The organism is Hydrobacter penzbergensis, assembly GCF_900106985.1.
In the GTDB taxonomy this organism is placed as follows: domain Bacteria; phylum Bacteroidota; class Bacteroidia; order Chitinophagales; family Chitinophagaceae; genus Sediminibacterium; species Sediminibacterium magnilacihabitans.
This window is the reverse complement of the sequence record NZ_FNNO01000007.1, coordinates 57672-173014: the sequence shown is the minus strand read 5'-3', so window position 1 is coordinate 173014 and position 115343 is coordinate 57672. Positions and strand designations below refer to the sequence as shown.

The 115343-nt window shown below is 44.7% G+C and carries 104 protein-coding genes (2 of these 104 cut by a window edge); 65 read left to right on the top strand and 39 right to left on the bottom strand.

The features are described from left to right. Together porM and porN are read left to right on the top strand one after the other, a co-directional pair. A protein-coding gene (gene porM, locus BLU98_RS09540; RefSeq protein WP_092723793.1) for a type IX secretion system motor protein PorM/GldM crosses the window boundary here: on the top strand, positions 1–1034 show its 3' portion. It extends 517 nt beyond the left edge of the window; the window shows 1034 of its 1551 coding nt (coding positions 518–1551); its start codon lies off the left edge, out of view; its stop codon occupies positions 1032–1034. 9 nt (positions 1035–1043) lie between these two features. Next, positions 1044–2087 carry a type IX secretion system ring subunit PorN/GldN gene (gene porN / locus BLU98_RS09535; RefSeq protein WP_092723792.1) on the top strand — a complete coding sequence of 348 codons (1044 nt, stop codon included), beginning with the start codon at positions 1044–1046 and terminating at the stop codon, positions 2085–2087. 203 nt (positions 2088–2290) lie between these two features. Here porN and uvrC read toward each other — a convergent pair whose 3' ends face one another. The 4 genes from uvrC to BLU98_RS09515 all read right to left on the bottom strand — a co-directional run bounded on the left by uvrC (position 2291) and on the right by BLU98_RS09515 (position 6854). Further along, positions 2291–4099 carry an excinuclease ABC subunit UvrC gene (uvrC, locus tag BLU98_RS09530; protein WP_092723791.1) on the bottom strand — a complete coding sequence of 603 codons (1809 nt, stop codon included), beginning with the start codon at positions 4097–4099 and terminating at the stop codon, positions 2291–2293. A gap of 10 nt (positions 4100–4109) precedes the next feature. Then, positions 4110–4697, bottom strand: coding sequence for an SAM domain-containing protein (locus BLU98_RS09525; protein WP_105469725.1), 588 nt, complete (start codon positions 4695–4697; stop codon positions 4110–4112). A gap of 78 nt (positions 4698–4775) precedes the next feature. Next, positions 4776–6236 (bottom strand): outer membrane beta-barrel protein, encoded by a 1461-nt coding sequence (locus BLU98_RS09520; protein WP_139173876.1) that lies wholly within the window; start codon positions 6234–6236, stop codon positions 4776–4778. 39 nt (positions 6237–6275) lie between these two features. Then, the gene (locus tag BLU98_RS09515; RefSeq protein WP_092723788.1) at positions 6276–6854 is read right to left on the bottom strand and encodes an RNA polymerase sigma factor; all 579 of its coding nucleotides are present in this window, start codon (positions 6852–6854) and stop codon (positions 6276–6278) included. 136 nt (positions 6855–6990) lie between these two features. Here BLU98_RS09515 and BLU98_RS09510 point away from each other — a divergent pair, with 136 nt between their 5' ends. The 7 genes from BLU98_RS09510 to BLU98_RS09480 all read left to right on the top strand — a co-directional run bounded on the left by BLU98_RS09510 (position 6991) and on the right by BLU98_RS09480 (position 16960). Further along, positions 6991–8619, top strand: coding sequence for a DUF1800 domain-containing protein (locus BLU98_RS09510; RefSeq protein WP_092723787.1), 1629 nt, complete (start codon positions 6991–6993; stop codon positions 8617–8619). A gap of 10 nt (positions 8620–8629) precedes the next feature. Continuing rightward, complete coding sequence (locus BLU98_RS09505) at positions 8630–10195, top strand: DUF1501 domain-containing protein (RefSeq protein ID WP_092723786.1); 1566 nt, start codon at positions 8630–8632, stop codon at positions 10193–10195. Positions 10196–10438: 243 nt separating this feature from the next. Further along, complete coding sequence (locus BLU98_RS09500) at positions 10439–11692, top strand: ATP-binding protein (RefSeq protein WP_092723785.1); 1254 nt, start codon at positions 10439–10441, stop codon at positions 11690–11692. A gap of 47 nt (positions 11693–11739) precedes the next feature. Further along, entirely contained in the window at positions 11740–13458 is a 1719-nt protein-coding gene (locus BLU98_RS09495) for a GMC oxidoreductase (protein ID WP_257574862.1), read from the top strand. A 44-nt stretch (positions 13459–13502) separates the two neighbouring features. Then, positions 13503–13853 (top strand): hypothetical protein, encoded by a 351-nt coding sequence (locus BLU98_RS09490; RefSeq protein ID WP_092723784.1) that lies wholly within the window; start codon positions 13503–13505, stop codon positions 13851–13853. Positions 13854–13947: 94 nt separating this feature from the next. Next, complete coding sequence (locus BLU98_RS09485) at positions 13948–16437, top strand: TonB-dependent receptor (RefSeq protein WP_092723783.1); 2490 nt, start codon at positions 13948–13950, stop codon at positions 16435–16437. Positions 16438–16501: 64 nt separating this feature from the next. Beyond that, on the top strand, positions 16502–16960 hold the full coding sequence (locus BLU98_RS09480) for a DUF2721 domain-containing protein (RefSeq protein ID WP_257574861.1): 459 nt from the start codon (positions 16502–16504) through the stop codon (positions 16958–16960). Between the two features lie 6 nt (positions 16961–16966). Here BLU98_RS09480 and BLU98_RS09475 read toward each other — a convergent pair whose 3' ends face one another. Then, a complete protein-coding gene (locus tag BLU98_RS09475) occupies positions 16967–18757 on the bottom strand; it encodes an ABC transporter ATP-binding protein (RefSeq protein ID WP_092723781.1) in 1791 nt (596 codons plus the stop codon). 172 nt (positions 18758–18929) lie between these two features. On the opposite strand from BLU98_RS09475, the gene BLU98_RS09470 reads away from it, so the two are divergent. Next, complete coding sequence (locus BLU98_RS09470; protein WP_026768970.1) at positions 18930–19403, top strand: ribonuclease H-like YkuK family protein; 474 nt, start codon at positions 18930–18932, stop codon at positions 19401–19403. 44 nt (positions 19404–19447) lie between these two features. On the opposite strand, the gene yihA is transcribed toward BLU98_RS09470, so the two are convergent. Further along, positions 19448–20086 carry a ribosome biogenesis GTP-binding protein YihA/YsxC gene (gene yihA, locus BLU98_RS09465; protein WP_092723780.1) on the bottom strand — a complete coding sequence of 213 codons (639 nt, stop codon included), beginning with the start codon at positions 20084–20086 and terminating at the stop codon, positions 19448–19450. Positions 20087–20169: 83 nt separating this feature from the next. On the opposite strand from yihA, the gene BLU98_RS09460 reads away from it, so the two are divergent. Together BLU98_RS09460 and BLU98_RS09455 are read left to right on the top strand one after the other, a co-directional pair. Then, positions 20170–20442, top strand: a complete 273-nt coding sequence (locus BLU98_RS09460) for a DUF4160 domain-containing protein (RefSeq protein ID WP_092723779.1) — start codon at positions 20170–20172, stop codon at positions 20440–20442. Then, complete coding sequence (locus BLU98_RS09455) at positions 20423–20731, top strand: DUF2442 domain-containing protein (protein WP_092723778.1); 309 nt, start codon at positions 20423–20425, stop codon at positions 20729–20731. The genes BLU98_RS09460 and BLU98_RS09455 overlap by 20 nt, the downstream gene beginning before the upstream one ends. Positions 20732–20794: 63 nt before the next feature. Here the strand turns inward: BLU98_RS09455 and BLU98_RS09450 are convergent, their stop codons facing one another. Further along, positions 20795–21289: a heme-binding domain-containing protein gene (locus tag BLU98_RS09450; RefSeq protein ID WP_257574858.1), complete on the bottom strand. Its 495-nt coding sequence runs from the start codon at positions 21287–21289 to the stop codon at positions 20795–20797. Positions 21290–21307: 18 nt separating this feature from the next. Further along, positions 21308–22828 carry a 2,3-bisphosphoglycerate-independent phosphoglycerate mutase gene (gpmI, locus tag BLU98_RS09445; RefSeq protein WP_092723777.1) on the bottom strand — a complete coding sequence of 507 codons (1521 nt, stop codon included), beginning with the start codon at positions 22826–22828 and terminating at the stop codon, positions 21308–21310. A 119-nt stretch (positions 22829–22947) separates the two neighbouring features. Between gpmI and BLU98_RS09440 the strand changes: the two genes are divergently transcribed. The 3 genes from BLU98_RS09440 to BLU98_RS09430 all read left to right on the top strand — a co-directional run bounded on the left by BLU98_RS09440 (position 22948) and on the right by BLU98_RS09430 (position 24635). Further along, positions 22948–23334, top strand: coding sequence for a DUF4783 domain-containing protein (locus BLU98_RS09440; protein ID WP_139173875.1), 387 nt, complete (start codon positions 22948–22950; stop codon positions 23332–23334). Positions 23335–23417: 83 nt separating this feature from the next. Beyond that, complete coding sequence (nadC, locus tag BLU98_RS09435; protein ID WP_092723776.1) at positions 23418–24278, top strand: carboxylating nicotinate-nucleotide diphosphorylase; 861 nt, start codon at positions 23418–23420, stop codon at positions 24276–24278. Positions 24279–24293: 15 nt separating this feature from the next. After that, positions 24294–24635, top strand: coding sequence for a translation initiation factor (locus BLU98_RS09430; RefSeq protein ID WP_092723775.1), 342 nt, complete (start codon positions 24294–24296; stop codon positions 24633–24635). A 121-nt stretch (positions 24636–24756) separates the two neighbouring features. On the opposite strand, the gene BLU98_RS09425 is transcribed toward BLU98_RS09430, so the two are convergent. Both BLU98_RS09425 and BLU98_RS09420 read right to left on the bottom strand, forming a co-directional pair. Further along, positions 24757–26571, bottom strand: coding sequence for a DNA polymerase III subunit gamma/tau (locus tag BLU98_RS09425; RefSeq protein ID WP_092723828.1), 1815 nt, complete (start codon positions 26569–26571; stop codon positions 24757–24759). 33 nt (positions 26572–26604) lie between these two features. Continuing rightward, a complete protein-coding gene (locus BLU98_RS09420; protein ID WP_092723774.1) occupies positions 26605–27780 on the bottom strand; it encodes a hypothetical protein in 1176 nt (391 codons plus the stop codon). 57 nt (positions 27781–27837) lie between these two features. Between BLU98_RS09420 and BLU98_RS09415 the strand changes: the two genes are divergently transcribed. The 3 genes from BLU98_RS09415 (at position 27838) to BLU98_RS09405 (ending at position 34489) form a co-directional block, all read left to right on the top strand. Further along, positions 27838–29739: an FAD-dependent oxidoreductase gene (locus BLU98_RS09415; protein WP_092723773.1), complete on the top strand. Its 1902-nt coding sequence runs from the start codon at positions 27838–27840 to the stop codon at positions 29737–29739. Between the two features lie 134 nt (positions 29740–29873). After that, positions 29874–32900: a SusC/RagA family TonB-linked outer membrane protein gene (locus tag BLU98_RS09410; protein ID WP_092723772.1), complete on the top strand. Its 3027-nt coding sequence runs from the start codon at positions 29874–29876 to the stop codon at positions 32898–32900. A gap of 17 nt (positions 32901–32917) precedes the next feature. After that, positions 32918–34489: a SusD/RagB family nutrient-binding outer membrane lipoprotein gene (locus BLU98_RS09405; RefSeq protein ID WP_092723771.1), complete on the top strand. Its 1572-nt coding sequence runs from the start codon at positions 32918–32920 to the stop codon at positions 34487–34489. Between the two features lie 82 nt (positions 34490–34571). Here BLU98_RS09405 and BLU98_RS09400 read toward each other — a convergent pair whose 3' ends face one another. The 3 genes from BLU98_RS09400 to dnaB are packed head-to-tail and all read right to left on the bottom strand — an operon-like array spanning position 34572 to position 38490. Then, on the bottom strand, positions 34572–36176 hold the full coding sequence (locus tag BLU98_RS09400) for a L,D-transpeptidase family protein (protein WP_092723770.1): 1605 nt from the start codon (positions 36174–36176) through the stop codon (positions 34572–34574). A gap of 37 nt (positions 36177–36213) precedes the next feature. Further along, entirely contained in the window at positions 36214–36915 is a 702-nt protein-coding gene (locus BLU98_RS09395) for an RsmE family RNA methyltransferase (RefSeq protein ID WP_092723769.1), read from the bottom strand. A 3-nt stretch (positions 36916–36918) separates the two neighbouring features. Continuing rightward, positions 36919–38490, bottom strand: coding sequence for a replicative DNA helicase (gene dnaB, locus BLU98_RS09390; protein WP_092723768.1), 1572 nt, complete (start codon positions 38488–38490; stop codon positions 36919–36921). 383 nt (positions 38491–38873) lie between these two features. On the opposite strand from dnaB, the gene pheT reads away from it, so the two are divergent. From pheT to BLU98_RS09340, 10 genes are all read left to right on the top strand, one after another. Further along, a complete protein-coding gene (gene pheT, locus BLU98_RS09385; RefSeq protein ID WP_092723767.1) occupies positions 38874–41312 on the top strand; it encodes a phenylalanine--tRNA ligase subunit beta in 2439 nt (812 codons plus the stop codon). Between the two features lie 38 nt (positions 41313–41350). Continuing rightward, positions 41351–41647, top strand: a complete 297-nt coding sequence (locus BLU98_RS09380; RefSeq protein ID WP_092723766.1) for a hypothetical protein — start codon at positions 41351–41353, stop codon at positions 41645–41647. A 3-nt stretch (positions 41648–41650) separates the two neighbouring features. Further along, positions 41651–41950: a cell division protein ZapA gene (locus tag BLU98_RS09375; protein ID WP_092723765.1), complete on the top strand. Its 300-nt coding sequence runs from the start codon at positions 41651–41653 to the stop codon at positions 41948–41950. Positions 41951–42054: 104 nt separating this feature from the next. After that, on the top strand, positions 42055–43620 hold the full coding sequence (rny, locus tag BLU98_RS09370) for a ribonuclease Y (RefSeq protein WP_092723764.1): 1566 nt from the start codon (positions 42055–42057) through the stop codon (positions 43618–43620). A 59-nt stretch (positions 43621–43679) separates the two neighbouring features. Continuing rightward, on the top strand, positions 43680–44030 hold the full coding sequence (gene rplS / locus BLU98_RS09365; RefSeq protein WP_026768986.1) for a 50S ribosomal protein L19: 351 nt from the start codon (positions 43680–43682) through the stop codon (positions 44028–44030). An 89-nt stretch (positions 44031–44119) separates the two neighbouring features. After that, a complete protein-coding gene (locus BLU98_RS09360; protein WP_257574857.1) occupies positions 44120–44377 on the top strand; it encodes a Sec-independent protein translocase subunit TatA/TatB in 258 nt (85 codons plus the stop codon). A 39-nt stretch (positions 44378–44416) separates the two neighbouring features. Further along, positions 44417–45856: an Asp-tRNA(Asn)/Glu-tRNA(Gln) amidotransferase subunit GatA gene (gene gatA / locus BLU98_RS09355; RefSeq protein WP_092723763.1), complete on the top strand. Its 1440-nt coding sequence runs from the start codon at positions 44417–44419 to the stop codon at positions 45854–45856. Positions 45857–45875: 19 nt separating this feature from the next. After that, positions 45876–46937, top strand: a complete 1062-nt coding sequence (locus BLU98_RS09350) for a lytic transglycosylase domain-containing protein (RefSeq protein WP_092723762.1) — start codon at positions 45876–45878, stop codon at positions 46935–46937. 216 nt (positions 46938–47153) lie between these two features. Beyond that, entirely contained in the window at positions 47154–49952 is a 2799-nt protein-coding gene (locus BLU98_RS09345) for a TonB-dependent receptor (RefSeq protein ID WP_092723761.1), read from the top strand. A gap of 94 nt (positions 49953–50046) precedes the next feature. Next, on the top strand, positions 50047–50598 hold the full coding sequence (locus tag BLU98_RS09340; protein ID WP_092723760.1) for a GNAT family N-acetyltransferase: 552 nt from the start codon (positions 50047–50049) through the stop codon (positions 50596–50598). A gap of 4 nt (positions 50599–50602) precedes the next feature. Here BLU98_RS09340 and BLU98_RS09335 read toward each other — a convergent pair whose 3' ends face one another. From BLU98_RS09335 to BLU98_RS09320, 4 genes are all read right to left on the bottom strand, one after another. Further along, positions 50603–51898 carry an anthranilate synthase component I family protein gene (locus tag BLU98_RS09335; RefSeq protein WP_257574855.1) on the bottom strand — a complete coding sequence of 432 codons (1296 nt, stop codon included), beginning with the start codon at positions 51896–51898 and terminating at the stop codon, positions 50603–50605. An 11-nt stretch (positions 51899–51909) separates the two neighbouring features. After that, complete coding sequence (locus BLU98_RS09330; protein WP_092723758.1) at positions 51910–52362, bottom strand: hypothetical protein; 453 nt, start codon at positions 52360–52362, stop codon at positions 51910–51912. An 89-nt stretch (positions 52363–52451) separates the two neighbouring features. Further along, on the bottom strand, positions 52452–53714 hold the full coding sequence (locus BLU98_RS09325) for an adenylosuccinate synthase (protein WP_092723757.1): 1263 nt from the start codon (positions 53712–53714) through the stop codon (positions 52452–52454). 66 nt (positions 53715–53780) lie between these two features. Then, entirely contained in the window at positions 53781–56045 is a 2265-nt protein-coding gene (locus BLU98_RS09320) for a RelA/SpoT family protein (RefSeq protein WP_092723756.1), read from the bottom strand. 94 nt (positions 56046–56139) lie between these two features. On the opposite strand from BLU98_RS09320, the gene BLU98_RS09315 reads away from it, so the two are divergent. From BLU98_RS09315 to BLU98_RS09270, 10 genes are all read left to right on the top strand, one after another. Further along, positions 56140–57966, top strand: a complete 1827-nt coding sequence (locus tag BLU98_RS09315; protein WP_092723755.1) for an ABC transporter ATP-binding protein — start codon at positions 56140–56142, stop codon at positions 57964–57966. A gap of 46 nt (positions 57967–58012) precedes the next feature. After that, positions 58013–59146: a F0F1 ATP synthase subunit A gene (atpB, locus tag BLU98_RS09310; protein ID WP_092723754.1), complete on the top strand. Its 1134-nt coding sequence runs from the start codon at positions 58013–58015 to the stop codon at positions 59144–59146. Positions 59147–59178: 32 nt separating this feature from the next. Continuing rightward, positions 59179–59391, top strand: coding sequence for an ATP synthase F0 subunit C (gene atpE / locus BLU98_RS09305; RefSeq protein WP_026768996.1), 213 nt, complete (start codon positions 59179–59181; stop codon positions 59389–59391). Between the two features lie 95 nt (positions 59392–59486). Beyond that, entirely contained in the window at positions 59487–59996 is a 510-nt protein-coding gene (gene atpF / locus BLU98_RS09300; RefSeq protein ID WP_092723753.1) for a F0F1 ATP synthase subunit B, read from the top strand. Positions 59997–60012: 16 nt separating this feature from the next. Then, positions 60013–60576: an ATP synthase F1 subunit delta gene (gene atpH, locus BLU98_RS09295; RefSeq protein WP_092723752.1), complete on the top strand. Its 564-nt coding sequence runs from the start codon at positions 60013–60015 to the stop codon at positions 60574–60576. 31 nt (positions 60577–60607) lie between these two features. After that, positions 60608–62185, top strand: a complete 1578-nt coding sequence (atpA, locus tag BLU98_RS09290; RefSeq protein WP_092723751.1) for a F0F1 ATP synthase subunit alpha — start codon at positions 60608–60610, stop codon at positions 62183–62185. Between the two features lie 154 nt (positions 62186–62339). Beyond that, positions 62340–64547, top strand: a complete 2208-nt coding sequence (locus BLU98_RS09285) for a TonB-dependent receptor (RefSeq protein WP_092723750.1) — start codon at positions 62340–62342, stop codon at positions 64545–64547. A 43-nt stretch (positions 64548–64590) separates the two neighbouring features. Further along, positions 64591–65217 (top strand): hypothetical protein, encoded by a 627-nt coding sequence (locus BLU98_RS09280; RefSeq protein ID WP_092723749.1) that lies wholly within the window; start codon positions 64591–64593, stop codon positions 65215–65217. Between the two features lie 116 nt (positions 65218–65333). After that, positions 65334–65945: a hypothetical protein gene (locus BLU98_RS09275; protein WP_105469699.1), complete on the top strand. Its 612-nt coding sequence runs from the start codon at positions 65334–65336 to the stop codon at positions 65943–65945. Continuing rightward, positions 65938–66228 carry a winged helix-turn-helix domain-containing protein gene (locus tag BLU98_RS09270; protein WP_092723827.1) on the top strand — a complete coding sequence of 97 codons (291 nt, stop codon included), beginning with the start codon at positions 65938–65940 and terminating at the stop codon, positions 66226–66228. The genes BLU98_RS09275 and BLU98_RS09270 overlap by 8 nt, the downstream gene beginning before the upstream one ends. 11 nt (positions 66229–66239) lie before the next feature. Here the strand turns inward: BLU98_RS09270 and pdxA are convergent, their stop codons facing one another. After that, a complete protein-coding gene (gene pdxA / locus BLU98_RS09265; protein WP_092723747.1) occupies positions 66240–67337 on the bottom strand; it encodes a 4-hydroxythreonine-4-phosphate dehydrogenase PdxA in 1098 nt (365 codons plus the stop codon). A gap of 77 nt (positions 67338–67414) precedes the next feature. Here pdxA and rsmA point away from each other — a divergent pair, with 77 nt between their 5' ends. The 4 genes from rsmA (at position 67415) to BLU98_RS09245 (ending at position 70228) form a co-directional block, all read left to right on the top strand. Beyond that, positions 67415–68170: a 16S rRNA (adenine(1518)-N(6)/adenine(1519)-N(6))-dimethyltransferase RsmA gene (gene rsmA, locus BLU98_RS09260; RefSeq protein ID WP_092723746.1), complete on the top strand. Its 756-nt coding sequence runs from the start codon at positions 67415–67417 to the stop codon at positions 68168–68170. Between the two features lie 14 nt (positions 68171–68184). Further along, positions 68185–69111 (top strand): NAD(P)-dependent oxidoreductase, encoded by a 927-nt coding sequence (locus BLU98_RS09255; RefSeq protein WP_092723745.1) that lies wholly within the window; start codon positions 68185–68187, stop codon positions 69109–69111. A 215-nt stretch (positions 69112–69326) separates the two neighbouring features. After that, positions 69327–69803 carry a transcription elongation factor GreA gene (gene greA, locus BLU98_RS09250; RefSeq protein WP_026769007.1) on the top strand — a complete coding sequence of 159 codons (477 nt, stop codon included), beginning with the start codon at positions 69327–69329 and terminating at the stop codon, positions 69801–69803. 32 nt (positions 69804–69835) lie between these two features. Further along, positions 69836–70228 (top strand): HIT family protein, encoded by a 393-nt coding sequence (locus BLU98_RS09245; RefSeq protein ID WP_092723744.1) that lies wholly within the window; start codon positions 69836–69838, stop codon positions 70226–70228. Here the strand turns inward: BLU98_RS09245 and ruvC are convergent. Then, entirely contained in the window at positions 70209–70793 is a 585-nt protein-coding gene (gene ruvC, locus BLU98_RS09240; RefSeq protein ID WP_092723826.1) for a crossover junction endodeoxyribonuclease RuvC, read from the bottom strand. The genes BLU98_RS09245 and ruvC overlap by 20 nt on opposite strands. Before the next feature lie 118 nt (positions 70794–70911). Between ruvC and BLU98_RS09235 the strand changes: the two genes are divergently transcribed. Beyond that, positions 70912–71901 carry a lysylphosphatidylglycerol synthase transmembrane domain-containing protein gene (locus BLU98_RS09235; protein ID WP_092723743.1) on the top strand — a complete coding sequence of 330 codons (990 nt, stop codon included), beginning with the start codon at positions 70912–70914 and terminating at the stop codon, positions 71899–71901. 18 nt (positions 71902–71919) lie between these two features. Next, positions 71920–72702, top strand: coding sequence for a DUF3108 domain-containing protein (locus BLU98_RS09230; protein WP_092723742.1), 783 nt, complete (start codon positions 71920–71922; stop codon positions 72700–72702). 22 nt (positions 72703–72724) lie between these two features. Here BLU98_RS09230 and BLU98_RS09225 read toward each other — a convergent pair whose 3' ends face one another. From BLU98_RS09225 to BLU98_RS09200, 6 genes are all read right to left on the bottom strand, one after another. Then, positions 72725–73087 (bottom strand): hypothetical protein, encoded by a 363-nt coding sequence (locus BLU98_RS09225; protein ID WP_092723741.1) that lies wholly within the window; start codon positions 73085–73087, stop codon positions 72725–72727. A 155-nt stretch (positions 73088–73242) separates the two neighbouring features. Further along, positions 73243–74112 carry an MBL fold metallo-hydrolase gene (locus BLU98_RS09220; RefSeq protein ID WP_092723740.1) on the bottom strand — a complete coding sequence of 290 codons (870 nt, stop codon included), beginning with the start codon at positions 74110–74112 and terminating at the stop codon, positions 73243–73245. Further along, positions 74112–75431 carry an MFS transporter gene (locus BLU98_RS09215; RefSeq protein WP_092723739.1) on the bottom strand — a complete coding sequence of 440 codons (1320 nt, stop codon included), beginning with the start codon at positions 75429–75431 and terminating at the stop codon, positions 74112–74114. Before BLU98_RS09215 ends, BLU98_RS09220 begins: the two co-directional genes overlap by 1 nt. Before the next feature lie 21 nt (positions 75432–75452). Beyond that, positions 75453–76253: an undecaprenyl-diphosphate phosphatase gene (locus BLU98_RS09210; protein WP_092723738.1), complete on the bottom strand. Its 801-nt coding sequence runs from the start codon at positions 76251–76253 to the stop codon at positions 75453–75455. 18 nt (positions 76254–76271) lie between these two features. Then, positions 76272–76523: a DUF3098 domain-containing protein gene (locus BLU98_RS09205; RefSeq protein WP_026773971.1), complete on the bottom strand. Its 252-nt coding sequence runs from the start codon at positions 76521–76523 to the stop codon at positions 76272–76274. Positions 76524–76558: 35 nt separating this feature from the next. Then, positions 76559–77431, bottom strand: coding sequence for a cell division protein FtsX (locus tag BLU98_RS09200; RefSeq protein WP_092723737.1), 873 nt, complete (start codon positions 77429–77431; stop codon positions 76559–76561). Positions 77432–77648: 217 nt separating this feature from the next. On the opposite strand from BLU98_RS09200, the gene BLU98_RS09195 reads away from it, so the two are divergent. Next, a complete protein-coding gene (locus BLU98_RS09195; protein ID WP_092723736.1) occupies positions 77649–80552 on the top strand; it encodes a leucine--tRNA ligase in 2904 nt (967 codons plus the stop codon). Between the two features lie 15 nt (positions 80553–80567). Next, on the top strand, positions 80568–82748 hold the full coding sequence (locus BLU98_RS09190; protein ID WP_092723735.1) for a S9 family peptidase: 2181 nt from the start codon (positions 80568–80570) through the stop codon (positions 82746–82748). A 37-nt stretch (positions 82749–82785) separates the two neighbouring features. On the opposite strand, the gene BLU98_RS09185 is transcribed toward BLU98_RS09190, so the two are convergent. Both BLU98_RS09185 and BLU98_RS09180 read right to left on the bottom strand, forming a co-directional pair. Beyond that, the gene (locus tag BLU98_RS09185; RefSeq protein WP_092723734.1) at positions 82786–83673 is read right to left on the bottom strand and encodes an NmrA family NAD(P)-binding protein; all 888 of its coding nucleotides are present in this window, start codon (positions 83671–83673) and stop codon (positions 82786–82788) included. A gap of 59 nt (positions 83674–83732) precedes the next feature. Continuing rightward, complete coding sequence (locus BLU98_RS09180) at positions 83733–84161, bottom strand: MarR family winged helix-turn-helix transcriptional regulator (RefSeq protein ID WP_026769021.1); 429 nt, start codon at positions 84159–84161, stop codon at positions 83733–83735. An 87-nt stretch (positions 84162–84248) separates the two neighbouring features. Here BLU98_RS09180 and ruvB point away from each other — a divergent pair, with 87 nt between their 5' ends. Next, a complete protein-coding gene (gene ruvB / locus BLU98_RS09175; RefSeq protein ID WP_092723732.1) occupies positions 84249–85280 on the top strand; it encodes a Holliday junction branch migration DNA helicase RuvB in 1032 nt (343 codons plus the stop codon). Positions 85281–85334: 54 nt separating this feature from the next. Here ruvB and BLU98_RS09170 read toward each other — a convergent pair whose 3' ends face one another. Both BLU98_RS09170 and BLU98_RS09165 read right to left on the bottom strand, forming a co-directional pair. Next, positions 85335–86033, bottom strand: coding sequence for a response regulator transcription factor (locus tag BLU98_RS09170; RefSeq protein ID WP_092723731.1), 699 nt, complete (start codon positions 86031–86033; stop codon positions 85335–85337). Positions 86034–86147: 114 nt separating this feature from the next. Further along, a complete protein-coding gene (locus BLU98_RS09165) occupies positions 86148–87140 on the bottom strand; it encodes a PDDEXK nuclease domain-containing protein (protein ID WP_092723730.1) in 993 nt (330 codons plus the stop codon). A gap of 483 nt (positions 87141–87623) precedes the next feature. On the opposite strand from BLU98_RS09165, the gene katG reads away from it, so the two are divergent. The 3 genes from katG to BLU98_RS09150 all read left to right on the top strand — a co-directional run bounded on the left by katG (position 87624) and on the right by BLU98_RS09150 (position 91624). Next, positions 87624–89840, top strand: coding sequence for a catalase/peroxidase HPI (gene katG / locus BLU98_RS09160; RefSeq protein WP_092723729.1), 2217 nt, complete (start codon positions 87624–87626; stop codon positions 89838–89840). A gap of 72 nt (positions 89841–89912) precedes the next feature. Further along, positions 89913–90752, top strand: coding sequence for a universal stress protein (locus BLU98_RS09155; protein ID WP_092723728.1), 840 nt, complete (start codon positions 89913–89915; stop codon positions 90750–90752). A 32-nt stretch (positions 90753–90784) separates the two neighbouring features. Continuing rightward, positions 90785–91624 (top strand): universal stress protein, encoded by an 840-nt coding sequence (locus tag BLU98_RS09150; RefSeq protein ID WP_092723825.1) that lies wholly within the window; start codon positions 90785–90787, stop codon positions 91622–91624. A 46-nt stretch (positions 91625–91670) separates the two neighbouring features. Here BLU98_RS09150 and BLU98_RS09145 read toward each other — a convergent pair whose 3' ends face one another. Further along, on the bottom strand, positions 91671–91883 hold the full coding sequence (locus BLU98_RS09145; RefSeq protein WP_092723727.1) for a dodecin family protein: 213 nt from the start codon (positions 91881–91883) through the stop codon (positions 91671–91673). 195 nt (positions 91884–92078) lie between these two features. On the opposite strand from BLU98_RS09145, the gene BLU98_RS09140 reads away from it, so the two are divergent. Together BLU98_RS09140 and BLU98_RS09135 are read left to right on the top strand one after the other, a co-directional pair. After that, positions 92079–92726: a BON domain-containing protein gene (locus BLU98_RS09140; RefSeq protein ID WP_092723726.1), complete on the top strand. Its 648-nt coding sequence runs from the start codon at positions 92079–92081 to the stop codon at positions 92724–92726. Positions 92727–92750: 24 nt separating this feature from the next. Then, positions 92751–93803, top strand: a complete 1053-nt coding sequence (locus BLU98_RS09135; RefSeq protein ID WP_257574854.1) for a type-X family DNA polymerase — start codon at positions 92751–92753, stop codon at positions 93801–93803. On the opposite strand, the gene mgtA is transcribed toward BLU98_RS09135, so the two are convergent. Further along, a complete protein-coding gene (gene mgtA / locus BLU98_RS09130) occupies positions 93787–96318 on the bottom strand; it encodes a magnesium-translocating P-type ATPase (RefSeq protein WP_092723725.1) in 2532 nt (843 codons plus the stop codon). The genes BLU98_RS09135 and mgtA overlap by 17 nt on opposite strands. A 1-nt stretch (position 96319) precedes the next feature. Continuing rightward, positions 96320–97144: a putative universal stress family protein gene (locus BLU98_RS09125; protein WP_092723724.1), complete on the bottom strand. Its 825-nt coding sequence runs from the start codon at positions 97142–97144 to the stop codon at positions 96320–96322. Positions 97145–97361: 217 nt separating this feature from the next. Between BLU98_RS09125 and BLU98_RS09120 the strand changes: the two genes are divergently transcribed. The 7 genes from BLU98_RS09120 (at position 97362) to BLU98_RS09085 (ending at position 104790) form a co-directional block, all read left to right on the top strand. Then, a complete protein-coding gene (locus BLU98_RS09120; protein WP_139173874.1) occupies positions 97362–98459 on the top strand; it encodes a baeRF3 domain-containing protein in 1098 nt (365 codons plus the stop codon). Position 98460: 1 nt separating this feature from the next. Further along, entirely contained in the window at positions 98461–99288 is an 828-nt protein-coding gene (locus BLU98_RS09115) for a universal stress protein (protein ID WP_092723722.1), read from the top strand. Positions 99289–99299: 11 nt separating this feature from the next. After that, complete coding sequence (locus BLU98_RS09110) at positions 99300–100301, top strand: 2-hydroxyacid dehydrogenase (RefSeq protein ID WP_092723721.1); 1002 nt, start codon at positions 99300–99302, stop codon at positions 100299–100301. A gap of 5 nt (positions 100302–100306) precedes the next feature. Further along, on the top strand, positions 100307–101233 hold the full coding sequence (locus BLU98_RS09105; protein WP_092723720.1) for a 1-phosphofructokinase family hexose kinase: 927 nt from the start codon (positions 100307–100309) through the stop codon (positions 101231–101233). Between the two features lie 229 nt (positions 101234–101462). Further along, positions 101463–101717 carry a hypothetical protein gene (locus BLU98_RS09100; protein WP_092723719.1) on the top strand — a complete coding sequence of 85 codons (255 nt, stop codon included), beginning with the start codon at positions 101463–101465 and terminating at the stop codon, positions 101715–101717. A gap of 417 nt (positions 101718–102134) precedes the next feature. Beyond that, entirely contained in the window at positions 102135–103754 is a 1620-nt protein-coding gene (locus tag BLU98_RS09090) for a sensor histidine kinase (RefSeq protein ID WP_139173873.1), read from the top strand. After that, positions 103732–104790: a response regulator gene (locus BLU98_RS09085; RefSeq protein WP_092723717.1), complete on the top strand. Its 1059-nt coding sequence runs from the start codon at positions 103732–103734 to the stop codon at positions 104788–104790. The genes BLU98_RS09090 and BLU98_RS09085 overlap by 23 nt, the downstream gene beginning before the upstream one ends. Here the strand turns inward: BLU98_RS09085 and BLU98_RS09080 are convergent. The 6 genes from BLU98_RS09080 to BLU98_RS09055 all read right to left on the bottom strand — a co-directional run bounded on the left by BLU98_RS09080 (position 104779) and on the right by BLU98_RS09055 (position 109042). Next, positions 104779–106359, bottom strand: a complete 1581-nt coding sequence (locus BLU98_RS09080) for a L,D-transpeptidase family protein (RefSeq protein WP_092723716.1) — start codon at positions 106357–106359, stop codon at positions 104779–104781. The two genes, BLU98_RS09085 and BLU98_RS09080, sit on opposite strands and share 12 nt — an antisense overlap. A gap of 45 nt (positions 106360–106404) precedes the next feature. Beyond that, positions 106405–106797, bottom strand: coding sequence for a hypothetical protein (locus BLU98_RS09075; RefSeq protein WP_139173872.1), 393 nt, complete (start codon positions 106795–106797; stop codon positions 106405–106407). Positions 106798–106984: 187 nt separating this feature from the next. Beyond that, on the bottom strand, positions 106985–107428 hold the full coding sequence (locus BLU98_RS09070) for an Hsp20/alpha crystallin family protein (RefSeq protein ID WP_026770253.1): 444 nt from the start codon (positions 107426–107428) through the stop codon (positions 106985–106987). Positions 107429–107561: 133 nt separating this feature from the next. Then, on the bottom strand, positions 107562–107873 hold the full coding sequence (locus BLU98_RS09065; RefSeq protein WP_257574853.1) for an Hsp20/alpha crystallin family protein: 312 nt from the start codon (positions 107871–107873) through the stop codon (positions 107562–107564). A 131-nt stretch (positions 107874–108004) separates the two neighbouring features. Then, positions 108005–108454, bottom strand: a complete 450-nt coding sequence (locus BLU98_RS09060) for a pyridoxamine 5'-phosphate oxidase family protein (RefSeq protein ID WP_092723713.1) — start codon at positions 108452–108454, stop codon at positions 108005–108007. Between the two features lie 54 nt (positions 108455–108508). Next, complete coding sequence (locus BLU98_RS09055) at positions 108509–109042, bottom strand: YciE/YciF ferroxidase family protein (RefSeq protein WP_092723712.1); 534 nt, start codon at positions 109040–109042, stop codon at positions 108509–108511. A gap of 173 nt (positions 109043–109215) precedes the next feature. Here BLU98_RS09055 and BLU98_RS09050 point away from each other — a divergent pair, with 173 nt between their 5' ends. The 6 genes from BLU98_RS09050 (at position 109216) to BLU98_RS09025 (ending at position 114731) form a co-directional block, all read left to right on the top strand. Then, on the top strand, positions 109216–109845 hold the full coding sequence (locus BLU98_RS09050; protein WP_092723711.1) for a hypothetical protein: 630 nt from the start codon (positions 109216–109218) through the stop codon (positions 109843–109845). 40 nt (positions 109846–109885) lie between these two features. Continuing rightward, positions 109886–110953: a hypothetical protein gene (locus BLU98_RS09045; protein WP_257574852.1), complete on the top strand. Its 1068-nt coding sequence runs from the start codon at positions 109886–109888 to the stop codon at positions 110951–110953. Between the two features lie 7 nt (positions 110954–110960). Then, positions 110961–112511 carry a vanadium-dependent haloperoxidase gene (locus tag BLU98_RS09040; RefSeq protein WP_092723710.1) on the top strand — a complete coding sequence of 517 codons (1551 nt, stop codon included), beginning with the start codon at positions 110961–110963 and terminating at the stop codon, positions 112509–112511. 213 nt (positions 112512–112724) lie between these two features. Next, positions 112725–113156 (top strand): c-type cytochrome, encoded by a 432-nt coding sequence (locus tag BLU98_RS09035; protein ID WP_092723709.1) that lies wholly within the window; start codon positions 112725–112727, stop codon positions 113154–113156. Between the two features lie 63 nt (positions 113157–113219). Then, positions 113220–114440 (top strand): hypothetical protein, encoded by a 1221-nt coding sequence (locus tag BLU98_RS09030; RefSeq protein WP_092723708.1) that lies wholly within the window; start codon positions 113220–113222, stop codon positions 114438–114440. Positions 114441–114452: 12 nt separating this feature from the next. Next, positions 114453–114731, top strand: coding sequence for a c-type cytochrome (locus BLU98_RS09025; RefSeq protein ID WP_092723707.1), 279 nt, complete (start codon positions 114453–114455; stop codon positions 114729–114731). A gap of 74 nt (positions 114732–114805) precedes the next feature. On the opposite strand, the gene BLU98_RS09020 is transcribed toward BLU98_RS09025, so the two are convergent. After that, positions 114806–115343, bottom strand: partial view of a RecQ family ATP-dependent DNA helicase gene (locus BLU98_RS09020; RefSeq protein ID WP_092723706.1) — the final stretch only. The gene runs 1370 nt beyond the window's last position; 538 of the gene's 1908 nt are visible here — the last part of the coding sequence; its start codon lies beyond the right edge, outside the window — the gene reads right to left on this strand; it ends in the stop codon at positions 114806–114808.

The window sequence follows — 115343 nt, the reverse complement described above, 5'->3', positions numbered from 1 at the left end:
GCATCCCTCCGACAAAAAATGAAGGCGGTAAGGATGACTGGGCATTTACCTATTTTCATATGACCCCTTCTATAGCGGCGTTGACGATCATGAGCAAATTTCAGAACGATGTGAAGAACAGTGAAGCGCAAGTGGTTGAGTACTGCCACAAAGAAGTAGGTGAAGTGGAGATCGTATATGATGAATTCAAAGCTTTCGCCGGAACCAATTCACAGTACCTGATGCCAGGTGAAGAACTGGTGATCACAGCAGGTATGGGTGCTTTTAGTAAAGCAGCCAAGCCTACCATCACCGTCGATGGTACCAATGTACCCCTGAATGCAGATGGAGCGGCTGAATACAAAGCTACCGTAAGCTCTCCTGGTGCAAACACTAAAAAAGTAAGGATCACTTATTATAAGCCCGACGGTACGCCGGCAGTGGTGGAAAAGGAAGTGAAATATACAGTAGGTGTACCTGCTAGTATGGTGATATCAACCGACAGGACAAGGGTATTCTATAAAGGCATAGAGAACCCCCTGAGTGTTACTGGTAGTGGTGGTGATGAAAAAGTACAGGTAAATGTGGAAGGCACGAATGTGGCATTTAGTAAAGCCGGCCCCGGACAGTATATCGTAAAACCTAACCAACTGGGTTCGGTGAATGTGATCGCTTCGGATGGAAAGAAAACACAAAAGGTAACAATACCTGTGAAAAGGATTCCCGACCCGATCGCCATTGTAGGCGGTAGTGCGGGTGGTACCATGACTGCAAATGTGTTCAGGGTACAGACAGGCGTGATTGCCGACTTACGTGATTTCGTTTTTGAAGGCATTAAGTTCCAGGTGCAGTCTTACATGGTGATCTGCACCGGTAAAGGTTTTGATGAACCAGAATTCGCACAGGTTACAGGCCCCGCTTTCAGTGGTGGCGCCAGTGCCCTGATCAAGCGGTGCCAGGCGGGAACAACGGTAACGATAGGAGAGATCAAATTGATTGAACCGGGTGGCGGAACACGTAAACTGGATCAGAATATTACATTCATTTTGCAATAACAGTGAGTTATGAAAAGAATCACTTCCCTTATGGTTTTGGCTGCGGTACTGATAGGCAGCAGTGCTATGGGACAGTTCAACTTTGGCAAGAAAAAGCCTGCGAACAATCCTCCAAGTACCAACCAGCAGCCGCCCTCTACGGTTACCAACAAAGTAACCGGACTGAGTAAAGCCAATGCTACTGCCGTTGATACTTCGCTGAAACCTAAGAAAACAGTGGATACTACTACGGTAGGAGGTTTTGAAGAAACAACCCCCAGGAACCTGAGGAATAACACTGCCGTGGAAAGGACCATTACGAGGGAGAAAAAGCCACTGGCTTATGAGCACTTGCGTGAAGACGACTGGCTGTACAGCGAGATGATCTGGCGTGAGATCGATGCCAGGGAAAAAATGAACCAGACGTTCATGTATCCCGGCAAAGATGAAATGGGCGACCAGCGTTTTTTTGCGATCCTGTTGAAAGCCATTCGTGAAGACAGCGTAGTAGCTTTCTCTGCCGAAGGGGGTGATGACCGTTTTACAAAGCCATTGCAATACAATGATGTTTCTAAATTACTGAAAGGTACGCTGGATACACAGCTGGTACAGAACGCCAACAATCCCAATGTGTACGATACCACTGTGATCTATGATACCAAGTATGCACCGAATCCCGATTCTATTTATACTTTCAGACTGAAAGAACAATGGATATTCGATAAGGAAGCAAGCCGCCTGTTCTGCCGGATCATTGGTATTGCTCCGGTAGCCAAGATCATGGTCAACAACAAACCCACCAGCAAAACGCTGTTCTGGATACATTATCCCGATCTGCGCCAGACGCTGACCAAATACCTGGTGTACAACCCTAAAAATTTCGCCAGCCGTATGACCTGGGAAGACCTTTTCGAAAGCCGCTTCTTTTCCAGCTATGTGATCAAAACCAGTAACAACAATCCCACCGATAAATTCCTTAGTGGCCTGATCAGAGACCCGCTATTCCGTTTATTGGAGGGTGATAAGATCAAAGAAAGGCTGTTCAATTATGAGCAGGACCTGTGGTCGTATTAATATTATTTGATATAACAAGGGAAAAAAGGGGTCTTTTAAGCCCCCTTTTTTCGCAAAAATTATGTTTACATTATAAATTATTAGGGCCAGTTGATTGTATTAATTAAATGCTTTCCTTATCTTTACTTCGGTTTTTCATAGGATATTGGATTTTAAAAGCGGGGCTGGATTTTTATCCTGGCCCCTTTTTTATTAATAAACTGTTAATTTTCTGCGTTAAAATACGCTGTCACCAACGCCGCCTTTTTCTTGCCGATCAATGCGACCAGTGAATCCATACCGGCCTCCCTTACCTTCTTCACCGATTTGTATTCTTTCAGCAACTGCAGGGCGGTCTGCTTACCAATACCGGGTATTTGCTCCAGCTCATTTTTAAATGTTCCTTTTGACCGCTGGTTCCGGTGAAAGCTGATGCCGTAATTATGCACTTCATCCCTAATACGCCTTACCAGTTTCAGGCTGTCGCTGTTCCAGGGAAGTTTAATAGAATGGCTATCGCCAGGGAAAAAGATCTCTTCTTCGTTTTTAGCCAGCCCAACAACCGTCATGCGCCCCACCAGTCCCAGTTCGATAATGCTTTCCATGGCCGCGCCCAGTTGCCCCTTTCCTCCATCAATGATCACCAGTTGGGGAATGGGCGCTGCTTCTGACAGCAACCTCTTGTACCTCCTGTACACCACTTCTTTCATGGTGGCAAAATCGTTGATCCCTTCAACTGTTTTCACATTGAAATGCCGGTAATCTTTTTTACTGGGCATCCCGTCTTTGAAGCATACCATGGCCGAAACCGGGTAGCTGCCGTGAAAGTTGGAATTATCGAAGCATTCGATGTGCAGAGGGGGCTCCTGTAACTGCAGGAAATCCTGCAATTCGTACAACACTTTCGCTTTTTCTTCGTCGCTCTTATCTTCCAGGTGCAGTATTTTTTTTCTGCGCAGTTCTTCGCGGAAATAATCCACGTTTTTCACAGACAACTCCAGCAGCTTTTTCTTCTCGCCTGCTTTGGGTATGGTAAGTGTGAGGTTTTCTTCTTCCACTTCAATGGCAAAGGGAACCACCAGTTCTTTGGCCGTACTGTTGAAAGTACCCCTGAGCCTGGCTACCGCAAACGACAATACTTCGGTTTCTGTTTCCTCGAGCTTTGTTTCCAGCGGAACTGTATGGGTTTGCACGATAGCGCCGTTCTGTACCATGAGGTAATTCACATAAGCCAGGTTGTCTTCCTTCACAATAGAGAATACATCCATATCGGCAAAATGACTGCCTACCACCACAGATTTTGCCTGGTAGTTCTCGAGGTGGTCTATTTTTTTTCTTACCAGCTCTGCTTTTTCGAACTGGAGCCCGGCTGCCAGCGCTTGCATCTCCGCTTTGAACTGCCCAACTACCGAGCCCAGGTTCCCTTTGAGGATATTACGTACCTGTTGCAAACCCTCTGCATAATCTGCGGCTGACTGTAAACCCTCGCATGGTCCTTTGCAATTGCCCAGGTGGTACTCAAGGCATACTTTGAATTTGCCTTTCTGGATATTCTGCTCGGTGAGGTTGAGCTTGCAAGTGCGCAACGGAACATATTGGCGGATGAAATTGATGAGTTCCCTTACCCTGCCTACCGAAGTAAATGGTCCCAGGTATTCAGACCCGTCGTTCACTTTTTTTCGTGTGAAGAAGACACGTGAGAAAGGCTCTTTTTTGATAACGATGAAAGGATAGGTCTTATCGTCCTTGAGCATGATATTATAGCGTGGCTGGTATTCCTTGATGAGAGAGTTCTCCAGCAGGAATGCATCGTGTTCTGAATCTACAATGGTAAAAGCAATGCGATGGATGCGTTTTACAAGCTCATGAGTTTTATAACTGGTAAGGTTCTTAACGAAATAAGACGAGACCCTTTTGCGCAGATCCTTGGCCTTGCCTACATACAACAAAGTATTACCCTCATCGTAGTACTGGTAAACGCCGGGCTGTTGCGGAATGGTAGAAGCCAGTTGCTGAAATTGATCTGCGGTCATGTTGGTGCATTTACGGCGTGTCGTTGTTCCAGTTAACGTAATTCAATTCGGTAGAACTGTAATGGCCTGCGTGGAGATAGCGGTTCACCTGGAAACTTTTGTAGGCTTTCCAGTTGCATTGTTCTGTGATACTGGTATCGCCTTTGTTGTACTGGCTCCTGATAAAAACCCGTTTAACGTTATTGCTTTCTTCATCGAGTAATATATTTATTTCCCGGATGATGGCGTTATCGTGGGCAGTTGTGTAACTGAGTGTATAGCTTTTTGTGCCCAGGTCGCGAAAAACAGATTCTCGGTACAGCACTTTAATATTGGGCGCCGAGATATCCTTGCTGAGAAAAATACCTGCCAGCTGTTTAAATGCTTCCTGGTTCAGTGAAGCAGAATCTTTTTTGCCGTCTTTGATGGTGACGCGGTAGATGGGCGTATGAAGCGATTGTGCATAAGCCAACTGGTCTTTGAAAAAAACGGGCAATGCAAAGAAACCGGTTGTGTCTGCTGAAGCTGTTTGCGGACTGGCAGGCGCGGCATGGTGACCACAAGCAACAGATAATACTGCTATCAAAAAAACTAAAAGAGCAGGGACTGATTTTTTCATCCTACAAAATTATCCAATCACCTGCATAAAAAACCACTGCCCTTACAGCAGTGGTCAGAAGAATCATGCATATGGGTTTTATTTCGAAAGTTGTTTTGTGATACCCAGTCTCAACCCATAATCAAGCAGGTATTCCTTGATGGGGTAGAGGTTGGAATAAGTGGGTAGGTGCTGGTATCGGATCTGCGGCCCCAGCTGGATGGTAGCGCCTCTTGTTTTATACGTAAGGTTGATGCCTACACCTGTATTTACATTCCATTTGCGAAGGAATGAACCGCCGTCGGCATAATGCTTGAGGTCGGTAGACAACAGGTACACTTTTTTGTTGAGTGTGAAAGTGGGTTGTACAGAAGCTTCTGTATTCACGCCCCAATGATTTCCATTGAATATCTCCCATTGTATGCCCAGCGGAATAGATACCTGGTACAGTTTATTATCGAGTTGCGTTGCGCTCAACCCCGAATTATTATGATAGGGTGAATACAGGTTGATATTTTCAATACCACGGTAATTGATCAGGGATATGGTAGCCACATCGCTGGTGGGCGACTGGAATGTTTCGATATAATACTGCCTGATGTTCATTTGCACCCCTGTTTTGAACTTGAGGCGGTTGCTCATATTATACAGCACTGCAAAACCAAATTCGAGTCCGATAGCAGGCTTGTGACGCACTACCTGGTTAACGTCAGAGCTGTTGTTCTGGCTCAGGGGCGTGTTAACAGCATTGCTGGCAGGTTGTATGATCTCTTTCAGTTTCTCATCGGTGAGTTTGCGATAACTTGTAGAAGGCGTGAGGTAGAACTGGATGCCTACTCTGGAATTCCTTTTCTGGTTGATAACAACAGGCGGATTGTAAGCATAAGCAGAGGCTTTGTGTGTGTTCTCCGTAACCGGTGGCGTTGTTGTTTCAGTGGTAGCGGCAGGAGCTGCTTTCTCACTTGCAGCAAGACTATTGGCTGTATCCACATCCTGCCTGTTATCTGTAGGTGCAGTGAATGAAGCAGTACCCGATGAGCGGGCTTTGTTGTTTTGGGCTGATGTAATCAAAGAGGCAGCTGGCTTCAGGTTGGTAGTTTTGGCAGTGATGGTTGCCATGGTCTTTTCTGTTGCAGCGGTGGCTACAGCATCATATCCGACCGTAGGAACAGTTTCGGGCTGCGGCAGTGTTGCCGTTTGTCTGCTGGCCAGTTCCTCGAGTGTAGCTGCGGTGACATGTCCGGATGCCATCTGTGTGAAATAATTTTCTTGTACAGATCCGGTGGTATGATCTGCCGATGCTGCCAGGTTGTTTTTCATCTGCCCGTTAACCAGCAGTGTATGCGCGGCGAACCTTGCAGGATGGTTAATAAGTAAAGTGGAAAGGGTGAGTGCGGTAATGATGAAAAGGGCAAAAAAGCTGAGTGCCGGCCAGGAATGGTTTCCATGTAACTCCGTGCGAATATTCTTCCAGACATGGTCGGAAGGATATATCCGGTGCTGTTTTACTTCGTCGTGTAAAAACTGCTCAAGTTCGTCTCTGTAGTTTTGGTTTTCCATAACAAACACGGCATCAATCTATCGGTCCATCAACCACTGCTATTTTTTAAATGCAGCCAGCCAATGAAAATCTTCTTTAGGCATCTCAATGATTTTTTTCTTTACCAGTATGGTCTCCAGCATCGATTTGGCGCGCGTATATTGACTACGGCTGGTGCTTTCTTCGATGTCCAGCATCATACCTATCTCTTTATGACTATATCCTTCCATAGCATACAGGTTCAATACCGTCCGGTATCCGATGGGTAATAACCTGATGCACTCAATGATCTGCCGGGCCTGCATGATGGATGGAATGGTCTCTTCCCGCACTTCTACCATAGTGGCATAATCCAGATCAACCCGCTCATTGAATTTTTTATTCTTCTTCAAGAAGTTGATACAGGTATGCACGACGATCCTCCTGATCCATCCTTCAAATGCCCCTTTGTTCTGGAAGGTATGTATTTGGGTAAACACTTTAATGAACCCCTCCTGCAACATATCCTCTGCGTCTTCACGGCTCTGTGCGAAGCGATAACAAACGCTCAGCATCTTAGGGCTGAACCGGTTGTACAGTTCGCGTTGGGCCGCAGAATCATTATGTAAACAGCCAGCAATGATTGCCTGTTCTGTCATGAGGGGTAAATGTGTACCCTAAATATAGACATTATTTCCCTTCTTATGCTGCATAGTACGGCCAAAATGTATCTGTTGATTAATTTTAAACGTTCTTGCGAAAAACCGATCTCAGATCAGACCTAAACCCCTCGGCATGACGTCCAGAATGGATTTTCCAGCTCCGCCTCCCGCAACAGGACTGGCGCCTTATTCCGGTCCCTGGACCGAAAACGAAGTCATTCACCTGCTGAAACGGGCCATGTTTGGCGCCAGGCGGGCCGATATCAGCTATTTCCTGGGCAAGACCTGTTCCCAGGCGGTTGATGAATTGCTCAATCCCCAGGCTCCCCTGCCAGCTCCTCCGGTTAAAGAATATACTACACCCGCAACCGCCAACCCGGCCGACAGTAATATCGTTGCGGGCAGTACCTGGGTGGGCGATGCCAACACCGATGGTTCGGTGAACAGCCTGCGGGTAGCTTCTTTCAAGAAATGGTGGATGGGACAGATGGTGAACCAGGACAGGAGCATCCGGGAAAAGATGACCTTTTTCTGGCACAACCATTTTTCTACCGAAACAGGGGTGATCAGCTATGCGCAATATGTGTACAAGCACCACGCCATGCTGCGGGCCAATGCGCTGGGCAACTTCAGGAGCCTGGTAAAAGCGGTGACCATCGATCCGGGTATGCTGGTATTCCTGAATGGCCAGCAGAATGTGGCAACGGCGCCCGATGAAAACTACGGAAGGGAATTACAGGAACTGTTCTGCTGCGGAAAGGGCCCGGGATCGCAATACACAGAAGCCGATGTGAAAGCTGCAGCACGCGTACTTACCGGTTGGCGCAATAACGCAACGAACATCAGTTCTTATTTCGACATCAACCGGCACGATAAGAACAGCAAACAATTCTCTTCATTCTATAACAATACCGTAATACAAGGACGCACTACTGCAACAGCCGGTGATGAAGAGATCGATGCCATGATCTCTATGATACTGGCTACCGATGAAGTGGCCATGTACATTTGTCGCCGCCTCTACCGGTGGTTTGTTTATTACGATATCGACAGTACGGTGGAAGCAAATGTGATTACCCCGCTGGCCGCCATTTTCCGCAGCAACAATTATAACATTGTACCGGTCCTCAGTACTTTACTCAAAAGCGAACACTTCTTCGACGCACTCTCCAGAGGGTGCCAGATCAAGAGCCCGGTGGATTTTGTAGTGGGATTTTGCAGGGAACTGGAATTGAGTTTCCCGCCTCTTACAGATTATGTGAGCAATTATGGACATTGGAATTATCTCCTGAGCTGGGTTGCCAGCCTGCAACAGAACATCGGCGATCCGCCCGATGTGAGCGGATGGAAAGCTTATTACCAGGTGCCGCAGTTTTATGAAACATGGATCAACAGCGACACGCTTCCCAAGCGCAACCAGTTCAGCGATATCCTGATGAACAGCGGCTATACGTTCAATGGTAAGAAAATAATGGTAGACGGCGCAGGGTTCATCAAAACATTGTCGCAGCCCGGCGATCCGAACAAACTCATCGATGACCTGACCAGGCTTTTGTTCAGGATCGATTTGTCGGCCGCTTCCAAAGCGCAGGTGAAGCAGGATATTTTACTGAGCGGACAAATCAGCGATTATTACTGGACGAGTGCGTGGAACCAGTATGTTTCCACGCCCGGTGATACGGCCAATACCACTACTGTTAAGAACAAAGTGCGCGATCTGTTGAAATACCTGATGGACCTTTCTGAATATCAGCTGGCATAAAACCATTCAAATGAAGAGAAGAGATTTTTTACGCAATTCCGGAGTACTGATCCCTTCACTGCTGGGAGGATTATCGGTAAAAGCATTCAGCGTTGAAGACCTGTTGATGCAGGGCATGTTCCTGCCTACCACCGAAACAGACCATGTACTGGTGATCATTCAGCTCAGTGGGGGTAACGACGGACTGAACACGGTTATTCCTCTCGAGTATTATAGTAATTATACCAATGCCAGGAGCAATATTGCCATTCCGCAGCAATCGGTATTGTCTTTGAGCGGCACGCAAAAAGTAGGATTGCATCCAGCCATGACGGGACTGCAAAATATGTTCAACGACGGGCGTGTAAAACTGGTCCATTCGGTAGGTTATCCGCAACCTAATTTTTCGCATTTCAGGGCAACAGATATCTGGATGAGTGGCAGCGACAGCAATACCACGGTCAACAGTGGCTGGGCGGGGCGTTATTTGAATTATGAATATCCTAATTTCCCCAATGGTTATCCCAATGCCAGCATGCGCGACCCGCTGGCTATCCAGATCGGTTCCATTACATCGCTGACTTTACAGGGACCGGCAGTGAGCATGGGTATGAGCATCAGCAATACCAATAATTTTTACAACCTCATCAATGGTGTACAGGATCCGGCGCCGGAAACGCCGGCGGGTAAAGAGTTGAAGTTCGTGCGCATGGTGGCGCAGCAAACACAACAATATGCGGCCGTGATCAAAGATGCGGCATCGAAAATAACACAGCAGGTTACCTATCCTACCAATAATTCGTTGGCCGACCAATTGAAAATTGTAGCCAGGCTCATCGGCGGCGGTTTGCAAACACGTATTTACATGGTGAACTATGGCGGCTTCGATACACATTCTGCCCAGGTAGACAGTACCGATAATACCACCGGTAACCATGCCCGTTTGTTGAAAAATGTAAGCGATGCGATTAAGGCTTTTGAAGACGATCTTAAATTCATGAAAGTAGACGACAGGGTAACAGGCATGACTTTCTCTGAATTCGGCAGACGTATCAAGAGCAATGGAAGTATAGGCACCGACCATGGATCTGCGGCGCCTATGTTTATTTTCGGAAAGAATGTGATTGGCGGCGTATTGGGCGATACACCCAATATTGCAGCCAGTGTGAGTGTGAACGACAATCTCCCTTTTCAATACGATTTCAGGAGCGTGTATGCTACCTTATTATCTAACTGGCTTTGTGTTGATGAAAAAGACCTGCAGCAGATCATGCTCAAAAATTTTCAAATGCTTCCACTGGTGAGCACGGTATCCTGCAAAAAGCCGATAAACCTTTCGGGAGAAACGCTCATCAGCAACTACCCCAATCCGTTCACCAGTTCTACGGTGATCACTTTCAAAACTTCCGGTGGGCATACCCTGGTACAGATCATGGATACCAGTGGTAAAGTGATTGCGAACCTCGTTGATAAAAATTATACGGCCGGTAATTACACCATAGTGTTCGATAGTGGTAATCTCCCTACGGGCGTTTATTATGCCCGCTTACAGAATATGGCTACCCAGCAGGTACATACCATGTTGAAAGCGCGATAATACGAGTTTCTGTACATAAGTAGAAGTTGCTTACTTACAACTGGTAAATGGCGTTAAACAGTTGGTGGATTCCGTCCAACAGTTGAAAAATCCCGGTCAAAGCTGTCAGATTACGTTCTATGACAACAAAAAGAACACTTATAGATCAGATGTGCTAAAAATTTTAAACAAAAGCACTATATTTATTGCAAATTTAAAATTACATTTTATAATATTTAAAATATTGTTTTAAATTTGCAATAAATGATGTTTTTACCTCGTCATATTGAATCCAGGCTACTAGCCGCATTAAAAACCAGTCCGGTCGTATTTTTAAACGGCGCCCGGCAAACAGGTAAGAGCACACTTGTAAATGATGTAGCGCAAAACATCGGAAGAAACCATCTGCCGGCATCCTATGTAACTTTCGATAGACCCACAGTTATGGCTGCAGCTTCAGCAGCACCAGAAGCTTTTTTAACCGGGTATCCCAAACCGCTCATTATTGATGAAGTGCAACTGGTTCCCGAAGTCTTCCGGGCATTGAAAGTAATTGTTGATGAGGATAGGTTATTTAACAAAGGCGCTGTTGGCAATTACCTACTTACAGGATCGGCTAATATTCTGGCTTTACCCAAATTATCTGATCCCTTGGTAGGTCGCATGCAGGTACTCACGCTGTACCCGTTTACTGCTGCTGAGGCGAGTAAAGGCGATGGGAAAGGACTGAACAGGTTATTAGAAATGGATTTTTTCGGAATAACAAATCGTGAAATATCCCTGATAGACGCGATGAAACTGGCTACATTCCCGGAAATAGCCATCGCTCATGACAAAGATCGTAACAGTTGGTATGAGAATTACATTGCTACTTTAATTCAACGGGATGTAAAGCAGATTGCAGAACTGGAGAAAAGTTATTTGCTGCCTCAATTATTGCGCATACTGGCTGCCAGGGCAGGAGGCCTCCTGAATGATTCTGATATAGCCAGGGAAATCGGACTGACCTCCCCCACTGCTAAAACATACAGGCATATACTGCAAATGATGTTCCTGACCTTTGATATAAGACCCTGGCACAGGAATATTGGCAAACGACTGGTGAAAGCACCTAAAGGATATATTATAGACACTGCGCTTTTATGTCACATGCTCGACTGGAACATCGACGATCTTGCCACCAGCAAACCCGAATTATTTGGACATATCCTCGAAAACTATGTGGCAACGGAAATCTTAAAGCAGTTGAACAACAACCATATTAACGCTTCATTGTACCATTTCAGAACAAGCGATGGAAAAGAAGTGGATTTTATCATAGAGAAGCCTAACGGATCTGTCTTTGCTATTGAAGTAAAACGATCCGAAACAGTAACCATAGATGATTTTAAAGGGATAAAAGAATTCCAGGCAATTACGGGAAACGATTTCATTGGTGGGGTAGTGTTATATACAGGTAAGGAAGTGGTTCCTTTCGGAACAAATCTTTGGGCCGTACCATTGTTTGTTTTGTGGTGACCTAAAAGACGTATAAATGTGTATATTTCTACAGGAAAACATTCACTATGCCTGATACGTTACATATGCCAACGAATCATCCGGCAGCCACTTCTTTTGATGCCATTGTAGTGGGTAGCGGCATCAGTGGTGGATGGGCCGCTAAGGAATTGTGTGAAAAAGGATTGAAAACCCTGGTGCTGGAGCGCGGGCGTAATGTAGAACACATCAAAGATTATCCTACGGCGAACACGCCCATTTGGGAGTTTCCATACCGGGGCACGCTTTCCAGGAGAGTGTTAGACGCCAATCCTTATATCAGTCGCGCTGCGGGTTATGACGCTACTACTGCTCATTTCTTTGTGAAAGATTCAGACCACCCATATGTACAAGAGAAACCATTCGAGTGGATAAGGGGTTACCAAGTAGGTGGCAAGTCATTGACCTGGGGGCGGGCATGCGCACGCTGGAGCGATATGGATTTTACAGCGCCGCACCGCTATGGATATGGCATCGAATGGCCCATCGGCTACCAGGATATTGCGCCCTGGTACAGTCACGTAGAACAATTCATTGGCGTTTGTGGAAGCAAAGAAGGCATCGATACCATGCCCGATGGAGAATTCCTGCCCGCCTTTGAATTGAATTGTGTGGAACAGCATTTGAGTGAAGTACTGGCTAGCAAATTTAAGCGTCATTATGTATCCGGCAGATGGGCGCAGGTTACAGAACCACAGGCCATTCATAAGGAACAAAATCGCCAATGCCTGAGCAGGAACCTTTGCATGCGCGGTTGTCCTTTCGGCGGGTATTTCAGTTCAAATGCCGCTACGCTTCCCTGGGCAGCCAGGACGGGTAACCTTACGATAAGGCCTTTTTCGGTGGTGCATTCTGTTATATATGATGAACAACTGGGCAAGGCAATTGGCGTGAAAGTCATTGATGCTAATACCAAAGCAGAAACAATCTATTATGCAAAAGCTATCTTCCTGAATGCTTCTGCTTTAAACACCAACCTCATTTTATTGAACTCAACTTCTCAACGTTTTCCGCATGGCTTGGGCAATGATAATGGCTTGTTGGGAAAATATATTGGTTTCCATAATTACAGAGCCGGTATGAGCGGCGAATTCGATGGATTTGAAGACAAATATTATCGTGTATCCAAGCCTGCGGAATGCATCATTCCCAATTTCAGGAATGTGTACCAAAGAGATACAGACTTTGTAGGAGGCTATGTGATTTTCAGCGGAGCATACCGGGAAAAATTGAACGATAAAAACATGCCGTCACCTCTCGGTGCGGCATTCAAAGATGCCATCAGTGAACCCGGTAAATGGGGTGCTTATATGTATATGCAAGGTGAAACCATACCCAAGGAAAGCAATCATGTAAGATTGAGCAAAGATCAAAAAGACCAATGGGGTATTCCCTTGCTGGTAACATCTGTAGACTATGATGAGAATGATGATAAAATGGTGAAAGACTTTATCGAACAGGGAAAAGCGATGCTGGAAGCAGCGGGAGCTAAAAATATTGTGGTAAACGAAAACAGGCAGCCTCCCGGTCTGGATATACATGAAATGGGTGGGGTGCGCATGGGCAAAGACCCCGCCACCTCGCTGCTCAACGAATGGAATCAACTACATCATTGTAAAAATGTATTTGTTACCGATGGCGCCTGCATGACCAGCACAGGCAATCAAAGCCCGTCCATCCTGTACATGTCGCTGACAGCAAGAGCCGCGAACTATGCTGTGGAACAAATACAAAAAGGAGTATTGTAAATCAACCTTATTTCTTATTTTTGCAACAATGTAACAAATAGTTAGTGCGCCCCTTATCGGTCATACATCGTTTACTGGCAGGATGGTTGCTGTTGCTCTTCGCTTTCAGCATCACCCCTAAAAAATTCCTGCACAACCTGGTTGCCAACCACCAGGACGCGACTGCCATGAATTTTCCTCGGGAAAACACGGGCGCCAGCCAATTGAGTAAGGCAGGTTATCATTGTCCCTGTGAACAATTGGTGGTGCAAACGCCTTTTGTTTATCAATCTGCCTCCATCGATTATACGATTGTTCCTGTGTTTGTTACTTACCAGGATCAACAGTTCGTTTCTACCTACTCTACCGCTCCGGACGTATCTTTTCTTCGCGGCCCTCCTGCGTTGAACGCTTAAAGTAGTATAATATCCTCATTCTAAGATTTGGCCGGAAAGTTGCATTACTGCACGACCGGTTGTTTTTATCATTCTGTTTATAATCTCATCGTGTATGAAAAAGGTCATGAAATTTTTCAGCCTCTTGTTGTGTGTAAATATTTTTTCCTTCATCATTGCAACCGCAAAACCTGCTGTTTTTTTTGGTGATGAAACCCTGAAAGGGGTGGTAACCGATAACAAAACCCATCAACCATTGCGCGGGGCAGCGATATTGATCCCTGACCTGAAACTGGGTGTTGCGGCAGATTCGCTCGGGCATTATGAGTTTAAAAAACTGCCCGCAGGAACTTTTTTAGTAGAAGTAAAATTTGAAGGTTATAAAAGCATTGCCAAAAATGTGTTGATCAGGGGTGATGTAAACCAGGATTTTCAGTTGGAAGAAAGCGCTACCGAGATCAGTGAAGTGGTGGTTACCGGAACTTCCAAAGCCACACAGATCAAACGAAATCCGGTTCCTATTGTAACGGTGAGTCACGATTACCTGACTTCGAACCTCAGTACCAATGCCATCGATGCCATTGCCAAAGTGCCGGGTATCCGTGCCGTAACTACCGGCCCGAATGTATCCAAACCCTTTATCCGCGGACTGGGTTATAACCGTATCCTCACGTTGTACGATGGTATCCGGCAGGAAGGCCAGCAATGGGGTGATGAGCACGGTATTGAAGTAGACGCCTATGCAGTAGACAAAGTGGAAGTGATCAAAGGACCGGCCAGCCTGAGTTATGGCTCCGATGCGTTGGCAGGTGTGGTGAACCTCATACCTGTACCTTCAGCGCCAGAGGGAAAAATGATCGGTAATGTTACCATGGAATACCAGACCAATAACAAATACCTGGGTGGTTCGGCTATGCTGGGCGCTGCCAAAAATGGTTTTGAATGGTCGGGACAGATCTCTCACAAACAAGCTACCAATTACCAGAACAAATATGATGGAAGGGTGTATGGTACCGGATTCAGTGAAACCGATGCGAATGCGTCTCTTGGTTTGCATGGTAAATGGGGATACTCTCACCTGAACCTGGTATTGTTCGATAATTTACAGGAGATTCCCGATGGTAGTCGCGACAGTGCTACCAGGGCTTTCACCAAACAGATCACGGAAGCAGATACTGTTCGACCCATTGTACCTGCATCTGAACTGAACAGTTATAGTATCAACACAATACACCAGCATGTGCAGCACTACCGTGCATTCCTCAATAATAATTTCATCATTGGCAACGACCGGCTGGACCTGAATCTGGGATTCCAGCGGAGTGTGCGCAGGGAATACAGCCACCCGGTATTATTTACCATCCCCGGATTGTTTCTGCAATTGAATTCTTACACGTACGACGTGAAATATCATTTCGCAGAAAAGAACAACTGGAATGCCAGCATCGGTATCAACGGAATGTACCAGGAAAACAATGTTGAAAAAGGAACCGACTTCATCATTCCTTCTTACAAACAATTCGATTTCGGACCTTTTGCTTTGTTGAAGAAGAGCATCGGCAAGCTGGATATTGCGGGAGGATTGCGTTATGATATCCGTTCATTCAACAACAATGCACTTTACACCAAACCCGATCCGGCAACTGGTTTTGGCAAAGTGTATTACGGACCGGTTACGGCAGCAGACACAGCAGTGTTCAATAAATACAGCCATACGTTCAATGGCTTCTCCGGAAGTATTGGAGCCACTTATAATTTCTCTGAAAAATTCTCCATGAAGTTCAATCTGGCAAGGGGTTTCAGGGCTCCCAATATTGCAGAGATCTCCGCCAATGGCGTGCATCCCGGAACCAATATTTACCAGATCGGTAACGACAAGTTCCAGCCTGAGTTCAGCTTGCAGCAAGACCTGGGATTCGTGTATTCATCTAAATACGCAGTGATACAACTGAACCTGTTCAATAACAGCATCAGCAATTATATTTATAACCAGAAATTGCTGGCTGCGAGCGGACAGGATTCGGTGATAGTAGCTGGTAACCAGACTTTCAAATACCAATCGGGCAAGGCCCATCTGTATGGTGGCGAGTTGAGTGTTGACCTGCATCCTGTAAGGGCGTTGCATTTTGAGAACAGCCTTTCCATTGTGTATGCCCAAAACAAGAGTGCCGGAGCAAAAGATGCGGATAGTACCCGCTATCTGCCCTTCATTCCACCAGTACATGGTGTTTCGGAACTGCGCTTTGATTTTGATATCAAAAACGCTGGTATCAAACACGGCTTTGTGAAAGTACAAGCAGAATATTATGCCGCACAAAACAGGGTCTTCACCGCCTATGGAACGGAGAAGGCTACACCAGGTTATACCTTGTTGAATGCAGGTTTTGGAGGAAGCCTCATTAACAGGAATGGTAACCCCTGGGTAAGCATCTATATCCTGGGCAATAACCTGCTGAATACAGGTTACCAGGATCACCTGAGCAGGCTTAAATATTTTGAACCCTATCCGGGCAATTTCACCGGCCGCAATGGTATTTACAATATGGGGCGGAATATTTCCTTCAAGCTGAGCTTTCCCATTAGTTATAACTTAAAGAAATCCTGATAGGTAATATAGGGTTGAATGAAAGAAGCGCTGCCACGACAGCGTTTCTTTTTAAGAATTCATTTTGTACATTGGTAGTATGGATATTACCATCAATACACCGGCTTTGCTGTTCCCCGCGATCAGCCTTGTGATGCTTGCGTACACCAACCGTTTCCTGGCGCTGTCCAACCGGGTGAGGAGCCTGCACGATAAATACCAGAACCACGAACAAAAACATATTATCCACGGGCAGATCAGGAACATCCGTTACCGGCTGAAGCTGATCAAAAATATGCAGGCGCTGGGCGTGCTCAGCTTTTTGAACGCCATCGTTTGTATGTTCCTTATTTATAACAACTACCTCAGAGCAGCCGATATCGTATTCGGCATCAGCCTGGTAAGTTTTGCCCTTTCGCTGTTTTTATCATTGGTGGAAATTCAATTGAGCACTAAAGCACTTGAACTGGAACTGAGCGATATGGAAGGCTTAACCGACCCTTCCGTGATCGATTATATCAAGCGCCGTTTTGAAAAAGAATGAACAGGACTAATTGACCAGGGCCGGTTCTTTGCTCATGATCTTGCGCTCACCGATCTGCTGCCTCCACATAGCATAATACAATCCTTTTTCTGCGAGAAGCTGTTCGTGGCTTCCTGTTTCCACTACCTGTCCTTTTTCCAATACATAAATACGGTGCGCATGCATGATGGTACTCAGCCGGTGGGCGATCATCACTGTGATCTGTTCCTTTTCCAACGAGATGCTGCGGATGGTATTGGTGATCTCTTCTTCGGTAATGCTGTCGAGTGCAGAAGTGGCTTCGTCGAAAATGAGTAAGTGCGGATGGCGCAGCAAGGCACGGGCAATGGAGAGCCTTTGCTTCTCACCACCACTGAGTTTCAGTCCGCCTTCTCCGATCATGGTATCGATCCCTTTTTCCGCTCTTTGCAACAGGTTATCACAGCTGGCTTTATGCAAGGCTTCTGCGAGGTCGGCATCGCTGGCTTCGGGATGCACGAAGAGCAGGTTTTCGCGAATGGTGCCGGCAAACAATTGCGTGTCTTGTGTTACGAAACCGATCTGGTTACGCATCTCATCGAAATTTATTTCCAAGCCGTTCACGCCGTTGTATAAAATATGTCCTCCCTGCGGGCGGTACAATCCTACCAACAGTTTTACCAGCGTGCTTTTCCCTGCGCCCGAAGGGCCAACAAATGCAATGGTCTCTCCCTTTTTGGCATCGAAAGAAATACCATCGAGTGCCTTGTATTGTGCTGTCTGGTGTTTGAATACCACATCCCTGAACTCCAACTCTTCAACCACACCTACATGACGGGGATGAGCAGGTTTTGGTTCTGCTTCTTTTTCCATCAGGTTATGGAAGTTGATGAGTGAGGCTTCGGCCTCACGATAACTCATGATGATACTGCCAATTTCCTGCAACGGACCAAAGATGAAGAAGCTGTAGAACTGTAATGATATCAATTGCCCAACGGTGAGCACCTGTCTGAAGATCAGCCACATGAGGGTGAAAGTGATTACCTGTCGCAATAAATTCACCATAGTGCCCTGTATGAAACTGAGCGAACGGATGCTCTTCACTTTTTTCAGTTCCAGTCCGAGTATCTTATAGGTGTTGGTATTCAACCGGCTCACTTCCTGGTTGGTAAGTCCCAGGCTTTTCACCAGTTCAATATTGCGCAGACTCTCAGTTGTAGAACCCGCCAGTGAAGTGGTTTCCTTGACGATCTTTTTCTGGATGGTCTTAATTTTTTTGCTGAGCAGGTTGGTCACAAAAGCGATCAGCAGTGCGCCGCCCAGGTAAATGGGTATGATGGACCAGTGGAGCCTGGTAGCGTAGATAGACACGAATATCACGCTTACGATAATGCTGAACAGTACATTGATGACGTACCCGATGAACTTTTCAGTATCGGCTCGCACTTTGGTAAGGATGGAAAGTGTTTCACCGCTGCGCTGGTCTTCAAATTCCTGGTAAGGCAATCGCATGGAATGCTTGAGTCCGTCGGTAAAGATCCGAGCTCCGAATTTCTGTATGATCACATTCACCACATAATCCTGGAAGGCCTTGGCGATGCGGCTTACCATGGCAGTACCCACCAGCAGCAGGAGCATGAACATGATGCCGTTGATATACTGACTTTCGGTGCGCGTAGTGCCGTCGGCTGCAATTTTAACATGCATGCCATATTGATCTATCAGCTTACCGAAGATCATGGGATCGAAAAGAGAGAAGGTCTGGTTGATGGCGGCCAGCAATAAAGCCAATGCTACCAGCCATTTATAAGGCTTGAGGTATTGTAAGAGTAATTTCATTCGTAAGGGTTTGATGGTATGTTTTTACCCGTCAATTTCCGTACAAATCTCCAAAAAATGACAAAGTTACTTCCCGGAAATGCCAGGTTTTTCCACGTCTGTTAACAATAAGATATTTTTATGTTGCTCTTTCTCCGCCAATTAATCGGTAACTTACAAAAACCTTCTTTATATGCGTTGGAGAAAATTCAATGGAGAAACCATTCAGCTACCGATCAAAAATGCGGTAGAAGAGGCCATCAAAAGAGAAACGGCAAATGGCACCCGGCTGAAAGTTTGTATTGGAACCGATAGCCAGGTAAAAGGAGATGACACCGAATTTGCCACTGTGATCGTTTTTCTTCGGGAGCACAATGGCGGTTTTATGTACATCCACAATGAAAAAACCAAGCAGAAATTCCACATCAAGGAAAGGATGCTGGTTGAGGTAGCCAAGAGTGTTGAAATAGCTTATGAGCTATGCAACCTCTTCATTAAGTACCAGGTGGATATGGAAGTGCATGCGGACATCAACACCAACCCGCACTTCAAAAGCAATGACGCCCTGCGTGAAGCCATGGGTTACATCCTGGGTATGGGCTTTGCTTTCAAGGCCAAACCGGAAGCTTTTGCCAGTAGCTGCTGTGCAGACAAAGTAGTCAATTAGTTGTTAGATGATAGTTGTCAGATAAAGTTTATTTCTAACAACTATCAACTAACAACTCCCAACTTCCCCCGATTGCATTCTTGAATGAATTGCAAAATGTCATCTCTTCCCTGCTTTTTCTCTGAACTCGTAACAAAATGCCTGGGGAGGAACTGCCAGGTCTCCAGCAGGGCATCGAAGAAAGCCTGCACATTGGCTTTTACAACGCCCGGTTTTTCTTTATCTGATTTAGTGAATACAAGTGAGAAAGGCACCTGCCACTTGTCGAGTTGGCTGATGAACTCAAGGTCTATTTTCTGCGGCTTGTGCCTGCTGTCGATGAGCACGAAGACCATGGTGAGGTTTTCGCGCTTACGCAGGTAGTTTTCAATCATTTGCTCCCATTTTCTACGGCTCGATTGCGAGACTTTCGCAAATCCATAGCCGGGCAGGTCTACCAGGTACCATTTTTCTGACGGCGCTTTTTCAGCAGCCGCACTGGTTACATCAAAATGATTGATGAGCTGGGTTTTGCCAGGTGAAGCGGATGTTTTGGCCAGTTTTTGGTTAGCGGCCAGCATATTGATGAGCGATGACTTGCCTACATTACTTCTGCCAATAAATGCGTATTCGGGCCTGTCGGCCTTAGGGCATTTGTCAAAAGATGGACTGGAAACAAGATAAACAGCTTTTCGGATCAACATGTTGTGTAATTAAAAGTTAGCAGGTAAAATTAAAAACTTTCTGCAATGAAGGCTTGATTACTGTTTTTTGCGGAAAGTACTTAATGCGCCAATTTACTAACGAGGTAAGTTGCGGCATGCCAACTGTCTTGTTAGAGAATGGGTTTCGTTTCTTTTTTTATAGCAATGAAAATGAAGAGCCGATGCATATCCATGTAAAAAGGGGAAATGCTATAGGAAAGATATGGCTGGAACCTGAGATTAGAATTGCTTATACAGACGGCTTTTCCTTAAAAGAAGAACGTCAGATCATGGAAATAATTTCAAACAAATTCGTAATTTTACAACAAAAGTGGAATGATTACTTCTCACAATAAATATGATGCTATTGAAAACCTCATTTATAATGAAGGTTTGAAGATTCAATCATTGGAATTTAGTCCAACGTACAGGGAAATGTTTATTCACCTGACGAATGATGCCACTTTTGTTGTTCGAACCCATCAGTACCCAAATCTTAAAAAGGCCTCTGTTCAACAATTGAAAAATTTCAGCTTAATTGGAAATGGCGCCGGAATCCATTGGCCGGAAGTAGACGAAGATCTTAGTTTAAAAGGGTTTTTGAAGGAACTCAACGTAAGTTGGTCACACAAGAGGAAGGATTAATTACCCATAAATCATAAATACAAAAGCCTCCTAAACAGGAGGCTTTTGTATTTATGGGCTGTCTTATTTTTTGCGTTTGATAACAAGACTATCAGCCGGATATTTTGCTTTGATGCTGTCGCGGATACCGGCGCACCAATTGATGAGCGTTTGTTTTTCTGCATCGGTAAGCACGGCATCTTTGTGTATAAGAGTGTATGATTCGATGGGCATTCCGCCTTCTTTCACTTCATCAATACAATCATCCAGCTTTTTATACTGCTTGCCAATGCGGTAATTGCTGAATTCATCGAAGTTGAGGTGGCGTTTACCATCTTTTATGTGATCGCCGAGCCACCAGGCAACGGGCTGTACTTCTCCATACCAGGGATAACGGGTAAGGTTGCTGTGGCAATCATTACAGGCTTTGGCCAGTATTACCTGCACGTCGTGAGGCACAGGATAGGTTTTATCAATGCTATTGGTAGTATCGCCCGATTTGTTTTTATCGGGCCTGAAAGCCTGGGATATCACCAATAAAACCAGTAATACCAGTCCGATCCTTTTCAATATTTTCATAAACTGTATCTATTTGATTTAAATTAACACATTTCCCGTCATTTCTTTCGGAATAGGTAATCCCATCACTGTTAAAATAGTGGGAGCCAGGTCACCGAGTTTACCGCTTTTAACAGCGCCCTTCCATTCTTTGTCGATGATGAAAAAGGGAACCAGGTTCAGGGTATGCGCTGTATTAGGACTGCCGTCTTCATTGATCATGAAATCGGCATTGCCATGATCGGCTGTGAGGAAAATAGTATAGCCATGTGCCAATCCGGCTTCCACCACTCTTTTTACACAGGCGTCTACTGTTTCCGCCGCTTTGATGGCCGCTGTGAATACGCCGGTATGTCCCACCATATCGGTATTGGCATAGTTGAGGCAAATGAAATCGGCCGATTCTTTTTCTATTTCAGGAATGAGTTTATCGGTTATTTCAAAAGCACTCATCTCGGGCTGTAAATCATAAGTCGCTACTTTGGGGGAAGGAACCATGATGCGCGATTCGCCGGGGAAAACATCTTCCCGCCCGCCACTGAAGAAGAAAGTAACGTGGGGATATTTTTCTGTTTCAGCAATGCGGATCTGCTTTTTACCATTGGCCGCCAACACTTCACCCAATGTATTATTGAGGTTATCGTTTTCAAACACCACGTTTACGTTCTGGAATTTGTGATCGTAGAGGGTCATGGTAGTGTAATGCAGGTTCAGCTTGCGCATACCGAAGTCGGCATGATCCTGTTGTGTAAGCACTTCTGTGATCTCACGGCAGCGATCGGTACGGAAATTGAAGCAGAGCGCCACATCGCCATCCTTGATCAGCGCCAATGGTTGTTGCGTCTGGTCAACGATCACGGTGGGTTTGATGAACTCATCGGTCACTTCTGCTGCATAAGATTGCTCAATGGCTGCAATGGCGCTGGTAGCAACAGGGCCTTCTCCCTTTACCAGGCAGTCATAAGCCAGTTTCACTCTTTCCCATCGCTTATCCCTGTCCATCGCATAATAACGCCCGCTTACGGAAGCGATGGTGCCTGCAGATTGCTTCAAATGTTCTTCCAATGAAGTGATGAAGCCCAGTCCGCTTTTAGGATCGGTATCCCTTCCATCGGTGAACGCATGGATGAACACCTGGTTAAGTCCTTCTGCCTTACATACATCACAGATGGCTTTTAAATGGCTGGTATGGGAATGCACACCGCCATCGCTTACCAGTCCGAGTAAATGCAAAGGCTTGTTATTGTTCTTGGCATAACGGATAGCGTTCAACAACACTTCATTCTTTGCAAATTCACCGGTACGTATGGCAACATTGATGCGTTGCAACTCCTGGTACACGATGCGGCCGGCACCGAGGTTGAGGTGACCCACTTCGCTATTGCCCATTTGCCCGTCGGGCAAACCCACATCTTCCCCACAAGTTATCAATGTGGTATTAGGATACTTTTGATATAAAGAACTTACAAAAGGAACTTTTGCATGTTGAATGGCGTCGGCATAAGGAACTTTACCGAGTCCCCATCCGTCCATGATCACCAGGATTACTTTGTTGCTCATCTTGTTTAAAACTACGCTGTTTGGGTTTGATGAATTGATATTAACTTTAGCGTCGAACACGCTGCGTGCAAATTTGGCATGTTTTTGGCAATTTGAAAGGTAAGATAACACTGAATATCATGAAAAAGATGTTTTTATTAACGGTATGGGCATTGATGGTGTCACTGGCAGTTCCTGCCCAGTCACCCGGGGCTGATGCTGTGGTTCAGGCTTTTAAATCGGTCAATGCCGATCGAATAGCCGATCACTTTGATGATTTTATCGATATGAAGTTGCTGGACAAAGACGAAGTGAAAAACATGGGCAAAAACCAGGCTTCTATAGCGCTTAAGTCATTTTTTGCTGAAAACGGCGTGAAAGGTTTCGATAAGCAATCAGACCGCGAGTTGGGTAATACTATGTACCTCACCGGTAAATTACAAACAAGCAACAAGAATTACAACATCACCGTAATGCTGAAGCAGAAAGACAACCGCTACCAGATCATTACGATACGTATCAGTTAGTCCGGACTTTCATCATTCTCATAAACTGACAGACAGGGCCCCGCTTCGGCGGGGTTCTTTATTTTAATCCTAGTTTTGCAGCCATGCAATCATTCGATCAACAATTGGAGCACCTTGTAAAAGAAGCTTTACGGGAAGACATAGGAGATGGAGACCATTCCACCCTGGCCGTGATCCCTGCCGGAAAAAAAGGGAAAGCGGTTTTAAAGGTCAAACAGGATGGCATACTGGCAGGTGTGGCAGTAGCGGAAAAAATCTTCCGGCAGGTGGAAAAGGATGTGGTTTTTCATCCCTTTAAAAAAGACGGTGAGCCGATGAAAGCAGGAGAGAAGGCGTTTGAAGTAGAAGCCACCGTTCATACCATACTCCAATGCGAACGACTGGTATTGAATTGCATGCAGCGTATGAGTGGCATTGCCACCCTCACCCAGCGGTATGTGGCGCAATTGAAGGGCTATCATACCCGCCTGCTCGATACGCGTAAAACAACGCCTAATTTCCGGTTGCTGGAAAAAGAAGCGGTTCGCATTGGCGGAGGTACTAATCACCGGTTTGGATTGTTTGATATGATCATGTTGAAGGATAACCATATTGATTATGCAGGCGGACTGGAACCTGCTATCAACCAGGCGTGGGAGTATATTCAGCGAAAAAAGCCCGGATTGAAAATAGAAGTGGAAACCAGGAGTGTAGATGATGTGAAGAAGGTTTGTGCCATTGGAGAAGGGAAAGTGTTTCGCATTATGCTCGATAATTTCTCACCTGAACAGATACGTGCGGCTTTACAGGTGATCGATGGCCGTTTTGAAACAGAAGCCAGTGGCGGTATCAACCTGGATACCCTGAAGACTTATGCAGAAACGGGCGTGGATTATATCAGTGTGGGGGGACTCATTCACCAGGCACAGAGCCTTGACCTGAGCCTCAAAGCCAGTTTTGAATGATTGAACTGAATAACCATGAGTAAAAAGAATAAACCGGATACCAGGGGGTTTGTGTACAGTACCAACCCCGATTTTCATTTCGAGCAGGAAGAAGAGGCATTGGAAACATTGCCGCCTGCGCAACAATTACTGAAGATCAAACTCGATACCAAACAGCGCGCCGGTAAAGCTGTAACACTGGTAACAGGTTTCATTGGCACACAGGTTGATTTAGAAGACCTGGGTAAGAAATTAAAGAATTTTTGTGGTACAGGTGGCAGCGCGAAAGATGGTGAGATCATTGTGCAGGGCGATCAACGGGAGAAAGTATTGCAGTGGTTGATGAAGAATGGGTATGTCAAAGCTAAAAAAATATAATCACCAGATCGTCATCCCGAGCGAGCGAAGCGAGTCGAGGGACCTGCCGAACATTTCATGAGATCCCTCGGCTGCCCCTTCGACTCGCTCAGGGTGACGTTGCTCGGGATGACGGTAGATTTTAATAATCGATCTCCAGTTTCAACTTATCTCTCAGCTCTTTCACCAGCGGGTATTGTTCTGCGATACGCTCGAATTTTTCTTTACTGTTCATCCGCATGTGAGCCGGTACTTCTTCTTTTTCTGAAGCATCTACTAATATGGAAAAACTAATGCTACGGTTATTGAATGCCTGGTGCAGGTGATCGATGAGCATCATCCTTTCCTGTTCCACGAATTTTTGAGCTGTAAGGGCGGGCACTGATACGGTAAAGCGGATATCATTTTCAATGGTCAGTACAGCTATTTTGAATGTGCCTACGGAAGAATGTTTTTTTTGCCGTTCCAGTTCTGCCGTATATGCGTCCCAGCACTCGCGCAGTTTGTCCATTTTCAGCACTTCTGCTTCTTTTACTTCTTCAATGGCATACTGATCGCCATATTTTTCACGCAAAGCATCGAGCAGGTTTTTTTTGTTCCCTTGTGGTGGAGCAGGTTTTGGAACCGGTCTGGAATTGCTTGCCGGAGGAGTTGTTATAGACCTGGGAACAGTATTGGCTGGCGAGTTAGCCGGTGCAGGAGCAGCAGGTTTTTGTTCAATGTATAATTTAGATCCGGCAGGGGTTACATCACCGTTCATTTTCGACAACATAGGCGCTATCGGTTGAACGCGAAATGCAACCGGTCCGTCAATGCGCTTTTTTTTTACCACTGTGCCATTGTCTGCCGACAGTTCAATGGCCTGCTGCAGGAAATTCAGTTTGATAAGTGTGAGTTCAACATGCAGGCGTTTATTACGTGCCATTTTGAAATTGATCTCCGCTTCGTTCAATATGTTCAGGGTGCTTACGAGGTAAGAGATACCCACTTTATTTGCAGTAGTGGTATATTTTTCCTGCAGGCCTTCCACTACTTCCAGCAAGGCGGCTGACTTGGGATCTTTACATACCAGCAGGTTGCGGATGAATTCAGCGAAACCATTCAATACCAGGTCGCCTTCAAAACCTTTTCGGTTGATCTCGTCGTACAGCAACATGGCCCCGGCCATATTTTGCTGCTGCATACAATCGAGCATTTTGAAATAATAATCTTCATCCAGTATGTTAAGGTGCTCCAGGGTATTCTGGTAAGTAACTGTACCATTGGTGAAGCTCACGATCTTATCCAGTATGCTTAGTGAATCGCGCATACAACCTTCGCTTTTCTGTGCGATTACCTGGAGTGCGGCTTTTTCGGCCTGTATCTCTTCCTTGTCAACAATCTCCTGTAAATGCTCAACCGTATCGTTGTTGGTGATGCGCTTGAAATCGAATATCTGGCACCGGCTGAGTATGGTAGGCAGTATCTTATGTTTCTCGGTAGTAGCTAATATAAAGATGGCATAAGAGGGCGGCTCTTCCAGTGTTTTCAGGAAAGCATTGAAGGCGCTGGCACTGAGCATGTGCACCTCGTCCACGATGTACACTTTGTATTTACCCGCTTGTGGAGCAAACCGCACCTGTTCTACCAGTGAACGTATATCGTCTACAGAGTTGTTACTGGCGGCATCCAGTTCATGGATATTGAGTGATGTACCTGCATCGAATGAAACGCAACTGGCGCAGGTATTACAAGCTTCCCCATCGGCTGTGGGCTGGGTACAGTTGATCGTTTTGGCAAGGATACGGGCACAGGTGGTTTTGCCCACACCGCGCGGACCGCAGAATAAAAAAGCATGTGCCAACTGGTTGTTCCGGATGGCATTTTTAAGTGTGGTAGTGATATGCGACTGACCCACCACAGTATTGAAATTCTGCGGCCTGTACTTCCTGGCTGAAACGATGAACTTATTATCCATATACAAGGTGCAAGATAATAAAAGGGAACGTCATCAAATTTTATACTCCATCTCCGGATGGCGTTCAAAATTTTTGGTGTGATCGAATAGATAACGATAAGTTATCATCCTTCGGCTCGGAACGCCCCCCAGGCTTTTGTACACATTGAGCATTTTCGGATTCCATTCGCCCGCCCAGCCCATTTCATATTCTTCGTACCAGCCTTTGTTCTGGATGAGCAGGGCCGATTCATAGATCATAAAGCTGTCAATACCGAGCGACTGGTACTTGGGCACCACACCAAAAGCGAGTCCGGTTAGCCGTTTGTTGACGCCTCTTTTCTTCATCCATAACAAATGCAGTTTTTGCAGGAGACCGAATTTGCCATTGAAATGCTTGAAGTACTGGTTCACATCGGGAATATTAATGAACATGGCAATGGGATCTTCTTTGTAATAAGCAAACCAAACAACCCGTTCATCCATGATGGGTTTCATGGACTTGAACAGTTTGAGCACCTGTTCTTTGGTGACCTCCTTTCCTTCTCCATGCTGCGCCCAGGCTGCATTGTACACGGTAGCGAAATCGCCCGCATATTTTTCCAGTTCGTTGAGGTTAACATGCTTTGCCACATACCCCGGTTTGGCTTTGAACTTGGCATGACGTTCCGGGAAACGCGGTGGCAAAGGATCATCTACTTTCATGGAATAATAAAACTGGTTGTAATAATTCTGAAAGCCATATCCTTCGAACAATTGCTCATAATAAGGCGGGTTGAAAGACATACCATACATAGGTTCTTTATCGAAACCTTCTACCATCAGTCCCCACCATTTATCCCTGTCGCCAAAATTGATAGGCCCGTCCATTGCTTCCATGCCTTTCGACTGCAACCATGTTTTGGCCGTATCGAACAGCATATTTGCTGCCTGCTGGTCGTTGATGCAATCGAAATACCCGATGCCTCCTGTTGGAAAGTCTGTTCCCTTGTTGATGTATTTGCTATTGATAAAAGCAGCAATGCGGCCGATGAGTTGCCCGTTGTCGTCTTTCAATATCCATCGACGGGCATCGCCATATTTGAAATTTTTATTTTTCTCCGGGTTGAAGACATCATTCACTTCTTTATCCAGGGGGCGTATATATGCCGGGTTAGACCGGTTCATCAATGCGTTTACTTCCAGGAATGCGGTAACAGTATCTCTGCCGGTAACTTCCATCAACTGCATGTCGGTTGCGATTTTATTAAAAGTAAGTATTTTGTAAAACAACGAAATAACAGATGTATGCGCCAAAAAAATCATGTCTCCATCCTGTTGATAACGCTTCTTTTTTACTGTCAGGGCGTTTACGCCCAGCATCATCAATTCCTGAAAACACAAGTGCTGGTCATAGGCGGTGGTGTTGGGGGCACGGCGGCCGGTATTCAAAGTGCCAGGAGTGGTGTGCAAACAATGATCGTGGAAGAAACACCCTGGCTGGGCGGTATGCTTTCCTCGGCCGGTGTATCTGCAACGGATGGGAACCATGAACTGTACAGCGGCATCTGGCAGGAATTCAGGGAAGCCCTGTACAGGCATTACGGCACGAAGAACTTAGCAACAGGATGGGTGAGTTATACCTTGTTTGAACCGCATGTAGCGGACAGTATTTTTAAAGCCTGGGCTGGAAGCTACCCGAATCTTCAGGTGAAGTATCGCTATCGCTTTCTGCACGCCACAGTAAAGAATGGTAAGATTACAGCGGCCAGTTTTATCAATACCAATGGGGAATTACTAACGATCCATGCGAATGTGGTCATTGATGCCAGTGAAATGGGCGATGTGCTGGCTGCTGCGCATGTGCCATATAGCCTGGGAATGGAAGCAGACAAGCTATCGGGAGAAAACAGCGGAGTAGGCATTGATAACAATATAGTGCAGGATATGACTTATGCTGCCATATTGAAGGAATACGACGATAGTACCCACTTACTGAATAAGCCCGACGGTTATGATCCGAAAGAATTTGATGGTGCTTGTACTTCTTATTATAAAGACACTACATTGGAAAAACCCACAGTAGATGCCAGGAAAATGTTGGAATACGGCAAGCTGCCCCATCAAAAATTCATGCTGAACTGGCCTAAGCATGGGAATGATACTTATCTGAATTTGGTGGAAATGAATGCTGCTGAACGAGAGACTGCTTTACTAAAGGCAAAAGCTACTACGTTCCGTTTTATTTATTTCATACAACATGAACTGGGGTTTCGCCGGTTGGGAATTGCCACAGATGAATTTCCTACCAGGGATCATTTGCCGTTCATCGCTTATTACAGGGAGGGCAGGCGTGTAAAGGGTTTGGTAAGACTCACCACCACCGACATCATGCAACCTTTTTCACAACAAACCGCGTTGTACAGAACCGCGATTGCCGTAGGAGATTATCCGATCGATCATCACCACGGCAAAAATCCGGCAGTGAAGAAAACCTTGTATTTTCCACCGGTGCCGTCTTTCTCCATACCAGCTGGAACCTTACTGAACTCCACGGTAGAAAATTTGATCGCTGCGGAAAAAGCCATCTCCGTCACCAATATCGTCAACGGGTCTACCCGCCTTCAGCCTTGTGTTTTGCTTACCGGACAAGCTGCGGGCGTCATTGCTTCGGAAGCAGTAAAACAGAAACGGTCTCCCGGTCAGGTGGGCATCAGGCATATACAATCGATATTGCTGAAGCAGCACGCATATCTCATGCCTTATATAGATGTCAGGCCATGGGATACAGGTTTTGTATCCATTCAAAAAATAGGGGCAACCGGTATCCTGCGAGGAGTTGGAAAGCCGCATGCATGGGCCAATCAAACCTGGTTTTACCCCGATAGCTCGTGTTCGGCTGCTGAATTATACGAAGGACTCACCCTTTTTACAAAGGGCTGGAATATTGTCTTACCTTCTATTACTTCATCGTCGATTGCTTTGCAGCAATTGTTACAATTGTTGCAACCCATCTACCGAAAAATACATCCTGGCAACAAGTTGCCACAGGTAGATGACGTGTTAAATCACCAGCAAGCCTGGTGGCATCTGAAAAACCTCACTCGAAATAAAGCATTAACCAGGGGTGAAGCAGCCCTCATCATCGATAAAATCCTTCACCCATTTGAATCCAGGGAAGTGAATTGGCAGGGAGCATTCCAATTTTAAAACGCAATCGATTGTGTTGAAAAGAGGCCTTAAAATCGGCTTAATTAAAAGGGCTACCTTGCAGGAAATGTTAATGAAAAGCTAATTTCATTAGAAGCTTTCATTAACCAATTTATCATCATAAAACCCTGCTTATGCTAAGAATTAATGTGTTGACAGTGCTGCTGTTTTTGGGACTAACAGCGATTGCACAAAACCGGAAATTGTCCGGTGTGGTAACAGATGGAACGACAGGTAAAGGAATTCCGTCGGCCACAGTGTCTATTAAAGGAAACAAAGGAAGTAACCGTGCTACGGATGCAGACGGGCGGTTCAGCTTATCGGTAGTAAATGGAAAGATCACCCTTCAGGTGAGTGCCATAGGCTATGTGGCCAAAGATCTGCAAGTTGACGCTGGTACCAATGAGGTGACCGTTTCACTTGCACAAAGTGTCGAGAACCTCTCAGAGGTGGTTGTAACTGCACTGGGTATTAGACGCGAGAAAAAGACACTGACTTACGCTTCGCAATCCATCAACGGTGATGAACTCAGGAAAGCGGCCAACATCAATTTTATGGATGCATTAAGCGGTAAAGCAGCAGGCGTTAATATTTTCACCAGCAGCTCAGGAGCCGGGGGATCTACCAAAGTAGTATTAAGGGGGAACAAATCCCTTAACGGGCTTAGTGAACCTTTGTATGTAATAGACGGTATCCCGATGGTAAACAACAAGGGCGGACAACCGGGGTCTTATGGCGGAACTGACCAGGGAGATGGACTTTCAGCCATCAATCCCGAAGATATTGAAAGCATGACAGTGCTGAGAGGCGCTAATGCGGCCCTTTTATATGGAAGCCAGGGCGCTAATGGTGTTGTGGTGATTACTACAAAAAGAGGCAGATCGGGAAAGGTAACTGTTAATTTCAATTCCAGCACCACTTTTGACAAAGTGTTTAACCTTCCTGCTTTTCAATATGACTATGGCGCCGTGAACGGATCGGACTATAGCTGGGCAATGACTAAAGGGAGCGGCTATAAAAGAGGCTATATCGAAAATTTCTTCCGCACAGGCGTTGATGCCACGAACTCCGTTTCCATAGCAGGCGGTAGCGATAAAACGTCTGTGTATTTTTCTTATGCTAACACATCGGCTACCGGTGTAATGCCTACGAACACCTATACAAGGCATAACATTACATTGAATCAATCCACCAAGCTGTTAAAAGATAAGCTCACCTTGAGTTCAAATGTGATGCTTTCGAGTGAGATATCACGAAACAGGCCAGGAGCCGGTTACTATAACAACCCGCTCACCGGATTATACCTGTTTGCGCGTGAAAGAGATTTTGACTCATACAAAAACAATTACCAGGTTTTTGACAGCACAAGGAATTTGTATAAAATGAACTGGTATTCTACCGAAGAAAAACAAAACAACCCTTATTGGGAGATCAATAACGATCCAAAGTTTGCTAAAACATACCGTATCATCGCCAGCGCCAAAGCTGCTTACGAAATAACAAAAAACCTCAAGTTCGAAGCAAGGGGAAGTATCGACTATGCAGATAAGCTGTTTGATAACCGGTACGCTGCCGGCGGAAACTCGGTAAGTGTGAGTCCAAACGGAACATGGTCATATACAAAATACACCGATCAGTCTCTGTATACTGATGGAATATTAAATTACAACAACAAGTTTGGTGATTTCAGTGTTACAGCTATTGCGGGCGCAAGCTACCAGCGAAATGTCTTTAACGATGGAATGACTGTAGGCAACGGTACCGTTTCATTACAGTATCCTAATTTTTTCACGTTTGCTAACATCCCCAATAATGTGATGTTCAAACAAACCATTAACAGATCTATTAAGGAAGGAGTACTTGCCAATGCGACGATTGGGTATAAAGAAATGCTGTTTTTAGATTTGGCCGGTCGTAACGACTGGGCATCTACCCTGGCGTTAACAGGTAACCAATCTTATTTCTATCCTTCAGTAGGTCTTACTGCTATTGTAAGCGAAATGATTAAAATGCCGGAGTATATTTCATTTTTTAAACTGAGGGCTTCTACCACTAAGACTGCCAACGATGTACCTTTCAATGTTGTGTCGCCTAACAATACCATTGGCGGTACAGGAACAGCGAATGCTACAGGCGGTATCAGCAGAAATACACAAGTGCCATTCTCTAACCTGAAACCGGAAGAGATTGCCAGTACTGAATATGGTGCTGAAATGAGGTTCTTGAATGGTCGTTTAGGTTTTGACTTCACCTATTATAATGCAACAAGTACCAATCAATTCCTCCGGTTGAGCGCTCCATCCGGCTCTGGTTATACTTTTTACTATGTAAATGCAGGAAAGATTACCAACAATGGATTTGAGCTTACTGTTAATGCAGAACCTATCAGGAAAGCAGATTTCAGATGGACAACAGCTGTAAACCTGGCTCAGAATAAGAACAAGATTGTTGAGCTTATTGCATCTAATCCCAATTACCAGGTTGGAGGCGATGATGAAGGTTTTGCGTCTATCATTAAAGCCGGCGGATCTTTTAACGATGTATATATCTACAAGTTTAACAGAAATGATGCCGGACAAATCATACTTGATACCAAGGGTGTTCCTACAAAAGCTAAAACACAGACATTAGTAGGAAATGTGAATCCGGATTATCTTTTAGGTTGGAACAACACGTTTAATTATAAAAACTTCTTCCTCAGCTTATTGGTAAACGGAAAATTCGGAGGCGTTGCTTTCTCGAAAACTGAAGCGTTCCTCGATGCCTATGGTGTAAGTGCGAGAAGCGCCGCTGACAGAAATGGCGGACAAATGAGCATTAACGCCATACAGGGAACTACAGCAGTAACCACTATTGCGCCGGATGTATATTATTCTTCTATTGGAGATAGAAACAGGATCATGGAACCTTATGTCTTTTCAAGAACAAATGTGCGATTGGCCCAATTCGTTCTTGGATACACTTTCCCTGCGAAAAACAAAAACGCTGTAATCAAAGACGCTTCAGTTTCTTTGATAGGAAGGAACTTGTTCTTCTTCTATAAGAAAGCTCCATACGATCCGGAACAAGCAATGAGTACAAACAACTCAATGCAGTCGAATGACGTCTTTAGTATGCCTGCAACTAGGTCATACGGGATCAACGTTAAACTTACTTTCTAATATCAAAAGTAAAAAGCATGAAAAATATATTTGTCGCGATACTGTTAGTGAGCCTGTTGGCATCATGTACGAAGAACTTTAAGGACTTTAATCAGGATCCTAACCAGATTTCTGATCAGATGCTATTACAGGATAATAACCTGGTGGGATCTCCATTTTCAGGTTTGTTATTCAATATTTTTGGACACCAGATCGAAGAAGACCTTTGCCATGATTCATGGATGGGGCACCTGAATACACCAACACCCTTTGTTGGCAATGTAAACAATACCACTTACTACATCCGGTGGAATGCTTACTGGGGACGTATTTACGGAAGTGTGATGTCACCTTCAAAGCAGGTGATAGAGCTGGCTCAAAAATACAACCTGCCACTCTTTGCAACCTGGGCTAAATTGATCAGGATCCTTGCTATGTCTAAATTGACTGCATACCACGGCCCGGTAATTTACTCCAACTACGGAACTACGGCGAGTACGATCCTTTATGATAAAGAATCTGATTTATATGACAGCTTCTTTAAACAATTGGATAGTATTCAGACAACATTCGCAACGAACACATCTTACACTGGGTTTAAGAAATTTGACCCTTCGTACAGTGGTAATATCAGTGCCTGGATGAAGCTCGTGAATTCACTCAGGCTGAGATTGGCCATCCGGCTTTCAAAAGTTGCCCCGGCATTAGCTAAAACCCAGGGAGAAAAAGCGCTGAGTGATCCGGCAGGTTTGATAACAACCAACGCCGACAACTTTAAAGTGTCATTGATGGGCCAGAAAATGCCTATGGCGGTGATATGCTTCGAATGGGACGATACCAGGATGGGCGCTGTAATGGAGTCTTTCCTGGGTGGATTGAAGGATGGGAGGGTATCTAAATATTTTTCGACTGCTTCTAATAGCGCTTTATATGCCGATCACCCTACATTCCCTTATAAAGGTATCCGCAATGGAGCCTATATAGGCGCTAAAATTGACCGGGTGCCATTCTCTAAAGTGTCGGAAGATTTTCAAACAGTGCCAACCAGAAGATCTTTTACTGCAGCCGAAGTAAGTTTTCTGAAAGCTGAAGCGGCCCTCAGAGGCTGGGTTGGTGCAGGTGATCCCCAGGCCAATTACGAAAATGGAGTGCGACTTTCTTTCGCTGATTGGGGCGCAGGTGGTGTTGACGCTTATCTTGCGGACAATACAAGCACCCCCTGGAATTATGTTGATCCTATAGATGCCAAGAATAATTTCACAGCAAGTTCTACCATCACCGTTGCATGGAATAATGCAGATAACAATGAATTGAAATTAGAAAAAATAATCACCCAGAAGTGGATCAATAACTTTACCAATTCACTCGAAGCATGGGTTGATTTCAGAAGAACAGGATATCCTAAAATACCGCATGTAGCCAAAAATGATAGCAGTCCTGATTGGGGTGTAATCCCTGCTGACCAATGGATTAAGCGGATGCCTTTTGTTAATGGCGAAAGAACTGGTAACACCCAAGGTGTGGCCGATGCTGTATCGAAGATGGGAACAGGCGCAAAAGACGATATTGCAACCCGTTTATGGTGGGACACTGGTGGCCCCAACTTTTAGTTGCAGCTAAATATTTGAATAACCCATTTTTATAAAACAGGGGAAGGGCCGAACAAACAGCCCTTCCCTATTTTTTTACTATTCAGTTGGTAAATAACTTGGCGGCCATCTTTTCATCGTGCCCGTAAATATCTTTCCTGAAATTCAATTGCCCGTTTTTGTCAACCCAAGCGGTAAAATATGTAATGAAAACAGGAACGCCTTTGCTGAGTGTTACCCATTTTTCTTTGGGTTGATGCATGGCAGAATCGATCTTCATTTCAGTCCAACTGGTATCGGAACGAAGCAGGTATTGTGCAAATTTTTTAGGCTCACCCAGCCTGATACAACCGTGGCTGAAACTCCGGCTGGATTGCGTGAACAACTCACGGTTAGGTGTATCGTGAAAATAAATGTTGTAATTGTTGGGGAAGAGGAATTTGACCAGTCCTAATGAATTAGCCCCCCCCGGTTTCTGGCGGATATTGGGAACAGGCCCTGGCTTACCGTAAATTTCCATGTGGTTCTTAACGAGGTAATCGGGATTCTTTTGAATTGCGGGCAGTATCTCTTTTTTCACGATGCTTTCTGGTACGTTCCAGTATGGACTGAATACAATATACTTCAGCTTACCGGTGAAAATAACGGTGCTGTTGGCCGATGTTCCTACGATCACATTCATATCGAATTGAAGGTGGCCGCTGTCGAATACATGCATTTTGTATTCAGGTATGTTCACCAATATGTAATTGGTGTCTTTTTCAGCGGGCATCCAGCGTACCCTTTCAATGTTGATGGATATCTGCCGTGCGCGCTGTTTAAGCGGCACATTCAGTTCTTCCAGCATTTTATTGCCAATGATGCCATCTACGCTGAGTCCCATTCTTCGTTGAAAAGATTTCACAGCGCGCAACAAGGTAGTATCGAAAAGCGGGGTGCTGTCGTTATGCGCAAGATCGCCAAACAGGACAAGCCTCGTCTTGATCTTTAGAATGCTTTCGGAAGAATCTTTCCTGCGTAATGGCTTCGATAAGTAAGCAACAGAATCTGGTTCCGGCGTTTTGCTCAGTTGAGAATAAATTGCAAGAAAATGCTGCAGTTTCTCATATTGCGGGTTGAGCGGAGCGTATGCTTCTGCTTCGGCAGTCTTGTTGCGAATAGCAGAGTCGAGGAGCGCAGTGATGTTGATCTTTTTGCGAGGAATGAACCAACCCAGTTCCGCAGCGTCGATATCGCTGCCCTTGTACACTTTAGAAGCATAGCGGAAGAACTGGCCGGTAAGGAGTAACTCGGTCTTCATTACCAGTGAATCGCTGTGTTGCGGATAGAATCTTTTGTTGACGAAACCATTGTACAATTGGGCAAGCCGGACATTGTAAACCGAACTGTCATTGAACTGATTGATATAATTGTTTTGCAGGTTGATGAAATTATACGCTTGCTCAGTGAGTCCTGTTGAGTCGAACCAGGCGAACTCATAATTGCGGTGTTTGTAAAAATCATTGAACTGCTCGGTATAGGCAGCATAGTCGGGGTTGGTGGCAATGAAATGATTCAATTCTCTGTTCTCAAGGAACAGTGTATTGAACGAAGTGACATGGGTAATACTCGTATCCCTGTTGACAGGATTTTTTTTCTTTCGGATATTGTTGCATCCCCAATAAACAAGCGCAGTAAGGCACAGGGCCGGGATCACATAACACTTCATAGATTGAATATATGGATTCTTTACATATAAAAGCAGGCTATTTATTCACGAGCAGCGTAGCAGCTACCACACCTGCTGTTTCAGTACGCAGCCTGGTTTCTCCAAGGGTAACAGGCAGGTAATGATGGTTCATCGCTGTCTTGATTTCATGGGGGGTGAAATCGCCTTCCGGACCAATGAGTATTTGCGCGTCGCTGAAAGGAGGGAATTCTGTGATGCTGTTCCTGGCATCGTCTTCACAATGCGCTACCAGCCGGAGTCCGTATCCGGCAGATACCAGCACTTCTTTGAAAAGAGTGGGTTCGCGCAGCGTGGGCAGCCATACCTGCTGACTTTGCAGCATAGCCGATACCAGTATTTGTTTCATCCGGTCGATACGGAAGCGGGTATGTTCCGTTCGCTCGCAAAGCAGGGGTATGATCTCACTTACGCCGATCTCGGTGGCTTTTTCAAGGAACCATTCAAAGCGCGCCGGGTTTTTCAGCAGTGAAACAGCGATGCTTATTTTTTTAAGGTGACGGGGTAATAAAAGTTCTTCCTCTATCAGCGCTACGGCTTTCTTTTTGTCTTCGCTGAGTATGCGTGCTTTGAACAGCGCTCCTTTGCCATTGGTAAGTTGCAACTGCTCACCTGTCTTCATGCGCAATACCTGTATGCAATGCTTACTGGTTTCTTCGCTCAATTGGAAGTGCCCGTTAGACGATGCAAGTAACGGCTCATAAAAAAACGGAAGGGTCATGGTTTAAAATGGAGCTTCATTGTCGAATCCATCGTCAAAGTTACCACCATTCATCTTACTGCCTTTCTGAATGAAGAATTTGCTGCCCTCGTTTCCGCCGGCGCCTGGTGCGCCGCCCTGTGGAGCGACGGGTTTCCAACTGCCGCCACCGAATCCACCGCCATCGTCTCCCCATTCTTCAAATTTCTGTATCTCCAGTTTAGCGCGCAGTTTGATGGTTTCGAGCGAGCCGTTCCGGTGCTTGGCTATGCGCACATGGGTTTCGCCATGGGTGCTTTCGCCCTGTTCATTGCTGGATATCTCGTAGTATTCGGGCCGGTAAATGAACATCACCATATCGGCATCCTGTTCAATGGCGCCCGATTCGCGGAGGTCACTGAGCTGGGGCATCTTGCTTTCCTTCCTGGTTTCCACGGCACGGCTCAACTGGCTGAGGGCAATGATGGGGATATTCAGTTCTTTGGCCAGGGCTTTGAGGTTCCGGGAAATGGTACTGATCTCCTGTTCACGGTTGCTGCCCCTGTCACCGATGCCGCTCATCAACTGCAGGTAGTCGATGATGATGAGTCCCACCTGGTGCTTGTTCACCAGCCTCCGGGCTTTGGCCCTGAATTCAAACACGTTCAGCGCAGCCGTATCATCGATGAAAATGGGCGCTGTCTCGAGTTTTTTAACCCCCTTGGTATGCAATTGCTGGTATTCGTATTCTTCCAGTTTGCCCCGGCTGATCTTTTCCATCTTTATCTCACTCTCGGCGCTCAATATCCTTTGCACCAGCTGGCCGGCGCCCATTTCCAATGAAAAGAAAGCCACCGGAGTGGGTTTGGTAGGATGCAAAGCGGCATTGCGGGCCAGGTTGAGGGCGAATGCGGTTTTACCCACGGCTGGACGGGCAGCCAGGATGATGAGGTCGGTATTCTGCCATCCGTAAGTAACGCGGTCGAGTGTACTGAAACCGCTGGGAACACCGGAAATATCATCTGTTTTGGTACGCAGTTCATCGATCCGGTTGATGGTCTTGGCCAGTACGTTACCAATATCTTCAAAGTTCTTTTTGAGGTAATTGTTAGTGATATTGAACATCTTGGTCTCGCTGTCGTCGAGCAGGTCGAATACATCGGTGCTGTCTTCGTAAGCATCACCAATGATTTCCCCGCTGATGCGGATCAGTTCGCGCTGGATGAATTTCTGCAGTACAATGCGGGCGTGGGCATCGATATTGGCAGTAGATACAACGGCATTGGTCAGTTTGGTTACGTAATAAGGACCGCCTACGATATCCAGCTTCTCTTGCATTTTCAGCTCTTCCACCACCGTAAGGATGTCAATGGGCATGCTCTTTTGCTGCAGGCTCTGCATGGCCCTGAAGATCAATTGGTTTGCTTCTACATAGAAACACTCGGGTTTGATGATCTCGGTAACGGTATCAAAAGCGCTTTTTTCCAGCATGATGGCGCCTAATACGGCCTCTTCCAGCTCTTTTGCCTGGGGAGGTACCTTTCCGTATACCATGGTGCTCATGTCGATCGAAGTCTTTCTCCTCTTCCGGTCTTTATTCAAGCTTGTCAGGTCCATAAGTCGTCTTTTCCTCGATTTTTTAGTTAGTAAGTGATTGTCTCCCGGACTATTTACTTCGACCCTTCGCCCATGTTACGGAATTGTTACCAACGAAGTAAGGGGGAGCGAATATGGGGTAAGAAATCGGGTTCTGAAAATTTTTTTTACTGTATATTCATCCACATCTTTTCACATTCCTGTGCACACCATTCAGGGAGCTGTTCACACAATTTACTAAGGTTATCCACCAAAATCAAAAGTTTTCCGACACTATGGATGGGAAATGCACAGGGGTATGTGCGTAAAGATTTATACAAAAAACGGGCCTAATGATCCTGAAAAACCGTAATTGAGAAGACAGCCTATTTACCTATTTTTGACGCCCGAAAAGAGCGAGCAATATGACGATTAGTTACAACTGGCTGAGTGAATACCTGCCTATCTCTGAGGTGGGTATGGCAGAGATACTGGCACCTGAGAAATTAGCGAAGATCCTGACTTCGATTGGACTGGAAGTAGAAAGCATGGAGCGCCATGAGCGCGTCAAAGGCGGCCTCCAGGGGCTGGTTATTGGCGAAGTGCTTACCTGTGAACCCCATCCGAATGCCGATAAGCTAAAAATTACCACTGTAAATACCGGTGAACCTGCCCCTTTACAGATTGTTTGTGGCGCTGCAAATGTGGCGGCAGGCCAGAAAGTGGTAGTGGCTACCGTGGGTACTACCATTTACCCAGCGACTGGAGAGCCGCTGACCATGCGGGTAGCCAAGATCAGGGGAGTGGAAAGCTACGGTATGATCTGTGCCGAAGATGAGATCGGGCTGGGAACCAGTCACGATGGTATCCTGGTGTTGCCTGAGAACCTGGTACCAGGCATGCCTGCTGCTGATTATTTCAAGCCCTACAGCGACTGGGTTTACGAAATAGGCCTCACCCCCAACCGCATGGATGCCATGAGCCATTTTGGTGTGGCGAAAGATGTTTGCGCCTATCTCAGCCATCATCACCGCGAAGTAAGGCCGGTGAGCCCCTTCACAGATACCTGGAAAGCAGATAACCAATCACTTCCCATCAAGGTGGAGATTGAAAATACAGAGAGCTGCCGCCGTTATGCTGGTGTGAGTATTACCGGCGTTATCGTGAAAGAGTCACCGCAATGGTTAAAAGATAAACTGGTTTCCATTGGACAGCGACCCATCAACAATATCGTGGACATCACGAATTTCATTCTTCATGAAACAGGCCAGCCACTGCATGCTTTTGATGCAGCGGCGATCATTGGTAATACCGTGATCGTTAAAAACCTGCCCGAGGGCACTGCCTTCACCACACTGGATGAAAAAGAACGCAAGCTGGGCGCTGATGATTTGATGATTTGCAATGCCCGGGAAGGTATGTGTATCGCCGGTGTTTTTGGTGGTTTAAAAAGCGGCGTCAAAGAAAATACACGGGCTATTTTCCTGGAAAGCGCCTGGTTCAATCCCGTTAGTATCCGCAAAACATCGGTGCGGCATGGTTTGCGAACCGATGCCGCTACCCGTTTTGAAAAAGGGGTAGATATCTCCAATACGGTGAATGTGCTGAAAAGAGCGGCTTTGATGATCAAAGAAATAGCAGGCGGACAAATAGCGAGTGATATCGTAGATGTATATCCTCAGCCTTTGCCCAAAACAGAAGTGGCGCTGAAGAATCATTACCTGAAAAAACTGAGCGGTAAAAATTATCATCCCGATAAAGTAAAAAGAATACTCACCGCCCTGGGTTTCGAGATTGTGAAAGAAGGGTTGGATGAATTGCTGGTAGCTGTTCCTTACAGCAAGCCGGATATCAGCATACCTGCTGATATTGTGGAAGAAATTGTGCGGATAGACGGACTGGACAATATCGCCATTCCTTCATCGATCACGATCAGTCCGGCTGTGGATGCCCTGGGTGCAAAAGAAGCCTGGAAAGACAAGATGGCCAATTACCTGGTGGGACAAGGCTTTGCGGAGATCCTTACCAATTCCATTACCAGCAGCAAGTATTTCGATGAAGCTACCCTGGCTACCACGGTGAAAATGATAAACAACCTGAGCGCCGAACTGGATGTGCTGCGACCTTCCATGTTGGAAACAGGTTTGGAAACTATTGCGTATAATATCAACAGAAAAAATAACCACCTGCGTTTATTCGAGTTTGGCAAGACTTATGCGGTAGATGCAGCGGGCGTTTACCAGGAGCCGGAACATCTTTGTCTTTACCTGACCGGTAAGCAGGGCGAAGATGGTTGGCGGGCCAGGGCTTCACAGCTCGACCTGTATGCTGCGAAAGGAGTGGTATCGGCGCTGACGGCGCTTTGCGGGCTAACCGATCTGCGTTTTACCAGGCCCGATGAAGGAGTGTTGTTGCTGGAGTTTTATCACGGAAAACAATTGCTGGGTACGCTGGAAGAAGTGAGCAGGAAGAAGTTGCAGGCTTTTGATCTTCGCCAGGATGTGTATTTCATCGATATACAGTTAACCGCTTTATTGAAAGCAGCTGGTAAGCAAAAGATCGTGTATAAGGAGGTGAACAAGTTCCCTGCCATGCACCGCGATCTCGCCATGGTGGTAGACAGCGTTACTTCTTACGAAGCGATGGAAGCAGTAGTGCACAAGCTGAAGCTGCCGAGACTGAAAAACATGCAGCTCTTCGATGTGTTTGAGAGCGACAAACTGGGCGCCGGGAAAAAGTCGGTAGCCATCAGTTTTACTTTCATGGACGATGAAAAAACGCTGACCGATAAAGAAGTGGATGCGATGGTAGCAAAACTGGTACAAGGTTTGGAGAAAGAATTGGGCGCTGAAATTAGAAAATAAAACTACCCAACCCGATTATTTGGAAGTAACTTAGAGAGATGGTTGATCTTGAGTCACAGATTAAAAACATACAGGAGAAGTTGCATCAGTTGTTGCGACAGCAGCAACTATTGCAGAAAGAGAACCATCGCCTGAGAAGAGAGATAGACAGGGCAACGCAATTGAGCCAGGAAAAAGAAGACCTTGCTATGTTGCTGCAACAGCAGATAGATGCTTTGAAACTGGGCGGTGGCTCATCATCATCACGCAGTGAGGAGGATAAAGCGACGCTGGAAAAAAGGATCGACGGCTACCTGAAAGAGATCGATAAATGTCTTGCTTTACTGAATGCTTAAGCCATGTCAGAACTGATCCCCGTAAATATTGTCATTGCCGACCGCAGTTACCGGCTTCGTATCCAGTCGGAGGACGAAGAAGCTGTTCGTAAAACAGCGGCCCTCATCAACGATAAGATAGCCGAATTCCGCAGCAACCTTGCCGGGAAAGACATGCAGGACTATGTAGCCATGGTGCTGCTGTGGTTCGCTACCGAACAGAACCAGTCGGGCATGGACCTGGTAAAATGGGGTGAAGCGGCTGCCGGACTATCATCCCTCGAAAAAATGCTGGATAAAGCCCTCTCTGAAAACCAGATTTAAGGCACATCTTACTTATCTTCGCCGTCTATCATTTACTTATTGCTGGAAAATGAGATGTGATAAACACAACAGGATTGTGAACCATTTTAAAAATCGCCAGAAACATGGACCAGACAGTTGTCTCGATAATTATTGGAGTTGTTGCTTTGATCGTAGGCCTTATAGCGGGTAAGCTGATTTTCGCCAAAAACACCCAGAAAAAAGTAGAAGAAGCCGAAATCCAGGCCAAAAACATCGTCAAAGAGGCCGAACTCAGGGCCGAGACCATCAAAAAAGAAAAACAGCTCGAAGCCAAAGAACGTTTTGTGCAACTCAAGGCAGAGCACGATAAAGAGGTATTGGAGCGTAACCGCAAGATAGGTGAGTCGGAAAACCGCGCCAAGCAGAAAGAGATCACGATCAACCAGAAAGAAGCGGCGCTGGACAAGCAGATGAAGGAGAATGAGGCCATCAAGGAAAACCTGAACCGCCAGATCGAGGTGGTGAACCTTAAGCGTACCGAACTGGAAAAACACCAGGAAGAACATATCCGCCGGCTGGAAAAAATAGCCGGACTGAGCGCCGACGAAGCGCGTGCGCAGTTGGTAGAAAGCCTGAAACAGGAAGCGCATACACGCGCCCTGGCTTTGCAGCAGGAGATCATTGAAGACGCCAAGCAGAAAGCCAATAAGGAGGCCCGTAAGATTGTGATACAATCGATCCAGCGTACGGCTGCCGAGCAAACCATTGAAAATACCGTTACCGTTTTCAACCTGGAAACCGATGAGATCAAGGGCCAGATCATTGGCCGTGAGGGTCGTAATATCCGCGCCATTGAAGCGGCAACGGGTGTTGACCTGATTGTGGACGATACCCCCGAAGCCATTGTACTTTCTTCTTTCGATCCATTGAGAAGGGAGATTGCCCGTTTGAGCTTGCAAAGACTGGTAGCGGATGGCCGTATCCACCCTGCCCGTATTGAGGAAGTAGTAGAAAAGACCCGCCGCCAGTTGGAAGAGCAGGTAATGGAAATAGGAGAGCGCACCGTTATTGAAATGGGTATTCATGGATTGCATAAGGAACTGGTGCGTATAGTAGGTAAAATGCGTTTCAGGTCTTCATACGGACAAAACCTGCTCATGCACAGCCGTGAGACCGCCAATTTGTGCGCCATCATGGCTTCGGAGCTGGGTATGAACCCCAAGCTGGCCAAGCGCGCAGGTCTTTTGCACGATATAGGTAAAGTGCCCGATGAGGAAACCGAATTGAGCCATGCCCTGTTGGGGGCCAAGCTGGCCGAAAAATATGGAGAGAACCCCGCTGTGGTGAACGCGATCGGCGCCCACCACGATGAGATGGAAATGCAATATGTGATCTCACCCATTGTACAGGCTTGTGATGCCATCAGCGGCGCCCGTCCCGGTGCCCGCCGCGAGATCATGCAGCAATACCTCCAGCGTATTAAAGACCTTGAAAACCTGGCCCTGGCTTATCCTGGTGTGGAAAAAGCCTATGCTATCCAGGCCGGCAGGGAACTGCGGGTGATCGTGGAAGCAGAAAAAGTATCTGATACCGACAGCGACAAGCTCAGCTTCGAAATAGCCCAGAAAATACAGACCGAAATGACCTATCCGGGGCAGATCAAAGTGACTGTTATCAGGGAGAAAAGGGCAGTGAACGTAGCGAGGTAAATTTATTTGGGATTCTACGCTACACCCCTTACCTTTGCCGTCCGTTAAAATTTAAAGTTATGAACGCAGCAGTTCAGTTTGTACACGACCAGTTGACAGCTAAAAAAGAGCACCCGAAGTTCAAAGCCGGTGATAATGTGACCGTTAAATATAAGATTATCGAAGGTGGTAAAGAGCGTATCCAGGATTTCCGTGGCGATGTGATCAAATTACAGGGCCAGGGAGCTACGGCTACTTTCACCGTTCGTAAGATATCTGACGGTGTAGGTGTGGAGCGTTTGTTCCCCCTGTTGTCACCCAATATCGATTCTATCGTGTTGAACAAAACCGGTAAGGTTCGCCGCGCGAAACTGTTCTACCTCCGTGAGAGAAGTGGTAAGAGCGCCCGTATCAAAGAAAAACGTTTCTAGTATTTTTAGGAAAATATTGCAAAGCGGAAGGCTAGGTAAAACTAAACTTCCGCTTTTTTGTTAAGTCTTAGGAAGGATAATTAAATTTTATGGAGGTGAGCTATTGTTTTAGTCTTACCTTTGGTGTCCTCAAAAACATTTATTTTATGGGTAATCTCGGATTCCAAGAGATCTTATTGATCGCGGTTGTTGTACTCGTTTTATTTGGTGGCAGAAAAATTCCTGAATTTATGCGTGGCCTTGGTAAAGGCATTCGTGAATTCAATGATGCTAAGAACAATGTGAAGAAAGAACTGGAAGAAGGTATGAAAGAAAAGGATCATCCTGAGACTCCTGCCAGCAACTAACCATCTTCATTATTTTCTCTCTAAAAAGTATTCTGGCCTTTGTTTCGTTTCAGCACAATCAAAGACTACCATAAGGCATTACAGAACGGCCAAACCACCTGTGTGGAGGCCGTTCGTTTTTATGTAGATGCTATCCGTGCAACAGCCTCACTGAATGCATACCTGGAAGTGTACGAAGAAGAAGCCCTTGAAAGGGCCGCAGCACTTGATGCGCAGCGCACAGCAGGTGGAACTTTTGGTGCGCTTCATGGAGTAGTGGTAGGATTGAAAGATGTGTTGTGTTACAAAGGCCATGTTGTTTCAGCTGCATCACGTATACTGGATGGCTTTCATGCCATTTACCATGCTACTGCCGTAGAAAAATTATTGGATGCCGGCGCCATCATTATCGGCCGTCATAACTGCGATGAATTTGCAATGGGTAGCAGCAATGAAAACTCTGCTTTCGGTGTGGTAAAGAACGCGCTTGATACAACAAGAGTACCGGGTGGATCATCGGGCGGATCGGCTGTAGCAGTACAGGCGGGTCTTTGTATGGTGAGCCTGGGTAGCGATACCGGAGGTTCTGTTCGACAACCGGCAGATTTCTGTGGGATCATCGGCCTCAAACCTACTTATGGAAGGATTTCCCGTTACGGACTGATCGCTTATGCTTCTTCGTTTGACCAGATAGGTATTTTTGCTGGCTCCATTGAAGATGCAGCCCTCACGCTGGAAGTAATTGCCGGTGCAGATGCATTCGACAGCACGGTTTCTGAACAGCCGGTTCCTGCTTATACGCAGGCACTGGAAACAGTTTCAGATAAACCACAGTACAAACTGGCATATTTCAGGGAAGCACTGGAACATCCCGGGCTCGACCCCGAGATCAAAGCGGCAACGGAAGCCTATATAAAAAAACTGTCCGATGCCGGGCATACTGTTGAAGCAGTTGATTTTGAATTGCTGGAATATGTGGTGCCTGCTTATTATGTGCTCACCACTGCCGAAGCCTCCAGCAACCTTTCGAGGTACGATGGCGTAAAATATGGTTACCGTGCTCCCTGTCAGGATATGGACCTTACCGCCTTGTATAAAGCTACCCGCAGCCAGGGTTTCGGTAAGGAAGTGCAACGCCGTATTATGCTGGGTAGTTTTGTACTGAGTGCCGGATATTTCGACGCTTATTTCACCAAGGCGCAACAAGTAAGGCGAATATTGAGCGACAGAACAAAAGCTATTTTCTCGCAATACGATGCACTGATTTCCCCTACGGTTCCTTCGCCGGCTTTCAAATTTGGCGAAATGAGCCACGATCCGGTGGAAATGTTCCTCGCCGATATCTATACTGTATTTGCCAACCTGGTGGGTATTCCGGGCATATCCATTCCCCTTTTCAAACACTCCAACGGCATGCCCTTCGGCCTGCAGGTCATGGCTTCTCATTTCGATGAGGTATCTTTGCTGCGTATTTCGAAAGACATGATGTCTTTGCAGTAAAAGCCCAAAAATCGTATTCATGCGTTGGTTCGGGATCAGTCTTCATTGTCCCATTGCTGTTTCCAGGCTCACCCTGGTGGCTTTTGCTTTCATAATGGGTGGAATGACCACTCTGTCGTTTACCAACGCGTACGCTGATAAACCCTTGAGTGATTCCACCATTGACGGCAAGTATGGTTTCAAGAGTCTTTTCAAAAACGATCATTTCGATGCTACCAAGCCCTATGCGGCCCAGTTGAATCCGCGGGCTGTTTCTTTCGTGGAAGAATATATCAGAAAACAAGGCAAAGAGCTGGAGCGAATGAAAGGCTGGGGCCGTCCGTATTTCGACCTGTACGATAATATCCTGGACCAATATGGTTTGCCCAGGGAGATGAAATACCTGAGCGTGATCGAAAGTCACCTTAATTCCGGGCTGGTATCCTGGGCAGGCGCCGTAGGTCCCTGGCAACTGATGGATTATGAGGCAAAACGTTTTGGCCTGCGGGTAGGTGGCAGGGGCGATGAACGGATGGATTATTATAAGAGCACCCATGTGGCTGCCAAGCTCATGAAAGAGTTGTATGATGAGTTTGGCGACTGGCTGCTGGTGGTAGCTGCTTACAATGGTGGCAGCGGCAGGGTGAGGCAGGCGATACGAAAAGCAGGCAGCCGTGATTTCTGGAACCTGCAATATTACCTGCCGGAAGAGACGCGAAACCACGTTAAAAAATTCATCGGCACCCATTATATATTTGAAGGCAGCGGTGGCCTCACCACCATGACGGCCAGCGAAACAGAAGTACAAAAAGAGGCCATGCTCCGTACGCAGGAAGTAGCATTAAGTACCGATGAACTGGCAGGCAGTGCTATAGTGGAAGTAAGCGGACGATACCGTTCTTCTGTACTGGTACAACAACTCTCCCTCGACGCGGTACAATTCCATAAATGGAACCCCGGTTTCGATAAAACCCTTTCAGCAGGAAAAAAATACAGCCTCCGCCTTCCGAAAGACAAACTCCCGGTTTTTGAAGCAATCAAAGGACAATTACTCATGGAATCACTCAAACTGTTATTACAGGGAAACCTGAATGCAGGATAAGTCGTGTATTAGCCCGGAAATAGCTTGAGAAAAGCAGTAACGGCAAATAGATTAGAAAATATTTAAAAGTGGTTGTTTTAAACTCTCTTTAATTGAATATTAATTAATAATATTTCGAATTCTTAGATACGCTTTTTATTTTTCTAAGAATCAGCTGTGCCGGGACCGAGTTTACTCTTTCAGGTGCAGCTTTTTTTTAAATCTAAAACGTACTACATGAGAGACCCATTAACCAAAATCTTCATCCTGGCATTGTTTTGTGCAATGCCAATGGTCATGCTGGCACAATTTACTGCTTCAGGTGTTGTAACAGATGCCTCACACAATCCCCTTGCGGGAGTTTCTGTAAAGGTCAAAAATACCAGCCGGGGTACCCTGACCGACCAAAATGGAAAATTCAGTCTTACCATTCCCGGAGCCAAAGCCATTCTCGAAATTTCCTATGTTGGTTACCTGACAGAAGTCCAAACCATTACGGCTACAACAGGTGCACTTTCCATTGTAATGAAAGAAGGTACCACCAGTTTGGAAGGCATCGTAGTGGTAGGTAGCCGTGCATTGCCCCGTTCGGCCGCAACCACGCCGTTGCCGGTTGATAATTTCGATGCCAGCGCTTTGAAAACCACCGGACAGGTCAGCTTTGATAAGAGCCTGATGTACCGGGTACCTTCATTCAACTCCGTGAACACACCGGTGAACGATGCAACCACCTTGCTGGATCCTTATGAGATCAGGAACCTGGGACCCAGCCGTACGCTTATCCTGATCAATGGTAAAAGAAAGAACCTGAGTTCACTGTTGTATGTTCAGTTTGCACCGGGACGTGGTGAGACCGGCGCAGACCTGTCGGCCATTCCCACTGATGCCATCAAAAGAGTGGAGATATTAAGAGATGGGGCTTCTGCGCAATATGGATCAGATGCCATTGCGGGGGTAATGAATATTATTTTGAAAGACAGATACCAGTATAGTTCCTTGACAGTGAATTCGGGTATTACACACAAAGGGGACGGCGCTACTTATGGCGTATCGTATAACAGCGGTTCCAATATTGCCAAAAATGGTTTCCTGAATTATACGGTTGATTTCAGCCGGCAGGAAAACGCCGTTCGTTCCGGCATCATTGATGTGCCTACTGAAGTAGCCACTTTCGGAGATCCTACATTACCACTGACCGATCCTGCCAATAAACCAATTGTAGATTACCTGAAAGTATATCCTAACGCTAACAATACAAACGGTACCGGTGATGCCAGCGCTGCCAAATTCCTTGTTAACCTCGGCGTACCCTTAGGAGAAAACGGCGGCGAGTTTTACAGTAATGCCGCACTGGTTGTAAAAAGAGTTTTAAGTAATGCGAACTACAGAACGCCTTATTGGAAAAAAGATTACGGATTACTGCATACACCCAACCCGAACGGGGTTGATTATACCGGAAGCACCGATCCAGCATCGATCGCTTTGTACAAAGGATACATCGGCTATCAGCCTACATTTGAAGGTCAACTCGTAGATTACAATGCAACCCTAGGAGTGAAGGATGAAAAGAACGGATGGAAACAGGATGTTAGCTTAACAATAGGCGGCAACCAACAATTGTACAGTGTTGACAATACGGTAAACCATAGCTTGAAATCGAAAAGTCCTACTTCATTCAGGCCTGGTGGTTTCCGGTTCTCGCATATTGTAGGTAACTACGATATTTCCAAATCCATTACCGATAACTTCAGCCTGGCATTCGGTTCCGAGATTAGGATGGAAACCTATAAGATCATTGCAGGCGATACGGCTTCTTATTCCGGACAGGGCGCCAATTCTTTCCCGGGTATACGTACAGAAAATGCCACTACCAACAGCCGCTTTAACTTCGGCGCTTATACAGACGCCAGTTGGGATATTACCAAAGACTTTTTGGTGGATGGCGCCATCCGTGCAGAGCACTATAGCGATTTCGGAGATGCATTTGTGTGGAAATTGTCTTCCCGTTACAAACTGGCCGATGACCGTTTTGTGATCAGGGGATCGGCTTCTACGGGATTCAGGGCGCCTACATTGCACCAGATCTATGACCAGTCTACACAAGCCTCTTTCGTAGCCGGTACCATCCAGTTATCCGGATTGTTCAATAACTATAGCCAGCAAGCGTTCCTGTTGGGTGTACCCAAACTAAAACCGGAAAAATCAAATAACTACACCATCGGTATTGGCATTACACCCAATAAAAATTTCAATATCACAGTAGACTATTATGATATTACCATCAAAGACAGGATCGTTTACAGTTCCGCCATCTCTTCCAATAATCCCAACAGCACACTTGGGCAGATATTGCAACAGGCAGGTATTGTACAAATACAATTCTTCATCAATGGTATCGAAACCAAGACCCGAGGAATTGATTATGTAGCCAATTATCGCAACGTGGCACTGGGCGCCGGCAAGCTGGGCTTTAACCTGGCGGGTAACGTAACACTCAGTAACGAGATCGTTGGTACGCCTAACGATCCGGCTGCCATCAAGGCCGATGGAGGTACTATTCTCAGTGCGCAGATCAAATCTTTGCTTACAGAGAGCCGGCCTAAATTCAAGACAGTAGTTGGTGTGGACTACCATGTAAAAAAATGGAGCTTTAATCTCAACAACACAGTATTCGGACCTACCAAATTCCAGGACCTGGATAACGGCGGTGATATTATGAATAATATCAAGCAGGTTTTCAAAACAAATGTTGTGACTGACCTGAATATCGGATATGATATTAGCAGCAAAGTATCGGCTTCTGTTACCGTTAACAACCTATTCAACGTGTTGCCCAAATGGGAGTTGCAGTTGACCGGTAATGCATCTGATCCGAACTATGCGGCTGCCAAGAGCACTTTGAAAAGTCCTGCCGACAAAAGCTTGCTGGAAGGATTCCTGGCTTTCAGTGGCCGCTACCGAATCCTGGGATACAATGGATCACAGTTCAGCCAATTGGGAACCATTTTCAATGCTTCCGTAACTATTAAGTTTTAGACTGGGTTTCAATAACAATAAACATACAGGCACTTATGTCACCGCGACATAAGTGCCTTTTTAATGCGATAACTTCGTTCCATATTGTACACAGATGATAAAGATCAAAAGGGTAACGGAAATGGTTGAACTGCAGGGAATATTGCAGTTGCAGCAAGAGAACCTGAAAAAAAATGTATCGGCCGGGGAAGCAGGCAGCGAAGGTTTTGTTACGGCTGAATATACGCTTGCATTTCTGGAAGCCATGCACCGGGCGAGTCCCTCGGTGATTGCAAAAGACGGCGACCGGGTAGTGGGTTATGCCCTGGTGGCTGTAAAATCGGTAGGCAAAGATCATGATCTGCTGGCCGATCTGTTTCATACCATCGATCAAAAGAGGTATAAAGATGTTTCGTTGAAGGATGCCCGCTATGTAGTGGTAGGCCAGCTATGTGTAGCAAAAGGGTATCGTGGTATGGGACTGGTGCAGCAGTTATACCGGCATTTCAGGGAAGTTTTGTCGGGAGAATTTGATTATTGCCTCACCGATATCGCCCAGGAAAATGCACGTTCGTTGAAAGCACACCTCAAAACGGGTTTCCAGGTGCTGGACACGCTGAATTACGGCGGTATGGTTTGGGATATTGTGTTGTGGGACTGGAAGTAGTTGCTTAGCGATCTTGCCCATTGAGCACTTGCTGTATGGCAGATGCTTTCAATAAACACTCCTCGTATTCCTTTTCAGCATCGCTGTAGAAGGTGATGCCACCACCTACCTGGTAATTGAGGTAACGGGTTGTGGCATTGTAAAAAAGACTCCTGATTACTACGTTGAAATCGTAATTGCCTTCGGGGTCTATATAGCCAACAGCACCTGAATACAAACCTCTTTTAGTTCTTTCAAACTGCTCGATCAGTTCCAACACCCTTCTTTTGGGTGCGCCTGTCATGCTACCCATGGGAAAGCTGGCTTTCAATACATCGGCGAGGTTTATTCCTTCTTTGAGTTCTCCCTTGATGGTAGAGATCATCTGGTGTACCTGCGGAAAACTATAGACACCGAAGAGCTCTTCCACTTCCACGGTTCCCTCTTTACAAACCCGGCTCAGGTCGTTGCGCACCAGGTCAACCACCATCACGTTTTCGCTGCGGTCTTTTTCGCTTTGCTGTAACCGGGCGATCAATTGCTTATCTGCCTCCTCATTTAACAAATCTCTTTTTATTGTTCCTTTGATGGGCTGGGAGATAAGGGTGTTTCCCTTTTTCTGCAAGTACCGTTCGGGACTGGCGCAAAGCAAGTATTGATCCTCGAGTTTGTAAAAGCAGGCAAAGGGGGTAGGCGACATGGCCGTGAGGCGGGCGTAGAGCGACAAAGGAGATACTGTTACCTGTTCTGCAAAGAATTCCTGGCAGAAATTGATCTCATAACAGTCGCCCCTGAGGATATGCCGCTGCAATTGTTTAACGATAGACAGGTAGTCTTCCTTGCTGATCCTGGCGTTGGTTTGAATACTGGCATTATCTGATGCTGGCGGAACCGGGTCGCAAGACTGTATACTGTTGAATATATCGGCCGGATGACCGTTGAGGCTTGAAATGGTTAGCGCTGTACCACTCAGTTGCAGAACCGTTTGCGGCCTGTAAAAAAACAGGGTTGGAAAGCCGATGAAATCGGGGTGATGAGATGGAAGGCCTTCTATTTCGCTCTTGAGATCGTAGGAAATATGGCCAAAGAGCCAGTCCTTCTGTTGCGCCAGGAAACCGGCGAAAGCAGGCAGTATATTCTCCGTTGGGTTGAAGATAGTTTCGGCGCCGACAGCTACAAGACATTCAACGGAATGATGGCTGGAATGGTATTGGTGGTTATCCAGAAAAGAACAAATGTTGAATCGGTTGGCCCAGTTCAACATTTGCTTTTTAAATATTGCAGTATCGGGTACTGTGAATTTAGCTGTTGTTCTATTCACGTGCAGGATGATTAGAAATCATCGTCTTCATCGTCGTCGAATCCGCCACTCTTATCATTGAAAAGGTCGAATTCCTTGAAGTCATCATCTAATTTGAAGTCATCATCGTCCTCTCCGCCTTTCTTCTTCCCGCCGCCGCCACTTTTTTTGGTCTTGCTTTTAGGAATATCGAATTCGTCGAAGTCAGGATCCCAATTGTCGTCTTCCTCTGCTTTGTCCCAATCGTCTTCGGGCTCATCTCCATAATCATCATCGTCGTCTTCGTCCTTCGATTTTTTCGATGCGGCTTTGGACGCTTTCTTACCTGGCGCAGGTTTTACATCCATATCATCGTCGTCATCAATATCGTCATCATCATCGTCCGTTTGCTTCTTGCTTTTGGAAGACGGTTTCTCATCCGCATTTTTTGCAGGAGCATTTTTGGGTACCGCGGGTTTCTTGTCCTTGTCAGATTTTGCTGCCATAAACCAATCAGATTACTGCGTAAAATTTCAACGCAAATCGATATGAACCAAATATTTTTTTTCTTTCACAAATGCAGTGCCAACCGACCTTAAATGTGCACGATTTGTTCGCGTCCGGGTCCATTGGAAACATATTTAACCGGAGCGCCGATGTATTGATTGATAAAGTTAATATACGTATGCATGGTATCGGGCAATGCCGCGCTTTCTTTTACTTTGGTAGTATCGGAATGCCAGCCCTTGAAACTTTGTAACTGGGGCTCGGCCTGTACCCTTGGCAATTGATAAGGCACTTCTTTTGTTTCTATACCATTGATATTATAGGCAGTACATACTTTTAGTTCTTCGAATGAATCGAGCACATCGGCTTTGGTCATGATTACTTGTGTAACACCGTTGATCATGCAGGCATATTTGAGCGCTACGAGATCGATCCATCCGCAGCGGCGGGGACGTCCGGTGGTAGCGCCAAACTCATTACCGATTTTGCGCAGCTCTTCACCGGTAGCATCATGCAGTTCGGTGGGGAATGGTCCGCTGCCCACCCTGGTACAATAAGCTTTTGTTACGCCCAATACTTCGTTGATCTGTTTGGGTGATACGCCCAAACCGGTACAAACGCCGGCAGAAATCGTATTAGAAGAAGTAACAAAGGGAAATGTGCCGAAATCGATATCCAGCATGCTGCCCTGTGCGCCTTCGGCCAATACTTTCTTGCCCTCGGCAATTTTATTGTTAACGAAATATTCGCAATTGATCACTTTAAGTGTCTTGAGGAATTCCAGCGCTTCGAAAAATTCTTCTTCCCAGGCAGAGATATCTTCCATGAAATGGAAATTATCGAGCAGTTTCTGGTGCTTAAGCCGCAGCTTAATGTATTGGGTGGTAAAACTTTTATCAAGCAGGTCACCCACGTGCAAAGCATTTCTTCCTGTTTTATCCATATACGCTGGGCCGATACCTTTTAAAGTAGAGCCGATCTTAGCTTCTCCTTTGGAAAGTTCGGATGCTTTATCGAGAGCGCGGTGGGTAGGCAGGATGATGTTGGTCCTGTCGGAAATGAAGAGATTCTTTTTTACATCGATGCCAAAAGCCGCTACGGCGTCGCATTCTCTTTTCAAAGTAACAGGATCGAGTACTACACCATTCCCGATCACGTTGATGGTGTTCTGATGAAAAATACCGGAGGGTATCTGGTGGAGCACCATTTTCTTGCCATCTACATACAAAGTGTGCCCGGCATTCGGACCACCCTGGAAACGGGCAATGATATCATAATGAGGGGCGAAATAATCAACGATCTTTCCCTTGCCCTCATCTCCCCATTGCAAACCTAAAATTACATCTACCATAATAAGCTTTTGAAATCGCGGCAAAAATAGGATGTAGCGCGGGCTTTTTTTAAAAAAACTGAAAAACTAAACTGTCTCCGTATCAAACCTATCAACTGTTTGTATTCCGGCCAGTGATTTTAACCGGCTCACCAGCTCTTCCAGCTCTTCTTTATCGTGTACAAACACTTTGATGGTACCCTGGAACAGACCTTCCTTCGACTCAATGGTCAAGGCAGCGATATTGATGCGCAGGTCGCCACTGATTACATTGGTAATTTTATTAATGACACCCACGTCATCGAGTCCCACGATCTTGAGGCCGGTAAGAAAAGAAATCTCCTTGTTCTTGGCCCATTTGGTTTTCACAACGCGGTGCCCGTAATTGGCCAGGAGTTGGGCGGCATTGGGACAACTGGTGCGGTGTATGATGAGACCTTTACCTGTGCTCACAAAACCAAATACGTCGTCGCCCGGGATGGGGTTACAGCATTTGGCCAGCGAATACATGATCTTATCGCTGCTCTCTCCGAATATGATGAGTTCCGAGTCTTTGCGGTTGAAGGTTTTGTGGTGGGTATGGTCAACAACAGGCTCGCCAACAATAAGGGGTTTGGGCTTGGGGATCTCCAGTTTATCGCCCAGCACCTGGAATTCTTTCAGTTCTTTGAGATCGATGGCCTTGGTGGCGATGCGGTAATGCAGGTCGAGCGAAGAAGGTGCTTTGTAAAACTGTACCAGTTCTTCGATGTTATACTGACTATAAGCGGCGCCCATGGCCTCCAGTTTCCGTTGCAGGAGGTATTTGCCGTCTTCTGCCACCTTTCTTTTTTCTTCGCGCAGTGCGTCTTTGATCTTGTTCCTGGCTTTGGCGGTTACCACAAAGCTGAGCCAGTCTTCCGAAGGTTTCTGCTTGCTGCTGGTGATGATCTCCACCTGGTCGCCACTGCGCAGCTTATGACTGATGGGCACCAGCTTATGGTGTACTTTGGCGCCGATACATTTGGTGCCGATGGCCGAGTGGATGGCAAAAGCAAAATCCAGCGCTGTGCTACCCGTAGGCAACATCTTCACTTCGCCCTTGGGGGTGTATACATAGATTTCTTCAGCGAGGAAAGAGGTCTTGAAATCCTGCAGAAAGTCGACACCATCAGCGGTATCGGGTGTATTGAGCACTTCACGGATCTGTCCGAACCATTTATCGAAACGGTCCTCATCGTTACTGCCTTCCTTGTATTTATAATGCGCTGCCAGTCCTTTTTCAGCGATCTCGTTCATCCGCTTGGTGCGGATCTGTACTTCCACCCATTTTCCCTGCGGACCCATCACCGTTGTGTGCAAGGCTTCATACCCATTGCTTTTGGGGTTGCTGAGCCAGTCGCGCAGTCTTTCCGGTGAAGGCATGTATTCATCGGTGATCATGGAATAAACTTTCCAGCAATCTTCTTTTTCTTTTTCGGGAGGAGAGTCGAGTATCACACGGATGGCGAATAAATCGTATACCTCTTCAAACGAAACACTTTTCTTTTTGATCTTGTTCCAGATGGAATGGATGCTTTTGGGTCTTCCGTAAATCTCGAAATGGAAGCCTGAGGCTGTGAGTTTTTCTTTTAACGGGCGGATGAATTCGTTGATATAGCGTGTGCGTTCCCTTTTGGTTTCAGACAACCGTTTGGCAATCTCGCGATAGGCTTCGGGTTCGAGGTATTTCATCGACAGGTCTTCCAACTCTGTCTTGATGTTGTAAAGCCCCATGCGATGGGCCAGCGGCGCATATACCCACACGGTCTCAGAAGCGATCTTCAGTTGCTTTTCGCGCTTCATGGAATCGAGCGTGCGCATATTGTGCAGGCGATCGGCCAGTTTGATAAGGATTACCCGCGGATCATCGGTAAGGGTAAGCAGGATCTTCTTGAAGTTTTCGGCCTGCTGCGAAGTGTTGGTGTCGATAACATTGGAAATCTTGGTCAGTCCGTCTACGATCTTGGCAATCTCGGTCCCGAATTCGTGTTCCACATCTTCCAGGGTAATATCGGTATCTTCCACGGTATCGTGCAGCAGTGCGCAGATGGTGCTGCGTACGCCCAGGCCGATCTCTTCCACGCAGATCATGGCCACGGCGATGGGGTGCAGGATATAGGGCTCCCCGCTTTTGCGGCGCATGGTCTTGTGTGCATCGGCGGCCATTTCAAAAGCATGGCGCAGCAGTTCCTTATCGCCTTTTTTCAGCTTGGGCCTGAGTGCGCGCAACAAGGCGCGGTAATGCCTCACAATCTCATTTTTTTCCTGCTCTGGACTGAGATTATAGGCGGGCAAAGGGGCTTCGATCGTGGTTACTTGCGTTGACTCCATATTCAGCTTACGAAATTACGGAATTCAAGAAGCATTTTGAATTACACGACCGGTAACGGCCTCCTTATGAATCTTCTTACCTTTACACTCTATCATGAGTGAGACGCCTAAAAAGAAGGTTTTCGATTTTTCATTGCTGGGAAGGGTTTTCCGTTTTGTAAAGCCATACCGGTGGTTATTTTACCTGAGTATTGTACTGGCCATTCTGATGGCCATATTTGCTCCTGTACGCCCTTATCTCATACAGCTCACAGTTGATAAAGCAACGGGCAAAGCCGTGCTGGCGCCGCAATGGCTGAAAGCTTTGTTGTTCGGGACCGATCTGAGTGATGCCACCCGGTTTATCATTGCCGTTACGCTTTTCCAGGTGGTCTTTTTGTTCGTGGAAACGACTATACGGTTCGTATTCAGTTTTATTACGGCATGGATGGGACAAAGTGTGGTAAAGGACATGCGTATTACCGTGTACCGCAAGATACTGGGGCTCAATTTGCGGCAATTCGACCGTACACCCATTGGCACCCTGACCACGCGTACCATCAACGATATTGAAAGTATCAATGATATTTTTTCAGACGGGTTGATCCCGATCATTGCCGATCTGCTCACCATCGTTATTACATTGGGTACTATGTTCTGGATGGATTGGCGCCTGACACTGATCTGCCTGGTGCCTTTTCCGGTGATGATCGTAGCCACGTATTATTTTAAGGAGAGCGTGAACAAAAGTTTTATCCGGGTAAGGAATGCAGTGGCCAGTCTCAATGCTTTTGTACAGGAGCACATTACCGGTATGCAGGTGGTGCAGGCTTTTTCGGCAGAAGAGCGGGAGTTTACCAAGTTTAAAAAGATCAACAGCGAGCACCGCAACGCCAATATCAAAGCCATTTTCGCTTATTCTGTTTTCTTTCCCGTGGTGGAGGTGGTACTGGCGCTGAGCATGGGCTTCCTGGTATGGTGGATCGCCGACCGTTCGCTGGATGCGGGATTGCTGATTGCCTTTATCCTTTACCTTAACCAGATATTCAGACCGCTGCGGGTGATTGCCGATAAGTTCAATGTGTTGCAGATGGGTATGATTGCGGCGGAAAGGGTGTTGAAAGTGCTGGACAATACCGATGAAATTGTACCGGTTGCCGAAGGGGCTTACCAGCCGGCGCATATCCGGGGAGAGATACGTTTTGAAAAAGTGTGGTTTGCTTATATCGATGAGCAATATGTATTGAAGGATATCGATTTTGAAGTGAAAGCAGGCCAGACGGTGGCGTTAGTAGGGCATACCGGCAGCGGAAAGACTTCCATCATCAGCCTGCTGAACAGGCTGTACCACATACAAAAAGGGTCGATCAAAATAGACGGGGTAAATGTGGAAGATTATGAGCTCGACTGTTTGAGAAAGGGCATTGGTGTAGTGTTGCAGGACGTGTTCCTGTTTTCGGGATCGGTCATGGACAATATCACTTTGCGTAACCCGGATATTTCGGGAAGCCAGGTGATGGAGGCAGCCAAAATGATCGGGGTCCATGATTTCATCATGCAATTACCGGGTGGATATGATTACAATGTGATGGAAAGGGGCAGCACCCTGAGCCTGGGACAGCGCCAGTTGCTGTCGTTCATCAGGGCACTTTTGTATAATCCTTCCATATTGATCCTGGATGAAGCCACTTCGTCGGTTGACACAGAAAGTGAACAACTCATTGAGAGAGCGATAGATACGCTCATTTCGGGCCGGACTTCCATCGTTATTGCCCACAGGCTTTCCACGATCCGTAAGGCCGATAAAATCATCGTACTTGACAAGGGTGAGATCAGGGAAACCGGTAACCACGAAGAGCTTTTACTGCTGGGTGGTTTCTATGCCAAACTGCATGAAATGCAGTTCGAAAAGCAAAAACAAAAAGTGGCAGTAGCCGGCTGATTTTACCCCCCATACCCCTATCTTTGCGCCAAATTTCGGAACAGGTATGAGCCTCAGAAGTGTACAATCTTTACTGGTAGCGACTTTCGGCCTTTTATTGATAACTTTTTCTAATGTGAGCCTTGCCCAGGATTCAGCCCATGCCGTGGCTGCTGAAGGGAAAGAAGCAGCCCATGCTGAAAAGGAAGGAAAATTTAATGTTACCGAAACAATTCTCGAGCATATCAAAGACAGTCACAGCTGGCATCTTTGGGGGCATACTTCCATACACCTTCCGGTGATCCTTTATTCTGATAAAGGATTGGAATCTTTTTCTTCCAGCAAGCTGATGAATGAACACCATGAGCAAGTGGTGTATAATGGTCATTATCCTTACAAAGTAGTGGATGGAAAGATCAGGGTGGTGAATGCAGATGGTTCAGTGAACAAAGAAGCTTCAGCCAGGGTTTGGGATTTCTCTATCACCAAAAATGTAACGGCTTTATTGGTAAGTGTAACCCTGTTAATGCTGATCTTCCTTTCTGTTGCTGCGGCATATAAAAAGAGAGGTGTTAAATCGGCGCCCAAGGGTTTGCAGTCTTTTATGGAACCTGTGATCCTGTTTGTGCGTGATGAAGTGGCCAAGCCGAATATCGGCCATCACTATATCAAGTACATGCCGTTCCTGCTTAGTCTTTTTTTCCTGATATTGATCAATAATTTCCTGGGTCTGATCCCTTTCTTTCCCGGTGGAGCCAACCTGAGCGGTAATATCGCTTTTACGATGACGCTGGCGGTATGTGTGTTCATCGTAGTAAATATCAAGGGAAATAAGAGTTACTGGAAGCATATTTTCTGGATGCCGGGTATGCACTGGAGCATGAAGCTATTCCTGGCGCCTATTGAGTTGATCGGTGTTTTCATCAAGCCTATATCATTAATGGTGCGATTGTTTGCCAACCTGACGGCCGGTCACATCCTGGTGTTGAGTTTGGTTTGCCTGATCTTTATCTTTAAAACAGTATATGCTTCAGCAATAGCGGTGCCGTTTGCAGTGTTCATTAGTTTGATTGAGTTGCTGGTAGCATTTTTGCAGGCGTATATTTTTGCGATGCTCAGTGCGATGTATATAGGGATGGCGATAGAAGAGCACCACCACCATGGTGATCATGACCCGCATTATAACGAATCAGAAGATTAATTTTTTTTCAATAACAATTAAAATGTAACAAAATGGTAGTAGGAAGTGTTGCCGCAATCGGCGCTGGTTTAGCTGCTATCGGTGCCGGTATCGGTATCGGACAAATCGGTAAGGGCGCCGTTGAAGGTATTGCCCGTCAGCCGGAAGCTGCTAACGACATCCGTGCAAACATGATCGTTGCCGCTGCCTTCGTGGAAGCGGTTGCCCTGTTTGCGGTGGTGGTTGCCCTGTTGGGTAATGGTTAATCCATCAAACGCATTATACAGACCTGATGCACAGGGCGGAGGGTCTGTATAATCTTCATCTTGAGAAAGTTTACAATCCAGATAAACAGTTACTTATGTTATTAGAAATAAACCCTTTGGTACTGCCTGATGTAGGGCTGGCATTTTGGAGCCTCATTGCGTTCCTCGTACTGCTATTCGTATTGGGAAAGTTCGCCTGGAAGCCGATCATGAAAGCGATCAGCGAAAGGGAGCAGGGTATTGAAGATGCTTTGGCCAAGGCCGATAAGGTGAAAGCTGAAATGGTGGCTTTGAAGAGCGAGAACGAAGCCATGATGAACAAGGCCCGCGAAGAAAGAGCGAAGATGCTGAAGGAAGCCAAAGAAACTGCCGAGAAAATGGTTTCAGAAGCGAAAGACAAAGCCAAATCTGAGTACGACAGGATTGTTGCCGAAGCACAGCAAGCTATTACCCAGCAGAAAAATGCGGCACTGACCGATGTGAAGAACCAGGTAGGAAGCTTGGTGGTGGAAGTGGCTGAAAAAGTATTGCGTCGTGAGCTGGCTGATAAAACAGGTCAGGAGAAATACATTAAAGAATTAGCGGAAGGAGTAAAATTAAATTGATTCTTTAAAAAAGAATATGCCAAATCAAAGATTAGCGAGCAGGTACGCAAAGAGTCTGATTGACCTGGCGATAGATAAGGGTCAGTTGGAAGCCGTGTACGCCGATATGTTGTACCTGAAGGCAGTGTGCAAGAGCAGCCGGGAATTCCTGTTGCTGTTGCGCAGTCCTATTATCAAGGGCGACCAGAAGAACAGCATCATTACTGCTGTAACGAAAGGTAAAGTGAGTGATCTCACTGCTGCTTTCAATCACCTGCTGGTGAAGAAAGGAAGGGAAAGTGATCTGCCGGAGATCGTTGCTGCATTCATTGAACAATACCAGCAACTGAAAGGTATACACAGTGTTACGCTCACAACGGCAGCGCCTATCAGCGAAGAACTGAAACAGGCGATCCGCCAGAAAGTGCAATCTGAAAGGTCATTGGGCACGGTTGAGCTGGAAACCAAAACAGATGAGCGATTGATCGGCGGTTTTGTGTTGGAGTTTGATAACAACCTGGTGGATGCGAGCATCCTGCGCGATCTGAAAGATATCAAGAACCAATTCCTCCGGAACGATTATATTCATCAAATACGATAATCAACAAGCATAACTTTTAAAAGTATATACCATGGTGGACATTAAACCCGACGAGATATCAGCGATACTGAAGCAGCAGCTGAGCAATTTCAATGCTTCGGCTGATCTTGAAGAAGTGGGAACCGTATTGCAGGTAGGCGACGGTATTGCCCGCGTATACGGCCTGAACGGTGTACGCAGCGGTGAGCTGGTACAATTCGATAATGGTGTAAAAGCCATCGCCCTGAACCTGGAAGAAGATAATGTGGGTGTGGTATTGATGGGTGAGAGCAGCGGGATACGTGAAGGAGATAAAGTAAAAAGGACTGGCCAGATCGCTTCTATCAAAGTAGGAGAAGGTGTAGTAGGCCGTGTGATCAATACACTGGGTGAACCCATCGATGGTAAAGGTCCCATTGCCGGTGAATTGTATGAAATGCCCCTGGAGCGTAAAGCCCCTGGTGTAATTTATCGCGAGCCGGTAAAAGAACCCCTGCAAACAGGTATCAAAGCGATCGACGCGATGATTCCCATCGGACGCGGACAGCGTGAGCTGGTGATCGGTGACCGCCAGACCGGTAAGACTGCTATCTGTATCGATACCATCATCAACCAGAAAGAATTTTACGATGCAGGCAAGCCTGTATATTGTATTTATGTAGCGATCGGACAAAAAGCATCTACCGTAGCCGGTGTGATGAAGACCCTGGCCGATAATGGTGCGATGGCGTACACTACCATCGTATCGGCTTCTGCATCAGATCCTGCTCCGCAGCAGTTCTATGCACCTTTCGCCGGCGCTGCGATCGGAGAATTTTTCCGCGATACCGGTCGCCCTGCATTGATCATTTATGATGACCTGTCCAAGCAAGCGGTGGCTTACCGTGAGGTATCATTGCTGCTGAGAAGACCGCCCGGACGTGAAGCGTATCCTGGTGACGTATTCTACCTGCACAGCCGTTTGCTGGAACGTGCAGCCAAAGTGATCAACAATGATTCTGTTGCCAAGAACATGAACGATTTGCCTGCTTCTATCAAGCACCTGGTGAAAGGTGGTGGTTCGCTCACAGCGCTGCCCATCATTGAAACACAGGCTGGCGACGTATCTGCATACATTCCTACCAACGTGATCTCTATTACCGACGGCCAGATATTCCTGGAAGGCAACCTGTTCAACGCAGGTATCCGTCCGGCTATCAACGTAGGTATCTCGGTAAGCCGTGTGGGTGGTAACGCGCAGATCAAGTCGATGAAAAAAGTTGCCGGTACACTGAAGCTCGACCAGGCGCTGTACCGCGAGCTGGAAGCGTTCTCTAAATTCGGTGGCGACCTCGATGCGGCTACCAAATCGGTGATCGACAAAGGTGCCCGTAACGTGGAAGTGCTGAAACAGGCACAGTATACACCGTTCTCTGTAGAAAAACAGGTAGCCATCATTTACCTGGGTACACAGGGACTCTTACGCGATATCGCAGTAAGAAAGGTGAAAGAGTTTGAAAGCCACTTCCTGATGGAAATGGAAAACAAACTGCCTGATGTACTGGCTGAGTTCAAAAAAGGTAACCTGCCTGAAGACGGATTGAACAAGATGACCGAACTGGCTAAGAGCTTGGCGGTTCAGTATAAATAAGTAGTTCATAGATTGATTTTAATCACCCTTTCTCTTTGCCCCGGGTTTAAACCCGGGGCAAAGAGAAAGGGTGATGTTTTTTATTACCGCTCATCCAAATATTTTTGTTTATAAAATAAACTACTTTATGTTCGTGTTCCAAAACTGAGTGATAATGAAAAAATGGATCATGATATTGGTTGGCCTTGGGTTGTCGGGCATTGCCGGCGCCCAGGTACGCATCACAGGTAAAGTAAAAGATGCGAAAGGCCATATACTGCCTGGAGCCAGTATTGTAGTGAAAGGTTCATACGATGGCGGCGTTGCCGATTCGGCAGGTCATTTTTCGTTTAAAACATTTGAAAAAGGCGAGCAGGTGTTGGTGGCATCCCTGCTTGGTTATAAAACAGTGGAAGAAAAAGTAACGATTGGAACTACTCCTGTTGAAGTTTCTTTTGCTTTGAAAGAAGAGATCAGCGAATTGAAAGCAGTAACTGTTACTGCAGGAAGTTTTGAAGCAGGTGACAGGAAGAAGGCCGCTACGGTATTGTCGTCTTTGGATGTATATACCACCGGAGGTGCCAATGCCGATATCACCGCGGTGGTCAAGACGCTTCCCGGAGCCCAGCAGGTAGGCGAGCAGGAAGGATTGTTTGTGCGCGGTGGCGCCGGCTATGAGGCCAAACAATTCATAGATGGTACCCTGGTGAACAATCCTTTCCAGGCCAGCGTGCCTGATATTGCTTCCCGTGGAAGGTTTACCCCGAATTTATTCAAAGGAACCATTTTCAGCACCGGTGGTTATTCTGCATTGTACGGCCAGGCGCTTTCTTCTGCGTTGATCATGGAAAGTATCGACATTCCCGATCGTTCAGAAGCTACTGCTTCCATCTCTACTGTTTTCCTGGGCGCTGGCATGCAAAAAGTAGCGAGGGATAAACAGTCTTCCTTTGGTATGAATTATGGGTATACCAACCTGATACCTTATTTCGCGGTGGTGAAACAGAAGCCCGATTACTTCAGGATACCACAACTTCATTCGGCCGATGCTAATTTTCGCATCAAGACCAAAACAGGCGGCATGATTAAATATTATACCACTTTCGGTGCCATCGACCTGGGCTTACGCCGGTCCAACGTCAACGATCCTTCTTTGAAGAATGCTTTCGGATTACAGAATACGAACTGGTACAATAACCTCAGCTGGCGCGAGAACCTGGGCAACGGCTGGAAAATGAACCTGGGCTTTAGTTTCAGCACCGATCACAGCAATATTTCACAGCAGATACAAAACCAGCAGAATGTACCGGTAACAACGGGTACTCCCTGGATAGATACCAGCAATTTCAACCTTATTACCAGGGGCGATCTTACACAGTTGAAAGCAGTATGGGATAAGCGCATCAGTGGTATCAGCGTGATCCGTTTTGGTGGGGAGTACATGTATTTCTATAACAAAAACCTGTACAACAGTTATCGTTCAGTGCTGCCAGATCATTTGAAGTCGCTGTTTGCAGAAGCGGATCTTTATATCACCAATGAACTGGCTGCTAAAGTGGGTGGTCGGTTTGAACATTCATCAGTCATTGATAAGGCTGATTTTGCACCGAGGGTATCACTGGCATATAAAACCGGTAAGAACGCACAGATGAGTATTGCTTACGGTGTATTCTATCAGAAACCGGAAAATACATATCTCTATATCACGCGCAACTTCAATTACACGAAAGCCACACACTATATCATCAATTATATCAAAACCACTACGCTGCAAACATTTCGTGTAGAAGCGTATTATAAAAAATACGACGACCTGTTGAAGACCTTCCCGGCTTATGATAACAGCGGTACCGGGGATGCAAAAGGAATTGAATTGTTCTGGCGCGATAAGAAAACGTTCAAGGGACTGGATTACTGGCTGAGTTATTCGTACCTCGATACAAAAAGGAATTACCTCAATTTTCCCCAGGAGTTGCAACCCAGCTTTGCTGCAAATCATACTGCTTCGGTAGTGGTCAAGCGTTTTGTGAGCAGCATTAATACGGGCTTCAACGTTACCTATTCATTTGCTACCGGCAGACCTTATTATAACCTGATGCAAAACGGTAATCAATATGTTATTGCCGACCAGGGTAAGACCATCAACTATAATAGCTTGGGATTCAGTATGAATTACCTGACTTCGATTGGGAAAGCCTTTGGGGTATTTGTAGTATCGGTAACCAATGTGCTCGACAACAAGCAGGTATTTGGTTACAACTATTCTTACGATGGTAGCCGGAAAGAAGCCATAACACCTCCCGCACCCCAATTCTTTTTCGTAGGATTGTTCCTGAGCTGGGCCGTGGACAGGAGGCAGGATGCGATCAATAACAACTTGTAAAATTTAAAAGGAAAAATAATATTTAACAACAAACCATGTAAACATGAAAAAGATTCTCGTTATCGTATCACTTTTTTGTGCGGGCCGGTTGGCGGCGCAAAGTAAATATGAAGCCGGTATGCAGAAAGGGCTGGAGCAACTGGCGGCTGCTAAAACAGCAGATGATATGAGCACTGCTTCTGCTTTCTTCGAAAGAATTGCCGACGCTGAAAAAGACAAGTGGCTGCCCTATTATTATGCAGCTTATGCCAATTATATTACGGGTTGGATGAATCCTAAAGCCGATAAAGACAAGTTAGCGGAAAAATCGCGCGACCTGATTGCCAAGGCCGAGTCGATAGAAAAGAATTCGGAGATATATTGTCTGCACCAGATGGTGGCGATACAGCAAATGACGGTAGACCCTATGACCCGTTGGCAGACTTATGGCGCTGAAGCACGTAAAGCGCTGGAAGATGCAAAAAAAGCAGACCCTAACAACCCGCGTGTATATTACCTGGAAGGACAAACACTTTTCAAAACACCGGAAGCTTATGGCGGAGGAAAAGCTGCTGCCAGGAAATATGCAGAGAAATCAGTGGAGTTGTTCAAAACATTTCAACCTGCATCGCCCCTGCATCCTGTATGGGGAAAGGCTGAAGCTGAAAAATTGCTGGCCGATTGCCAGTAGTTGATAGTGTATAACGGACACGGGCAACAGTTTTGTGTGCAGTTTTTTCTTAAGTTTAAACCTTCCGTAACCGGTGAGGTTTAAACTTGTTTGATGAAACCGAAACAATCTATCTGATGAAAGAACAAAAAACATTGAGCGAAAAAGAAAGCCTGGAACTGATCACCAGCATGATCGAAAAAGTAAAAAGCAGTTACCACGAAACGGGCATTGTAGCATTGTTGTGGGGTTCTGTAGTAGCCATTGCTTCGTTGGTGAATTACCTGGAGATCGAATTTTCGTTCGAATTGGGTTTTGATATCTGGCTGTTGGTATTGTTTGCATTGATCCCACACGTGATCATTTCCATGAAGGAAAGGCGTTTGAAAAAAGTAAGGAAACACGAAGACGATGCACTGGATGCAGTATGGCTGGCTTATGGTATTTCTATATTCGGACTGGTTGCTTATGAGAACATTGTTCCTTCTGTAGCTGGTTCTTCTATTCCCAGTATATATTCTTTATTCCTGCTGCTGTATGCATTGCCAACACTGGTAACGGGCCTGGTAAAAAAGTTCAGACCCATGCTCATCGGCGCTATCCTGACTTATGGGTTGTTCATTGCATCCTGTTTTACCGTTACCAAGTACGATGTGCTCTTCGGCGCTGTGGCAGCGCTGACTTGTTGGTTTATTCCCGGCCTGATCCTGAGAAAAAGATATCTTGAACAAAGAAGAACCCATGTTTAAGGAACTGGATCCCATATTACATTCTCAACTGAGGCTTGCAGTGATGAGCCTGCTCATCGGCATTAAGGAAGCGGAGTTTACTTTTATCCGTGAAAAGACCAATGCAACTGCAGGTAACCTCAGTGTGCAGGTTCAAAAATTAAAAGATGCGGGCTATATAGAAGTGGTCAAGCAATTCAAGAATAATTATCCCCAAACCATTTGTAAGATCACCCCTGCAGGCGTAGCGGCTTTTGAGGCGTATGTGAAAGCCTTGCAGGGTTATTTAAAAGCAGGAAAATAAACGATGATATATTAACTTTCTGCTTCTTCCGAAAGTTTTTCGTCTACTGCATTGGCCATCATCTTGGCGCTCATCTTGCGCATGGGGTTCTGGCGCATTTCGGCATAGCCTGCTTTTCTACGGATGATATCGATGCATTCGAAAGTGGCGGCAAGAAAAGAACTGGCATCGGCTTTTCCTTTGCCTGCAATATCAAAAGCAGTTCCGTGATCGGGGCTGGTGCGTACTGCGTTGAGTCCGGCTGTGTAATTCACCCCCTCGCCAATAGCCAGCGATTTGAATGGGATCAATCCCTGATCGTGGTACATGGCCAGTATGGCATCGAATTTTTCGTGCTGACCGCGCGCGAAAAACGCATCGGCGCTATAGGGGCCGAAGACCATCATGCTGTGCCTGGCATCTTTGATGGCCGGTTTGATGATGGTTTCTTCTTCATTGCCGATCAATCCTTCATCGCCGGCATGCGGATTGAGTCCGAGTACGGCGATCCTGGGCTTGTCGATACCAAAATCTTTTTGCAGGCTGCTGTTCATGATGCGCAGCTTGCCGGTAATGCTCTCGCGCGTAATATGCGGCGCTACATCGGCAATGGTAACATGCTCGGTTACGAGCCCTACTTTTATATTCTCTGCCACCATGAACATGAGCACATCATTCACTTCGAACAGCGCTTTGAGATAAGGCGTATGGCCACTATATTGAAACTCGGCCGATTGTATGTTTTTCTTGTGTATGGGCGCTGTTACCAGTCCTTGTATCTGCCCGTTTTTGAGTGCCTGCGCGGCGTCTTTGAGTGAGATCAACGCATATTTTCCGCCTGTTTCATTGAGTTGCCCCGGCGTGATCACCACATCTTCCTCCCATGAATTATACACGTTCACCTGTTTGGTGTTGAGCCTGTCGAGCTCCTTGCCATTGGAATAATTGAAGTTGATATCGGACAGGCTCTTGCGATAGAAGTTCACGCTTTTATTGCTGGCAAAAACAACCGGTATGCAAAAATCGAGCAGGCGGTGATCGGCCAGGGTTTTAATGATCAACTCCAGGCCAATACCATTCAGATCGCCACAAGAAAATCCGATAACGGGTTTTTGCAATTCGGAACTCATTCAGGATAGATTTAGGCTGTAAAAATAAGGATTATTGGCCATGGCTCATTTTTGGGCAATGATGTACTTTTGCTGCAATGCAATACACGCTGAAAAAGTCACTGGGCCAGCATTTCCTGAAAGATGAACGGGTCTGCGAAAAGATAGTGAAAGCTTTACGGGAAGACGATTTCAGTCACCTGCTGGAAGTTGGTCCCGGTGGCGGCGCCCTCACCAAATACCTGCTGCAACTGTCGGCTATCGAATTCAAGGCAGTGGAGCTGGATGCCGAAAAAGTAGCGTATCTCGAACACAGCTATCCTTCCATCAAAGGAAAAATATTGCATGAAAGCATCCTGGATGTGGCCTTGCCTTTCCCTGTTCCTTTCACCGTTGTAGGCAACTTCCCTTATAATATTTCATCGCAGATATTGTTCAGGATACTGGAATGGAAAGAACAGGTACCCGTCATGATTGGCATGTTCCAAAAAGAAGTGGCGCAACGTGTGACCTCAAAACCCAATAGCAAAGACTATGGCATATTGAGTGTGTTGATACAAGCTTATTACGATGTGGAATATTTATTCGATGTACCACCCGGCAGTTTCAACCCGCCCCCGAAAGTGATGAGTGGTGTGATCCGTTTGAAACGCAGGAGCACACATTACGATATGAAAAACGAGCGCTCGTTTTTCACGCTGGTAAAATCTGCTTTCAACCAGCGCAGAAAAATGTTGCGGAATCCATTGAAAAGCCTGTTCGATAAAGAACTGCTCCAGGAAGAGATCTTCAGCAAACGCGCAGAACAGTTGAATGTGGAAGATTTTGCCAAACTGACCTTTAAAATGAAATGAGAGCCCGTTAGCGTATGAAACTTAAAGTCATTATTACAGCACCCGTACATGAATACCTCCTGCAACGCCTGGAGCAAGCTGGTTATGAAACCCTGTACCGGCCGAGCATCAGTTACGATGAATTGAAATTGGCTATTGCAGAAGTAACCGGACTCATAGTAACCACCCGTTTAAAGATCGATGCAGCCATGCTGGATGCTGCTGCACAATTGAAATGGATTGGCCGTTTGGGAAGTGGTATGGAGTTGATAGATGTGGATTATGCAAAGCGCAGGGGTATTCGTTGTGAGAGTAGTCCGGAAGGCAACCGCAATGCCGTAGCTGAACAGGCGCTTGGCATGTTGCTGAACCTCATGAATCATATCAGCAGCAGTAACCGCGAGATTGCCGAAGGAAAATGGCTGCGCGCCGAGAACCGTGCCGATGAACTGAGCGGGAAAACGGTAGGCATCATTGGCTTTGGTAATACCGGGGCCGCGTTTGCCAAACTGCTCTCTTCTTTTGATGTAACGGTATTGGCCCACGATAAGTACAAGTCTGATTTTGCGAAGGGTTATATTCACGAAGCAGGACTTGAACAGGTATTGCGTTATGCCGATGTGGTGAGCCTGCATGTACCGCTTACCGACGAAACTTTTCACCTGGCCAACGACGCGTTCTTTGACGCCATGGAAAGAAAGCCTTATTTCCTGAATACCAGCAGGGGTAAGGTAACCAGTGTTAAGTCACTCATTGGAGCTTTACAAAGCGGTAAAGTGAAGGCAGCGGCGCTGGATGTATTGGAAAATGAGAAACTGGGCACCTATACTCCCGACGAAAAGGCCGATCTGCGGTGGCTGCTGGAGCAACCCAATGTCATCATCACCCCACATATTGCCGGCTACAGCCATGAGGCTTATTATAAGATGGCGAAAGTGGTTTTGGATAAGCTGGGTATCTGAGAATAGCAGAATGAATGCAATCGTTTTAATATCCTCAAATTGCTTGTAATCAATTAATTAAAGTCATTTTTCGGCCGAAAAACTAGCCCCCGTTAAAGACTTCTTAAATCCATCTCTAATAGGAAATTAGAAAAAAAAGTAGTTATTTTGTCGTTCTGCAACGCTGCAATCAAATGTGGCGTTGTATTTTTTTTACCCTTTTTAAACCAAAGAGTATGAATGAAGCTAATATGTATGTGACAAAGGAGACATTCGACAAGATGCGGGAGGACCTGCAAAAGATGAAGTCTGTTGACCGTCCGGCTGCTTCCAGGGCTATTGCGGAGGCGCGCGAGAAAGGCGATTTGAAGGAGAATGCTGAATACGATGCGGCCAAAGAAGCGCAAGGCATGCTTGAGGCCAAAATCAAGCAGTTGGAAGGCGCTATTGCCAATGCTAAAATTGTAGATACCAGTGATATAGATACTAGTAAAGTAACCATTCTCACTAAAGTAACCATTACCAATATTGCTACCAAGAAAACGGTAACATACCAGATCGTAGGTGAAAAAGAGGCCGATCTGAAAGCAGGAAAGATCTCTGCCGGATCTCCTATCGGTAAAGGGCTGCTGGGTAAGCAAAAAGGCGAAGTAGCCGAAGTGCAGGCGCCCACCGGTGTCATGAAATACAAAATCGAGAACATCACTGTATAAGCTGAATTTTCGTTTTTCAAACTCTTATCGTCATGACCATCTTCTCTAAAATCATAGCCGGACAAATCCCTTCATACAAAATTGCCGAGAACAACAGGTTCTATGCGTTCCTGGATATTTTTCCCCTGGTAAAAGGGCATGTACTGGTGATACCCAAAACAGAAGTTGATAACCTTTTTGATCTTGGCGATGATTATCTTTCAGAGATACTTGTTTTTGCCCGGCCCATTGCCAAAGCCATTGAGCAGGCGTTCCCATGTAACCGTTGTGGTATCAGTGTGGTAGGATTGGAAGTACCGCATGCGCATGTGCACCTGATTCCCATTAACAGCGCCGATGACCTGAATTTCACCAGGGGTAAACTTCAACCTACACCGGAAGAGTTGAAAGATGCACAGCAAAAGATCACCGCTTTACTCGCGTAGGATTTTTTTCAATGAAGTCGTCCCATCCTTTAAGGCCTTTGGTGGCTTTGCCCAAAACAGAAGATGTTTGGTAATGATGACAAAGCGCCACAGCCAATGCATCGGTGGCATCAAAATACTGAGGCTTTTCTTCAATGTTCAGGATGCGTTGTAACATTTTCCATACCTGATCTTTATCGGCATTGCCATTACCGGTGATAGATTGTTTTACTTTCTTGGGTGAATATTCGGTTACTTCCAGTCCGGCCTGTATGGCTGCAGCGATCGCCACTCCCTGGGCCCTGCCCAGTTTCAGCATACTCTGTACATTCTTGCCAAAAAATGGCGCTTCAATGGCAAAGGAAGCAGGCCGGTATAGTTTGATCAGTTCGCATACTTTGGCATGGATCATTTCCAGCCGTACATAAATGTCTTTCTGTGAAGCGAGTTTCAGCACATCCATGAGTAATACCTGTGGCTGGCCTTTTTCCAGGCGTACAAGTGCAAAGCCCATTACCTGTGTGCCGGGATCGATACCCAGAATGATTTCTGATTTGATGATTGCTGATTTCTGATTTGATCGCATGATGAGAAACTGCATCAAAGCTAAAGAACCCAAATCAATCCATTAAAAAATTAGCCATCCAATCAGAAATCAGCAAATCAGCAATGGAAAATTATCTTTGCTCATCAATTGAGGTCTTCTGAATAGAAAGTTCAAAATATTCATCAACTACTTTGTAGGTCCCATACTGTTTGTATGGCTTTCCTATTCCATCTACCGGCAGGTAAAACTACAATCCAGCCTGCATGAGTCCTGGCAACTGATCAAAGCTTCATTTACGGGTGCACAAAGCTGGAAACTATGGATGGCTTTGCTGCTCATGCCTGTTAATTGGGGAATAGAAGCCAGTAAATGGCAGTTTCTTGTAAAAAGTATACAACCCGTTGCTTTTTCAAAGGCGTACAAAGCCATTTTTGTAGGGCAGGCCATTGCATTCAACGCACCGAACCGTGTGGGCGAATCTGCCGGCAGGGCTGTGTACCTGGAAGAGGGCAACCGGTTAAGAGGTGTTGCATTATCGGTCATAGGAAGCTTGAGCCAGATCATGATCACCCTGGTCATGGGTTTTGTTGCATTGATATATCTGAGACTGCACCTGATTGATAAAGGTTATCTGTTGGAAGGCATACCAGCGGCCTGGGTGGATGGATTCATCGTTGTCATGGCCCTGATCCTCGCCCTCTTCATACCCGCATATTTCCGTCTTTCCTGGTTGGTTAAAAGGTTGGAAAAGATTCCCTTCATAGCCAGGCACCGTTTTTTTGTTCAGAAGCTGGAAGACCTGAATGGAAAGCAGTTGGTACAGCTACTGGGGTTATCGGCGGCACGGTACCTGGTATTTGTGGTACAGTATATGCTATTATTGGCTGTGTTCGAAGTGCATATAGCATGGACCGATGCAGCTGCATTGGTGGGGGTGCTGTTCCTGGTATTAGCGGTTGTGCCCACCATTGCGCTGGCCGAGTTGGGCTTCAGAGGGAAGTTGAGTATTGAGTTGTTTGGATTGTTAAGTCCGAATGCCCTGGGCATCATTGCCACTGCTACCGGTATCTGGATCATTAACCTGATCGTTCCTGCGATAATCGGAACTTTGTTTATATTGGGGATAAGAATTTTTAGAAATAAATAATAGCTGAGCGTGAAAAAAATGATAGGACTTGCTGTGCTGGCATTGGGTTTACAACCTGTGAAAGCAGGCGATGATTTTTGCGGCATTCGTAACCAGGCCTTCCAGGCGGGAGAAAGCATTACATTCAATGTGTTTTATTCGGTAGTGGGTCTTTACATTAATGCAGGCAGCGCCAATTTCTCTCTTTCTTTAGAACACATCAATAACAAAGCCGCTTATCATGTTGTAGGAAACGGCTCTTCTAATTCCAGTTATGACTGGATATTCAAAGTACGCGACCGGTATGAAACCTATATCGATACAGCCAACCTGCAACCGTTGAAGTTCATTCGGAATATCGATGAAGGGGGCTATAAAAAATCAGAGAACATTATTTTCAACCAGGCAGCCAACACAGCTACTACCCCCAATGGGGTATTCAAAGTACCCAATTGCATTCAGGATGTGCTGAGCTCCATTTACTATGCACGGAATATCGATTTCAACCGGTACAAGCCGGATGATAAAATTCCCTTTGCCATGTTCCTCGATAACGAAGTATACAACCTGTATCTCCGGTACATGGGCAAGGAAGTGGTTAAAACAAAGTATGGCAAGTTCAGGGCCATCAAATTCAAGCCCCTCCTGGTAAAAGGAACCTTATTCCAGGGAGGAGAAAAAATGACGGTATGGGTAAGCGATGACCCCAATCATATTCCACTGCGCATTGAAAGTCCCATCGTAGTAGGCAGCATCAAAGTAGATATGATGCAATACCGTAACCTGCGATACCCGCTCAGCTCAATGATTAGTTTTAAGTAAATCTTTTCCGATGGCAATTGGTTTAAGCAGCCCTGGCTGCTTCGCTGATGCGTTGAGAAGGAGTTCTTCCCAGCAAGCGGGAGCGCCTGTAAATGATTTTACAAATAACAGTGATCAGCAGTGCACCAATGGCAATACCGGCCAACAATCCGAGGATAAGCGAATCGAAAAGCCGTTGGCCAAGGTAGGCACCATACACAACCGATACACCGGACAAAATACCCGATACGGCAGCAATGATGGTATTCCCCGTTCGGTTGGAAATTTCAATACGGGCATTGCAATGCCCGCAATTGGTGGCTGAGAAATTGTAAAGCTGGACGAATCGTTTGAAAGATATCCGTTCTCCGCAATTCGGACATCCTGCAACGTGGTTTCTGGACATTGGAGTTCAGTTTTAGGAGTGACTGAATAAAATGGATGGGTAAGATAACCATTATCAATCGCCGCTTATTGTAGTGAAACATCTAATTTATATGGAGTTTTTCACTGACGCCTCCGTAAAAACTGCAAGAATGCACTACACTACTGTAGTAGTTCCTATAAATCGCCCAGCTTGAAAAGCTGTTCTTGGCGAATGCCTCTTTCAGTGTTTTGCAATGAACAGCATTCATAGAGTGGGTCGTGCTCAAAATAAAGCGTGTAGTGATTTTCCATGGCTTCCTGTAGGAAAGCCTTTTTCTCCTGTAGGGAAGTGAGCGGAAACATATCATAAGCCATCACATAAGGAATAGGGATATGTGCCACGGAAGGGAGCAGATCGGCCATATATACCAGTGTACGGCCCTTATATTGTATCTGCGGAAGCATCATTTTATCGGTATGTCCGTTTACAAAGCGGACACTCACCTGGTCTGTAAAGGGACTGGAAGCCAGCTTCCCGTCTTTGGTAAAAGGTTCGCCGGGAACAGGGATGAATTGCAGGCGGCCGCTTTCTTTTATGGGAAGGATATTCTCTTTGAGGAAAGAAGCTTTCTCCCGGTCGTTCGGTTGGGTGGCCCATTGCCAATGTTGTTCGTTGCTCCAGTAAACGGCATTTCGGAATGCCGGCACGAGTTGGCCGCCCTGTCTTTCAATACTGCCCCCACAATGATCGAAATGCAGGTGTGTAAGCAATACATCGGTGATATCATCACGGGTAAAACCATGGGCGGACAGAGAGCTGTCGAGCGTATCATAGCCATGGAGATAATAGTGTCCGAAAAATTTAGCGTCCTGCTTATTGCCCATACCGGTGTCTACCAGTATCAGCCTGTTCCCTTCTTCTATCAGCAAACAGCGCAGCGCCCAGGAACACATATTATTTTCATCGGCCGGGTTGAGTTTGTTCCACATGCTTTTGGGAACAACGCCAAACATGGCGCCTCCATCTAATTTAAAATGGCCGGTGTTGATCGTATATAGCTTCATCAGGCTGTTTGTTTGGCCAGCTTGCGCTGCGTTGATGCAGCAAAGATCAGCAATGCAAGTCCAATTACAAAGAATACTACCAAGGCCAGCACTGAATTGCGCTGCGATTTGGTGGCTTCATTGATGTACCCAAAACTGAATGTGCCAATCACAATGGCTATCTTTTCCGTTACATCGTAAAAGCTGAAGAAAGAAGTGGTGTCTCTGGTTTCGGGCATCAGTTTGGCATAAGTGCTGCGGCTGAGAGATTGAATGCCACCCATCACAAAACCTACGAGGGTAGCCAATGCATAAAACTCGTAAATACCATTGCGCGGCAGGAGGTACCCGATGATGCACATGAATATCCATAAAACTACGGTGATCATCAGGGCATTGAAATTGCCTAATTTTTCAGATAACCGCGCAATCAGGTAAGCACCCGGGATGGCTACAACCTGTATGATCAATATAGAGATGATGAGATTGGTAGTAGGAATGTTCAATTCGCTTTTACCATACAAAGTAGCAGCGAGCATGACTGTTTGAACCCCCATGTTATAGAAGAAGAATGCTCCAAGGTATCTTTTTAATACGGGTAAATGCGTTAACTGTTTCCAGACCTTACGGAGTTCTTTATAACCATTAGTCAAAAGAGAGCCACCGGCCGACAAAAGACCTGCGGGCTGACTCTTGGGCAAGCGGTTAAGTGAGAACTGGCCAAATCCCCACCACCAGATACCTACCAATAAAAAAGATATCTGTGAGGCCTTGCCTGTAGTGATGCCAAACTTATCGGGCACCAATACGAAAACAAAACAGATCACCTGTAAAATCACGCTGCCAATATAGCCCAGCGCATATCCTTTGGCGCTGACCCTGTCGCGATCTTCGGGTGCGGCAATTTCAGGTAAAAAGGAATTGTAAAAAACCAGACTGCTCCAGAACCCAATACAGGCAATGATCATGCAGGCCAGTCCATAAGCCAGGTTATGGCTGTCGAAAAAATAGAGTGCACTGCATGCAATGCTGCCCATGGTACAAAAGAAAAACAGGAATGTCTTTTTATTGCCCTTATAATCTGCAATGGAAGAAAGCAGGGGCGACATGATGGCTACCACCAGGAATGCAAAAGCCAGCGCATAATTGTATAAAGAAGTATTGACAAACTCTCTTCCAAACAAATGAACCGTATCATTACTGGTAGCGTCATTGCCATCGCCGGTAACGGCTTCATAATAGGCGGGGAAAATGGTGGAAGTGATTACCAGGCTGTATACGCTATTGGCCCAGTCGTACATAGCCCAACCGGTAATGACTTTTTGAGACGCAGTTTTCATACTGGTTTTGATTTTTGACTTCTACTGCAAGTAGCCCGCCAGCACCAACACCAACAAAACAGTTCCTACTACAATCCGGTACCAGCCGAACAAACGGAATCCGTGCTTTTGCAGGAACCCGATGAAAAATTTGATGGCCAGCAATGCCACAAAGAAAGCAATGAGGTTGCCGAGACCCAGGGCCAGCAAGTTCTCCTTGTTTTTCAATAATTCGGGTTGCTGTTTGAATGCTTTCAATAATTTATAGCCGGTAGCGGCAGCCATGGTAGGCACAGCCAGGAAAAAAGAAAATTCAGCGGCCAGGCTGCGGGTCAGCTTCTGTTGCATACCGCCAATGATGCTGGCAGCGCTTCTGCTGGTGCCCGGGATCATGGCCAGGCATTGCCAGATACCAATGGTGAACGCTTTGGCAATGCTGATCTTTTCTTCTGTATCAACTGCCGCAGGCGTTTTGAATAATTTGTCGATGAACAACAATACGAAGCCGCCAAGTAACATGGTAATAGAAACGGTGAGCGGACTTTCCAACAGCTTATCTATCTTATCTGAAAAAAGATAACCTAACAATAATGCCGGTATCACGGCGATGATGAGTTTGAAATAAAAATTCCAGCGGTTGAGCGGGAAAAATTTCTTCCGGTAAAATACCAGCACTGAAAGAATGGCGCCGAGCTGAATGGCTATCTCGAACAGTTTGGTGAAATCGTCTTTTTGAATTCCCAGGAATGAACTGGCAATGATCATGTGCCCGGTAGAAGAAATGGGCAGGAATTCGGTCAGGCCTTCAATGATGGCAATGATAACCGTCTGAAAAATAGACATGCTTAGGGTTGTTGAATATTAATGTGCCGCTTTGGGCTTTTTGAATATGGCATATATTTCAACCAGCAGACCCAGTACAATTACAATAGGCGCAACGGTAATGCGTGTGGTGCTGTATACCAGGTTGGTATCAAATACATTTGGGTCGGGACTTTTACCTCCGCTCATCAGGAAAAAGCCGAGCGCAACAATGACGCCGCCGATGAGCATCCACGTAAGGTTTTCTTTGCCGAAAAGAGGAGCGGATTGGGTATGTTTTTGTTCGGTCATGGTACTTTTTTTAGGGTGCTGTGATGATAAAGATATTAATAAAGATCATCCAATTTCATTTTCAGGTATTTGATCACACTGCGGTGGGTGCTGTATACCGAAATGGCTACCCCTAAAAAGATCAGTCCGCCAAAAAGGATCAGGGTATGTTTCACATCCCGGATGGCTTTCAGTTGGGGGAACTGGCTTTCAGCCCATCCGATGAGGGCAAACAAGATGGCGATGGCGATGCCCGAACTGATGAGTCCGTTCAGAAAGGCCCGCAGGTTCAACGGCCGGGCGATAAAGCTCCTCGTAGCCCCCACCATTTGCATGGTCTTGATGAGGAAACGGTTGCTGAACATGGCCAGGCGGATGGTATTGTCGATGCTCACGATCACGATCACACAAAGAGCAATGGCCACTACCAGGAAGATGAGTCCGATCTTGGAAGCCCGTTCATTCAGGTTATTGACCAGGCTTTGCGGGTATTGCAGCTCGGTGAGCTGGTTGCCGTAGGCCGCCATCAATTCCGTAGATATTTTAGCGAGGCTATCTTTATTCACGTATTCGGCCCGGGCATAAAAATCGATGCTTTCGGGCAGCGGGTTTACATCCAGTATCTTGGCCCAGTCTTCATTGTTCTCTTTATTCCATATCTGTTTGGCGGCTTCCTTATCTACATACGTAACATTACGGGCATAAGGCCTGGAAGCAATAAAATGCTGTATCTGGGCAATGGTATCTTTATTCAGGGTACGCAGGTAAGCGCTCAACCGGATGTCTTCCTTCAGGGCGGTACCTACGGAGTGGATGTTCAGGAAGAACCAGCCCATGATGCCCATGATCAATAAAACCAATGCAACGCCCACCACACTGTATATGTAATTGGGCTTACTACGCCTGAGAGATGATTTGCCGTGTGCCATGCTCTGAAATTTAGGATCTTCTACCCATGCCGGGCAACAGATGCAAATGTAGGGTTTTGAAGCCTAAACGCTTACATTTGCAGCCACTCTAACGATCATTTGGTAGTTGAAAATAATTGATCCGGGCGTTTATTAGGTTAAAGATTTGTTAGGATTGAGGCGGAAGCCTACATGCAAAATTCAAAAGTCAAAAAGTTTATTGAATACAGGAAGTATTATGGAATACAATTTTAGTGCGATAGAGAAAAAATGGCAGGCACAATGGAAGCAGGATCATGCTTACCGGGTGAGTAATGAGAGCAGCAAACCCAAGTTTTATGTGCTGGATATGTTCCCTTATCCGAGTGGTTCAGGTTTGCACGTAGGGCACCCATTGGGGTATATCGCTTCGGATATTTACAGCCGATTCAAGCGGTTGAAAGGATTCAATGTGTTGCACCCGATGGGGTACGATGCGTTCGGTTTGCCTGCCGAGCAGTATGCGATCGAACATGGGGTGCATCCGGCAGTGAGCACCGCAGAAAATATCGATACATTCAGGAAGCAGTTAGACAATATCGGGTTTTGCTTCGATTGGGACAGGGAGGTGCGTACTTCCGATCCATCGTACTATAAATGGACCCAATGGATATTTCTTCAGTTGTTCAATAGTTATTACAATCGTCTCACACAAAAGGCGGAGCCTATAGCGCAGTTGGTAACGGTGTTTGAGAAAGAAGGGAATATAAAGCATGTATGTCCCGGAGATCATGCGATTCGTTTTTCCGCAATGGAATGGAACAACTATACCCATAAACAGCAACAGGATATTCTCATGAATTACCGCCTTGCTTTTTGCGGTTATGGTGAAGTGAACTGGTGCGAGGCATTGGGAACTGTATTGGCAAATGATGAAGTGATCAATGGGGTGAGTGAAAGGGGCGGACACCCGGTGGTAAAAAAGAAATTAAGACAATGGTACCTGCGCATTACTGAATATGCCGACCGCTTGCTGGATGGTTTGCAGACCATTGATTTCAGTGAGGCCATGAAAGAAATGCAGACGAACTGGATCGGCAAATCATCCGGAGCAGAGATCAGCTTCCAGGTGCAAGGCGCTGATGGTTGTAATGGGTTGCACTTGCATGTGTATACCACAAGGCCCGATACTATTTTTGGTGTCGATTTTATGGTAGTGGCCCCCGAGCATGAATTGATTGAGCGGATCACCAGTGATGAACAAAAAGAAACAGTAGAAGCCTATATTGCTTATGTAAAGAGCAGGAGCGAGCGCGAGCGCCAGGCAGAGAAAAAAATAACAGGCGCTTTTACCGGTGCGTATGCCCTGAATCCTTTCGACGGCCGGAAGATACCGGTATGGATATCGGAATACGTGCTGGCCGGATATGGTACGGGCGCCATCATGGCCGTTCCCTGCGGCGATGAACGGGATTATAAATTTGCGAAACACTTCAATATACCCATTACCAATATCATTGGCGATGCATACAATGGCGAAGAAGCCAATGCTACCAAAGATGCGAAACTGGAGAACAGTGGCTTCCTCAACGGCATGGTGATGCGCGATGCCATGGAAGTAGTGATAGACAAGCTGGAAGACATGGGCATTGGTAAACGCAAAGTGAACTATAAAATGCGCGATGCGGCTTTCAGCAGGCAACGCTATTGGGGTGAACCCTTCCCCATACAATGGAAGAATGGTGTAGCAGTTGCATTAAGTGAAACGGAGTTGCCGCTGGAACTGCCTGCTGTAGACCATTACAGCCCGGGACCTGAAGGTGAAGGCCCGCTTGCGAATATACCCGAATGGGTAGCGCGCGAATTGGAGACCAATACCATGCCCGGTTATGCAGGCTCTTCCTGGTATTTCCTGCGTTATATGGACCCGCATAACAAGGAAGCATTCTGTGATCGCAAAGCCAGTGATTACTGGAACCAGGTAGACCTTTATATCGGTGGTACGGAACATGCAGTAGGGCATTTATTGTATAGTCGCTTGTGGACAAAAGTGTTGTGTGACCTGGGACATATTGGTTTCGACGAGCCGTTCAGGAAATTGCTGAACCAGGGAATGATACAAGGCTCCAGTCGATTTGTATATCGATTGTTATGGAAGTTTGCTGGAACTGAAAGAGTTTTAGATCAAGCGAAACTGCCACAAGTCTTTATCTCAAAAGGAATCGTTGATGAATTGCATAAAGGGAATAAAGAAATAGAAGAAAGATATAAGACTGAATTATTAAACTTACTTAAGCAAACATATTCAGGAAGTGTTTCATTCATACATTCAATTGATGTCGTTGCGCTGCATGTAGATGTGAATATTGTAGACGGTGTTGAACTGGATACAAAAGCTTTCAAGCAGTGGAAGCCCGATTTTGCAGATGCGGAGTTTATTCTCGAAGATGGAAAATATATCTGTGGAGTTGAAGTGGAGAAGATGAGCAAATCGAAATTCAACACGGTGAACCCCAATACACTGGTAGATAAATTTGGAGCCGATACTTTCCGCATGTATGAAATGTTCCTCGGACCGGTAGAGCAAAGTAAACCATGGGATACCAAAGGAATAGAAGGCGTGCATCGCTTCATCAAAAAGCTCTGGCGTCTTTTCTTCGATGAACAGAAAGGCAAGCAATGGAATGAAGAAAAAGCAACGGCCGCAGAATTGAAAGTATTGCATCGAACCATCAAAAAAATTGAAGACGATACAGAACGATTCAGTTTCAATACAGCCGTGAGTACTTTTATGATCTGTGTGAATGAACTGAGCGATCTCAAATGTCACAAGCGGGAAGTACTGGAATCCTTACTCATTATGTTAACGCCGTATGCACCACATATTGCAGAAGAGCTCTGGCACCAGTTAGGTAATACCAGTTCTGTACTCGACGCGGCATACCCGGCGTACAACGCTTCCTTCACCGCAGAATCTGAAAAGGAATATCCTGTGAGCATCAATGGCCGTGTGCGTACCAATATTTCCATTTCACTCGATGCAACTGAAGCGCAGGTGAAAGAGATTGTATTGGGTAATGAGATGGTGCAGAAATGGATGGAAGATAAACCGCTCAAGAAATTGATCTTCGTTAAAGGAAAGATGATCAACGTAGTCATTTAAACAAAACCAACCAAAATGAGAACCTCCGGATTGTTGTTGTGTGCCCTGGCTTTTACAACTGCAGCGCACAGCCAAAAACAGCCCAAAGCGTTTGACCGTAACGACCTGATAGCAGGTAAAGCGCCCAGGAATTTTTTGAATGAACTGCCTGTTGTGGTAAAATGGACAGACGATACACATGTGATACTAAGGCAACGCATGCTTGCCGATACCATTGCAAAAAATTATTTGCTGGATGTTGTCAAGGGCAGCTATACTGCAACAACAGATGTACCTGCAATAGCGCCTGAATCTTCTTCCTTTGGCAGGTTTGTTTTTGTGAAGAACAATGATGTTGTGTATCGCCGGAATGGTGTGGATCAACAACTCACAAACGATCCCGCAGAAGAAAAGAACCCAATCTTTTCGCCCGATAGCAATTATGTTGCCTATACACGGAGCAATAACCTGTACACCTATAACCTGCTTACCAATAAAGAAACACAACTCACTACCGATGGCAGCAGCACCACACTGAATGGTTATGCGAGCTGGGTATATTACGAAGAGATATTCGGCCGGTCTACGCGCTACCGCGCATTCTGGTGGAGTCCCGACAGCCGCAAGCTGGCTTATATGCGCTTCGATGAAAGCATGGTGCCCATGTTCCCCATCTATGTGAGCGAAGGACAACACGGATACCTGGAAGAAACGCGTTATCCCAAAGCAGGAGATAAAAACCCGGAAGTAAAGTTGGGTATTGTTTCTCCTGAAGGAGGCACTACCGTATGGGCCGATTTCAATGCAAAAGATGACCAGTATTTCGGCTGGCCTATATGGTGCCCCGGCACTAACCAGTTATGGCTTCCCTGGATGAACCGCGATCAGACAAACCTGAAGATCTATGAAGTGAATATGACCAATGGGCAAAAAAATGAAGTGTATAACGAAGTGCAATCTACCTGGATCGACCTGGAAGACAGGGTGGGTGGCCGCATCAATTTTCTGCCAGACGGGAAAGGATATATCGCACAAAGCGATAATAGCGGTTGGAACCAACTTTATATGTATGGCATGGATGGAACGTTGAAATATCCAATCACCAATGGTAAATTCACTGTGCTGGGCATCCGATACATCGACCCGAAGAACCAGGTGATTTATTTCACTGCACGCGGACGTGAGAATACAGCGCACACAGATTTTTACAGCATCAAATTCAATGGATCGGAGTTGAAGCGACTGACTTTCGGCGATTACAACCATGCCTCCATCAGCTTATCCCCCGCAGGTAATTATTTTATTACCACCTATAGCAATGCCACTACACCGACCAGGATGACACTGGCAGATCATAATGGAAAGATTGTCAGGGAACTGGGAGATATGCGCGGAACCGAAATGGATAGTTACAAAGTTGCTAAAACAGAAATCATACGCATCAAAAGCGAAGACGGTAAATACGATCTGCCTGCTTATGTAACCTGGCCTGAAAATATGGATCCTAATAAAAAATATCCCATGCTCATCAGTATCTATGGTGGTCCCAATGCGGGCACTGTATGGGATAGCTGGACCTGGAGCGCCAACCGCCAATGGTATGCCAGTGAAGGATTGATACAGGTTTCATTTGATCATAGGGCAAGCGGACAATTTGGAAAAGAAGGTGTGAATTATATGTACCACAACCTGGGTTACTGGGAGATGGCCGATTATAAGACCATGGTAAAATGGTTCATTGCAAACGGACAAGCCGATCCTTCTAAAATATGTATCACCGGTTTTAGCTATGGTGGTTATATGACTTGCTATGCGCTTACTTATGGCGCGGATGTTTTTACCCATGGCATGGCCGGTGGTAGTGTGGTTGACTGGCATTTGTACGACAGTCATTATACCGAAAGATACATGGGCACTCCGCAGAACAACCCCAAAGGTTATCAAACCAGCAGTGTATTATCTTATGCAGGGCAGTATAAAGGAATGCTGCAAATTGTTCATGGCACCAGCGATGACAATGTACACATGCAAAACAGCTTGCAACTGGTAAGTGCACTGGAAGACAAAGGCAAAAATTTTGAATTCATGTTGTATCCTGGCGGAAGGCATGGATGGGGTAACCTGCCGGCTAAGAATATTCATTTCAGCAACCTCAAGACTAGGTTCATCTATAAATATTTATTAGAGAAACCCATCCCTCAAGGATTATTGAAATAAACTCTTTGCCCCGGGCTTAAGCCCGGGGCAAAGTTTATCAGGAATTATAAGCTTGAGCAAATGTTTGAGCAAAATCAGATAGCTTGGTTTTGCCTAGAGCCGGTCTGTTTTTGAAATACTCTTCTGTCATAGCGCCTGTATGCAATGCATGATTCATCTCGGCATAATTGCGGGCGATCTCTTCAGGCAAGCCGGCTTGTATCATGCCATTCAAAGCCTGCTCATCGGTAAAAGTTACCCAAGCGAGGTCGGATTTACCGATGGCTTTACCCAGTGTGACTGCGATCTGATCGGTTGATACTTCATCGCTGGCGATATAACGAATGGTCTGCCCTGCTGCGTAAGGTGTTGTTAATGCTTCCGCAGCTACTGCTGCAATATCCATTGGATCTACTATCGGAAATTTACCTTCACCTGCGCTGAAATTAGCGCCAATGATACCCATGCCTTTGATCATACCGATATTAGCAAAGAGATTGGGATAAAAATAAGCGGGACGCAAAATGGTAAGGTCCACATCTTTCAAAACACTCAATGCTTTTTCTGCGAGATGCAGACCGCTTACGGGACCCACGCCATCTGCAAGATGGGCACCTACACTGCTCAACAGAACTGCTTTTTTGATGCCCGCGGCTTTGATGGCCGTTGCATAATGTTCTCCTATTTTACCAATATAGGCTTTCCACTGGGTCACTTCGTAAATGGGAGGGATCATCAGGTAAACAGCATCTGCGCCGGTAAAGGTTCGGGTAAGAAAATGGGTGTCTTCTATAGAGCCTATGGCTGCTATGGCGCCGGCATCTGTTAACACTTTCAGGTTGGCTTCGTTGCGTCCAATCACTGTTACGTTATGTCCTAATTTTAATAAAGACAATGCCAGTGGCTTCGAAATATTTCCGGCTCCGCCGGTGATCACATACTTCATGGTTCAATTTTTAATGTTTGATATTAAGTTTGTATATACAAATGATGAGTTAAAAAAAATCAATCAGTCAGTTTATCAGCAATTTTAGTCAGTGTTTTCACAAACCGGATGCTCTCTTCTTTGCCAATGATGCTGGTATATTTAGTATGAAATTCATGCACACAATTCCTCAGTTCCGGTTGCAGGTCTTTTGCTTTGGGAGTGGGGTACACATTGGTGAGTTTTCCCTCCGTAGTGCGTATGACCAGTTTTTTTTCTTCCAGCTTTTCAATCAGGCGTGTGATGGTGCTGGGCGTGAGTTGCAACTGTTCTGCCAGGTTACCGGGCTGCATACCCGGCTCTTCCAGTACGGCCATGAGCAGGTACGCATGACTGGGAGAAAGGTCTACCTGCTTCCAGCATTCGTTGGCCATTTTCTCTACTTTCCGAGCGAGTGCGCTGGAAGTAAAGTAGAGGCATTCTGCATATTGACTGTCTGAAGTTTTCATTGACATTGCAAAAGTAGACCTTTTATTTGTATGTACAAATAAATTTTAGTTTCCTTACAGATAGCCGGTATTTTGTAGTTTTGAGGTATGTCCAACAGCATCCTGAACAGTGATTCATCTGGTTTAACCTCGGCCGATAAAGAGTTTGAGAACAGCATCCGGCCGCGGGAGATCGATGATTTTTCGGGGCAGCCCCAATTGATCGAGAACCTGGTCATTTTCATCAAAGCGGCCAAGCTCAGGGGCGAAGCGTTGGATCATATTTTATTCCATGGCCCTCCCGGATTGGGCAAGACCACCCTCAGCCGCATTGTAGCCAATGAACTGGGAGTGAACATCAAAGAAACTTCCGGTCCGGTCATTGAAAAGCCTGGTGACTTAGCTGGTCTGCTCACCAACCTGCAACCCAATGACGTATTGTTCATCGATGAGATACACCGGTTGAGTACGGTAGTAGAAGAATATCTCTATGCGGCGATGGAAGATTTTCGCATCGATATTATGATCGATTCTGGTCCAAATGCCCGTAGTGTGCAGATCAACCTGAACCCATTCACATTGGTGGGTGCTACTACTCGCAGCGGCTTGCTCACAGCGCCGTTGTTGTCGCGCTTCGGCATCAAATCAAGACTGGAATATTACCAGGCCGATACACTGAGAAAGATCATCGAAAGAAGCGCTTCTATATTGCAGGCTTCCATCAGCAGCGATGCCGCCGGAGAGATAGCCAGGCGTAGTCGAGGTACGCCCCGGATCGCGAACGGACTCCTGCGCAGGGTGCGCGATTTCGCGCAGGTATTGAACGATGGTGTTATCGATATCGGTATTACGCAACATGCATTGAAAGCATTGAATGTAGATGAGCATGGGCTCGATGAAATGGACAACCGTATACTGGCTGTTATCATTGATAAATTCAAAGGAGGGCCTGTAGGCATTACCACTATTGCTACGGCGGTGGGCGAGGAAGCAGGTACCATTGAAGAAGTATATGAGCCTTTCCTCATACAGGAAGGGTTCCTGCAGCGGACGCCGCGCGGACGGGAAGTAACCGCCAAGGCTTATGAGCACCTGGGCCGGAAACCCCATACAGGCCATCATCCCAACTTATTCAGTTAAACAAAATGCCGCAGAAATCTTCCGCGGCATTTGTCTTCCTATTATCAATATAGCTTATGGAGCTACGAGCCTGAATCCGTTTCCATGGATGTTCACGATCTCAATATTGCCGTCTTCTTTGAGGTATTTCCTCAGTTTGGCAATATATACATCCATGCTACGGCCATTGAAATAAGTATCACTGCCCCAGATCTTTTTCAATGCTTTTTCGCGAGGCAGTAAATCGTTTTTATGCTCGGCCAGCATTTTGAGCAGTTCATTTTCTTTGGGTGAAAGGGTTTGGGTCGATCCGTCGTGTTTCAGTTCACGAAGTTTGGGATTGAAATGGTATTTACCCAGGTCGAATTCTATGTTCTCACTCACCCTGCTTTCTTCTTCATTGCGTTTCAGGATGGCTTTCATCTTCAGCAATAGTACTTCACTGTCGAATGGTTTGGTAATATAATCGTCGGCACCCAGTTTATATCCCTGGATGATGTCTTCTTTCATGGTCTTGGCGCTGAGAAAGAACAGGGGGATATCAGGATCCACATCACGGATCTCTTCGGCGAGGGTAAAGCCGTCCATATTCGGCATCATTACATCTAATAAACAGATATCGAATTTTTCGCGCTGAAATGCGGCCAGGCCCAGGCGGCCATCTCTTTCAAGCGTTACATCGTAATCGTTCAGTTCCAGGTAATTCTTCAGCACCATTCCGAGGTTCGCATCGTCTTCACACAGGAGAATCTTGTATTTCTTTTTATCTTCCATAACACGTTATTTATGCCAAATAAAGATAATTCATTGCGAGTTTATATCCTAGCAGCCGCAATCTTTTGTTAAAAAGACCGGATCAGGTTGATAGGCGGGTGAAATAGCTTAATCCTAGAACTTTCCCAATTCGTTTTTTAGTTCATCTAGTAGTTGCTGCTCGCTTGGCAGGTATAACTGGTACTTGCTTGCCACAATCGATTTGTTGTTTTCCGGAAGGGTGATTTTCACCATAGCATCATTTTTATCTGCACACAGCAATACACCTACGGTTGGGTTTTCAAAATCCTGTTTTTCTAAACGGTCATAATAGTTCACATACATTTGAAGTTGTCCTATATCCTGATGGGTAAGTTTATGTGTTTTAATCTCAAACAACACAAAACTTTGTAATAATCTGTTGTAAAAAACGAGATCAACAAAATATTCATCTCCGCCGATATGAATACGCTTTTGCCGAGCCAAGAAAGAGAAGCCGTTGCCTAGTTCCAGCAGAAAATCCTGAAGATGTGTTATCAATACTGATTCCAAATCTTTTTCATAATAAACGTCTTCGTGTTTTAAGCTAAGGAATTCCAACACCATTGGGTCTTTGATTATTTCAGTTGGATTGGATGGCGTTTTTTCTCCCCGAGCTACGGCTATGACGCTTTCCTTGTCATTGCTCAATAAAAGCCGCTCATATAGTTGGCTATTTATTTGTCGTTCTAACTGTCGGGCAGTCCAATTGTTGCTGGACGCCTCGAGTTGGTAATACTCTCTTTTATCTTTCTTCTCAATAGAGATCAGGAGTTTGTAATGAGTCCAACTGAATTGCGCCCGCAGCGCAGACGCAATTGGAAACATCCGATAAAATTGACGGTATCGCTCTAATTGCCGTATAGAAAAGCCACTACCGAACTCCGGTTGCAGTGCTTCAGATAAGGATTTAATTAGATAAGAACCATAATCTGCTCGCTTCTTACCGGCCTGTTCTTCCTCGAAAATGCGTTTACCTATATTCCAATACATCAATACCCGGGTTTGATCTACTGCTCGTATGGCCTGCTCTCTGCTTAGAAGAATAAGCGTTTTAATTTCTTCTATTAATGATGTAGTGAGTGTCATAAAATCGAGTTGTCTTTATTTGCCAATGTTACTCATGACATCAACAACAAAATCAGGTATTTATACCTAATTTGATGATCTGCTGTTAATGAGAGAACCGGTTCATTACAAGCGCAAATATGCAATTGATGGCATACTGGACTCTTCGATGCAAGTGATGGAAGTGTTTGATACAAGTGCTTGAAATATCCAATACAGGTGATAGAAGTTTCCAATACAGCTACTCGAAACAGTCAATACAAGTGCTTGAACTTCCCAGCAACTTGTAAAAAGTGTGGTATTGACCTGCTTTTAGAGATCTTGACTGCTTTCCAGCGATACTATACAAATACCCAACCGCTTTTAATAAACTAATAGCTTGCATCTATCATAGTATAGATTTAATCGATTGAATTTATGCCTCAGGAATCATAAGTTTGTTACGCTATCAGCAATACAGCGTATTGCTGAACAATCAATCACTCACCACGAAAATTGTAAAATATGGAAAACATGCACGGCGATATCAGCAAATGCCCGTTTCATAACGGGACTTTAAAAAAGCAAAACACAGGCAATAGCGGAACAAAGAACAGCGACTGGTGGCCCAACCAGTTAAAATTAAACACCCTTCGCCAGCATGCTGCGTTATCCAATCCTATGGATAAGGATTTCAATTATGCCGAAGCGTTTAAAAGCCTTGACCTGGAAGCGGTGAAGAAAGACCTGCATGCTTTGATGACAGATTCGCAGGACTGGTGGCCCGCTGATTTCGGCCATTATGGTCCATTCTTTATTCGCATGGCCTGGCACAGCGCGGGCACTTACAGAACCGGCGATGGACGTGGTGGTGCGGGCGCGGGTCAGCAACGTTTTGCCCCGCTTAATTCATGGCCTGATAACGGTAACCTGGATAAAGCACGCCGTCTGCTGCTTCCTGTCAAATTAAAATACGGAAGCAAAATTTCCTGGGCCGATCTGATGATCCTTGCAGGAAATATTGCCCTGGAATCAATGGGATTCAAAACTTTTGGCTTCGCTGGCGGACGTGAAGATGTATGGGAACCTGAAGAAGATGTGTATTGGGGAAATGAAAAGAAATGGCTGGAATTAAGTGGTGGGCCCAACAGCCGTTACAGCGGAGAACGCGAGTTGGAAAACCCACTGGCTGCCGTACAAATGGGACTGATCTATGTGAACCCGGAAGGACCCGATGGCAACCCTGATCCGGTTGCGGCAGCAAAAGACATCCGGGAAACATTTGCGCGCATGGCAATGAATGATGAAGAAACCGTTGCATTGATTGCAGGCGGACATACATTCGGAAAAACGCATGGTGCAGGCGATGCAGCGCTTGTAGGTGCTGCACCGGAAGCGGCTAGCATAGAAGAACAGGGCCTGGGATGGGCAAGCAAATTCGGTACTGGAAAAGGCGCAGATGCCATCACAAGCGGATTAGAATTAATATGGACAACCACACCAACAAAATGGAGTAATAATTTCTTCCGGAATTTATTTGGCTATGAATGGGAATTGGAAAAAAGCCCGGCAGGTGCGCATCAATGGGTAGCGAAAGGTGCAGGGGCAACGATTCCGGATGCATTTGATGCGAATAAAAAGCATTTACCGAAAATGCTTACAACAGATCTGTCGCTACGCATGGACCCTGTGTATGAGAAAATAGCCAGGCGGTTTATGGAAAACCCCGATCAGTTTGCCGATGCATTTGCAAGGGCCTGGTTTAAATTAACACACAGGGATATGGGGCCTCGTGCAAGGTATTTAGGTCCTGATGTTCCCCGTGAAGAATTGATCTGGCAGGATCCCATTCCAGCAGTAGATCATAAATTGATAGACGAAAGCGATGTTGAAGCAATAAAGGGTACCATTTTGCATTCGGGCTTATCTGTTTCCCAACTGGTCTCAACAGCTTGGGCTTCTGCATCAACCTTTCGTGGCTCCGACAAGCGTGGCGGCGCCAATGGTGCGCGTATCCGTTTTGCGCCACAGCTATCCTGGGCTGTCAATAATCCTGCGCAATTATCAAAGGTGCTGGACAAATTAACAACGATCCAAAAGGATTTCAATGCTGCACAAAAAGATGGTAAGAAGATTTCCATCGCGGATATGATTGTATTAGCCGGCTGCACAGGTGTGGAGAAAGCCGCAAAAGATGCAGGTTATACTATAAAAGTTCCTTTCACACCGGGGCGTATGGATGCTTTGCAGGAGCAAACAGATGTGGCGTCTTTTGCAGTATTAGAGCCGATGGCAGATGGCTTCCGTAATTATCTGAAAACAAAGTTTTCTGTATCAACAGAAGCTTTGTTGGTTGATAAAGCGCAACTGCTCACATTGACCCCTCCTGAAATGACGGTACTTATTGGCGGTTTGCGTGTATTGAATACAAATGCTGATGGTTCTGCGCATGGCGTATTTACCAGCCGTAAAGAAGTATTGAGCAATGATTTCTTTGTAAACCTGCTCGATATGAACACTGTCTGGAGTGCAAAGGATGAACACCAGGAGTTGTTTGAAGGGAAGGACAGGAAAACCGGTGCATTAAAATGGACAGCTACGCGCGCCGACCTGGTCTTTGGTTCACAATCAGAATTAAGGGCTTTGGCCGAAGTATATGCAAGCGCCGATGCAGGAGAGAAATTTGTGAAAGATTTTGTGGCAGCATGGACTAAGGTGATGAACCTTGACCGGTTTGATTGACCACAATCACCTTATTCCCTAATACCTGTCATACGTCCTGGAGTTTCGTATCTATAGTTTTACGAAAAAAATATGGAGAAGATCCTGCTGGCCATTGAAGCTGCAAATCCAGACAAAAATGCCATCGAATTTGCCTGCTATCTGGCACGGTTAACAAAGTCTAAAATCACTGGAATCTTTCTTGAAAATATTGTTGCACAACATGAATTTGCACTAAAAGAAATACCAGGTGCTCCCTACCGGGAATGGCATGCAGATGAAAGATCTTCCGAATATAGAATACGGGCAGAGGCAATAGAAAAAAATATCACTCTTTTCAAGCAAAAATGTACAGGAGAAAAAATCACATGCCGGGTACATAGAGACAGAGGTGTGCCTGCTGACGAATTGATTGAAGAAAGCAGGTTTGCAGATTTGGTTGTCGTTGACGCTGAAACTTCATTCAATAAACGGTATGAAGGCAGTCCAACTGAATTTGTAAAAGATATTTTGCAAAAGGCCGAATGCCCTGTAGTGATAGCCCCCGAAAGTTTCGACGGAATCAATGAGGTTGTCTTTACATACAATGACTCTGCCTCATCTGTGTTTGCTATCAAACAATTTACTTATCTCTTACCTCAATTGCATGAAATAAAAGTATCGATAATACAAGTCAATGAATCCGGTAAATGGGAAGACCGGGACAAGTATATATTTTCCGAATGGTTAAAAGATCATTATGGCAATCTGCATTTCGAGGCATTGAAAGGAGATACCAACACGGTTTTGTTTGATTATCTGCTCAGGAGAAAAAATATTTTTCTGGTGATGGGAGCCTATGGCAGGAATACCTTATCGCAATTCTTTAAACATAGCCGGGCAGAGCTTTTAATAAAAGGCACATCTCAGCCCATCTTTATTGCACATCATTGATGCCTGATATTTTCATTAAAAAAACCGGGGCTATGAAAAAATTTATTGTTGCGTTTGATGGTTTGAGATTCTCGGAAAGTGTAAGAGATTATGCTATTGAGCTTGCCAATCAAAGTAATGCTCACCTCGTTGGGGTTTTTTTAGATGATTTTATGCATCACAGTTACAAAATATACAATCTTATTACAGAAAATAAGAATTACCATGCAAAACAAAAGAAGCTAGAAGAAAAGGACGTAGCAACTAGAAGGGAAGCGGTTGAAAAATTTGAAATCGCCTGCCAGGATGCGGGATTGCAATATACAGTACATCATGACCGGAACGCAGCCATACAGGAGCTGTTGCACGAGAGCATTTATGCCGATCTGTTAATGATAGATAATACCGAAACTTTAACGGCTTATACCGAAAAGATTCCCAGTGAATTTATTAACGATCTGCTCAGTCAAACAAAGTGCCCTGTGTTAATGGTGCCTCATCATTTTGAGCCAATCGATAAGGTTGTCCTACTCTATAATGGGGAAGCATCGTCTGTTTATGCTATAAAAATGTTCAGTTACATACTAGCATCATTAAAACAGAAACCGACTGAAGTTGTCAGTGTGAAAGGGACAAATGACAGTTTGCATTTACCAGACAATGCATTGATGAAAGAGTTTATGAAACGTCATTTCTCAGAAGTATCTTATACCATTTTAAAGGGTTCAGCTGAAACAAAAATTCATACCTATCTGAAACGGGCTGGCAATCATACCCTTGTGGTACTAGGAGCCTATAGCAGGGGAATGATAAGTAATTGGTTACGTCCCAGCATGGCTGACATGATTATGAAGGAATTACAGGTGCCCTTGTTTATTGCTCATATTAAATAAGGAATAAAACAGAGCTACAATTTAATTCTAACAATAGCCTGCTTTATTACCCATGTTTCTTTTCAATCTCAAAGCTGATTTTGGCGGTGATTCGGTAGTCTACAATTTTATTCTTGTTTACAGTTGCGCTATGATCCTTAACATAAATGGACCGGATATTGTTCAGCGTTTTACCCGCTTCGGTAATTGCTTTTTGCGCGGCATCTTCCCAACTTTTACTGGAGTCAGCCATTACTTCAATAACTTTTAAGATTGACATAGAATTTCTTTTTACTGATGAGTGAATAAAATCATGAAGTAAGGTAGCGCTGGTATTCGGCTAAATCAATGACGAATATCACCCTATTATGTAATTGACGTCATTAAGGAAAAATGAATACTAGAATACATTTGTTACAATTCGGAAATAATTTTTCCGAAATAATAAACATTAAATCATTCAAATATTTTACTTATGAAAACTGATATTCAAATTCAAAAAGATGTAATGGAAGAGTTGAAATGGGACCCTTCCCTCAATGCAGCCGAGATCGGCGTAACTGTTAAGAACGGAATTGTAACTCTTTCCGGGCAAGTTAACAGCTACGCAAAAAAAATGGCTGCTGAAAAAGATGTAAAAAAAATTTCCGGCGTAAAAGCAGTAGCTGAAGATATCCAGTTGCGCGTTTTTCCTTCATTTCAGAAATCCGATTCCGAAATCGCCGAAGCAGTGTTGAATGCACTCAAATGGAATTCCAGTATACAGGAAGAGAAGATCAAAATAAAAGTGGAAAATGGGGTTGTTCAACTGGAAGGCGAAGTGGAATGGGAGTACCAGCGCACAAATGTTAAATCAACGATCGAAAATTTGACCGGTGTAAAATCAGTTTTGAACCTGATAACAATAAAACCAAAGCTTACTGCTTCTGGTGTTCACCAAAAAATAATTGAAGCGCTTTACAGAAGCGCCACTGTTGATGCTGAAAACATAATTGTGCAAACTATCGGCAGCAAGGTTGTTCTTAGCGGAAAAGTCCGTTCACTTGCCGAAAAAGAAGATGCGGAGCTTGCTGCGTGGAACGCCCCTGGCGTTATCAGCGTGGAAAATGACCTGCGAATTTAAAAGACTACAGAGTCCTGTACTTGAATGATGCGGCAGATTGTGACAAATAAAACCCGCAACCAGGAATTGGCTGATATCTTTCATCAAATGGCAGGCTGCTATCGGTATTTGGGACCCGAACAACGGTTTCGTTCAACAGCTTATGAAAATGCGTCGGGCACCATCCAAAGCCTGAAAAATGATATAAGCATATATGCTGCCAATGCGAAATCGTTGAATCGGCTCAATAATATTGGCAGCAGCATAGCAGAAAAGATTATTGAATACCTGGGAACTGGAAAAATTGCGGCCTTTGAAAGGTTAAAGAGGGAAGTCCCTAAAGGCCTGTTGGAATTGATGAATATATCAAGTTTTGGCCCTGCTACTGTAAAACTACTTCATGAAAACTTCGATATAAGCAATAAAGAAGACCTGATTTTGGCCATTGAATCCGGAAAATTGAAAGATGCCAAGGGATTAGGAGAAAAGAAACTAGAAAACCTGATGAGGGGTTTGAAACTATATAAGACCGGACAAGAAAGAGTGCCGCTATCAACCGGACTGAAAGCAGGAACTAAATTGCTTGAAACAATCCAAAAAATAAATGGGATAGTAAAGGCTGATCTGGCAGGAAGCCTGAGAAGAGGAAAGAAGACAATAGGTGATATCGATATGGTGATTTGTGCGCAAAAACAGGATTGGAAAAGAATCACAAATAGAATCAAAGAAATTGGACAGATTGAAAGAATACTGGTAAGCGGCGACACTAAAGTAAGTTTTCTGTTGAAGCAGAACCATATACAGGTAGACATAAGACTTGTACAAGTGGATGAGTATGGAGCAGCCCTACTGTATTTCACAGGCTCCAAAGAGCATACCCTCAAATTAAGATTATTGGCAAAGGAGAAGGGATGGAAACTCAATGAATATGGATTGTTTGATGTAAAAACCGGTGAAAAGCTAGCAGGCAAAACCGAACAAGGTATTTATGAACGGTTTGGTATGAAATATATTCCGCCTGAATTAAGAGAAGGTAGGGACGAAATTGAGTTGGCAAACGAACATAAACTACCAGATCTGGTTAAGTCTGCTTTATAGACCTGTTATTACTGCCGAATCTGAAGAAAATGATTTTTGTTATCTCTGCAGTTACAACAAAAGCTACCAGGATAATAAACAGGAATAATAGCTGTTGAGAGTTGCCAGCAACAAAACCCAACATTCCGGCAAAAGGTGAAATGGGGAGTAAGATAGTAATAGCTAAGGATATAATACTTGTTATGAGCAATAACCGCCCCGGCTCACTTTTAAAAAGGGGTTTTCGGGTGCGGATAATGAATGTAATCAATAGTTGGGTAATGGTTGACTCCCAAAACCAGCCGGTCTGAAATGCAATGTCTGTAAGCTTTAAATGAACATATAAGACGTAAAAGGTAAGGAAGTCGAATATAGTGCTGTGCAAGCCGAAGATGATCATAAAATTCCGGATCATTTTAATATCCCAACTACCGGGCTTTTCCAATTGTTGAGCATCCACGTTGTCGGAAGCTATGGTTAGAAAAGGGACATCGGTGAGCAGATTAATAAGCAGGATTTGCTTGGGCAGCATAGGCAGAAAAGGTAATAATAAAGAAGCTCCGGCCAGGCCGAGCATATTGCCGAATGTAGCGCCGGTATTAATGAAAATATATTTCATCGAATTGACAAAGGACTTTCTTCCCTCATCAATACCATCGGCAATTACGCCCAGGTCCTTATCCAATAAGACAAAATCAGCTGCCTCCTTTGCAATATCAACTGCATTATTCGTTGAAATGCCAATGTCTGCGGCGTTGATGGCAGCTACATCATTGATACCATCGCCAATATAAGCTACAGTGAACTTAGATTTCTGTAATGCCTTAATAATAAGCTCTTTCTGCTGTGGCTCAATTTCTGCAAAAACGTCAATTTCTACCACTTTAACCATTAAGGATTCGGGCGAGAGACTGTTCATTTCTTCGCCAGAGAGAATGATCTGATTTTCAATCCCAATTTCTCGGGCGATATTCAGTGCAACATGCTGATTATCACCGGTAATGATTTTGGTTTTGATCTGTAATTGTTTTAATCTTTCGATAGATGACTGTGTGGTTTCTTTTAGAGGGTCTTCCAGCAAAATATACCCAAGAAAGGTCATCTGCTGTTCGTCTTGCCGGCTCACTTTGTTGCCGATTAATTCCTTATAGGCAAGTCCCAGTGTCCTATAACCCTGTTTGCTGTAAAAGACAAACTGTTGTTCAATCTTTTGACGGATTGAATCATCAAGCGGCTTTACCTGCAAATCTTCTGATTGGAACTGACTGCATACATCCAGTACATTAACAAAGGCCCCTTTTGTAATAAAAAAACGCCGGGTATTGTACTCAACTGCAACACTAAGTCGTTTGCGTATGAAATCATATGGTACTTCGTTGATCTTATCATATCCTGGCAGATTAAAGTTTAATGAGCTAATAGCCTCATCAATAGGGTTGGTAAATCCATTCTGAAGAGAGGCATTTAACCATGCATAAACCTGTATTTGGTTATTTGTTTTTCCATTTATGCCAACTATGCCTTTTACTTTTATATTTCCTTCTGTAATTGTACCTGTTTTGTCGGTACATAATATGTTCACTTCCCCAAAGTTGAAGATGGAAGACAGCTTTTTTACAATAACTTTTTTCTTCATCATTCGCCGCGCCCCGGCCGACATAACGAAAGTCATTATAGCGGGCAGTAGTTCCGGCGCCATGCCAACGGCCAGGGAAAGAGAAAACAGAACAGAGCCAAACAGAGGCCTTTTAAAGTACAGATTGGCTATCAATATTACAAGTGAAAGAATAACAGTGATGTGTAAAAGAAAATAACCGAAACGCCTGATGCCTTTTTCAAATGCTGTTTCAGGGGTTTGTGCAAGGCTACGTGCCATCTTCCCAAAATAAGTCTGGTTTCCTGTTTGCACTACCAATGCTTTGGCAGTTCCGCTCACTACATTAGTCCCCTGCCATAAACAATTATGTTTTTTTGTCAAAGAGGCATTATCCGGCACTTCTCCAATCATTTTTTCAACCGGGTAAGACTCTCCTGTCAATGTGCTTTCATTAACATGAAGTTCGTTACTTTCAACAATCCTGCAATCTGCCGGAATAATATCGCCAGCCTTAAGCAACAAAATGTCGCCAGATGCAATTTGCTGCGATGTTACCTGAATTTCCCGGCCTTCCCGCAAAACATCATGCTTGTTCTCAATCATTTTTCGTAACTTCTCAAAAGCCCGTCCGGCATTTGCTTCCTGCCAGAATCCCACCAGGCCGGTTATCATAAGAATAAAAAGGATGATGAATGCATCTGATGATTCGCCTAAAATGGCTGCCAGAATCACTGCAATCGCCAATAGCAGCACTAATGGGTTAAGAAACTGTCGAAGCAGTATCCGTAACTCCCTTCTGAACCTGGTTTCGGGTTTATCTGATTTAAGTCTTTCTCTATTTCGTTTTGAAGCCTGTTCTGCTGTGAGACCATCTGCAGAAGATTGCAGCTCGATATACAATTGTTCTATCGGCAATGAAGAAATGGAGAAATTGTCCATATTATTTATGTGCAATGAAAATCGGGATTTGATGCTCTTTTATGGTTTCTGCAATAAAGCTTTTATGAAACAAACGATATAAAGATGACCGTCCGTAAGCGCCACTTACAAGAATAGCAGCTTTCTCTTCACTCAGCCATGTATTAAAGTATTTTTTGGGATCCGGCTCAAATTTGAGCAAACTGAAACTGCTAAAATGCCGGGCAGCCAATTCGGCCATGTTCAGTTCATCTGGCAGCGGCTCGTTTACATTATCATTTGCGCAAACCAGCATTGTTTCATTGCTTGTTAGTTCCGGCAAAAGGTAGGAAAATTGTTTAATAGCATGCACAGAAGATTCCCCTCCGTCATAAGCAAGAATATTACAAGCGGGAAATTCAAATTGATCCGGGACAAGGATGATCGGGCATTCAATATCATGCAGGGTTTCTTCCAGGTATTCATTCGGCTCATTTTTTATGCTTGCATAAAAAGATTCACTGCTGATGATCAGGAGATCTGCAAACCGTGATTCTTTTATTAATTCCGGAATAGCGAAATCTAAATAATCCTTGTGAACCCTGTATTCAATTCCATGATCAATACAATAATGTTCGAAACGAGTAATATTTTTTTGTATTGCTTCCTTTTCATCCTCCCCAGCCAGGGAAAGCAATTCCTTCCCTGATACACCAGTTCCAAAATAAAGCCACAAATTAGCAATATTCGTTTGGGGCAAAAAGGCACCGGCAATCAGCACCTGCGCCTTTTCATTTAGTTTGGCGGCAAATGAAAGAGCAGAATCTGAGTAATGCACTCCGTCAAATGCTATTAATATCTTTCTCATATTATTTTGATTAGCGTTCCAAAACTACCAATAGGTGATATCATAAAAGCTGACCAGGTGCAGCTTAATGGCTAATCTTTGTCATGTAATGACTATCTCGGCGAAAGTTTTACTGTTGCCGAATATTATTACCTGAGAACAATCAAATATTTTGATGATGCTGGTCATGATTTCAGGGGATGCCCAAGGTTAGCTTTGTTTTCTTAAACCGTATACTATGAATCCTGTTATGACACCAGCACTAAGCGAAGTAATGGGAGCGATTTATTATCGTCCAGCTGTGTCAATTATTTTGCCCTTTGATCCTAGAATGAACGCGAAATCAGAATTGACATATTCATTGAAACTTGCTACCGATAAAGTGGAACAGGAGCTGAAGAATAATTATCCCGCCGAAATGGTTGAGTTAATGATGGATAAACTAAAAACATTGATAGCCAATTTGAATTTCAGTACAAACAAAAAAAGTATTGCTCTATATCTATCGCCTGTATTTGAGAAAGTATTATACCTCGCTATACCTGTTATGCAAAAAGTTATCGTCAGCGATTCTTTTGAAATACGCGACCTGGTATACAGCAAAAAGCAGTTGCGTCAATACCTTGTTTTGATTATCAGTGGCAAGCAAAGCAAGGTGTATTTAGGCAAATCTAATACGCTTGTCAAAATCTTATCAGACGCTCCTGAATCGATATACGCCTATATAAATGACATTCCGGAAAAGGTGGCGAATTTTTCAGACGCTTCCAGCCGTAAAGAAATAGTGATGGATAAGTTCCTCCATCATATCGATAATACGCTGGAGTTGATCCTCAATGCCTACCGACTACCTCTTTTTTTGTTAGGACCTAAAAGGATATCGGGGCATTTTAAAAGCCTCACCAGGCACTCAAAAGCCGTTGTTCAATATATACATGGAAATTATGAAGATACCCCGGTACAGGAGCTGGCAGGGGTCCTCGAGCCATATATGGAAGATTGGCAAAGAATAATTCAAAAAGACTTGTTGAATCAGTTAGAAGACGCTGCCGGCAGAAAGAAATTAGGCATTGGAATAAGAGAGGTATGGAAGGAAGCCAGGGGCCGGAATGGACGTTTGCTCGTGGTTGAAAAGGACTATATGTGTGCGGCGCAGCGTGGCAGCAGTAATGGGGCCATCTATATGCCCTCTAAACCCTATAATAAATTTTCAACCATCAAGGATGCAGTAGATGAAGTAATACAAGCAGTGCTTGAACACGGCGGCGATGTGGAGTTTGTAGATAATGACCTGTTGAAAGATTACCATCATATTGCACTGATTAAATTTTATTAATATGAGAACGATTATTGCTCCGACCGATTTTTCACCGGTTTCCCTTAATGCTGTGGACTATGCAGCCGACATGGCTTGCATGCTTAGCGCCCGGTTGACGCTGTTTCACGTTTATTCCATTCCCATACCTGTAGGAGAAGTACCTATGCCCCCCTATAGCACTGAACTAATAGAAGAGGAGGTACAACAGGAGATGGAGAAGCTCAAAGAAAAATTATTAGTCCGAACAGGAGGAAAAACAATTATCCATAATGAAATAGAGATGGGTAGTGTGCTTTCCAAGTTAACAACTTATTGTGCAACCATTAAGCCATTTGCCGTAGTGATGGGAGCAGGAACCGCCAACGGAATCGAGCGCTTTTTATTTGGCGGCAAAACAACCGGCGCCCTAGAGCAGGTGCAATGGCCACTATTGATTGTGCCACCGTTGGTAAAATTCAAAAACATCAGGAAAATCGGGCTCGCCTGCGATTTCAGAGAAGTGATAGAATCAGTGCGAGTAAAAGAGATCCAGAAATGGGTTGAAGAATTCCAGGCAGAACTGCATGTATTGCATGTAAGCGATAAAACCAAAGAGGCACTCAGCTCTGAAACCATAGCGGAGTCCGGCCTGTTGCAGGAAATGCTTGGCGAGATGCATCCTAAGTACCATTTCATCAATAAACCGGCCGTTGAGCAGGGAATTGCTGAATTTGCAGAAGTGAACAAGCTTGATTTACTCATCATCATTCCCAAAAAACACGGTCTTATCAGTAAAATATTTCAATACAGCCATTCAAAACGACTCGTACTTCATACGCATGTACCTGTTGTGGCCATTCATGAATAGAATCCGTTAAAATGAGAACACTTTTTTACAGCACAAAAGATTTCGAGCAGTCTTATCTATTAAAGGCTAATCTGCTTCATAATGATATTTCATTTACAGAAACGCCATTATCGTTGAAAACTGCCGATGAAGCGGATGGCTATGATGCAGTCAGTGTTTTTACAGCAGACGACGGCTCCGCGGATGTATTGAAAAGATTGCATCAAAACGGAGTAAAATTTATTGCTATCCGTGCTGCCGGGCACGACAACATAGATTTGAAGAAAGCGGCGGAATTGGGAATACGAGTAGCTAATGTACCCGACTATTCTCCATATGCTATTGCCGAACATACTGTTGCGCTGATATTATCTCTGAACAGAAGAATTATTCTTTCAGACAAGCAAGTGCATCTGCATAATTTCACTATTTCTGACCTGATAGGATTTGATCTGCACAACAAAACCATCGGTGTCATCGGGGTTGGTAAAATCGGCGGTGTACTGATTAAAATATTGCATGGATTTGGATGTCATCTATTGGCACACGACATCCTGGAGAACGAAAAACTGAAACTACAATATGGATTTGAGTACGTTTCTCTTCAGAGGTTATGCAGTGAATCTAATATCATCAGCATCCACACTTGTCTTACACCCCAGACAAAATATTTAATCAATAAGAAATTCATTGACCTCATGCAACGCGGCGTCATGCTTATAAATACCTGCCGTGGTGGTTGCGTGAATACCGCCGATGTCATTGCAGGATTAGAGAGCGGTCAGATAGGTTACTATGGAGCCGATGTATATGAAAATGAAAGGGGCCTCTTTTTTAATGATCTTTCAGGAAAAAACCTGGAAGATCCTCTGTTGAAGAAATTACTGGATATGCCCAATGTACTCATTACTCCACACCAGGCGTTTGCGACAAACGAAGCGCTGGCCAATATTGCAGCAACCACCTTTTATAATATCGATTGCTGGAAAAAAGGGAAAATCAATAAACATGAATTAAGGCTCAAAGCAATTTGATCTTTATGTCTTTCATAGTTACCATTACTTTCAGCCCCTGTATAGACAAAAGCGCATCAATTCCCGCCTTAATTCCCGAGAATAAACTACGTTGCTCAAAAATAAAACTGGAGCCTGGCGGAGGAGGTATCAATGTAGCGAGGGCGATAAAAAAGATAGGGGGAAATGCAACCTGCATATTACCGTCTGGCGGCTGTACAGGTAAATTTCTTGCTCACCTCCTTGAAAAAGAAAACATTCATACCGTTATTATCGATACTGCTAATGAAACAAGAGAGAATTTCATCATCAAGGATGAGGGTACGGGCAATCAGTACCGGTTGGGTATGCCTGCCGGAAAATTGAGCAAGAACGAGTGGAAACAATGCCTTAATGCCCTGAATGAAACGGCGGATGTTCGCTTTATTGTTCTAAGCGGGAGTCTGCCACCAGGTGTTTCCGCTACTGTTTTTGCACAGTTAGCACGAAGTGCTAAAAAGAAAAACGCAAAACTTATTGTTGATGTATCCGGAGATGCATTAAAAGAAGCCGTTACCCTGGGCGCTTACCTGATCAAACCAAATTTAGCTGAGCTAGGTACATTGGTTGGAGTACCCAAAATCAAAATTGACCAGGTTGAAAAAACAGCAAAGGAGGTTATTCGGCAATACCAATGCGAGGTGATCGTAGTTTCACTGGGTAGAGACGGAGCTATCCTGGTTACTCGGGATGAGACCTATAGTGTAACGCCTCCCCAGGTGAAGGTAAAAAGTACTGTAGGGGCCGGCGATAGTATGGTTGCCGGTATCGTGTACAGTCTGGCAAATAGAAGCAGCCTGAAACAGGCATTGCAATATGGCGTAGCTTGTGGCACCGCTGCCACCATGAACCCCGGAACCGAGTTGTGCCACAAGAGAGATGCCGATCGTTTATATTTACTTCTTACACAATAATCTGTCTTTGAATATGATGATGATCATGAGCCCTCATGAGTATTGTCATTTAATATGCGCCAACCGATAGATAGCTTGTATCTATATCAATACCATCATCCTGAAATCAATAATCCTTTTATTAAACATTAAAGTGGGTTAAATGTTTGAAAAGCCGATGATCTGACCGGTCACATAAAAGAGTATATCAATAACCGCATAAATGCCGTTAAATTGAGAGGCGTCCGGGATGGTAGCAGCTTTTATTGCTGTTGCAATAGTTTCGATTCTGTACCTGCTTCTTGTCGTCTTTATAAGTATTGCGCTGGCTTTTGCTTTAGGTAAATGGACTGGGCAGTTATATTGTGGATTCCTTATTGTTACAGGCTTGTATTTTGTAGCAGGACTGGTTATTTGGCTCACCAAAGAACAACTGCTTCGTTTTCCCATTATGAATGCAATATTGAAACAATTATCCAACGAACGAAGTGATGAAGAAGATTAAAAATACTAATGATCTCCGCAAGAAAAAAAGAACCTGAGGCAGAGAAAGGATGAATTGGAAAAGTCTATTCACTACGATTGGCGTGATTTCAAAGAAAATTTGACGGTTAAAAATGAACTTGATCAAATATTTTCCTCCGAAGAGAAAATAAAAAGTAACACAGGTTTCTTTTCGAAATGGTTTTATCAATTGATCACTGAGAAGATGAAAAAGGCAACCGACGAAATCCAGAAAAAAGTAATGAGTTGGTTTGAAAAATGAATACTTGCACAGGATGTGGTTTTTTATTTTTTAAGTGATTGGTATTTAATCTCTTACCAAAGACTCGTTGGAGGGAGTAACTGGCATAGGATTATTTATTGTAGTTGAGTAATTTGGTGGTGCTTTCACCGCTGTCGACACTAAATAAATGCCTGTATGCAAGCCCCGGCTCCCAGTATGAAAATTGCAAAAAATGATTTCTTGATAACACTGTGTAATAGTATAAAAGAAGGCGCCGCCATTGTAGAAAAAGATACTGCAAAAATCATATTTCGTAATGACGCCTGGTTTAGGTTGTTTGAAGTTGATCCGCCTGGCAAAATGGATATGATGCAAATAAATCAACTCAGGAAAATCGAACTTACAGATGATGAGGTAAAAAACCGTATTACCATAGCAGAGAAGGAAGGTTTTTTTTGTGAGCAGGCAGAATATATATCTAAAAAAGGGCGGCCGTTTTGGGGAGAACTGTCGATCAGTCTATTTAAGAATAAGGAAAGTATTTATTATATCGTTGTAATTGACAAAATTAATAGTGTAAAAGAAACCGAACGAATGATTACGCAGGATAAGCAAAGATTCGATGCATTACTGGAGCACGCCAGCATGGGTATAATAGAAATAAATAGCCGTGGAGAGATTATCAATATTAACCTGTTTGCTTTAATGCTTTTTGGTTACAGTAAGGAAGACGTATTAAATAAAAAGATAGAGATGCTCATTCCAACAAGGTATCATGCTAAACATTTACAGCACAGAGATCGATATAGAGCCCATCCGAAGAACAGGCCTATGGGAGTTGGCATGGATTTATTTGCGGTTAAAAAAGATGGAACCGAATTCCCTATGGAAGTAAGCCTGAGCAACTATATAAGAGACGGCGAACACTGCATCATAGCTTTTGTGAGCGATATCTCTATCCGAAAAAAGACAGAAATAGAAATTAAAAAGCTCAATGATGAATTAGAAGGAACTGTTGAACAACGAACAAAAGAACTCAAAACCGCTATACAACAATTGGAATTGTCTAAGGAAGAGCTTTCCGGATTGCTGGAAAAAGAGAAGGAGTTGAGTGAACTTAAATCCCGGTTTGTCTCTATGGCTTCTCATGAATTTCGAACTCCTTTAAGCACCATACTCTCATCGGTCTATTTATTAGAGCAATACAATGCTGACAATGAACAGTCAAAGCGGAACAGGCACCTGAAGCGTATTATTTCATCTGCAAATATGTTGAACGACATCTTAAACGATTTTTTAAGCGTTGATAAAATTGAAGAAGGAAAAATTCATGTTAAATATGCTGAATTTGATATTCAACAACTGGTCGAATCGGTAATGGAAGAAATAAAAAACAACCTGAAGAAAGGGCAGGTACTTGATTATGATCATGATGGCAACCCTATGGTTTTATTAGATCCCTCTTTGCTGAAACATATTATAATGAACCTGGTTTCGAATGCCAGCAAATTTTCGCCGGAAGCAAGTTTTATCAGCATCAAGACATATTCTGATGATCATCATTTTGTTTTCTCAATAAAAGATCGGGGTATTGGCATTTCGAATGATGATCAAAAGCATTTGATGGAAAGGTTTTTCCGGGGAACCAATGTTACCGGTATACAGGGAACAGGCCTTGGGTTGCACATCGTATCTAAATATGCGGAATTGATGAATGGCTCTATCGAATGTAAAAGCGAATTGCAGGAAGGTACAGAGTTTATACTAATCTTTAACGCAAAAACCAATCATCATGAAAAAGATATTAATCATTGAAGACAACGAAGATATCAGAAGTAATACTTCAGAAATATTGGAATTGTCAAATTATATGGTGATTACGGCTGAAAACGGAAAAATAGGAGTAATTAAAGCGATCGAAAATAAGCCAGACTTAATTATTTGCGATATTATGATGCCTGAGCTTGATGGATATGGAGTGCTTCATGCTATTCAAAATAATGAGAAAATCAAGAATACGCCATTTATCTTTCTCACTGCCAAGGCTGAGCGTGACGACTTTCGGAAAGGAATGGAACTAGGGGCAGACGATTACCTTATAAAACCATTTGATGGGACAGAACTATTGAATGCAGTCAGTAGCCGTATCAAGAAGCTGGATTTATTGAAACAGGAATTCAATGCGGACATGATCGGCATCAGGCAGCTTCTTGAAGCATCATCCGGCAAAAAGGAATTGATGGCATTCACTGAGGGCAGGGATATCAACCGGTATAAGAAAAGACAAACTGTCTATTCCGAAGGCAATCATCCCAACCGGCTATATTATATTGTAAAGGGAAAAGTAAAGGCATATAAAACCAATAAGGATGGCAAAGAGCTGGTAACCGATCTGTTCAGTACCGGGGATTTTGTTGGGCATGTTGCTCTTTTAGAGAAATCTGTCTATAAGGATACTGCTGAGACGTTGGAGGAAGCGGAACTGGCAGTAATACCCAAAGAGGATTTCGACGAATTAATTAACAAGAACCCTGAAATTGCCAGAAAATTTATTCAGTTATTAGCGAAGAACATTTCGGAAAAAGAAAGCCAACTTTTAAACCTCGCCTACAATTCCCTCCGGAAAAAGGTTGCAGATGCGCTTTTGCTGATCCAGGCAAAATATAGGAAAAATAGCAACGATAATTTCGACATTGACCTCAGCCGTGAAAACCTGGCTACTTTGGCAGGTACTGCTACAGAGTCTCTCATAAGAACGCTCAGTGATTTCAAAAATGAAAAGCTGATCGATATACATGATGGTCGAATCAGTATTCTTAATCAAGAGAAACTTGAAAATTTATTCAACTAATTTTTTTGCTGATTTTTCTTCCCAGTGAAATTTTCTATAAATGTCTTCGTAAAACCGGACTCTGCCGGTTGAATCGCACCCTGCCGGGTTATACCATACAATCACGGGCATGGGGTCATCTGCAGGTACGGCTATTGGGGAATGGTTTATGAGACAGCCTTTCTGTTCAAGTGTATCAATTGCCAAATGATGGGCTTTTAAAACAAGCCGACCCAGTTCCATGGGATTTTCCATCCTCAGGCACCCATGACTGAAATACCTTTTATTCAGCATGAAGGCACTTTTGAATGGGGTATCATGCAAATAAACACCGAAAGGACTATAAAACTCCAGTTTTAGCAGCCCCAATGCATTATCGCATCCGGTACTTTGGCGAATGGTATATGGGAAATTTTTGACGTTTAAAGCCTGCCATTTTATTTTGTAAGGGTTCATGATTTTCCCCGCACTGTTCAATACCTGGAAATTACCGACACGAATGAATGCAGGATTTGCCTTGATCAGGGGCAATAGCTCTTTGGCAACAATACTAATTGGAACATGCCAGTAAGGATATAGAATCACTTTGTTGATCTTACTTGCGAGCGTTGGGGTTGGGGTAGACGTTTTTCCAAGTACCATTCTCATTTCCAGGATGGACCGGTTGTCCCGGTATACATTCATATATGCGGCTGGGATATTTACAACAATTACTGTCCGGCCCTGGATAAGGCAATACAGCCATCGGTAATAATTAATGGAGAGGCTGAGTTGTTGTAATCTTTTGTACAGCGGCACGTTCAATTGTTCCAAAATAGTTGAGCGAAGCATCCCATCGGATAATAAATTAAACTGGCGTTGCGCCTCCCGGATTGCTTTTTTCAATGAAGTTTCAGGCAGATGGGTACTGACAGAATCCAAAATTGCCAATTGATAGAGTTTAAGTACCAGCGCAGTATTATTTGAATTAACCTTATTGGACGCTATGACCACCTCTTTAAAATCGCCTTCAGACATCCTGGCATTGAGTTGTTTTATTTTATTTTCCAGGGTATTAACCTCGACCAGAGGTGGGGTAAGCTGCTCTTTTAATAGTTGTATAGACTTCGTCTTAATGGCATTGGCTAATAATACTGGAATATCATAGCATGCGGGCTGATAGTCAAGCCCGTCGTAACGAAGTTGTGGCATGATATTGCCGAATGCAATGCTCCTGTAAAAATGAATAGCTATGCCGGTAATTCTGATTTCTCTTTGCATAGAATCATCGGCATTTCGTAATAAAAGATGCCCATTACAAAATTCTTCAAGGAAGTCAGACGCATAGTATTCATCTTGCAGGCCCCAATTTGCCGACTGCTTAAGCACGGTTAACAAAAAATTTCTATCCTCAATATTTTCTTGTTGTATCCATGCCGTTTTAAAGCCCAGTTTTTCGTAAAATGTTATGACTTCAGCCGGATACGGGGGGATCGATCCGGGAGTGGATTGCCCGTTAAAAATAAAATTTCGCAGCCTGTCCGGAGTAATTTGCGAATAGGACGTATAGCTCGACAGTAAAATGATGAATATGATTACCCTGAATTTCACAGTGTTATTATTTTTCTAATAACTAGATATTGAAAACAAGTTGACTCAGGCCGATTTAAAATAAATATGTATTTTACTTAACAGCTTGTAGAAATCCCTTTCATTTTTTAGCCTTGTAAAATCATAAAAAAGAAAATCAAAAGAGGCCCAAATTAAAAACCAGCCGGCTGGTTCCAGCAGGGCTTTAATACTAACAATGACATGGGAAGGAGAAAGAGGAAAATCGGTCCAGGAATTAAGAAGAATGATCATTATCCCACTTAATAGGGTTAAAATGCCATTTCTCAGTTTACCCCGGCATTTGTACTGATGAAACAGAAATTGGCGCCTGAAAAAATCGCCAAGGCTGCTTACAATAACTTTTTCTGATTCCTCATCCCTTTGTTCCTGCGGTAGCAAAAGGAACAGGCCTTCAGCGTTATGTTCCTTGTATTTCATTTCTCTGCGCAATTCATACAGGAAATCTTCTGATATTCTTCGTTTGAGGTAATGCCGGCTGTCAAAATCAGAATAAATATCATCATAAGAATCCAACCAGAGATCTAGTTCTGTCATACAATAAATGTTAATATAAGAAGCCCCGCCACCCCTGAGAGACGGGGCTCTAAACCTTACAATAGCAGGCTTATTTCACGGCGATATGTTTCGCCTGTGGCATTTTTGCTCCCTCTCTGTGAGGCAGGGAGACTTTAAGAATTCCATCTTCATACTTTGCTTCGATCTTTTCTTTGTTAACTTCATCCGGCAAAGTGAAGCTGCGGCTAAACGACGAATAACTGTATTCCTTCCTGGTAAATTTCTTTTCTTTTTCTTCCCTGCTTTCCTCTTTTTCGGAACTGATGGTGAGGATGTTGCCATCAACATCAATTTTGAAATCATCTTTTTTCATGCCGGGAGCGGCCAGCGATACCAGGTATTCGTCTTTTTGTTCGGAAATATTCACTGCGGGGACATCCATCGTACGACCCCAGGAACCACCATTGCCGAACCATTCATTCCATGGTTTGAAAAAATCATCAAATAATGAAGGCTTTCTTTCTGATTGCCTTGCAAGTGTTTGTGTTCCCATAATTTTATATTTTGATTATTGAATAGATAATTTCAGAACAAATTTATTTTTCTGAAAAAGCACAGCAAACGATTTCCATCAGTGCATGTGATGAGATTCATCAGTGAAAATAACTGTACAAACGAAAATGCATTCAATAAACAATCACCTGCATGTCCTTATCTGTCGATTGTTGGGTGGTTTTGGGAATATAGAGTTGCAGGATACCCTGCCTGTATTCCGCACTCATGAATCCCGGGTCTACGTTGGAAGGCAGCGGAATATGACGTTTCAATGTATTGGAGTCAAATTCGTGCATCCTCGACCTTTCATTCTTTTCTTTTGTTATCTTTTTCATCAATACAAACAAAAACAATGTATTGTTGTGCATATGAATGAATATATCTTCTCTTTTTACTCCTGGCAAAGATATTTCTATGTTAAAGCAGTCTTCGGTCTCAGTCATATTGATCGGAGGCATTGTCACATTCGCCGGAGCCGCTGGTTTAGTATCAAGTAAAAAAACTTCCAATTCAGGAAGCAGGATATATTCACCAGGGTAAATTGCTGACTCTTTCATATGGTGAAGTTTAATATTTACTGTTTTTCAAATCTGCCGGTTACTTTCGAAATCTCAATTCTGTACATTATGTACTTAACCCGGTTACTGTCGTCAATCACTGATATTACCCCATGTTCATGAGGATGAATGGTGCTGCTGGTCATTAATGAAAATACCTTTTCAAAAAGAATAGCCCTGGCGCTCCTGGCCATTTCATCTTTCAGTTCTTCAAATTTTCCATAAACAATCACACTTTGCCAGTTTCTCATGTCTGTTACCACATCTACTTCAAAACAGACATTTGGATTTTTCCGGAGTATGCTTAATTTCTTCCCTTCGTTACTTTGTCCGTAAATATATTTTCCATCGAAGATGTAAGTCACCGGTGTAATATAGGGTTGATTACCATCACTGCAGGCTAGCCTGCCCACCACCTGGCTGGAAAGTATGTTTTCTATTTTTTCCTTGCTTAATTCACCCAGCATTTTATATATTTTAAATCCAAAAAATTGTACACAAATAACAATTAATAAGACCGATCAGCGATTCTTATTTGACAATAAAATAGGATTGGCTGCATTCATATTGATAGCCTGTTCAGCCTGTTTTGAGAGCATCTTATCAATTTGCTCTTCATTCAACTTCGCCTGGTGAAAAACGACTGCTGATTTTTCATTTCCAAGATCTTTTGCGAATGCAGCAACAGTACCATACATATTGATTTTGTAATGATTGATGCCCTGTATACTTGAAAGCAAACAAGCATCCCGTATTTCGGTGTTGTTGCAATTGCTCATTTTTTCCTTTGTTTCCAATATAAATGCTTGCATGATAGCGTTAGTGCAGGAAAGCGATCCAATCTTTTCTTCAGTGATAAAGGCTTTTATCTTTTGAATATTATCCTTGACAAAGTCAAGATATTGCTGCAATACATTTTTAAGAGACAGCGAACTTGCTTTACTTATCCAATCAGGCAATATATTTTCCAGCTGTCTTTCAGCACCGTTCAATTTCCGGGCATCGAAATCTATGAGATCGTGTAATGTGGTGAGCCCCATAATATCTTCTCGCATATCCGTAAATTTTGTTCTACAAATCTATTCCGGAAGCATGTCCTTAATATTGACGGTTATCATCAACTAATTTGATTGTTCTCACGTAAAATTCACAACATATTATATGTCAATTATTTACATTTTCTGAATTATGTGATTTAGTAGCCAACTCGGTAATATATATTTATGTATTGCTAACAGATCAGGTAGCTGATGCTCCTTTTTCGTTGAGTTTTATTTTTTTTCATTATCTTAACAAAGTATTGAAACAGCTTGCTTCCATACTATTGCTGCTAACCCTGTTGCTGAACTGGTGCGCCTATCCATTGATAGCTACCTGGTTTGAGAACCGGTCGGAATCCAGGCTTGCTGCCCAGCTCGACGAGGAATGGGTGAATACTTCAGGTCTCATCAGCATCAAAGTGCAGGCAAATCTTCCTTATCAGTATTCACAGGATTATGAAAGGATCAGAGGAAACGTAGAGATCAATGGTGTCAATTATACTTATGTCAAGCGCCGTTTTTATAATGATAGCCTGGAATTATTGTGCATACCGAATATCGAAAGAACAAACCTGCGCAACCTGAGAACAGCATACCTGAAAAACACCAACAATCCGGAAACCTCGCTTCCACTGAAAAAAAGCAATGGTTCTCATCTTTCAAAATCCACCGTGCAGGATTTTTATACGGAAGAATTTGTTTCCTTTCTTTATGCTAATGATCCCTCACTAATAGAGCATTGCCCGGACTGGAATGACTGGACGAGCTATGACCATCTGAAAAGAATAGACCAGCCTCCGGAAACCGATCGCTCCTGATCAACGCAGAACAATCTGTTCATCAACTTAATTAAATGAAATGTGCCGTGCATGCCCTTATGTGCATGCACGCATCGCTGTTAACATGCCGCAGCAGGTATCCTGCGGCATCATCCTGATTACTATCAATAAAACAACACCAATGGAACGCTGCTTTATACGAAAGAGACTCTTTGTCTTAGCCTTGTTACTGATCACCGGCAACTTACTCCTGGCGCAAACCGACCAGGACGCTATCATGATGAGCAAGCATAATTTCTGTACCGGACTGATGTACGGTCACAGCAATTGGGATCATTATTGGGAAGGTACTTTCAAAAGAGACAACCTTAACCTGGGCACTGTAAGCACCAACAGTTACGCAGTGATGGGCAATTATGGCATCACAGATCACCTGAATTTTTTATTCGGGGTACCTTATATCCAAACAAAGGCTTCAGCAGGGACCCTGCACGGGCAAAAAGGTATACAAGACCTGTCGGTTTGGCTGAAATGGCTGGCCGCAGAAAAAACATTCGGCAAACATGATCTCTCATTGTATTTATTGGGAGGTTTTTCTACACCACTTTCCAACTATACGGCAGACTTTCTGCCTATGTCCATCGGTTTGCATAGCACTACTTTTTCAGGAAGACTGATGTTGGATTACCAGCATGGGGGCTTCTTTGCAACCGGTTCAGCCACCTATATTTACCGGAATGATATTACGATCGACAGAACAGCCTACTATACCACCACACAGGTGCAGAGTAATAAAGTAGACATGCCCGATATGGCTGCCTTCTCACTGCGAACCGGTTACCGTAGCCATCCACTCATTGCCGAAGCAGTGGTTACCAACATGCAAACACTGGGCGGCTTTGATATTCGTAAGAACGACATGCCTTTCCCCAGTAATAAGATGAATGCTACTACTGTAGGGATCAACGGCAAGTATGAGATTGCCAAAATAGACGGGCTCTCCCTTACAGGCGGCGCTAACTATGTGATGGCAGGAAGAAATGTTGGTCAGGCAACGAGTTACAACCTGGGTGTATTCTACATCATTGCATTCCATCCAAAGAAAGAACACAGCAATCAAAAGCCATCACACGATACTTCTAAATAACCCTATCATGAAAAAAATAATCCACTATATAACAATCGGTTCATTCTTGTTTTTGATGAATGCCGGTTGTAATAAATCAGTCAAAGGCAGAACAGATAACCTGGCGCCGCTGAACCCGCAGAATATCGATCTCAACGCAGGCACCTGGAAAACAGTATTGCTGACGAGGCCCGATACTTTTGCGGTAACAGCGCCTGCCGCCATCAATTCTACGGCATATGTTGCCGAGCTGAATGAGATCAAAGGATACCAGAAAAACCTCACGGGCGATCAGGAAGCCCGCATCAGGTACTGGGCTGCCGGGGGTGTGTTGCGATGGAATGAATTGATGCGTGAACTGGTAGCCAAATACAATCTTCCACCATACCAGAATGCCGATGGTACGTATCCGATACCCAGTGCTGCTAACCCATTTGCCTATCCGTTGTTTCCCTTCGCCAATCCGCCATATGCAGCAAGGGCCTATGCTTATATCAGTGCGGCGCAATACGATGCATTGGTAGCCTGCTGGTACTATAAAAAATTATACAACCGGCCAGCGCCTTATAAAACAGATAATACGGTCATCAGCAAAGCATCACAGACGGACCTGCCTTCTTATCCTTCTGAAGCTGCAGTGTTGGCAGGCGTTACAGCGGAAATGATGAAGTTGTTGTTCCCCACTGAAATTGCTTTTATACAAGCAAAAGCCACTGAGCAGGAAACCGCTACCATCATGGCGGGTGCGGCAACAAGGAGTGATATCGTTGCCGGTGAAGCATTAGGGAGACAGGTGGCACAAGTGTTTATTGCCAGGGCGCGTACAGATAATGCTGGAAAAGCAGTGGGTACGCCGGCTGACTGGTCGAACCTGGAAACAACTGCTACTGCAAAGGGAGAGACTCCCTGGTATAGCCTGGAAGTGCCGAAACGGCCGCCCATGTTACCATTGTTCGGAAAAGTAACGCCCTTCCTGTTCGATACCGCTACTGTCAGCGCATTGAGACCTCCGGCACCACCTTCTACTTCCAGTGCGCAAATGAAACAGGAAACAGAAGAGATACATGAGCTGATAACGAACCCTGCACGTGAAAACATAAGGATTGTGCAATTTTGGGCAGATGGGGTAGGAACTTATACACCTCCTGGTCATTGGGATGCGATAGCCGCAGCAGATTTTATCAATAAAAATTTCAGTGAAGTAAGATGGGCCAGGGATATGGCGCTACTGAACATGAGCCTGATGGATGCAGCTATTGTGTGCTGGAATACCAAGTTCTTTTATTTTAATCCGAGGCCTACACAGATGAACCCGGCCATTAAAACATTAACCGGTATACCCAATTTCCCTGCTTATATCTCCGGGCACTCTACTTTCAGCGGAGCGGCTGCAGCTATATTGGGATACATTGTGCCTGAAAGAGCAAATGCTTATACTGCGATGGCACAGGAAGCGTCTTTTTCAAGGATGGCAGGTGGTATACACTACCGGTCAGATTGTGCTATCGGATTACAGGTAGGAACGAATATTGGTAATTATGCTATTACCCGTGCAAAGAACGATGGGGCTGACAAATAGCCGATTAACAAGGCCGCACAACAAATACTAAAGAGATAGCTTATTAAAAGAAGTAGCGCCCGGACAAATGGGTGCTTCTTCTTTTAATAAGCTACCTGTTAATTTAAATCATTCGCCCGGCTGACTTCAATCATATACCTGCAGCAATACGTACTATAATTTTGATATCGGTTTTCGTGAACAATCATTCATTCAGATTTAAAAACATTGTTTATGGATATCCGGTCATTATGCAGTAAACCTGCTCAATTGATAACGGTTGTGCTATTCGCTTCTATTATCCCTTTATGTCAATTATCAGCACAATCAAAACCCTGGCTTGTTCCCAAAGAATATATCAATCTCAATAATCCCATGGCCGATAACCAGGCAGCAATAAAGGAGGGGAGAACTTTATATACAGCCAATTGCGCCCCTTGCCATGGAGACAAAGGTAAAGGAGACGGCCCGGCAGCGGCTGCACTAAATCCTAAACCTGCTGATCATAGTTCCATCATCATGCTGCGTGAAACAGACGGAGATATATTCTATAAAATAAGTGAAGGGAGAACACCGATGCCTCAATACAAATCTGCTTTCACGGAAAAGCAGCGATGGGAGTTGGTGGCCTATATCCGAACATTATCTAAAGGGTCTAAACATTAGCTATGGCAACGATGCATCCGGATTGATGCCTTGTAACAGGCTTCATTATAAACAATTTATTTTATGAAAAAGCAATACTTACTATTGAAAATATTCATTTGTTTCTCATGGATTACCTTCTTTCAAAATAAAGCCGGTGCGCAACAAACGGTAGTTGATTCTTCTTTGCTCGACAGGATTGCAGCACTTGAGAAAAAAGTTGCTGAGAAAAGATCGGGAGAAGATCATTTTATGGTAGCTGGACTTACCTCAATTGGATTTTCAAGTTATAAAACCACCAATACATTGAATGGTATTTCTGCTGTTTCAAAAGGCAATAGCTTCCCGGATGCAAACCACTATGAATTCAGCCCCATGTTTTTATGGCGGCATGGGAAAAATTTCTTACTGGAATTTGAGCCATCCTTCAACAACAATGGATTAAGTGTAAACTGGGCCGATGTATCCTGGTTTGCTGCACCCGGATTGATCTTGCGGGCGGGATATTTCGTTTTACCCTTTGGGTCTTACGCTAAAAGATTAGCGGCCGGATGGATCAACAAATTAGCTACAGACCCAATGGGGATAGCGGGTATGACGCCAACAGATTATGGTATTGAAGCTGAAGGAGGATTCCCTTTAGGCGACATGAAAATGAATTATGATATTGCCCTAACCAATGGCAGCCAGCTACACCCGGATGGAACTTTAACGAGTGGAAATATTACAGATAATAACAATGGCAAGACCGTAACTGCCCGCGTGGGCTTACTTCCATTTTCCAACGCTTCATTAGAGGTAGGCGTATCGGGTATGTTCGGAAAAGTAGGCACTCCGGGAAGTGTGACACAGGATGCGAAAGGAAACGCTTATGCTTTTGACTTAAACTACGTAAAGAATTTCAATCCTGTTTTGCTGAATATAAAAGCACAATACAATATTCAGAATGTCAGCAATGTAAATTATATAAACCCGGTTGATACTACGAAGACTTATACATTCAATAATCACGCTGTATCGTCTTTTGCACAATGTTCTATACGGCCGGTCAATGTCAACAGTTTTATAAAGAATTTAGAAGCTGCGGGAAGGTACACTATGTATAATACGCCTGGTAATTCCACTTTTGGAAGTGACCAGCATGCTGTAACGGTTGGGCTGAGTTATTGGTTAAACTGGAGAACTGTTTTTAAAGTAACGTACGAGTCCTACACGGGTAACAGTACTGCCAGCAAAGATTTAGGCGCGTTTACCGGCAAAACATCTACCAACACTTTATTTGTTCAATTCTCTATTCAACTATAAAAATGAATAGCCATGAAAAAGCTTCCATTAAGAAAAACACAAACCGTTGTAGTTATACTTTCATTTGTATCCGTTATGACGTTGTTCATGAATAGCTGCAAAGTGAGTCAGAAAGTGGCAGCCAAATCGGGGGCACAATTGTGGACAGAAAACTGTCAGCGTTGTCACAATACCCCTTCTCCATCCACTTTCTCGCCGGAACAATGGGAAACCATCGGTTTACACATGCAAAGCCGCGCACTACTCAGCAACAAGGAGAGGGATAAGATCATTGAATTCATGAAACAGTAGAATTGTTTGCCCGATATGATAATCATGCTTTATTCAGGCTTCTTAAAAGCTACCTAGAAGTATGCCCATTTAAATCATCTGAAATTCATAATTTTTCCCCCTTCATCTATAACAATAATCCGTTCGCTCTGGAGGAATTCGAGAACAGACCAGATCTTTTCCTGGTTCCATTGATGCAATGACTTTAATAAAAGAGGGGTGGTTATTATACCGTTTTGTAGTTGCTCCCGAATGGCCGTCTCTATCTGTTTAAATTCTGCGGGTGTAATCGGTTTCTTTTTCTGGTCGAGGCAATTGTCGCAAATACCACAGTCGTGAACAGCTGTATCTCCAAAATAGCGGGCGATGAACTGGCTCCGGCATGCTTCAGACAATGCTGTGTACTGCAACATTTGCTTCACACGATCGGTATATTGTTGTTTGCGGAGCAGGTAGGTGTCCTGGTCTATGTAAAGATATTGTGCAGGCGCGCGGTTGAGCAGGTAATGGATCTGTGGCGTTTCTTTTTGCGGCAGGTATTCGATGATGCCATAAGCTTTCAACTGCAATAATTGACGATGCACTTCGTCAATACTCAAACGACATAGACGGGCAATCTGTTTTTCGAAAACA

Excerpts from the sequence above, each read along its gene's own strand:
- porN (WP_092723792.1), top strand. The coding sequence starts at position 1,044 with ATGAAAAGAATCACTTCCCTTATGGTTTTGGCTGCGGTACTGATAGGC.
- uvrC (WP_092723791.1), bottom strand. The coding sequence starts at position 4,099 with ATGACCGCAGATCAATTTCAGCAACTGGCTTCTACCATTCCGCAACAG.
- BLU98_RS09525 (WP_105469725.1), bottom strand. The coding sequence starts at position 4,697 with ATGAAAAAATCAGTCCCTGCTCTTTTAGTTTTTTTGATAGCAGTATTA.
- BLU98_RS09520 (WP_139173876.1), bottom strand. The coding sequence starts at position 6,236 with ATGGAAAACCAAAACTACAGAGACGAACTTGAGCAGTTTTTACACGAC.
- BLU98_RS09515 (WP_092723788.1), bottom strand. The coding sequence starts at position 6,854 with ATGACAGAACAGGCAATCATTGCTGGCTGTTTACATAATGATTCTGCG.
- BLU98_RS09510 (WP_092723787.1), top strand. The coding sequence starts at position 6,991 with ATGACGTCCAGAATGGATTTTCCAGCTCCGCCTCCCGCAACAGGACTG.
- BLU98_RS09505 (WP_092723786.1), top strand. The coding sequence starts at position 8,630 with ATGAAGAGAAGAGATTTTTTACGCAATTCCGGAGTACTGATCCCTTCA.
- BLU98_RS09500 (WP_092723785.1), top strand. The coding sequence starts at position 10,439 with ATGATGTTTTTACCTCGTCATATTGAATCCAGGCTACTAGCCGCATTA.
- BLU98_RS09495 (WP_257574862.1), top strand. The coding sequence starts at position 11,740 with ATGCCTGATACGTTACATATGCCAACGAATCATCCGGCAGCCACTTCT.
- BLU98_RS09485 (WP_092723783.1), top strand. The coding sequence starts at position 13,948 with ATGAAAAAGGTCATGAAATTTTTCAGCCTCTTGTTGTGTGTAAATATT.
- BLU98_RS09475 (WP_092723781.1), bottom strand. The coding sequence starts at position 18,757 with ATGAAATTACTCTTACAATACCTCAAGCCTTATAAATGGCTGGTAGCA.
- BLU98_RS09470 (WP_026768970.1), top strand. The coding sequence starts at position 18,930 with ATGCGTTGGAGAAAATTCAATGGAGAAACCATTCAGCTACCGATCAAA.
- yihA (WP_092723780.1), bottom strand. The coding sequence starts at position 20,086 with ATGTTGATCCGAAAAGCTGTTTATCTTGTTTCCAGTCCATCTTTTGAC.
- BLU98_RS09460 (WP_092723779.1), top strand. The coding sequence starts at position 20,170 with ATGCGCCAATTTACTAACGAGGTAAGTTGCGGCATGCCAACTGTCTTG.
- BLU98_RS09455 (WP_092723778.1), top strand. The coding sequence starts at position 20,423 with ATGATTACTTCTCACAATAAATATGATGCTATTGAAAACCTCATTTAT.
- BLU98_RS09450 (WP_257574858.1), bottom strand. The coding sequence starts at position 21,289 with ATGAAAATATTGAAAAGGATCGGACTGGTATTACTGGTTTTATTGGTG.
- gpmI (WP_092723777.1), bottom strand. The coding sequence starts at position 22,828 with ATGAGCAACAAAGTAATCCTGGTGATCATGGACGGATGGGGACTCGGT.
- BLU98_RS09440 (WP_139173875.1), top strand. The coding sequence starts at position 22,948 with ATGAAAAAGATGTTTTTATTAACGGTATGGGCATTGATGGTGTCACTG.
- nadC (WP_092723776.1), top strand. The coding sequence starts at position 23,418 with ATGCAATCATTCGATCAACAATTGGAGCACCTTGTAAAAGAAGCTTTA.
- BLU98_RS09430 (WP_092723775.1), top strand. The coding sequence starts at position 24,294 with ATGAGTAAAAAGAATAAACCGGATACCAGGGGGTTTGTGTACAGTACC.
- BLU98_RS09425 (WP_092723828.1), bottom strand. The coding sequence starts at position 26,571 with ATGGATAATAAGTTCATCGTTTCAGCCAGGAAGTACAGGCCGCAGAAT.
- BLU98_RS09420 (WP_092723774.1), bottom strand. The coding sequence starts at position 27,780 with ATGCAGTTGATGGAAGTTACCGGCAGAGATACTGTTACCGCATTCCTG.
- BLU98_RS09415 (WP_092723773.1), top strand. The coding sequence starts at position 27,838 with ATGCGCCAAAAAAATCATGTCTCCATCCTGTTGATAACGCTTCTTTTT.
- BLU98_RS09410 (WP_092723772.1), top strand. The coding sequence starts at position 29,874 with ATGCTAAGAATTAATGTGTTGACAGTGCTGCTGTTTTTGGGACTAACA.
- BLU98_RS09405 (WP_092723771.1), top strand. The coding sequence starts at position 32,918 with ATGAAAAATATATTTGTCGCGATACTGTTAGTGAGCCTGTTGGCATCA.
- BLU98_RS09400 (WP_092723770.1), bottom strand. The coding sequence starts at position 36,176 with ATGAAGTGTTATGTGATCCCGGCCCTGTGCCTTACTGCGCTTGTTTAT.
- BLU98_RS09395 (WP_092723769.1), bottom strand. The coding sequence starts at position 36,915 with ATGACCCTTCCGTTTTTTTATGAGCCGTTACTTGCATCGTCTAACGGG.
- dnaB (WP_092723768.1), bottom strand. The coding sequence starts at position 38,490 with ATGGACCTGACAAGCTTGAATAAAGACCGGAAGAGGAGAAAGACTTCG.
- pheT (WP_092723767.1), top strand. The coding sequence starts at position 38,874 with ATGACGATTAGTTACAACTGGCTGAGTGAATACCTGCCTATCTCTGAG.
- BLU98_RS09380 (WP_092723766.1), top strand. The coding sequence starts at position 41,351 with ATGGTTGATCTTGAGTCACAGATTAAAAACATACAGGAGAAGTTGCAT.
- BLU98_RS09375 (WP_092723765.1), top strand. The coding sequence starts at position 41,651 with ATGTCAGAACTGATCCCCGTAAATATTGTCATTGCCGACCGCAGTTAC.
- rny (WP_092723764.1), top strand. The coding sequence starts at position 42,055 with ATGGACCAGACAGTTGTCTCGATAATTATTGGAGTTGTTGCTTTGATC.
- rplS (WP_026768986.1), top strand. The coding sequence starts at position 43,680 with ATGAACGCAGCAGTTCAGTTTGTACACGACCAGTTGACAGCTAAAAAA.
- BLU98_RS09360 (WP_257574857.1), top strand. The coding sequence starts at position 44,120 with ATGGAGGTGAGCTATTGTTTTAGTCTTACCTTTGGTGTCCTCAAAAAC.
- BLU98_RS09350 (WP_092723762.1), top strand. The coding sequence starts at position 45,876 with ATGCGTTGGTTCGGGATCAGTCTTCATTGTCCCATTGCTGTTTCCAGG.
- BLU98_RS09345 (WP_092723761.1), top strand. The coding sequence starts at position 47,154 with ATGAGAGACCCATTAACCAAAATCTTCATCCTGGCATTGTTTTGTGCA.
- BLU98_RS09340 (WP_092723760.1), top strand. The coding sequence starts at position 50,047 with ATGATAAAGATCAAAAGGGTAACGGAAATGGTTGAACTGCAGGGAATA.
- BLU98_RS09330 (WP_092723758.1), bottom strand. The coding sequence starts at position 52,362 with ATGGCAGCAAAATCTGACAAGGACAAGAAACCCGCGGTACCCAAAAAT.
- BLU98_RS09325 (WP_092723757.1), bottom strand. The coding sequence starts at position 53,714 with ATGGTAGATGTAATTTTAGGTTTGCAATGGGGAGATGAGGGCAAGGGA.
- BLU98_RS09320 (WP_092723756.1), bottom strand. The coding sequence starts at position 56,045 with ATGGAGTCAACGCAAGTAACCACGATCGAAGCCCCTTTGCCCGCCTAT.
- BLU98_RS09315 (WP_092723755.1), top strand. The coding sequence starts at position 56,140 with ATGAGTGAGACGCCTAAAAAGAAGGTTTTCGATTTTTCATTGCTGGGA.
- atpB (WP_092723754.1), top strand. The coding sequence starts at position 58,013 with ATGAGCCTCAGAAGTGTACAATCTTTACTGGTAGCGACTTTCGGCCTT.
- atpE (WP_026768996.1), top strand. The coding sequence starts at position 59,179 with ATGGTAGTAGGAAGTGTTGCCGCAATCGGCGCTGGTTTAGCTGCTATC.
- atpF (WP_092723753.1), top strand. The coding sequence starts at position 59,487 with ATGTTATTAGAAATAAACCCTTTGGTACTGCCTGATGTAGGGCTGGCA.
- atpH (WP_092723752.1), top strand. The coding sequence starts at position 60,013 with ATGCCAAATCAAAGATTAGCGAGCAGGTACGCAAAGAGTCTGATTGAC.
- atpA (WP_092723751.1), top strand. The coding sequence starts at position 60,608 with ATGGTGGACATTAAACCCGACGAGATATCAGCGATACTGAAGCAGCAG.
- BLU98_RS09285 (WP_092723750.1), top strand. The coding sequence starts at position 62,340 with ATGAAAAAATGGATCATGATATTGGTTGGCCTTGGGTTGTCGGGCATT.
- BLU98_RS09280 (WP_092723749.1), top strand. The coding sequence starts at position 64,591 with ATGAAAAAGATTCTCGTTATCGTATCACTTTTTTGTGCGGGCCGGTTG.
- BLU98_RS09275 (WP_105469699.1), top strand. The coding sequence starts at position 65,334 with ATGAAAGAACAAAAAACATTGAGCGAAAAAGAAAGCCTGGAACTGATC.
- BLU98_RS09270 (WP_092723827.1), top strand. The coding sequence starts at position 65,938 with ATGTTTAAGGAACTGGATCCCATATTACATTCTCAACTGAGGCTTGCA.
- pdxA (WP_092723747.1), bottom strand. The coding sequence starts at position 67,337 with ATGAGTTCCGAATTGCAAAAACCCGTTATCGGATTTTCTTGTGGCGAT.
- rsmA (WP_092723746.1), top strand. The coding sequence starts at position 67,415 with ATGCAATACACGCTGAAAAAGTCACTGGGCCAGCATTTCCTGAAAGAT.
- BLU98_RS09255 (WP_092723745.1), top strand. The coding sequence starts at position 68,185 with ATGAAACTTAAAGTCATTATTACAGCACCCGTACATGAATACCTCCTG.
- greA (WP_026769007.1), top strand. The coding sequence starts at position 69,327 with ATGAATGAAGCTAATATGTATGTGACAAAGGAGACATTCGACAAGATG.
- BLU98_RS09245 (WP_092723744.1), top strand. The coding sequence starts at position 69,836 with ATGACCATCTTCTCTAAAATCATAGCCGGACAAATCCCTTCATACAAA.
- ruvC (WP_092723826.1), bottom strand. The coding sequence starts at position 70,793 with ATGCGATCAAATCAGAAATCAGCAATCATCAAATCAGAAATCATTCTG.
- BLU98_RS09230 (WP_092723742.1), top strand. The coding sequence starts at position 71,920 with ATGATAGGACTTGCTGTGCTGGCATTGGGTTTACAACCTGTGAAAGCA.
- BLU98_RS09225 (WP_092723741.1), bottom strand. The coding sequence starts at position 73,087 with ATGTCCAGAAACCACGTTGCAGGATGTCCGAATTGCGGAGAACGGATA.
- BLU98_RS09220 (WP_092723740.1), bottom strand. The coding sequence starts at position 74,112 with ATGAAGCTATATACGATCAACACCGGCCATTTTAAATTAGATGGAGGC.
- BLU98_RS09215 (WP_092723739.1), bottom strand. The coding sequence starts at position 75,431 with ATGAAAACTGCGTCTCAAAAAGTCATTACCGGTTGGGCTATGTACGAC.
- BLU98_RS09210 (WP_092723738.1), bottom strand. The coding sequence starts at position 76,253 with ATGTCTATTTTTCAGACGGTTATCATTGCCATCATTGAAGGCCTGACC.
- BLU98_RS09205 (WP_026773971.1), bottom strand. The coding sequence starts at position 76,523 with ATGACCGAACAAAAACATACCCAATCCGCTCCTCTTTTCGGCAAAGAA.
- BLU98_RS09200 (WP_092723737.1), bottom strand. The coding sequence starts at position 77,431 with ATGGCACACGGCAAATCATCTCTCAGGCGTAGTAAGCCCAATTACATA.
- BLU98_RS09195 (WP_092723736.1), top strand. The coding sequence starts at position 77,649 with ATGGAATACAATTTTAGTGCGATAGAGAAAAAATGGCAGGCACAATGG.
- BLU98_RS09190 (WP_092723735.1), top strand. The coding sequence starts at position 80,568 with ATGAGAACCTCCGGATTGTTGTTGTGTGCCCTGGCTTTTACAACTGCA.
- BLU98_RS09185 (WP_092723734.1), bottom strand. The coding sequence starts at position 83,673 with ATGAAGTATGTGATCACCGGCGGAGCCGGAAATATTTCGAAGCCACTG.
- BLU98_RS09180 (WP_026769021.1), bottom strand. The coding sequence starts at position 84,161 with ATGAAAACTTCAGACAGTCAATATGCAGAATGCCTCTACTTTACTTCC.
- ruvB (WP_092723732.1), top strand. The coding sequence starts at position 84,249 with ATGTCCAACAGCATCCTGAACAGTGATTCATCTGGTTTAACCTCGGCC.
- BLU98_RS09170 (WP_092723731.1), bottom strand. The coding sequence starts at position 86,033 with ATGGAAGATAAAAAGAAATACAAGATTCTCCTGTGTGAAGACGATGCG.
- BLU98_RS09165 (WP_092723730.1), bottom strand. The coding sequence starts at position 87,140 with ATGACACTCACTACATCATTAATAGAAGAAATTAAAACGCTTATTCTT.
- katG (WP_092723729.1), top strand. The coding sequence starts at position 87,624 with ATGGAAAACATGCACGGCGATATCAGCAAATGCCCGTTTCATAACGGG.
- BLU98_RS09155 (WP_092723728.1), top strand. The coding sequence starts at position 89,913 with ATGGAGAAGATCCTGCTGGCCATTGAAGCTGCAAATCCAGACAAAAAT.
- BLU98_RS09150 (WP_092723825.1), top strand. The coding sequence starts at position 90,785 with ATGAAAAAATTTATTGTTGCGTTTGATGGTTTGAGATTCTCGGAAAGT.
- BLU98_RS09145 (WP_092723727.1), bottom strand. The coding sequence starts at position 91,883 with ATGTCAATCTTAAAAGTTATTGAAGTAATGGCTGACTCCAGTAAAAGT.
- BLU98_RS09140 (WP_092723726.1), top strand. The coding sequence starts at position 92,079 with ATGAAAACTGATATTCAAATTCAAAAAGATGTAATGGAAGAGTTGAAA.
- BLU98_RS09135 (WP_257574854.1), top strand. The coding sequence starts at position 92,751 with ATGATGCGGCAGATTGTGACAAATAAAACCCGCAACCAGGAATTGGCT.
- mgtA (WP_092723725.1), bottom strand. The coding sequence starts at position 96,318 with ATGGACAATTTCTCCATTTCTTCATTGCCGATAGAACAATTGTATATC.
- BLU98_RS09125 (WP_092723724.1), bottom strand. The coding sequence starts at position 97,144 with ATGAGAAAGATATTAATAGCATTTGACGGAGTGCATTACTCAGATTCT.
- BLU98_RS09120 (WP_139173874.1), top strand. The coding sequence starts at position 97,362 with ATGAATCCTGTTATGACACCAGCACTAAGCGAAGTAATGGGAGCGATT.
- BLU98_RS09115 (WP_092723722.1), top strand. The coding sequence starts at position 98,461 with ATGAGAACGATTATTGCTCCGACCGATTTTTCACCGGTTTCCCTTAAT.
- BLU98_RS09110 (WP_092723721.1), top strand. The coding sequence starts at position 99,300 with ATGAGAACACTTTTTTACAGCACAAAAGATTTCGAGCAGTCTTATCTA.
- BLU98_RS09105 (WP_092723720.1), top strand. The coding sequence starts at position 100,307 with ATGTCTTTCATAGTTACCATTACTTTCAGCCCCTGTATAGACAAAAGC.
- BLU98_RS09100 (WP_092723719.1), top strand. The coding sequence starts at position 101,463 with ATGGTAGCAGCTTTTATTGCTGTTGCAATAGTTTCGATTCTGTACCTG.
- BLU98_RS09090 (WP_139173873.1), top strand. The coding sequence starts at position 102,135 with ATGCAAGCCCCGGCTCCCAGTATGAAAATTGCAAAAAATGATTTCTTG.
- BLU98_RS09085 (WP_092723717.1), top strand. The coding sequence starts at position 103,732 with ATGAAAAAGATATTAATCATTGAAGACAACGAAGATATCAGAAGTAAT.
- BLU98_RS09075 (WP_139173872.1), bottom strand. The coding sequence starts at position 106,797 with ATGAAATACAAGGAACATAACGCTGAAGGCCTGTTCCTTTTGCTACCG.
- BLU98_RS09070 (WP_026770253.1), bottom strand. The coding sequence starts at position 107,428 with ATGGGAACACAAACACTTGCAAGGCAATCAGAAAGAAAGCCTTCATTA.
- BLU98_RS09065 (WP_257574853.1), bottom strand. The coding sequence starts at position 107,873 with ATGACTGAGACCGAAGACTGCTTTAACATAGAAATATCTTTGCCAGGA.
- BLU98_RS09060 (WP_092723713.1), bottom strand. The coding sequence starts at position 108,454 with ATGCTGGGTGAATTAAGCAAGGAAAAAATAGAAAACATACTTTCCAGC.
- BLU98_RS09055 (WP_092723712.1), bottom strand. The coding sequence starts at position 109,042 with ATGCGAGAAGATATTATGGGGCTCACCACATTACACGATCTCATAGAT.
- BLU98_RS09045 (WP_257574852.1), top strand. The coding sequence starts at position 109,886 with ATGTGCCGTGCATGCCCTTATGTGCATGCACGCATCGCTGTTAACATG.
- BLU98_RS09040 (WP_092723710.1), top strand. The coding sequence starts at position 110,961 with ATGAAAAAAATAATCCACTATATAACAATCGGTTCATTCTTGTTTTTG.
- BLU98_RS09035 (WP_092723709.1), top strand. The coding sequence starts at position 112,725 with ATGGATATCCGGTCATTATGCAGTAAACCTGCTCAATTGATAACGGTT.
- BLU98_RS09030 (WP_092723708.1), top strand. The coding sequence starts at position 113,220 with ATGAAAAAGCAATACTTACTATTGAAAATATTCATTTGTTTCTCATGG.
- BLU98_RS09025 (WP_092723707.1), top strand. The coding sequence starts at position 114,453 with ATGAAAAAGCTTCCATTAAGAAAAACACAAACCGTTGTAGTTATACTT.